General features: G+C 73.1%; 104 protein-coding genes, 6 pseudogenes and 1 riboswitch (2 of these 111 running past the window's edge). Of the genes and pseudogenes, 51 read left to right on the plus strand and 59 right to left on the minus strand.

All coding sequences use genetic code 11. From position 1 onward, the window contains the following. Positions 1 to 255 carry the 3' end of a hypothetical protein gene (locus tag ACZ56U_RS26540; RefSeq protein ID WP_469086479.1) on the plus strand. 414 nt of this gene lie to the left of the window's left edge, so the window shows 255 of its 669 coding nt (coding positions 415–669); its start codon lies off the left edge, out of view; it ends in the stop codon at positions 253 to 255. A gap of 31 nt (positions 256 to 286) precedes the next feature. On the opposite strand, the gene ACZ56U_RS26545 is transcribed toward ACZ56U_RS26540, so the two are convergent. Further along, the gene (locus tag ACZ56U_RS26545) at positions 287 to 466 is read right to left on the minus strand and encodes a hypothetical protein (protein WP_469086480.1); all 180 of its coding nucleotides are present in this window, start codon (positions 464 to 466) and stop codon (positions 287 to 289) included. 153 nt (positions 467 to 619) lie between these two features. Continuing rightward, positions 620 to 1,495: an undecaprenyl-diphosphate phosphatase gene (locus ACZ56U_RS26550; protein WP_469086481.1), complete on the minus strand. Its 876-nt coding sequence runs from the start codon at positions 1,493 to 1,495 to the stop codon at positions 620 to 622. A gap of 270 nt (positions 1,496 to 1,765) precedes the next feature. Here ACZ56U_RS26550 and ACZ56U_RS26555 point away from each other — a divergent pair, with 270 nt between their 5' ends. Genes ACZ56U_RS26555 through ACZ56U_RS26565 form a run of 3 tightly spaced genes read left to right on the plus strand, consistent with a single transcriptional unit; the run spans position 1,766 to position 4,532 of the window. Beyond that, positions 1,766 to 2,908 carry a Gfo/Idh/MocA family protein gene (locus ACZ56U_RS26555; protein WP_469086482.1) on the plus strand — a complete coding sequence of 381 codons (1,143 nt, stop codon included), beginning with the start codon at positions 1,766 to 1,768 and terminating at the stop codon, positions 2,906 to 2,908. Further along, positions 2,905 to 3,831, plus strand: coding sequence for a DUF6807 domain-containing protein (locus tag ACZ56U_RS26560; protein ID WP_469086483.1), 927 nt, complete (start codon positions 2,905 to 2,907; stop codon positions 3,829 to 3,831). The genes ACZ56U_RS26555 and ACZ56U_RS26560 overlap by 4 nt, the downstream gene beginning before the upstream one ends. Next, positions 3,825 to 4,532, plus strand: coding sequence for a cupin domain-containing protein (locus ACZ56U_RS26565; protein ID WP_469086484.1), 708 nt, complete (start codon positions 3,825 to 3,827; stop codon positions 4,530 to 4,532). The genes ACZ56U_RS26560 and ACZ56U_RS26565 overlap by 7 nt, the downstream gene beginning before the upstream one ends. Positions 4,533 to 4,648: 116 nt before the next feature. On the opposite strand, the gene ACZ56U_RS26570 is transcribed toward ACZ56U_RS26565, so the two are convergent. Beyond that, positions 4,649 to 5,119: a winged helix-turn-helix transcriptional regulator gene (locus ACZ56U_RS26570; RefSeq protein ID WP_469086485.1), complete on the minus strand. Its 471-nt coding sequence runs from the start codon at positions 5,117 to 5,119 to the stop codon at positions 4,649 to 4,651. A gap of 112 nt (positions 5,120 to 5,231) precedes the next feature. Here ACZ56U_RS26570 and ACZ56U_RS26575 point away from each other — a divergent pair, with 112 nt between their 5' ends. Then, positions 5,232 to 6,401: a thiolase family protein gene (locus tag ACZ56U_RS26575; protein ID WP_469086486.1), complete on the plus strand. Its 1,170-nt coding sequence runs from the start codon at positions 5,232 to 5,234 to the stop codon at positions 6,399 to 6,401. 36 nt (positions 6,402 to 6,437) lie between these two features. Here the strand turns inward: ACZ56U_RS26575 and ACZ56U_RS26580 are convergent, their stop codons facing one another. Beyond that, positions 6,438 to 7,205, minus strand: coding sequence for a TVP38/TMEM64 family protein (locus ACZ56U_RS26580; RefSeq protein ID WP_469086487.1), 768 nt, complete (start codon positions 7,203 to 7,205; stop codon positions 6,438 to 6,440). Between the two features lie 49 nt (positions 7,206 to 7,254). Between ACZ56U_RS26580 and ACZ56U_RS26585 the strand changes: the two genes are divergently transcribed. The 3 genes from ACZ56U_RS26585 to ACZ56U_RS26595 all read left to right on the plus strand — a co-directional run bounded on the left by ACZ56U_RS26585 (position 7,255) and on the right by ACZ56U_RS26595 (position 10,363). After that, complete coding sequence (locus ACZ56U_RS26585; protein ID WP_469086488.1) at positions 7,255 to 7,977, plus strand: DNA alkylation repair protein; 723 nt, start codon at positions 7,255 to 7,257, stop codon at positions 7,975 to 7,977. A gap of 273 nt (positions 7,978 to 8,250) precedes the next feature. Then, positions 8,251 to 9,420 carry an elongation factor Tu gene (gene tuf, locus ACZ56U_RS26590; RefSeq protein WP_469086489.1) on the plus strand — a complete coding sequence of 390 codons (1,170 nt, stop codon included), beginning with the start codon at positions 8,251 to 8,253 and terminating at the stop codon, positions 9,418 to 9,420. A gap of 97 nt (positions 9,421 to 9,517) precedes the next feature. Continuing rightward, positions 9,518 to 10,363, plus strand: coding sequence for a spermidine synthase (locus ACZ56U_RS26595; protein WP_469086490.1), 846 nt, complete (start codon positions 9,518 to 9,520; stop codon positions 10,361 to 10,363). Here the strand turns inward: ACZ56U_RS26595 and ACZ56U_RS26600 are convergent. The 3 genes from ACZ56U_RS26600 to ACZ56U_RS26610 form a co-directional block, all read right to left on the minus strand. Next, entirely contained in the window at positions 10,325 to 11,623 is a 1,299-nt protein-coding gene (locus tag ACZ56U_RS26600) for an MFS transporter (protein WP_469086491.1), read from the minus strand. The genes ACZ56U_RS26595 and ACZ56U_RS26600 overlap by 39 nt on opposite strands. Before the next feature lie 60 nt (positions 11,624 to 11,683). Next, positions 11,684 to 12,700 (minus strand): DUF8017 domain-containing protein, encoded by a 1,017-nt coding sequence (locus ACZ56U_RS26605; RefSeq protein WP_469086492.1) that lies wholly within the window; start codon positions 12,698 to 12,700, stop codon positions 11,684 to 11,686. Between the two features lie 84 nt (positions 12,701 to 12,784). Next, the gene (locus ACZ56U_RS26610) at positions 12,785 to 13,798 is read right to left on the minus strand and encodes a DUF8017 domain-containing protein (protein ID WP_469086493.1); all 1,014 of its coding nucleotides are present in this window, start codon (positions 13,796 to 13,798) and stop codon (positions 12,785 to 12,787) included. A gap of 276 nt (positions 13,799 to 14,074) precedes the next feature. Here ACZ56U_RS26610 and ACZ56U_RS26615 point away from each other — a divergent pair, with 276 nt between their 5' ends. The 3 genes from ACZ56U_RS26615 (at position 14,075) to ACZ56U_RS26625 (ending at position 17,554) form a co-directional block, all read left to right on the plus strand. Next, a complete protein-coding gene (locus ACZ56U_RS26615) occupies positions 14,075 to 14,527 on the plus strand; it encodes a DUF4442 domain-containing protein (protein WP_469086494.1) in 453 nt (150 codons plus the stop codon). Positions 14,528 to 14,990: 463 nt separating this feature from the next. Beyond that, a complete protein-coding gene (locus ACZ56U_RS26620) occupies positions 14,991 to 16,739 on the plus strand; it encodes an RICIN domain-containing protein (RefSeq protein ID WP_469086495.1) in 1,749 nt (582 codons plus the stop codon). A 164-nt stretch (positions 16,740 to 16,903) separates the two neighbouring features. Continuing rightward, complete coding sequence (locus tag ACZ56U_RS26625; protein WP_469086496.1) at positions 16,904 to 17,554, plus strand: DedA family protein; 651 nt, start codon at positions 16,904 to 16,906, stop codon at positions 17,552 to 17,554. Positions 17,555 to 17,557: 3 nt separating this feature from the next. Here ACZ56U_RS26625 and ACZ56U_RS26630 read toward each other — a convergent pair whose 3' ends face one another. Then, positions 17,558 to 18,091, minus strand: a complete 534-nt coding sequence (locus ACZ56U_RS26630) for a gamma carbonic anhydrase family protein (protein WP_469086497.1) — start codon at positions 18,089 to 18,091, stop codon at positions 17,558 to 17,560. A 109-nt stretch (positions 18,092 to 18,200) separates the two neighbouring features. On the opposite strand from ACZ56U_RS26630, the gene ACZ56U_RS26635 reads away from it, so the two are divergent. Then, the gene (locus ACZ56U_RS26635) at positions 18,201 to 18,953 is read left to right on the plus strand and encodes an acyltransferase (protein ID WP_469086498.1); all 753 of its coding nucleotides are present in this window, start codon (positions 18,201 to 18,203) and stop codon (positions 18,951 to 18,953) included. 1 nt (position 18,954) lies between these two features. Here ACZ56U_RS26635 and ACZ56U_RS26640 read toward each other — a convergent pair whose 3' ends face one another. After that, a complete protein-coding gene (locus tag ACZ56U_RS26640) occupies positions 18,955 to 19,812 on the minus strand; it encodes an EamA family transporter (RefSeq protein ID WP_469086499.1) in 858 nt (285 codons plus the stop codon). A 92-nt stretch (positions 19,813 to 19,904) separates the two neighbouring features. Between ACZ56U_RS26640 and ACZ56U_RS26645 the strand changes: the two genes are divergently transcribed. Both ACZ56U_RS26645 and ACZ56U_RS26650 read left to right on the plus strand, forming a co-directional pair. Then, on the plus strand, positions 19,905 to 20,477 hold the full coding sequence (locus tag ACZ56U_RS26645) for a helix-turn-helix domain-containing protein (protein WP_469086500.1): 573 nt from the start codon (positions 19,905 to 19,907) through the stop codon (positions 20,475 to 20,477). 42 nt (positions 20,478 to 20,519) lie between these two features. Next, on the plus strand, positions 20,520 to 21,086 hold the full coding sequence (locus ACZ56U_RS26650) for a YbaK/EbsC family protein (protein ID WP_469086501.1): 567 nt from the start codon (positions 20,520 to 20,522) through the stop codon (positions 21,084 to 21,086). Between the two features lie 2 nt (positions 21,087 to 21,088). On the opposite strand, the gene ACZ56U_RS26655 is transcribed toward ACZ56U_RS26650, so the two are convergent. Then, entirely contained in the window at positions 21,089 to 22,126 is a 1,038-nt protein-coding gene (locus ACZ56U_RS26655) for a cation diffusion facilitator family transporter (RefSeq protein WP_469086502.1), read from the minus strand. Between the two features lie 61 nt (positions 22,127 to 22,187). Here ACZ56U_RS26655 and ACZ56U_RS26660 point away from each other — a divergent pair, with 61 nt between their 5' ends. Next, entirely contained in the window at positions 22,188 to 22,547 is a 360-nt protein-coding gene (locus ACZ56U_RS26660) for an ArsR/SmtB family transcription factor (RefSeq protein WP_469086503.1), read from the plus strand. Between the two features lie 7 nt (positions 22,548 to 22,554). On the opposite strand, the pseudogene ACZ56U_RS26665 reads toward ACZ56U_RS26660, so the two are convergent. Continuing rightward, a pseudogene (locus tag ACZ56U_RS26665) lies at positions 22,555 to 23,778 on the minus strand (4-hydroxybenzoate 3-monooxygenase). 90 nt (positions 23,779 to 23,868) lie between these two features. Between ACZ56U_RS26665 and amrS the strand changes: the two are divergent. Beyond that, the gene (gene amrS / locus ACZ56U_RS26670) at positions 23,869 to 24,918 is read left to right on the plus strand and encodes an AmmeMemoRadiSam system radical SAM enzyme (RefSeq protein WP_469086504.1); all 1,050 of its coding nucleotides are present in this window, start codon (positions 23,869 to 23,871) and stop codon (positions 24,916 to 24,918) included. Further along, entirely contained in the window at positions 24,915 to 25,127 is a 213-nt protein-coding gene (locus tag ACZ56U_RS26675; protein WP_469086505.1) for a radical SAM-modified peptide, FtsH ternary system-associated, read from the plus strand. The genes amrS and ACZ56U_RS26675 overlap by 4 nt, the downstream gene beginning before the upstream one ends. A 50-nt stretch (positions 25,128 to 25,177) precedes the next feature. Here ACZ56U_RS26675 and ACZ56U_RS26680 read toward each other — a convergent pair whose 3' ends face one another. The 13 genes from ACZ56U_RS26680 to ACZ56U_RS26740 all read right to left on the minus strand — a co-directional run bounded on the left by ACZ56U_RS26680 (position 25,178) and on the right by ACZ56U_RS26740 (position 41,679). Then, positions 25,178 to 28,357 carry a hypothetical protein gene (locus ACZ56U_RS26680; RefSeq protein ID WP_469086506.1) on the minus strand — a complete coding sequence of 1,060 codons (3,180 nt, stop codon included), beginning with the start codon at positions 28,355 to 28,357 and terminating at the stop codon, positions 25,178 to 25,180. Continuing rightward, positions 28,354 to 30,051, minus strand: a complete 1,698-nt coding sequence (locus ACZ56U_RS26685; protein WP_469086507.1) for a hypothetical protein — start codon at positions 30,049 to 30,051, stop codon at positions 28,354 to 28,356. Before ACZ56U_RS26685 ends, ACZ56U_RS26680 begins: the two co-directional genes overlap by 4 nt. A 3-nt stretch (positions 30,052 to 30,054) precedes the next feature. Next, positions 30,055 to 30,939, minus strand: coding sequence for a soluble NSF attachment family protein (locus ACZ56U_RS26690; protein WP_469086508.1), 885 nt, complete (start codon positions 30,937 to 30,939; stop codon positions 30,055 to 30,057). Next, the gene (locus ACZ56U_RS26695) at positions 30,936 to 31,232 is read right to left on the minus strand and encodes a hypothetical protein (RefSeq protein WP_469086509.1); all 297 of its coding nucleotides are present in this window, start codon (positions 31,230 to 31,232) and stop codon (positions 30,936 to 30,938) included. Before ACZ56U_RS26695 ends, ACZ56U_RS26690 begins: the two co-directional genes overlap by 4 nt. 3 nt (positions 31,233 to 31,235) lie before the next feature. Further along, positions 31,236 to 32,042, minus strand: coding sequence for a hypothetical protein (locus tag ACZ56U_RS26700; protein ID WP_469086510.1), 807 nt, complete (start codon positions 32,040 to 32,042; stop codon positions 31,236 to 31,238). A 62-nt stretch (positions 32,043 to 32,104) separates the two neighbouring features. Continuing rightward, positions 32,105 to 33,259: an AAA family ATPase gene (locus tag ACZ56U_RS26705; RefSeq protein WP_469086511.1), complete on the minus strand. Its 1,155-nt coding sequence runs from the start codon at positions 33,257 to 33,259 to the stop codon at positions 32,105 to 32,107. Positions 33,260 to 33,521: 262 nt separating this feature from the next. Next, a complete protein-coding gene (locus ACZ56U_RS26710; RefSeq protein ID WP_469086512.1) occupies positions 33,522 to 35,453 on the minus strand; it encodes an ATP-binding protein in 1,932 nt (643 codons plus the stop codon). Continuing rightward, entirely contained in the window at positions 35,450 to 36,352 is a 903-nt protein-coding gene (locus ACZ56U_RS26715; protein ID WP_469086513.1) for a hypothetical protein, read from the minus strand. The genes ACZ56U_RS26710 and ACZ56U_RS26715 overlap by 4 nt, the downstream gene beginning before the upstream one ends. Beyond that, a complete protein-coding gene (locus ACZ56U_RS26720; protein ID WP_469086514.1) occupies positions 36,300 to 37,340 on the minus strand; it encodes a JAB N-terminal domain-containing protein in 1,041 nt (346 codons plus the stop codon). The genes ACZ56U_RS26715 and ACZ56U_RS26720 overlap by 53 nt, the downstream gene beginning before the upstream one ends. Continuing rightward, entirely contained in the window at positions 37,330 to 38,787 is a 1,458-nt protein-coding gene (locus tag ACZ56U_RS26725; RefSeq protein ID WP_469086515.1) for a ubiquitin-conjugating enzyme E2, read from the minus strand. Before ACZ56U_RS26725 ends, ACZ56U_RS26720 begins: the two co-directional genes overlap by 11 nt. After that, the gene (locus tag ACZ56U_RS26730; RefSeq protein WP_469086516.1) at positions 38,784 to 40,064 is read right to left on the minus strand and encodes a HesA/MoeB/ThiF family protein; all 1,281 of its coding nucleotides are present in this window, start codon (positions 40,062 to 40,064) and stop codon (positions 38,784 to 38,786) included. Before ACZ56U_RS26730 ends, ACZ56U_RS26725 begins: the two co-directional genes overlap by 4 nt. After that, positions 40,061 to 40,816, minus strand: a complete 756-nt coding sequence (locus ACZ56U_RS26735; RefSeq protein ID WP_469086517.1) for a hypothetical protein — start codon at positions 40,814 to 40,816, stop codon at positions 40,061 to 40,063. The genes ACZ56U_RS26730 and ACZ56U_RS26735 overlap by 4 nt, the downstream gene beginning before the upstream one ends. Continuing rightward, the gene (locus tag ACZ56U_RS26740) at positions 40,813 to 41,679 is read right to left on the minus strand and encodes an effector-associated domain EAD1-containing protein (RefSeq protein WP_469086518.1); all 867 of its coding nucleotides are present in this window, start codon (positions 41,677 to 41,679) and stop codon (positions 40,813 to 40,815) included. Before ACZ56U_RS26740 ends, ACZ56U_RS26735 begins: the two co-directional genes overlap by 4 nt. A gap of 253 nt (positions 41,680 to 41,932) precedes the next feature. Here ACZ56U_RS26740 and ACZ56U_RS26745 point away from each other — a divergent pair, with 253 nt between their 5' ends. The 4 genes from ACZ56U_RS26745 to ACZ56U_RS26760 are packed head-to-tail and all read left to right on the plus strand — an operon-like array spanning position 41,933 to position 47,786. Further along, positions 41,933 to 44,011 (plus strand): hypothetical protein, encoded by a 2,079-nt coding sequence (locus tag ACZ56U_RS26745; RefSeq protein ID WP_469086519.1) that lies wholly within the window; start codon positions 41,933 to 41,935, stop codon positions 44,009 to 44,011. Next, positions 44,008 to 45,855: a hypothetical protein gene (locus tag ACZ56U_RS26750; protein ID WP_469086520.1), complete on the plus strand. Its 1,848-nt coding sequence runs from the start codon at positions 44,008 to 44,010 to the stop codon at positions 45,853 to 45,855. Before ACZ56U_RS26745 ends, ACZ56U_RS26750 begins: the two co-directional genes overlap by 4 nt. Positions 45,856 to 45,864: 9 nt before the next feature. Beyond that, complete coding sequence (locus ACZ56U_RS26755; protein WP_469086521.1) at positions 45,865 to 47,217, plus strand: magnesium transporter CorA family protein; 1,353 nt, start codon at positions 45,865 to 45,867, stop codon at positions 47,215 to 47,217. Beyond that, positions 47,214 to 47,786 carry a hypothetical protein gene (locus tag ACZ56U_RS26760; protein WP_469086522.1) on the plus strand — a complete coding sequence of 191 codons (573 nt, stop codon included), beginning with the start codon at positions 47,214 to 47,216 and terminating at the stop codon, positions 47,784 to 47,786. The genes ACZ56U_RS26755 and ACZ56U_RS26760 overlap by 4 nt, the downstream gene beginning before the upstream one ends. 176 nt (positions 47,787 to 47,962) lie before the next feature. Here the strand turns inward: ACZ56U_RS26760 and ACZ56U_RS26765 are convergent, their stop codons facing one another. Then, entirely contained in the window at positions 47,963 to 48,370 is a 408-nt protein-coding gene (locus ACZ56U_RS26765) for a CoA-binding protein (RefSeq protein WP_391236899.1), read from the minus strand. Between the two features lie 105 nt (positions 48,371 to 48,475). After that, positions 48,476 to 48,871: a hypothetical protein gene (locus ACZ56U_RS26770; RefSeq protein ID WP_469086523.1), complete on the minus strand. Its 396-nt coding sequence runs from the start codon at positions 48,869 to 48,871 to the stop codon at positions 48,476 to 48,478. A 50-nt stretch (positions 48,872 to 48,921) separates the two neighbouring features. On the opposite strand from ACZ56U_RS26770, the gene ACZ56U_RS26775 reads away from it, so the two are divergent. The 6 genes from ACZ56U_RS26775 (at position 48,922) to ACZ56U_RS26800 (ending at position 56,038) form a co-directional block, all read left to right on the plus strand. Then, complete coding sequence (locus ACZ56U_RS26775; RefSeq protein ID WP_469086524.1) at positions 48,922 to 49,677, plus strand: hypothetical protein; 756 nt, start codon at positions 48,922 to 48,924, stop codon at positions 49,675 to 49,677. Next, positions 49,674 to 50,213: a SixA phosphatase family protein gene (locus ACZ56U_RS26780; RefSeq protein ID WP_391236893.1), complete on the plus strand. Its 540-nt coding sequence runs from the start codon at positions 49,674 to 49,676 to the stop codon at positions 50,211 to 50,213. The genes ACZ56U_RS26775 and ACZ56U_RS26780 overlap by 4 nt, the downstream gene beginning before the upstream one ends. A 79-nt stretch (positions 50,214 to 50,292) precedes the next feature. After that, positions 50,293 to 50,772 carry a DUF6210 family protein gene (locus tag ACZ56U_RS26785; RefSeq protein ID WP_469086525.1) on the plus strand — a complete coding sequence of 160 codons (480 nt, stop codon included), beginning with the start codon at positions 50,293 to 50,295 and terminating at the stop codon, positions 50,770 to 50,772. Positions 50,773 to 50,781: 9 nt separating this feature from the next. After that, complete coding sequence (locus ACZ56U_RS26790; RefSeq protein ID WP_469086526.1) at positions 50,782 to 51,408, plus strand: YigZ family protein; 627 nt, start codon at positions 50,782 to 50,784, stop codon at positions 51,406 to 51,408. A 51-nt stretch (positions 51,409 to 51,459) separates the two neighbouring features. Then, positions 51,460 to 52,623 carry an exonuclease SbcCD subunit D gene (locus ACZ56U_RS26795; protein ID WP_469086527.1) on the plus strand — a complete coding sequence of 388 codons (1,164 nt, stop codon included), beginning with the start codon at positions 51,460 to 51,462 and terminating at the stop codon, positions 52,621 to 52,623. A gap of 421 nt (positions 52,624 to 53,044) precedes the next feature. After that, positions 53,045 to 56,038, plus strand: a complete 2,994-nt coding sequence (locus tag ACZ56U_RS26800; RefSeq protein ID WP_469086528.1) for an AAA family ATPase — start codon at positions 53,045 to 53,047, stop codon at positions 56,036 to 56,038. A 1-nt stretch (position 56,039) separates the two neighbouring features. Here ACZ56U_RS26800 and ACZ56U_RS26805 read toward each other — a convergent pair whose 3' ends face one another. Continuing rightward, positions 56,040 to 56,486 (minus strand): Lrp/AsnC family transcriptional regulator, encoded by a 447-nt coding sequence (locus tag ACZ56U_RS26805; RefSeq protein WP_469086529.1) that lies wholly within the window; start codon positions 56,484 to 56,486, stop codon positions 56,040 to 56,042. Between the two features lie 193 nt (positions 56,487 to 56,679). Between ACZ56U_RS26805 and ACZ56U_RS26810 the strand changes: the two genes are divergently transcribed. From ACZ56U_RS26810 to ACZ56U_RS26820, 3 genes and pseudogenes are all read left to right on the plus strand, one after another. Then, the gene (locus ACZ56U_RS26810) at positions 56,680 to 57,162 is read left to right on the plus strand and encodes a rhodanese-like domain-containing protein (protein ID WP_469086530.1); all 483 of its coding nucleotides are present in this window, start codon (positions 56,680 to 56,682) and stop codon (positions 57,160 to 57,162) included. Positions 57,163 to 57,303: 141 nt separating this feature from the next. Beyond that, complete coding sequence (locus ACZ56U_RS26815; protein WP_469086531.1) at positions 57,304 to 57,843, plus strand: immunity 21 family protein; 540 nt, start codon at positions 57,304 to 57,306, stop codon at positions 57,841 to 57,843. A gap of 10 nt (positions 57,844 to 57,853) precedes the next feature. Beyond that, positions 57,854 to 58,372, plus strand: a pseudogene (locus tag ACZ56U_RS26820) (SDR family oxidoreductase). A 15-nt stretch (positions 58,373 to 58,387) separates the two neighbouring features. On the opposite strand, the gene ACZ56U_RS26825 reads toward ACZ56U_RS26820, so the two are convergent. Beyond that, positions 58,388 to 60,073 carry a DUF885 domain-containing protein gene (locus ACZ56U_RS26825; protein ID WP_469086532.1) on the minus strand — a complete coding sequence of 562 codons (1,686 nt, stop codon included), beginning with the start codon at positions 60,071 to 60,073 and terminating at the stop codon, positions 58,388 to 58,390. 32 nt (positions 60,074 to 60,105) lie between these two features. Then, positions 60,106 to 60,597 (minus strand): Lrp/AsnC family transcriptional regulator, encoded by a 492-nt coding sequence (locus ACZ56U_RS26830; protein WP_391236867.1) that lies wholly within the window; start codon positions 60,595 to 60,597, stop codon positions 60,106 to 60,108. A 60-nt stretch (positions 60,598 to 60,657) separates the two neighbouring features. Between ACZ56U_RS26830 and ACZ56U_RS26835 the strand changes: the two genes are divergently transcribed. Beyond that, positions 60,658 to 61,863, plus strand: coding sequence for a trans-sulfuration enzyme family protein (locus ACZ56U_RS26835; protein ID WP_469086533.1), 1,206 nt, complete (start codon positions 60,658 to 60,660; stop codon positions 61,861 to 61,863). Between the two features lie 6 nt (positions 61,864 to 61,869). Here the strand turns inward: ACZ56U_RS26835 and ACZ56U_RS26840 are convergent, their stop codons facing one another. From ACZ56U_RS26840 to pdxR, 3 genes are all read right to left on the minus strand, one after another. Further along, the gene (locus ACZ56U_RS26840) at positions 61,870 to 63,249 is read right to left on the minus strand and encodes a GNAT family N-acetyltransferase (protein WP_469086534.1); all 1,380 of its coding nucleotides are present in this window, start codon (positions 63,247 to 63,249) and stop codon (positions 61,870 to 61,872) included. A gap of 194 nt (positions 63,250 to 63,443) precedes the next feature. Beyond that, positions 63,444 to 65,030 (minus strand): alkaline phosphatase D family protein, encoded by a 1,587-nt coding sequence (locus ACZ56U_RS26845; protein WP_469086535.1) that lies wholly within the window; start codon positions 65,028 to 65,030, stop codon positions 63,444 to 63,446. 345 nt (positions 65,031 to 65,375) lie between these two features. Beyond that, complete coding sequence (gene pdxR / locus ACZ56U_RS26850; RefSeq protein ID WP_469086536.1) at positions 65,376 to 66,905, minus strand: MocR-like pyridoxine biosynthesis transcription factor PdxR; 1,530 nt, start codon at positions 66,903 to 66,905, stop codon at positions 65,376 to 65,378. Between the two features lie 47 nt (positions 66,906 to 66,952). On the opposite strand from pdxR, the pseudogene ACZ56U_RS26855 reads away from it, so the two are divergent. After that, positions 66,953 to 67,741 (plus strand): annotated as a pseudogene (locus tag ACZ56U_RS26855) (EamA family transporter); the annotation flags it as partial. An 81-nt stretch (positions 67,742 to 67,822) separates the two neighbouring features. Here the strand turns inward: ACZ56U_RS26855 and ACZ56U_RS26860 are convergent. Continuing rightward, positions 67,823 to 68,653 carry an alpha/beta fold hydrolase gene (locus ACZ56U_RS26860; protein WP_469086537.1) on the minus strand — a complete coding sequence of 277 codons (831 nt, stop codon included), beginning with the start codon at positions 68,651 to 68,653 and terminating at the stop codon, positions 67,823 to 67,825. A 138-nt stretch (positions 68,654 to 68,791) separates the two neighbouring features. Between ACZ56U_RS26860 and ACZ56U_RS26865 the strand changes: the two genes are divergently transcribed. Together ACZ56U_RS26865 and ACZ56U_RS26870 are read left to right on the plus strand one after the other, a co-directional pair. Beyond that, complete coding sequence (locus tag ACZ56U_RS26865; protein WP_469086538.1) at positions 68,792 to 69,673, plus strand: RNA polymerase sigma-70 factor; 882 nt, start codon at positions 68,792 to 68,794, stop codon at positions 69,671 to 69,673. Between the two features lie 240 nt (positions 69,674 to 69,913). Beyond that, the gene (locus ACZ56U_RS26870; RefSeq protein ID WP_469086539.1) at positions 69,914 to 70,675 is read left to right on the plus strand and encodes a GntR family transcriptional regulator; all 762 of its coding nucleotides are present in this window, start codon (positions 69,914 to 69,916) and stop codon (positions 70,673 to 70,675) included. Between the two features lie 138 nt (positions 70,676 to 70,813). Here the strand turns inward: ACZ56U_RS26870 and ACZ56U_RS26875 are convergent, their stop codons facing one another. The 3 genes and pseudogenes from ACZ56U_RS26875 to ACZ56U_RS26885 form a co-directional block, all read right to left on the minus strand. Continuing rightward, positions 70,814 to 71,971, minus strand: a complete 1,158-nt coding sequence (locus ACZ56U_RS26875) for an ROK family transcriptional regulator (protein ID WP_469086540.1) — start codon at positions 71,969 to 71,971, stop codon at positions 70,814 to 70,816. Positions 71,972 to 72,069: 98 nt separating this feature from the next. Further along, on the minus strand, positions 72,070 to 72,732 hold the full coding sequence (locus ACZ56U_RS26880; protein ID WP_469086541.1) for a response regulator: 663 nt from the start codon (positions 72,730 to 72,732) through the stop codon (positions 72,070 to 72,072). Between the two features lie 14 nt (positions 72,733 to 72,746). After that, positions 72,747 to 73,916, minus strand: a pseudogene (locus ACZ56U_RS26885) (sensor histidine kinase). Between the two features lie 108 nt (positions 73,917 to 74,024). Here ACZ56U_RS26885 and ACZ56U_RS26890 point away from each other — a divergent pair. The 3 genes from ACZ56U_RS26890 to ACZ56U_RS26900 are packed head-to-tail and all read left to right on the plus strand — an operon-like array spanning position 74,025 to position 76,157. Further along, entirely contained in the window at positions 74,025 to 74,945 is a 921-nt protein-coding gene (locus ACZ56U_RS26890; protein ID WP_469086542.1) for an ABC transporter ATP-binding protein, read from the plus strand. Position 74,946: 1 nt separating this feature from the next. Then, positions 74,947 to 75,672 carry an ABC transporter permease gene (locus ACZ56U_RS26895; protein WP_469086543.1) on the plus strand — a complete coding sequence of 242 codons (726 nt, stop codon included), beginning with the start codon at positions 74,947 to 74,949 and terminating at the stop codon, positions 75,670 to 75,672. 41 nt (positions 75,673 to 75,713) lie between these two features. After that, positions 75,714 to 76,157 carry a hypothetical protein gene (locus tag ACZ56U_RS26900; protein ID WP_469086544.1) on the plus strand — a complete coding sequence of 148 codons (444 nt, stop codon included), beginning with the start codon at positions 75,714 to 75,716 and terminating at the stop codon, positions 76,155 to 76,157. A 30-nt stretch (positions 76,158 to 76,187) separates the two neighbouring features. Here ACZ56U_RS26900 and mug read toward each other — a convergent pair whose 3' ends face one another. The 8 genes from mug to ACZ56U_RS26940 all read right to left on the minus strand — a co-directional run bounded on the left by mug (position 76,188) and on the right by ACZ56U_RS26940 (position 85,835). Continuing rightward, a complete protein-coding gene (gene mug, locus ACZ56U_RS26905) occupies positions 76,188 to 76,733 on the minus strand; it encodes a G/U mismatch-specific DNA glycosylase (protein WP_469086545.1) in 546 nt (181 codons plus the stop codon). 13 nt (positions 76,734 to 76,746) lie between these two features. After that, on the minus strand, positions 76,747 to 78,189 hold the full coding sequence (gene purB / locus ACZ56U_RS26910) for an adenylosuccinate lyase (protein ID WP_469086546.1): 1,443 nt from the start codon (positions 78,187 to 78,189) through the stop codon (positions 76,747 to 76,749). Between the two features lie 181 nt (positions 78,190 to 78,370). Then, positions 78,371 to 79,153 (minus strand): SGNH/GDSL hydrolase family protein, encoded by a 783-nt coding sequence (locus tag ACZ56U_RS26915; RefSeq protein ID WP_469086547.1) that lies wholly within the window; start codon positions 79,151 to 79,153, stop codon positions 78,371 to 78,373. A gap of 184 nt (positions 79,154 to 79,337) precedes the next feature. Next, entirely contained in the window at positions 79,338 to 80,351 is a 1,014-nt protein-coding gene (locus ACZ56U_RS26920) for a hemolysin family protein (protein WP_469086548.1), read from the minus strand. After that, positions 80,348 to 81,691, minus strand: a complete 1,344-nt coding sequence (locus tag ACZ56U_RS26925; protein WP_469086549.1) for a hemolysin family protein — start codon at positions 81,689 to 81,691, stop codon at positions 80,348 to 80,350. Before ACZ56U_RS26925 ends, ACZ56U_RS26920 begins: the two co-directional genes overlap by 4 nt. A 144-nt stretch (positions 81,692 to 81,835) precedes the next feature. Beyond that, positions 81,836 to 82,261: a GNAT family N-acetyltransferase gene (locus ACZ56U_RS26930; RefSeq protein ID WP_469086550.1), complete on the minus strand. Its 426-nt coding sequence runs from the start codon at positions 82,259 to 82,261 to the stop codon at positions 81,836 to 81,838. A gap of 159 nt (positions 82,262 to 82,420) precedes the next feature. Beyond that, positions 82,421 to 84,988 carry an ABC transporter permease gene (locus ACZ56U_RS26935; protein WP_469086551.1) on the minus strand — a complete coding sequence of 856 codons (2,568 nt, stop codon included), beginning with the start codon at positions 84,986 to 84,988 and terminating at the stop codon, positions 82,421 to 82,423. Between the two features lie 4 nt (positions 84,989 to 84,992). Then, complete coding sequence (locus ACZ56U_RS26940) at positions 84,993 to 85,835, minus strand: ABC transporter ATP-binding protein (protein WP_469086552.1); 843 nt, start codon at positions 85,833 to 85,835, stop codon at positions 84,993 to 84,995. Positions 85,836 to 86,046: 211 nt separating this feature from the next. On the opposite strand from ACZ56U_RS26940, the gene ACZ56U_RS26945 reads away from it, so the two are divergent. Next, on the plus strand, positions 86,047 to 86,274 hold the full coding sequence (locus ACZ56U_RS26945; protein WP_469086553.1) for an antitoxin: 228 nt from the start codon (positions 86,047 to 86,049) through the stop codon (positions 86,272 to 86,274). A 4-nt stretch (positions 86,275 to 86,278) separates the two neighbouring features. Then, complete coding sequence (locus ACZ56U_RS26950) at positions 86,279 to 86,653, plus strand: fic family toxin-antitoxin system, toxin component (protein ID WP_469086554.1); 375 nt, start codon at positions 86,279 to 86,281, stop codon at positions 86,651 to 86,653. On the opposite strand, the gene ACZ56U_RS26955 is transcribed toward ACZ56U_RS26950, so the two are convergent. Next, the gene (locus ACZ56U_RS26955) at positions 86,654 to 87,337 is read right to left on the minus strand and encodes a class I SAM-dependent methyltransferase (RefSeq protein ID WP_469086555.1); all 684 of its coding nucleotides are present in this window, start codon (positions 87,335 to 87,337) and stop codon (positions 86,654 to 86,656) included. Between the two features lie 73 nt (positions 87,338 to 87,410). Then, a complete protein-coding gene (locus tag ACZ56U_RS26960) occupies positions 87,411 to 88,097 on the minus strand; it encodes an esterase/lipase family protein (RefSeq protein WP_469086556.1) in 687 nt (228 codons plus the stop codon). A gap of 114 nt (positions 88,098 to 88,211) precedes the next feature. On the opposite strand from ACZ56U_RS26960, the gene ACZ56U_RS26965 reads away from it, so the two are divergent. After that, complete coding sequence (locus tag ACZ56U_RS26965; protein ID WP_469086557.1) at positions 88,212 to 90,539, plus strand: helix-turn-helix transcriptional regulator; 2,328 nt, start codon at positions 88,212 to 88,214, stop codon at positions 90,537 to 90,539. A 21-nt stretch (positions 90,540 to 90,560) separates the two neighbouring features. On the opposite strand, the gene bioD is transcribed toward ACZ56U_RS26965, so the two are convergent. From bioD to bioB, 3 genes are read right to left on the minus strand one after another with little or no spacing between them, the layout of a single operon-like run. Continuing rightward, positions 90,561 to 91,277, minus strand: coding sequence for a dethiobiotin synthase (bioD, locus tag ACZ56U_RS26970; protein WP_469086558.1), 717 nt, complete (start codon positions 91,275 to 91,277; stop codon positions 90,561 to 90,563). A gap of 1 nt (position 91,278) precedes the next feature. Continuing rightward, positions 91,279 to 92,559 (minus strand): adenosylmethionine--8-amino-7-oxononanoate transaminase, encoded by a 1,281-nt coding sequence (locus ACZ56U_RS26975; RefSeq protein ID WP_469086559.1) that lies wholly within the window; start codon positions 92,557 to 92,559, stop codon positions 91,279 to 91,281. Then, complete coding sequence (gene bioB / locus ACZ56U_RS26980; protein ID WP_469086560.1) at positions 92,552 to 93,781, minus strand: biotin synthase BioB; 1,230 nt, start codon at positions 93,779 to 93,781, stop codon at positions 92,552 to 92,554. The genes ACZ56U_RS26975 and bioB overlap by 8 nt, the downstream gene beginning before the upstream one ends. A 147-nt stretch (positions 93,782 to 93,928) precedes the next feature. Here bioB and ACZ56U_RS26985 point away from each other — a divergent pair, with 147 nt between their 5' ends. Beyond that, entirely contained in the window at positions 93,929 to 95,056 is a 1,128-nt protein-coding gene (locus tag ACZ56U_RS26985) for an 8-amino-7-oxononanoate synthase (RefSeq protein ID WP_469086561.1), read from the plus strand. Between the two features lie 36 nt (positions 95,057 to 95,092). On the opposite strand, the gene ACZ56U_RS26990 is transcribed toward ACZ56U_RS26985, so the two are convergent. Together ACZ56U_RS26990 and ACZ56U_RS26995 are read right to left on the minus strand one after the other, a co-directional pair. Beyond that, positions 95,093 to 95,314, minus strand: coding sequence for a DUF397 domain-containing protein (locus ACZ56U_RS26990; RefSeq protein WP_469086562.1), 222 nt, complete (start codon positions 95,312 to 95,314; stop codon positions 95,093 to 95,095). A 9-nt stretch (positions 95,315 to 95,323) separates the two neighbouring features. After that, on the minus strand, positions 95,324 to 96,193 hold the full coding sequence (locus ACZ56U_RS26995; RefSeq protein ID WP_469086563.1) for a helix-turn-helix domain-containing protein: 870 nt from the start codon (positions 96,191 to 96,193) through the stop codon (positions 95,324 to 95,326). A gap of 211 nt (positions 96,194 to 96,404) precedes the next feature. On the opposite strand from ACZ56U_RS26995, the gene ACZ56U_RS27000 reads away from it, so the two are divergent. Further along, complete coding sequence (locus ACZ56U_RS27000) at positions 96,405 to 96,863, plus strand: ATP-binding protein (RefSeq protein ID WP_469086564.1); 459 nt, start codon at positions 96,405 to 96,407, stop codon at positions 96,861 to 96,863. 98 nt (positions 96,864 to 96,961) lie between these two features. On the opposite strand, the gene ACZ56U_RS27005 is transcribed toward ACZ56U_RS27000, so the two are convergent. From ACZ56U_RS27005 to ACZ56U_RS27015, 3 genes and pseudogenes are all read right to left on the minus strand, one after another. Next, positions 96,962 to 97,435 (minus strand): C40 family peptidase, encoded by a 474-nt coding sequence (locus tag ACZ56U_RS27005; RefSeq protein WP_391236780.1) that lies wholly within the window; start codon positions 97,433 to 97,435, stop codon positions 96,962 to 96,964. A gap of 3 nt (positions 97,436 to 97,438) precedes the next feature. Further along, positions 97,439 to 97,635, minus strand: a riboswitch (cyclic di-AMP (ydaO/yuaA leader). A gap of 359 nt (positions 97,636 to 97,994) precedes the next feature. Beyond that, positions 97,995 to 98,303, minus strand: a complete 309-nt coding sequence (locus ACZ56U_RS27010) for a hypothetical protein (protein WP_469086565.1) — start codon at positions 98,301 to 98,303, stop codon at positions 97,995 to 97,997. A gap of 7 nt (positions 98,304 to 98,310) precedes the next feature. Then, a pseudogene (locus tag ACZ56U_RS27015) lies at positions 98,311 to 98,551 on the minus strand (ATP-dependent Clp protease proteolytic subunit); the annotation flags it as partial. Between ACZ56U_RS27015 and ACZ56U_RS27020 the strand changes: the two are divergent. Next, a pseudogene (locus tag ACZ56U_RS27020) lies at positions 98,550 to 98,669 on the plus strand (prevent-host-death protein); the annotation flags it as partial. The pseudogenes ACZ56U_RS27015 and ACZ56U_RS27020 overlap by 2 nt on opposite strands. A gap of 106 nt (positions 98,670 to 98,775) precedes the next feature. Here the strand turns inward: ACZ56U_RS27020 and ACZ56U_RS27025 are convergent. Continuing rightward, on the minus strand, positions 98,776 to 99,777 hold the full coding sequence (locus ACZ56U_RS27025) for an ABC transporter permease (RefSeq protein WP_469086566.1): 1,002 nt from the start codon (positions 99,775 to 99,777) through the stop codon (positions 98,776 to 98,778). 115 nt (positions 99,778 to 99,892) lie between these two features. Here ACZ56U_RS27025 and ACZ56U_RS27030 point away from each other — a divergent pair, with 115 nt between their 5' ends. The 8 genes from ACZ56U_RS27030 to ACZ56U_RS27065 all read left to right on the plus strand — a co-directional run bounded on the left by ACZ56U_RS27030 (position 99,893) and on the right by ACZ56U_RS27065 (position 107,025). After that, positions 99,893 to 100,540, plus strand: coding sequence for a TetR/AcrR family transcriptional regulator (locus ACZ56U_RS27030; RefSeq protein ID WP_469086567.1), 648 nt, complete (start codon positions 99,893 to 99,895; stop codon positions 100,538 to 100,540). 110 nt (positions 100,541 to 100,650) lie between these two features. Further along, a complete protein-coding gene (locus ACZ56U_RS27035) occupies positions 100,651 to 100,953 on the plus strand; it encodes an urease subunit gamma (RefSeq protein ID WP_058928538.1) in 303 nt (100 codons plus the stop codon). An 11-nt stretch (positions 100,954 to 100,964) separates the two neighbouring features. Beyond that, positions 100,965 to 101,276, plus strand: a complete 312-nt coding sequence (locus ACZ56U_RS27040; RefSeq protein WP_469086568.1) for an urease subunit beta — start codon at positions 100,965 to 100,967, stop codon at positions 101,274 to 101,276. After that, the gene (locus tag ACZ56U_RS27045) at positions 101,269 to 102,990 is read left to right on the plus strand and encodes an urease subunit alpha (RefSeq protein ID WP_469086569.1); all 1,722 of its coding nucleotides are present in this window, start codon (positions 101,269 to 101,271) and stop codon (positions 102,988 to 102,990) included. The genes ACZ56U_RS27040 and ACZ56U_RS27045 overlap by 8 nt, the downstream gene beginning before the upstream one ends. Then, positions 102,990 to 103,664, plus strand: coding sequence for an urease accessory protein UreF (locus ACZ56U_RS27050; protein WP_469086570.1), 675 nt, complete (start codon positions 102,990 to 102,992; stop codon positions 103,662 to 103,664). The genes ACZ56U_RS27045 and ACZ56U_RS27050 overlap by 1 nt, the downstream gene beginning before the upstream one ends. Positions 103,665 to 103,880: 216 nt before the next feature. Next, positions 103,881 to 104,558: an urease accessory protein UreG gene (gene ureG, locus ACZ56U_RS27055; protein WP_469086571.1), complete on the plus strand. Its 678-nt coding sequence runs from the start codon at positions 103,881 to 103,883 to the stop codon at positions 104,556 to 104,558. After that, complete coding sequence (locus ACZ56U_RS27060) at positions 104,555 to 105,310, plus strand: urease accessory protein UreD (RefSeq protein ID WP_469086739.1); 756 nt, start codon at positions 104,555 to 104,557, stop codon at positions 105,308 to 105,310. Before ureG ends, ACZ56U_RS27060 begins: the two co-directional genes overlap by 4 nt. Before the next feature lie 113 nt (positions 105,311 to 105,423). Then, positions 105,424 to 107,025, plus strand: a complete 1,602-nt coding sequence (locus tag ACZ56U_RS27065) for an alpha/beta hydrolase (RefSeq protein ID WP_469086572.1) — start codon at positions 105,424 to 105,426, stop codon at positions 107,023 to 107,025. A 36-nt stretch (positions 107,026 to 107,061) separates the two neighbouring features. Here the strand turns inward: ACZ56U_RS27065 and ACZ56U_RS27070 are convergent, their stop codons facing one another. From ACZ56U_RS27070 to ddaH, 4 genes are all read right to left on the minus strand, one after another. Further along, on the minus strand, positions 107,062 to 108,075 hold the full coding sequence (locus tag ACZ56U_RS27070) for an NAD-dependent epimerase/dehydratase family protein (RefSeq protein ID WP_469086740.1): 1,014 nt from the start codon (positions 108,073 to 108,075) through the stop codon (positions 107,062 to 107,064). 74 nt (positions 108,076 to 108,149) lie between these two features. Further along, positions 108,150 to 108,875 (minus strand): lysophospholipid acyltransferase family protein, encoded by a 726-nt coding sequence (locus ACZ56U_RS27075; RefSeq protein WP_391236747.1) that lies wholly within the window; start codon positions 108,873 to 108,875, stop codon positions 108,150 to 108,152. Between the two features lie 444 nt (positions 108,876 to 109,319). Beyond that, positions 109,320 to 110,537, minus strand: a complete 1,218-nt coding sequence (rocD, locus tag ACZ56U_RS27080; RefSeq protein ID WP_469086573.1) for an ornithine--oxo-acid transaminase — start codon at positions 110,535 to 110,537, stop codon at positions 109,320 to 109,322. Beyond that, on the minus strand, positions 110,534 to 110,806 hold the 3' portion of the coding sequence (gene ddaH, locus ACZ56U_RS27085) for a dimethylargininase (RefSeq protein WP_469086574.1). It continues 552 nt past the right edge of the window; 273 of the gene's 825 nt are visible here — the last part of the coding sequence; its start codon lies off the right edge, out of view — the gene reads right to left on this strand; the stop codon is at positions 110,534 to 110,536. The genes rocD and ddaH overlap by 4 nt, the downstream gene beginning before the upstream one ends.

A 110,806-nucleotide genomic window follows, 5' to 3' on the forward strand; every position in this document is an offset into this window, starting at 1 on the left:
CCGGGGACGCTGGAGCGGGCCGGTGTCGCGTTCCAGGAGGGGCCGTTCATCCGGTCCGCCGAGGCGGACGACTGGCTGGCCGGCATCGGCATCGCGGCGTTCCGTGAGGCGCCGTTCCGCCTCGGGGTGATCGGCTGGAACGTCTCCGGGCTCACCGACGCCGCGGAGGTGGGCGGGACGCTGCCCGAGAAGCGGGGGATGGGCTACCTGCTGCCCAGGGACGGCGTCCTCCACCATGGCGCCGTCAACGACTGAGTCGCCGGTCCCGGTGTCGCCGGTCCCGGTGTCAGGCCGCCTCGATGACGCTGCTGCGGATCGCGGCCGCCCACTCGACCACCAGCCGCTCGTACTCCTCGCGCTCCTGGGCGGACAGGGAGCCGCCTGACCGCAGCCACAGCGCACGGATCTGCTCGTTTAACTCGCCGGCAGACCGCACGGAACCAGAGGCCATGGAATCGGGGGACATGCGGACAAGCCTAAGGGCAGGAACTGACACTCCGCTACCAAACGGCTACACACACCGTATGTGATGGGTCACGGAGTTCACTGTGCGAACGTGTGGGATTCGCCGCCGTGGTGAAGACGTCCCGCGACGGGGAACATCCCGCGACCGGGAGCGTCAGCCGGCCGACTCCGCCGCGTGCGGGCTGAGGCCGCCGAACGTCACCAGCAGGATGATCACGATGCCGAGCGCGATGCGGTACCAGACGAACGGCATGAAGCTCTTGGTCGAGATGAACTTCATGAACCACGCGATGACGGCGTATCCGACCACGAACGCGATGATCGTGGCGAAGATCGTCGGAGGCCAGTCCACATGCCCGCCCTCCATCGCGTCCTTGGTCTCGAAGAGCCCGGAGGCGAGCACCGCGGGGATGGCGAGAAGGAAGGAGTAGCGGGCCGCGGCCTCGCGCTTGTACCCCATGAAGAGGCCGCCGCTGATGGTGGCGCCGGAGCGGGAGACGCCGGGGACGAGGGCGCAGGCCTGGCAGAGGCCGAAGATCAGGCCGTCCCGGACGCCGAGGTTCTCCAGCGACTTGCGCTGCTTGGGGGCGCGGTGCCTGCCGCCGCTCTCGTCGCGGGCCGCCAGGCGGTCGGCGATGCCGATGACGATGCCCACGACGATCAGCATGGTCGCGGTGATCCGCAGATCGCGGAACGGCCCCTCGATCTGGTCCTTGAGGGTCACGCCGAGCAGGCCGATCGGGATCGAGCCGACGATCACCAGCCAGCCCATCTGGGCGTCGTGGTCGCGGCGCATCTCCTTGTTCACCAGGGAGCGGCACCAGGCCGAGATGATCCGCCCGATGTCCTTGCGGAAGTAGATCAGCACGGCCGCCTCGGTGCCGATCTGGGTGATCGCGGTGAAGGCGGCGCCCGGGTCGTCCCACTTGGCGAAGGCCGCCGTCAGGCGCAGATGCGCGCTGGAGGACACGGGGAGGAACTCGGTCAGCCCCTGGACGAGTCCGAGGATGAAGGATTCAAACCAAGACATGACGGTGGAAGGTCCAAGCGCTGATCGTGGGAGGAGAGACGGACGCACCGAGCCGTCCGGCCGCGGTGATCAAAGGTGCGGAGGGCAGCCTAGCGGCCCCGGGTGACAGGCCCGCCACAGGGTGCCCGTGGGGCGTCCGTGAGCAGGGCGTGCGGGCTGTTGACCGGCCAGGGTCCGGCCGCTTAGGTTGCTGCGGAGGAAAGCGCTTGCTGCTCAGTCGGCAGGTGTCGGCGCTGTCTGCCGTTCGTTCGAGGAGTGCTGATCACGCCCATGTCACCCACCACTCCCTACGACGGCCGCCGCATCCGGGCCGCCGTCATCGGTACCGGCGCGATCGCCCGCGGCTCCCATCTGACCGCCCTCGCCGTGCTCGCCGCGGAGGGCGAGGTCGAGGTGGTCGCCGCCGTTGACATCGATGCCAGGGCCGTCGAGGAGTTCTGTACGGCGGGCGGTGTCCCGCACGCCTACACCGACCTGGACCGCATGCTCCACGAGCAGCGGCCCGACCTCGTCAGCATCTGCACCCCGCCGACCCTGCACCGCGACCAGACCGTCGCCGCGCTGCGCGCCGGGGCCTGGGTGTGGTGCGAGAAGCCGCCGGTGCCGACCCTGGCCGACTTCGACGCCGTGGAGTCGGAGGAGAGCGAGGGCGGCCCGTACGCCTCGATCGTCTTCCAGCACCGCTTCGGCTCCGGCACCCGGCACGTGCGCCGCCTGCTCGGCTCGGGGGCCCTCGGGCGGCCGCTCGTCGCGCACTGCCAGACCACCTGGTACCGGGACACCGCCTACTACGCCGTGCCCTGGCGCGGCCGGTGGGCGACCGAGGGGGGCGGGCCCGCGATGGGTCACGGCATCCATCAGATGGACCTCATGCTGGACCTGCTGGGCCCGTGGAGCGAGGTGCGCGCCATGGCCGGACGGCTCGTGCACGACGTCGAGAGCGAGGACGTCTCCACCGCCCTGCTCCGCTTCGACAACGGCGCCATGGCGACCGTCGTCAACAGCGTGCTGAGCCCCGACGAGGTCAGCCGCATCCGCGTCGACTGCGAGCGCGCGACCGTGGAGCTCACCCACCTGTACGGCCACTCCAACGCCAACTGGACCATCACCCCGGCGCCCGGGGTACCGGACGACGAGGTCGCCGCCTGGCGGGACTTCGGCCCGGACGTGCCCAGTTCACACCTGGAGCAGCTGCGGGAGCTGATCGCGAGCATGCGTGCCGGTCAGCGGCCGCGCAGCAGCGGGGCCGACGGGCGTGGCAGCCTGGAGCTGATCGCCGCGCTGTACAAGTCGGCGTTCACCGACGTCACGGTCAGGGCGGGCGAGATCGGCCCCGGCGACCCGTTCTACACGGCCATGCACGGGAACGCGCCCGGCTGGGCCCCCGTCGTCAGCGAGGAGGTGCCCGTATGACCGGGCTGCGCATCGTCCACGCGCACGGCGACCGCGTCACCGTCACCGACCCGGGCACCGGCGTGGAGCTGCTCTCCTACGTCTACGCGCCGGAGGCGGCCTGGGAGGCGCCCAAGCCCTACATCCACCCGCTGCGGACCCTGGCCGGTGACGTCGTCACCGACTACCGGCCCAACGACCACCGCTGGCACAAGGGGTTGTCCCTGACGGCCTCGCATCTGTCGGGCGCCAACCTGTGGGGCGGCAACTCCTACGTGCACGGCGAGGGCTACCTGGAGATCCCCGAGCGGGTCGGCTCGATGGCCCACGTCGGCTTCGACGAGGTCCGCGCCGAGGGTGACCGGGTCGTCATCGCCGAGCGGCTCACCTGGCACCCGTACGGCGGCGAGCTGTGGGCCGACGAGGAGCGCCGGATCGAGGTCCACGACGTCGACGAGGAGTCCGGCTCCTGGGCGTTGACCTGGACCAGCGCCGTCACCAACCGGCGCGACGAGCCGCTGGTCTTCGGCAGTCCGACCACCGCCGGACGCGAACTGGCCGGATACACCGGCCTGTTCTGGCGCGGCCCGCGCGCCTTCCGCGGCGGACGGATCATCGCGCCGGACGCCGAGGGCCCCGCCCTGCTGGGTGAGCAGGCGCCCTGGCTGGCCCTCTCCGGCGAGCACGACGGCACGGACGGCCACGCCACCGTCGTCTTCGAGCACGCCCCCGAGAACGACCACCTCGGCGCCGAGGGCGCCCACCCGGCCCACTGGTTCGTCCGCAACGAGCCCTTCGCCGGCATGGCCCCCTCCTGGGCCTTCTACGATGAACTCGAACTCGCCCCCGGCGACACCCTCACCCGCCGCTACCGCGTCGTCGTCGCCGACGGCGCCTGGGAGCGGGAGGAGATCGCCAAGTACCTCCGGACCCACCCGTGGTGACCGCCTTCGACGGGCTGCCCGGCGGCGTCGCCGTGTCGCACCTGTGCGTCTACGACTGGCCCGCCGCCGACGGCGTCCGCGGCGGCACGCCCCATATGCACCTGACCTGTTCGGAGGCGTACGTCGTCACCGGGGGCCGGGGTTCGGTGCAGACCCTCACCAGCTCCGGGTACGAGGTCACGCCCCTCGTGCCCGGCACGGTCGCCCGCTTCACGCCGGGCACCGTCCACCGGCTGGTCAACGAGGACGAGTTGCGCATCACCGTCCTCATGCAGAACAGCGGGCTGCCGGAGGCGGGCGACGCGGTGCTCACGCTGCCGCCCGAGTATCTCGCCGACCCGGAGACGTACGCCGCCGCCACCGCCGTCCCCGCGGACGCGCCCGAGCAGGAGCGGGCCCGGATCACGCGGGCCCGCCGCGACCTGGCCCTGGAGGGCTACCGGGCCCTGCGGGACGCCCCCGAGGGGCTGGCCGATTTCCACCGCGCCGCCGCCGCGCTCGTACGGCCACGGCTCGCACAGTGGCGGGAACGCTGGCGGGCCGGTGCCGCGGCGGCCGCGGCGGCGACGGGGGAGCAGCTGGACCGGCTGGAGCGCGGTGACCTCTCCCATCTCACCGAGGCCGTCGTGCGGTCGGAACAACCGTCGGAGCACGGGAAGTTCGGGATGTGCGGGCGGTTGGACGTCTATCAGGGTGCCTGAGCCGCCCGTCGCGCCATAGGCCGCACTCGCGTGCGTGCCCGGCAGGGGCACGCCGAAGGCCGGGAGAGGGCCGAGAGCCCGAGCGCGCATACGGCCCCGCCCGCGCACGCGCGTGGTCACGCCGCCGACGGGCCCGCCACCGTCCAGCCCGGGGTCTGCGGATGGGCCGTGAGGTCCTCGTGGCGGACCTGGTCCCCGCAGGTGGCGCAGATGACGGCCGGGGCCAGTTCGTTGCCGCAGACGTGCTCGACGACCATGGGGCGGTCGTCGTCCGTGCGCAGGTGGCGGTCGCCCCAGGCCATGAGCGTGATCAGCACCGGCTCCAGTTCGAGTCCCGCCTGCGTGGGCCGGTACTCGAAGCGCTGCGGTCGCTCGCTGTAGGCACGTTTGACGAGGATCCCGGCGTCGACGAGCCGGCGCAGTCGCGTGGCGAGGATGTCGCGCGGGGCGCCGATGTTGCGCACCAGCTGGTCGAAGCGCCCGTTGCCGAGGCACACCTCGCGGAGCACCAGCAGGGAGTACTTCTCGCCGACGAGCGCCAGGGTGTCGGCGATGGAACAGGGGCGCGGGTCTTTGGGGGCGGCCATGACGCCGATTCTAGAGGAGGGTTTGATTTTCCAACCCACGGGGCTATGGTGAGTCCAGATTTCCTACTGACTGGTAGCCCTGGTGGTCCCGACCGTTGTGGAGGCCCGCGCCATGCGTGACGCAGTGATCGTCGAAGCCGTACGCACCCCGATAGGCAAGGGCAAGCCCAACGGCTCCCTCGCCCACGTCCACCCCGTCGAACTGCTCGCCCACACCCTGCGCGCCCTCGTCGAACGCTCCGGGGTCGACCCCGCGCTCATCGACGACGTCATCGGCGGCACCGTCGACCAGGTCGGCGAGCAGGCCATGAACACCACCCGCTACGCCGCCCTGTCGGCGGGCTTCCCGGAGACGGTCCCGGCGACCACCGTGGACCGCCAGTGCGGCTCCTCCCAGCAGGCCGTGCACTTCGCGGCCCAGGGCGTCATCTCCGGCGCCTACGACCTCGTCGTGGCCTGCGGGGTCGAGTCGATGAGCCGCGTGCCCATGTGGTCCAACGTGCCGCCCGGCAAGGACCCCTTCGGCCCCGGCATCGCCGCCCGCTACCCGGAGGGGCTGGTCCCGCAGGGCATCAGCGCCGAGCTCATCGCGGCCAAGTGGTCGATCACGCGCGAGCAGATGGACGCCTTCGCCGTGTCCTCCCACCACAAGGCCGCCCGGGCCTGGGAGCAAGGGCTTCTCGACGCCGAGGTCGCGCCCCTGGACGGGGTCGCGCGGGACGAGTGCGTACGGCCGTCCAGCACGCCCGAGGTCCTCGCCGGCCTCAAACCCGCCTACTACGACCCGGCGTTCGCCGAGCGCTTCCCGCAGATCGAGTGGAACGTCACCGCGGGCAACGCGAGCCCCGTCAACGACGGTGCGTCGGCCGTGCTCATCACCTCCAGCGAGACGGCGGCCCGACTCGGCCTGCGGCCGCTGGCCCGGCTGCACAGTTTCGCCGTCACCGGGTCCGACCCGGTGCTCATGCTCACCGGCGTCGTACCGGCCACGGAGAAGGTGCTGCGCAGGGCCTCGCTGTCGCTCGACGACATCGACCTGTTCGAGGTCAACGAGGCCTTCTCCAGCGTGGTCCTGGCCTGGCAGCAGGAGACCGGGGCCGACCTGGCCAAGGTCAACGTGCACGGCGGCGCCATCGCGCTCGGCCACCCCCTCGGGGCGAGCGGCACCCGCCTGACGACGACCCTCGTGCACGCCATGCGCGAACGCGGCGCGCGGTACGCGCTGCAGACCATGTGCGAGGCCGGTGGCCTGGCCAACGCGATGATTCTGGAGAGCGTGTAGGACTCGGCGAGAGCCCCCTCCGGCGGCCCGTGGAACTCAGCGGCCGCGCAGCTGGTGACGCTTGCGCCACGCCACCACGGCCCCGGCCAGCGCCGGTACCGCGATCGCCGCCATGGCGATCAGGAACGCCGGGGAGGTCGGTGTCGAGGCGCGGGCGCCCGCGACGACGTACGCGGCGGTGTTCGGGATCGAGCCGAGCGCCGTCGCCAGCAGGAACGGGACGTACCCCATCCGGGAGACGGCGGCGCAGTAGTTGGCGGCGGCGAACGGCACCCCGGGGAACAGCCGGACCGCCAGCATCGAACGGAAGCCGTGCCGGCTGAGCTGGCCGTCCGCCGCCTTCAGCCAGCGGCCGCGCAGCAGCGGCCGCAGGGCGTCCTGGCCCAGCAGCCGGCCCAGGGTGAAGGAGATGCCCGCGCCCAGCACGGTGCCCGCGACGGCGGCGCCGAGCCCGATCTGCCAGCCGAAGAGCGCGCCCGCCGCGAGGTTCAGCAGCGGCCGCGGCACGAACGCCACCGTGCACACGCCGTACGCCACGGCGAACACCAGCGCCGCCGCGGCGCCGCCGAGCTGGGGTGGCCAGCCGTCCGCCAGCAGCCGCTGTGGCTCGAGCAGCAGCACACTCGTCCCGGCCGCCACGAGCAGCGCGACGAGCAGGGACAACCGCGACCAGGGTGAGAGCAGCACTCTGGAGCAGCGGGCGGCGAGACCGACCGGGACGGGAGCGGTGAGGGCGAGCTGCGAGGCGGTGGCCGGGGGAGCGGCAGTGGCGGTGCCCCCAGAGCGGGTGGTGGCATCGAGCATTCGGTGACACTAACCGACCCATGTGTGTGATCGCCGTATGGTTCGTCTCATGAGCGTCACAGGTGTGGGATCTCCCTCACTGCCGGGCAGCCCCCTTGCGGACATCGTGCTGCGGCGACTCACGGCCCTCTACGGCGCCGCCGCCGACCCCGCCCGGGCCAAGCCCATGCGGGCGTACATGAAGGACGTGGCGCCCTTCCTCGGCCTCACCACGCCCGTGCGCCGCTCCCTGTCCCGCACCGTCCTGGAGGGCACACCGCGCCCGGACGAGGCCGACTGCGCCGCGATCGCGCTGCGTTGCTGGGAACTGCCCGAGCGCGAGTACCAGTACTTCGCCGTCGACTACCTGCGCCGCCACGCGCGCGTGCTCTCCTCCGGCTTCCTCCCGGTGACCCGGCACCTCGTCCTGACGGCCTCCTGGTGGGACACCGTCGACCCGCTGGCCGCGCACGTGGTCGGCGCGCTCGTCACGGCCGACCCGAAGCTGACGGCGGACATGGACGCCTGGATCGCGGACGACGACCTGTGGATCGCCCGCACCGCCCTGCTCCACCAGCTGCGCTACCAGCAACGCACCGACACCGAGCGCCTCTTCGCCTACTGCGTCCGCCAGTCGGGGCACCCCGACTTCTTCATCCGCAAGGCGATCGGCTGGGCACTGCGCGAGTACGCCAAGACCGACCCCGAGGCCGTGCGGTCCTTCCTCGCGCGGGAGAGGGACCGCTTCGCGCCGCTGTCGGTGCGCGAGGCCCTGAAGAACATCGGCGCCTGACGTCCCGTACGGGGAAAAACCATTCGACGCCCGGCGAGGCGTCGGCAATGATCTGCGTCATGTTCCGGTACGCCTTCCACCTCGCAGCATCCGCAGTCGCGGATGCGCCGAAGGCTGCCGTTGAGATCCTCCTGGCCGCAGCCGACGGCGCCCGAAGCTGACCCTCTCCGTATTGTCCGGCGGACCCCGCAGGGGGAGGGTCGGTGAGTACCCGGGGTCCCCGTCTCCCACCTGGAGACTCTTACGCTCTCACCGAGACCTCGAGGTACAGCCATGCCCAAGACGGCATACGTGCGCACCAAGCCGCACCTGAACATCGGCACCATGGGCCACGTCGACCACGGCAAGACCACCCTGACCGCCGCCATCACCAAGGTCCTCGCCGACCGCGGTGCCGGCACCTTCGTCCCGTTCGACCGCATCGACCGGGCCCCCGAGGAGGCCGCGCGCGGCATCACCATCAACATCGCGCACGTCGAGTACGAGACGGACACCCGGCACTACGCCCACGTGGACATGCCCGGCCACGCCGACTACGTCAAGAACATGGTCACCGGGGCCGCGCAGCTCGACGGGGCGATCCTCGTCGTCTCCGCGCTCGACGGGATCATGCCGCAGACCGCCGAACACGTGCTGCTCGCCCGGCAGGTGGGCGTCGACCACATCGTCGTCGCCCTCAACAAGGCCGACACGGGTGACGAGGAGCTCATCGACCTGGTCGAGCTGGAGGTCCGCGACCTGCTCACCTCGCACGGCTACGGCGGCGACGCGGTGCCCGTCGTCCGGGTCTCCGGGCTCAAGGCGCTGGAGGGCGACCCGAAGTGGACGGCGTCGATCGAGGCGCTGCTCGACGCGGTGGACACCTATGTGCCCATGCCGGAGCGGTACGTGGACGCACCGTTCCTGTTGTCCGTCGAGAACGTGCTCACCATCACCGGCCGGGGCACGGTCGTGACGGGTGCCGTCGAGCGGGGCACCGTCCGCGTGGGCGACCGCGTCGACGTGCTCGGCGCCGCCGTGGACACGGTGGTGACCGGGGTGGAGACGTTCGGCAAGCCCATGGAGGAGGCGCAGGCCGGGGACAACGTGGCACTGCTGCTGCGGGGCGTGCCGCGGGACGCCGTACGGCGTGGGCACGTGGTGGCCGCGCCGGGCTCGGTCGAGCCGCGACGGAGGTTCTCGGCGCAGGTGTACGTGCTGTCCGCGCGGGAGGGCGGTCGTACGACGCCCGTCTCGACGGGGTACCGGCCGCAGTTCTACATCCGGACCGCGGATGTGGTCGGGGACGTCGACCTCGGCGAGGTGGCGGTGGCCCGGCCCGGGGAGACGGTGACGATGACCGTCGAGCTGGGGCGGGACGTGCCGCTGGAGCCCGGGCTCGGTTTCGCCATCCGTGAGGGTGGACGGACCGTCGGTGCGGGGACCGTGACAGCCGTCGTGTGAGGGTGGCTGACGGGTGAGGGGGACTGCGGGGCCGTCCTGGCCGGTCGCGCAGTTCCCCGCTGTCCTCGGCCAGAAGGGTCACCGGCACAATGACCCAGTGACCGAGCCCATCCCCGTCGCCCGTGCCGTCGATCACGGGTTCGCCAAGCTCATGCCCGACGTCGACCGGAAGCGGGCCTGGCTGCTCACCGTCGACGGGGCGCCCCAGTCGTACGTCGATCTGGACGAGCCGACGCATCTGGAGTTCGAGTACGCCCGTCGCCTCGGGCATGTGCTGGACACCGTCGCGGAGCCGGGGCGGCCCCTGGACGTGCTGCACCTCGGGGGCGGGGCGCTGACGCTGCCGCGCTACCTCGCCGCCACCCGTCCCGGGTCCCGGCAGGACGTCGTGGAGGCCGATCAGGAGCTGTCGCGGTTGGTCGTGGAGCATCTGCCCCTGCCCGACGGGGCCTCGATCGCCCTGCACGGCGCCGACGCGCGGGCGTGGCTGGAGGCGGCCCCGGCCGACTCCGCGGACGTGCTGGTCGCCGATGTCTTCGGAGGCTCGCGGGTGCCCGCGCACCTCACCTCCCTCGGGTACGTCCGGGAGGCCGACCGGGTGCTGCGCGCCGGCGGCGTCTATCTGGCCAACCTCGCCGACGCGGCGCCCTTCACCTTCCTGCGGTCCCAACTGGCCACTCTGGGCACGGTGTTCCCGGAACTGGCGCTGATCGCCGAGCCGGGGGTGCTGCGGGGCCGGCGGTTCGGGAACGCCGTGGTGGTCGCCGCCCGAGAGCCCTTCGACACGGCCGCGCTCGCCCGGCTCACCGCCTCCGACGCCTTCCCCGCCCGTGTCCGGCACGGGGCCGCCCTGCGGGAGTTCACCGGCGGCGCGCTGCCCGTGCGGGACGAGGACGCCGTGCCCTCACCCGAGCCCCCCGACGGGGCGTTCGGCATCGGCTGAGACGCCCGCGGCGGACTGTGCCACCGGTTTGCTCCGCCGCCTGAGGTTGCGCACGTCCGGTACGCACAGCACCGCCGCGGTCACCACGACGACCAGCGCGGCGCAGCCCCACAGCGCGTGGGAGCGGCCGAACGCCGACTCCGCCGGACCGGCCAGCGCGGTCGCCAGCGGCACCATGGCGACGGAGCCGAACCAGTCGTACGCCGACACCCGGGAGAGCTTGTCCTCCGGGATCTCCTGATGGAGGGCGGTCATCCAGCTCACCCCGAAGACCTCCACCGTCACGCCGGTCAGGAACATCACCGCGCACAGCACCCCGGCCGACGTGGGCACCGCGAGAGCGGCCGAGGGGAGGGCCAGGGGGAAGACACCGAGGGTGCCCCAGAGCAGCAGGCGGTGTGGCCTCCAACGGGTCATCAGCAGGGCGCCGGCGACCGTGCCCGCGCCGAAGAAGCCCAGGGCCAGGCCCCAGGGACCCGCGCCGCCCAGATGGTCCCGGGCCACCAGCGGGCCGTAGACCGCGTCGGCGGCGGCCACGACCGCGTTCGCGAGCGAGAACTGTACGACGATGCCCCACAGCCATGGCCGGCTGCTGAACTCCTGCCAGCCCTCGCGGAGGTCGGCGAGCAGGCCGTCACCCGGCGTGCGGGGCGCGATATGGCTCACGTCCAGGAAGGAGCGCAGGGCGGCGGCCACCGCGAACGCCGCCGCGTCCGCCGCCAGTACCCAGCCCGGGCCGATCGCGGCGACCATCGCGCCGCCCAGCGCGGCGCCGCCCACGGTCGCCCCCTGCATGGCCATCCGGAACACCGCGAAGGCCCGGCTCGCCTGCTCGCCGGAGACCGAGGACATCAGCATCCCCTCGGCCGCCGGGCTGAAGAACGCCTGGCCGGTGCCGCCCAGCGCGGTGAGCAGCATCATCTGCCACAGCCGCGGATCCCCGGCGAGGACGAGCACCGCGAAGACGCCCTGCGACACACAGTTGAGGGCGTTCGCCGCGACCATCACCCGGTGCCGGGGGAGCCGGTCCGCGATCGCGCCCCCGATCAGCAGGAACACCACCAGCGGCAGCGTCCGCGCGGCGGCCACGAGCCCCACGTCACCGCTGTCACCGCCGGTCTCCAGGACGGCGAACGCGGCGGCGATCAGCGCGCCGTGGCTGCCGAGACCGGTGACGACCGCAGAGGCGGTCAGCAGGCTGTAGTTGCGGCCGGCCCAGTCGGGCCCGCGGCGGCGTATCGGGGCGTCGGCGGAGGTCACCGGCCGACTATCGCGCTACCGGCGCCGACTTGCCAAACGGATTCCGGCCGGTCTCGATCCTCAGCCCGTGGGCTCGCCGTACAGCCGGACCGTGCTGAGGATCTTCTGGACCGTGGCGTCCGGCACCTCGTCCCCGGTGCCCTTGACCCCGTGGAAGGTCCAGGAGACGAAGTCACCCGCGGAGTTCTTGAACGCGAACGTCGTCGCCTTGCCCTCGGTGTCGCACTTGTCCGTCTTCGCCACGCCCTTCGAGAACGTCGTGGCGACGCTTCCCTCGACACCCGACGCCGTGGTGTACGCCTTCGGTTCGCCGATGGTCAGCAGCTTCTTGGAGGCGTTCTTCTGGTCGGTGTACCCGCCGAACACCCACCACGCCGAGTCGTTGCGGGCGACGTCGTCGGTGTTCTTGGCGCCGTTCTGGCCCTTGGTGCCGACGGTGCCCAGCGCCTTGTCGCTGGTCGTGCCGTCCTTGTCGGAGTCGGACGTGCACCACTTCTCCTGGAGGTGGGCCGGCGCGGACATGCCGATGAGGACCGAGCCGTCGCCCTTCTTCTCGTCCTCGTAGCCGATGAACACGCCCGGCGACTCGACCTGCCAGTCCGCCGGGACGTCGAAGGCGGTGCCCCACTTGGGATTGACCACGACCTTCCAGCCGGCGATCGTCGCCTTCGCCCCGCCACCGCCGCGCGGGTTGTCGCCGTCGCTCGGACTCGCCGAGGTCGGTGCCTTGCTCGTGGCCGTCGGGTTCGGGTTCCCGCCGCTGTCCGCCTTGTCGTCCTCGTCGCCGCCCAGGACCAGGAAGCCGGTCACTCCGGCCGCCACGACCACGGCCAGCGCCGCGACGATCGCCACGAGCTTCGTCCGGTCGCCCCCGCCGCCGCCCTGGGGCGCCTGCGGCGGCTGGGGTATGTCCCACTGGGTCGGCTGCCCGTAGGGGTGGGGCTGCTGGTGCGGGCCCGGCTGCTGGAAGCCGGGCTGCTGGTAGGGACTGGGCTGCTGGTACCCCGGCTGCTGGTACGGGTTGTGCGGGTCCTGCGGGTTCTGCTCGCCCCCGGGCGGCTGCTGTCCTGGCCACATGGCCGGTAACCATAGAGGGGCCGGGAGGCCGGTGCCATGGGGATCCGGGACGGGTCCGAGGAGTGGGACCGGCCTGACGCCGCCTCAGCCGGTCGGCTCGCCGTGGACGCGGACCGTGCTCAGGATCTTCATGATCGTCGCGTCCGGCAGCTCGTCCTTGACCCCGGTGGCCCCGTAGAGGCTGAACGCCACGAAGTCACCGGCGGAGTTCTTGAACCCGAACGTGACGGCCTTGCCGTCGGTCGCGCACTTGCCCTTCTGGGGCGTGTTCTTCGAACGGGCCCAGGCGAGGCTGCCCTTGACGCCGGAGGCCGTGGTGTACGGCTTCGCCTTCTCGTCGAAGGTGATGCTCTTCTTGTCCGGCTGCGTGTACCCGCCGAACACCCACCACGGGACCTGGTTCACGGCCACCTCGTCGGTGTTCTTGGCGCCGTTGGCGCCCTTGGTGCCCGCCGTGGCGAGGGCGGTCTCCTCGGTGTCACCGTCCTTGTCGTCGTCGGACGTGCACCACTTCTCCTGGAGGTAGGCGGGTGCGGACATGGTGATGATGGGCTTGTCGCCGGCCTTGGCGTTGTCCTTCTCGAAGCCGATGAGCATGCCGGGTGACTCGACCTGCCAGTCCGCCGGCACGTCGAAGGCGGTGCCCCACTTGGGGTTGATGACGACCTTCCAGCCGTCGATCGTCGCCTTCTCCTCCTCACCGCCGCGCGGGTTGTCGTCCGAGCCGGACGCGGACGGGTCGGTCGACGCGGACTTCGAGGGCGGCGCCGTCTGACCGGTCTCCTTGCCCGAGCCCCCGTCCGCCTCGTCGTCCTTGTCGCCGCCGAACACGAGGAAGCCGGTCACACCGGCGGCCACGACGACGGCGAGGGCCGCCACGATCGCGGTGATCTTCGTGCGATTGCCGCCACCACCGCCACCGCCGCCGGGCTGTGGGGCCTGGGGCGTGTCCCACTGGGTGGGCTGCCCGTAGGGGCCGGGCTGCTGATAGCCGGGCTGTTGGTAGGGATTCGGCTGCTGGAATCCCGGCTGCTGGTACGGGTTGTGCGCGTCCTGCGGGTTCTGCTCGCCCCCGGGCGGCTGCTGTCCTGGCCACATGGTCAGTCACCTTAGTGGCGTGTGTGCATCGATTCGGTCACCGCCCCTTGTCAGGGCCGTACCAAGTCAGGACTCCTCGGGTGTGAGCGCCTCTGTCGTGGACGGGGATCGCGCCCCGACGCGGGCCGGAGGCGTGTCCTCGGCCCTGCCGCTCCTGTCGTCGTGGAGCACGGTTCCTGGAGGGCCGCGGGCGCCTTCCTGGCGACGAGCGGGGTGATACGACAAACATCACACCGACCTGGCCCTTTGTGGCTACCCGTGGGTAACATGCCGCCCATGAGCGCAGAGCAGATGTCCATCGGCGAGATGCTGTCCGCCACGGTGCCCATGGCCCGGACCCTGAACCTCGACTTCCTGGAGACCACGCCGGAGAAGGCCGTGGTCGCCCTCCCGGACCAGAGCGAGTACCACAACCACGTGGGAGGACCGCACGCCGGCGCGATGTTCACGCTCGGGGAGTCCGCCAGCGGCGCCATCGTCCTCGCCGCGTTCGGGGACCAGTTGGCGCGGGCCGTGCCGCTCGCGGTCAGCGCCGAGATCGCGTACCGCAAGCTCGCCATGGGTGCCGTCACCGCCACCGCGACTCTCGGCCGTCCCGCCGCCGAGGTGGTGGCCGAGCTGGACGCGGGGCAGCGTCCCGAGTTCCCGGTGGCGATCGAGATCCGGCGCGCCGACGGTGCGGTGACCGGTGAGATGACCGTGATCTGGACGCTGCGTCCCAACAACTGAGCGACATCGTTTCGCGAGGCCCCGGCCGTCTTTCGGCCGGGGCCGAGTCATGCCGTCGTACGCGCCGCGAGGTCCCGGGCCGCGAAGGGGGGAGATTTCGTGTGCCACCTGTCGCCGCGCGTCCACAACTGGGCAAGCGAGCACACCCGGTTATCGAATGTGGGTGCGGATACCGCCGGTAACTTATCTGAATTCGAAGCGTTTTGAACTTCGGTCACTCGAACTTCTTGTTTCCTGTCAATCGCGTGTGCGAAAGTGACCGCCCCGAATGACCGCACCGTACCTGACGCGGCATAGGTATGCACCAATCACGCACCTGCTTTCCGACGGACGCACATTGCCGTGCCGTCCAGCGGCTGGGAAGGAAATTGGTTCAGTGCACTCCCCATACCCCCCACGGCCTCCTTATCCGCCGCGCCCCGGATCCAGTCCGGGAGAGTCCGACCGTAATCTCGTCGCGCAATTGGACGGTGCCGAAGGGGGTGAGCGGGCGGTCGCCCTGTTGCTGGCCCGGCATTGGCGGGCCACGCACGAGTACGCGGTCATCTGCCTCGCCTCCTCCTCCGGTTCCGCGGAACTCGTCGCCGCCGCCGCTTTCCACCGTTTGTTCGCCCACGCCAACGGCGGTGCCGTGCGACCCCAACTACTGGCATCCGTACGGGACACGGTGAAGGAGTGGTCCGGGCAGCACCGGATTTCCGCTGTACTGCCAGAGTTGGGCAAACCGACCGGGGGCCGCGGACTGCGTGCGGCGCGGGGCGTGACGCCCGAAAGGCGAAAGCTCGCCGAGCACGCATTCCGTGCCCTTCCGGGAGCCTCACAAACTCTGTTGTGGCATGTCGAGGTCGAGGCCGAGCACATATCCGTACCGGCCGGTCTCCTGGGGGTCGACGTCGCCCGCGCGGCGGCCGCCCTGGAACAGGCCCGCGACCAATTGCGGGAGGGCTGTGTACGGGCCCACCGGGAACTCGCGCCCTCGAAGGATTGCCGCTTCTACAACCGTCTCCTGGATGTCCCGATGCGCCGCGGGGGAGGTCTGCTGCCCGATGTCCAGCAGCATCTGACGGAATGCCGCTACTGCCGGCACGCCGCCGAGCAGCTGAGCCATTTCGAGGGCGGGCTCGACGTGCTGCTCGCCGAGACCGTCCTCGGCTGGGGCGCCCGCCGCTATCTCGACTCGCGGCCCGGCCGCGGCGGTTCGAACCAGTCGCCGACCACGCGCCCCCGCGCCGGCGGCCGGCACCGGCCCGCCCGCCCCGCCCGGCTCGCCCCGCCGAAACGGCAGACCAAGGCCGCGGTGGTCGTCGGCCTGACCTCCCTCACCCTGCTCGCGACCGTCCTCGTCACCAAGGGCTGGTCCGATGACAACGGTGCCCCCGACCCCCGGGTCACCTGGGGCGCCGCCAGCGGCCATGACGTCGTCCCCGGCCCCGACCCGGCGCCCTCGTCCGCGGGCTCCCCGTCGGCCGCGTTCGCGAGTGATCCCGTGGCGATCGGCCAGGGACGGCTCCGCAGCCGGGCCGACGACCTCTGCCTGGACATCCGGGGGAAGCGGGTCGACAACGGCGCCGAGACGGTTCTCGCGGTCTGCTCGTCCGCCCCGACCCAGCAGTGGTCGTACCAGGACGACGGTCTGCTGCGCAGCCTCTCCGACCCCACCCTCTGCCTCGGCTCCGACACCGTCGCGGGCTCGGTCGTCCTCGACGGGTGCCTGGTGCACGCCGGCGAGGTCCAGTACGACCTCACGGTGGGCGGCGAGATCCTGCTGCGTTGGCACAAGGGGCTGGTCCTCGCCCCCGGCCGGGACCGGGAGGTCGTGGTGGCCGAGCGGGACGGCTCCGACGACCAGGGGTGGCTGTTCGAATCGGTGGACGGCCTCACGACCGAGACGCGGAAGAAGCCGCAGACGCAGGAGAAGGACGACAAGGCAGAAGGAACGGCGGAGGAGAAGAAGGAGACGGAAGGGAAGGAAGAGACGGAAGGGAAGGAAGAGACGGGAGGCCAGGACGGCCGCCTCCTCCCGGAGGCCGTCCCCGCGTCGCCCACCGCGGAGTCCCCGGGCGCCGGGGAACCGGACGACCCCGCGCCGCAGGAGAGCGAGCCGCACCTGGCCCAGGTCGACCACCGGGACGAGCCCGAGGCCCCGGGCGGCGCGGTCGAGGTGCCGATCGTGGACACGGCCGTCGCCGCCGTCGCATCCGTCCTGCACTGACAGGGGGCCGCCTTGCCCGAGGCGGCCCCCTGTCAGGTTCCTGCCGGCATCCGGCCGATTCCTGTGGGACGCCGCCGGGTCCCGCCGACCCGGTAGGCTTCCCGGGCGTACGGGCCGACGGTCGCGTACGCCCGGGAACGCAGGGACGCGAGGAGGAACCGGCTGTGCACGTCCAGGAATGGCTCGAGACCGTGCCCGCGGTCAGCATCTATCTGCTGGTGGGGCTGGTCATCGGCCTGGAGAGCCTGGGCATCCCGCTGCCGGGCGAGATCATCCTCGTCTCGTCCGCGCTGCTCGCCTCCCAGCACGGCGACATCGACCCGTTCATCCTCGGCGCCTGCGCCAGCGCCGGAGCGATCATCGGCGACTCCATCGGCTACGCGATCGGCCGCAAGGGCGGGCGCCCGCTGCTGGCCTGGCTGGGGAAGAAGTTCCCCCGGCACTTCAGCGAGGGGCACATCGCCACGGCGGAGCGGTCCTTCGAGAAGTGGGGCATGTGGGCCGTCTTCTTCGGCCGCTTCGTCGCCCTGCTGCGGATCTTCGCGGGCCCGCTCGCGGGTGTGCTGCGGATGCCGTACTGGAAGTTCCTGACCGCCAACGTGCTCGGCGGGATCCTGTGGGCGGGCGGTACGACGGCCGTCATCTACTACGTCGGTGTCGTCGCCGAGTCCTGGCTGAAGCGGTTCTCGTGGCTGGGGCTGGTGCTCGCCGTGCTCATCGGCCTGACGTCGATGATGGTGTTGAAGCGCAAGGCCAAGAAGGCGACCGAGCAGCGGCAGGCGGCCGAGCCGGAACCGGTGCCGGCCGCCGACTGAGCCTCACGCCGTGCCGTGCACCTCGTCGTGCGCCTTCGCCAGGTCCGCGTAGAGCGTGCCGTTCAGCGTGACGCCCTGACGCTCCTCCTCCGACAGCTCCCGCCGCACCTTCGCCGGGACCCCGGCGACCAGTGACCCCGGCGGCACCCGCATCCCCTGCGGGACCAGCGCCTGCGCCGCGACCAGCGAACCCGCGCCGATCACCGCGCCGTTGAGGACGGTCGCGCCCATCCCGATGAGGCAGTCGTCCTCGACCGTCGCCCCGTGCACCACCGCGTTGTGCCCCACCGACACCCGCTCGCCGATGGTCACGGGGAACCCCGGATCGGCGTGCAGCGTGCAGTTGTCCTGAATGTTGCTGCGCGCTCCGACGGAGATCCGCTCGACGTCGCCGCGTGCCACCGCGCCGTACCAGAGGCTCGCGCCCGCCTCCAGGGTCACGTCCCCGATCACCGAGGCCGTGGGTGCCACGAAGGCCTCCTCGTGGACCTTCGGTTCCCGGCCGCCGATGCCGATGATCAACGCCTTGTGCGTCATCGCCCTCTCCTCGTCGTCGCCAACCCCCGCACGGTACGCCACCCACGTGGGGCGAAGATCACAGGCCCGCGCGCTCATCGCGCCCGCGCACTCTGAGTACGGTGACCTCGTGCCGAAGAAGAACACGTTCTCATCCTGGCGTCGCGGCCTCACCCAGCGTGCCGTCCACGCGGGCTGGGCCTGGGTGCAGCGCACCGGGTCCGTGACCGCCGAACACCCCGGACGGTTCCGCTTCGGCGCGCTGGGCGAGCACACCCGGCTCGCGTTCCCGCTCGGCACGGTCTTCGGGGAGCCGTGGATCCAGGTGGGCTCGCACTGCATCGTCGGCGAGCAGGTCACGCTGACCGCCGGACTGATGCCCGACCTCGACCTGGGTCCGGAGCCGATCCTGCGCATCGGGGACGGTGTCGTCCTCGGCCGCGGCAGCCATGTCATCGCGGACACGACGGTCACCATCGGCAGCGACTGCTACTTCGGGCCGTACGTCTACGTGACCTCCACGAACCACTCCTACGACGATCCGCACGAGCCCATCGGCAAGCAGTGGCCGCGGATGGAGCCGGTGGAGATCGGCTCGGGCTGCTGGATCGGCACCGGTGCGGTGATCCTGCCGGGCGCCCGGATCGGGCGGAACGTGGTCGTCGCGGCGGGTGCGGTGGTGCGCGGCGCGGTGCCGGACCACGCCGTGGTCGCGGGGGCGCCCGCCCGGGTCGTCCGGCGGTGGACCGCCGAGGCGGGCTGGCAGCCTCCGCTGCGGACCCCGGCGCCGGTGCCGATTCCGGAGGGGGTCACACCGCAGCAGCTGAACGCGCTGGCGGGGCTGGACGAGGAGAGCGTGGCGAGACTCGCCGAGCTGGACTGAGTCAGCCGGTCGCCAGCAGCAGCGTGCCGATCAGGGCCAGGCCGGCGCCGACCGCCTGGACCGCCCGCAGCCGTTCGCTGAGGAAACCGCGCGCGGCGAGGGCGGTCACCACCGGGTACAGCGAGGCGAGCACCGCGGCGACGGTGACCGGGCCGAGCCGGGCGGCGATCGCGTAACTGCCGTTGGCGGCGACGTCGGCGAGGCCGACGAAGGCCAGCGCCGGAAGGGCGGTCCAGGGGAAGCCGTCCGTGGGGAGGACGACGGCACCCCTGCGGGCGGTGGCGTACAGGGCGGTGCCACCCGCGACGACGTTGGTCACGCGCTGTACGAAGAGCGCGAGGAACAGGCCGGTGACGGTGGTCGAGGCCGCCGCGATCAGCGCGAGGACGGCACCGAAGCACAGGGCCGCGACCAGGGTGAGCACAATGGCCTGGCGCTGCACGGGGGCGCCCCGGAGCTGGGGGCCACCGGCGAGGACGACACCGACGACGGCGACCGCGATGCCCGCGACCTGGGTCAGGCCGGGGCGCTCACCGAGGAACAGGCCGACGCCGATCGGGACGGCGACGGCGAGGGTGCCGAGTGGGGAGACGACGCCCATGGGGCCGAGGGCGAGCGCCTTGTAGAAGCACATCAGGCCGAGCGGGCCGACCAGACCGGCGCCGACCGCGAACCACAGCCGGGGGCCGGTCTCGCTCCAGCCGCCGGTGGCGAGCACGACCACCGCGAGCGCGACCGCCGCGATGGCCTGCGAGACGACCACCACCGTGAGTGCCGGGACGCGTCGGGTGAGCAGTCCGCCGCCGAAGTCGGCCAGGCCCCACAGGAGGCTGGTGGCCAGGGCGAAGAGTGCTGTCACGGCGTGCCTCGCAGTACAGTTCGGTGGATGATCGGGTGCACCCGACAATAGTTCAGTCAGTTGGACTTCGGATACAGAATATTGGACTTAGAGTGTCGGATCTCGACCTGTTGACCCAGTCGCTGGCGCGCAACGTCAAGCGCTGGCGCACCGAGCGCGGCTTCACCCTGGACGCGCTCGCCGCCCGGGCCGGGGTCAGCCGCGGCATGCTGATCCAGATCGAGCAGGCCCGCACCAACCCGAGCCTGGGCACGGTCGTGAAGATCGGTGACGCGCTCGGGGTCAGCATCACCACCCTGCTCGACTACGAGCAGGGCCCGCGCGTGCGGGTCGTCCCGCCCGAGCAGGTGGTGCGGCTGTGGCACACCGACGCGGGCAGCTACAGCCGGCTCCTGGCGGGTGCGGAGGCCCCGGGCCCGCTGGAGATGTGGGACTGGCGGCTCATGCCCGGCGAGAGCAGCAGCTCCGATCCGCACCCCGTCGGCACGGTCGAGATCGCCCATGTCTCGGCGGGCGAACTGACCCTCACGGTGGAGGGTGTGCCGCACCGCGTCCCGGCGGGGTCGAGCGTGACCTTCGAGGCGGGCGCCGCGCACACCTACGCCAACCAGGGCGAGATCCCCATGGAGATGGTCCTCGCGGTCTCGGTCCCGGCGGCGCCCTGAGACCCGGGCCGGCCACCACCGCGCGGCTGTTAGCGTGCGGCCATGGACGCACCGATCGGACACTTCGACCACGCCCGCCCCGCCCCCGACTGCCTCGACGAGCTGACGACCCCGGTCGCCGACGCCGTACGCCGCTGGAGCGGCAGCGTCCCCGCCGACCAGATCGTCTACGTCGACACCGACCCGCAGTGGGCCGACACGACCGTCTTCGTCCAGCACTACGGCCAGGAGCTGCTGGAGCAGTCCGCGAACTGTGTCGTCGTCGCGGGCAAGCGCGGCGGTGAGTCCCAACTGGCCGCCTGCGTCGTGCTGTCCACCACCCGCGTCGACGTCAACGGTGTCGTACGCCGCCAACTCGGCGCCCGCAAGGCCTCCTTCGCCTCGATGGACACGGCGACGGGGGAGACCGGCATGGAGTACGGCGGCATCACCCCGGTCGGACTGCCCGCGCACTGGCCGCTGTTGGTCGACTCGGCCGTCGTGGACCTGCCGTACGTGCTGGTGGGCAGCGGACGGCGGCGCGGCAAGCTGCTGGTGCCGGGCAAGGCGTTCGCGGAGCTGCCCGGCGCGGTCGTGCTGGAAGGACTCGGTGTGGCCCTCGGTTCCTGAGGTCAGGCCGAGTGGTGGGCCAGGGTGAGGTGCGGGTCCTCCTCGCCCGGCAGCGGAGCGGGGTCGGCGTGCACCAGGGCGGCGGTCAGGCGCGGCACGGCGTGCAGCAGCGCGTGCTCCGCCGCCACGGCGACGGCATGGGCCTGACGTACCGTCGCGTCGCCGTCCACCACCACCGCGACCTCGGCCCGCAGCCGGTGGCCGATCCAGCGCAACCGCAACTCGCCCACCCCGCGCACCCCTTCGACCTCCCGCAGGGCCTGCTCGGCACGGTCCACGAGAGCCGGGTCGACCGCGTCCATCAGCCGCCGGAACACCTCGCGTGCCGCGTCCCGGAGCACGAGGACGATCGCTGCGGTGATCGCCAACCCCACGACGGGGTCGGCCAGTTGCCAGCCCAGGGCCGCCCCGCCCGCACCGATCAGCACCGCCAGTGACGTGAACCCGTCCGTGCGGGCGTGCAGTCCGTCGGCGACCAGCGCGGCCGAGCCGATGTCCCGGCCGACCCGGATCCGGTACCGCGCCACCCACTCGTTGCCCGCGAAACCGACGAGCGCGGCGACGGCGACCGCCGGGACGTGGTGCACGGGACGCGGGTCCAGGAGCCGCTCGATCGCCGTCCACCCGGCGAAGGCCGCCGACGCGGCGATCGTCAGCACGATCACGATCCCCGCGAGGTCCTCGGCCCGCCCGTACCCGTAGGTGAAGCGCCGGGTCGCCGCACGTCGGCCGAGCACGAACGCGATTCCCAGCGGTACGGCCGTCAGCGCGTCCGCGGCGTTGTGCACGGTGTCCCCGAGCAGCGCGACCGACCCGGAGACCGCCACCACGGCCGCCTGCGCGAGCGCCGTCACGCCGAGTACCGCGAGCGAGACCCACAGGGCACGCATACCGCGGGCCGAGGACTCCAGGGCGGAGTCGACCTTGTCGGCGCTCTCGTGGGAGTGGGGCTTCAGGAGGTGGCCGAGGCGATGGCGCGGGCCGGACCGGCGGTCGTACCCGTGGTGATGGTGGTGCTCGTGGTGGTGCCGGTCGCTCACGACGTTCCCCTCCCGCAGGGCGATGGTGGACGGTGCGCGTCCATGACGCCATTATGTGCGTATGAGCGCACGCATGCACCTGTCACCTGCGCACGATGCGCACCCGCGCACCCCGGGCGAGGAACAGCTCGCCCTCGCCGCCGAACTCCTCGCGCTGCTCGGCGACCGCACCCGCCTGACACTCCTGCACGCCCTGACGGCAGGGGAGGCCGACGTCACGACCCTCACCGAGGCGTGCGGAGCCGCCCGCCCGGCCGTCAGCCAGCACCTGGCGCGGCTGCGGCTGGCGGGTCTGGTGAACACGCGGAAAGAGGGGCGGCGGGTCATCTACGCACTGCGGGACGGCCACCTGCGCCGCCTCGTGGACGAGGCGCTGAACGTGGCCGACCACCGGCTCAGCGACCGGCCCGTGCACGACTGACCCCAGGTCAGTAGTGCGCGCCCTTGCCCAGGTACTGCTCGGCGAAGGTCTCCGCCGCGGCCGGGGAGCCGAACAGGCGGCGCAGCCGGGCCAGGCTGGTGCCCGCGCGGTAGGGATCCCCGGACGAGGCGCCGTGGTAGATGCCGGAGAGCCACTGGGAGAACTCCTGGTAGTCCCAGACCCGGCCGAGGCACGCGGCCGAGTAGCCGCTCAGGCCGGTGGTGTCGCCCTTGGCGAGGTAGGCCAGGAGCGCGTCGGCGAGCAGGAAGGCGTCGTGCAGCGCGAGGTTCACGCCCTTCGCCGCGATGGGCGCGGTCAGATGGGCCGCGTCGCCCGCGAGGAAGAGACGCCCGAACACCATGGGCTCGACCACATAGCTGTGCATGTCCAGCACGCGCTTCTCGATCAACCGGCCCTCGGTGAGCGGCGGTGCGCCCGCCGCCCCCAGCCGTTCGCGCAGCTCGGACCAGACACGTTCGTGCGACCAGTTCCCCGGGTCGTCGCCCGGCGGGCACTCCAGGTAGTAGCGGGTCACCCCGGGACTGCGGGCCATGTGACCGGCGAAGCCGTTCCGGTGGATGCCGAACACCACGCAGTCGTTGGAGGGCGGCGCCTCCGCGAGCAGGGCCAGTCAGCCGATGCCGTAGTCATAGCGCGAGATGTGCGCCCGGTCCGGCGTCAGCACCGTCCTGGTCACCCCGCGACCGCCGTCGCAGCCCGCCACGAACTCGCAGCGGATCAGCACGCGTTCACCCGAGGCCGGGTCCGTGTACGACACCGACGGGCGATCCGTGTCCAGGTCGTGCAGCTCGACGTCGCGCACCCCGAACCGTATGTCGCCGCCGCGCACGTCCGCGTACTCGCGCACCAGATCCGTCACCAGCAACTGCTGCGGATAGATCCAGTGATGATGACCCGTCAGCTCGGCGTACTCGAACCGGTACCGCTCCCCGCCGAACCGGAACTCGCACTCGGCGTGCCGCTGCGCCCGCTCCGGCAGGTTGCCCGCGAGACCCCGCCGCTCCAGAGCGCGGACGGCCCACTCCTCCAGGACCCCGGCACGCGGCCGCTGCTCGATGAACGCGCGGGTCTCGCTCTCCAGGACCACGCAGTCGACGGAGGCGGCCCGCAGGATGTTCCCGAGCGTCAGCCCCGCGGGCCCGGCGCCCACGATGACGACCGGACCGCTCCGCACGTCACCGGAGTTGAGGTGGGGGGAGGCGAAAGTCATCCGAGCATTATGTCCGCGCCCTGTCGCGCCCGGGAACCGAGTACCGTGGAAATCCGGGTGGCCGTGCGGTGCCCGGGAGCGGGGGATGCGGTGGACGGGGGCGTCACCTGGCAGCCGGCCGACTTCTACCGTCCGGTCGAGGGCGGTCTCCAGTGCACCCTGTGCCCCTTCCGCTGCCGGCTGCGCGACGGCGACACCGGCGCCTGCAAGGTCCGCCGCCGGGAGGGCGACCTGGTCCTCACCGCGACCCGCACCACCACCGTCGAGCACTGGTCGTCGGTGGAGCGCAAGCCCTTCTACCACTTCCGGCCCGGCCTGCCGCTGCTGACCCTGGCCCCGCCGGGCTGCTCCTTCCGCTGCGACTACTGCGTCAACCACCGCCTCTCCCAGTACGGCAGGGACCCGGACAGCCGCGTCAGCGCGCGCGACACCGACCCCGAGGCGCTGGTCAGGACGGCGGCCGAGCGGGGCGCGGGCATCGCCCTGTCGTACTCCGAACCCTCCCTCGCCGCCGAACTGACCCTGGAACTCGGCGCGCACGCGGCCGAGTCGGGCGTACCCGTGCTCTGGAAGAGCAACGGCTTCCTCACCCCCGAAGCCGTGCGGCGCCTCGCGCCCGTCCTCGCCGCCGTCAACGTCGATCTCAAGGCCGCCGACGAGGAACCGCACCGGCGCCTCACCGGCGCTCCGCTCGCCCCGGTCCTCGACACGCTGCGGTCGCTGCGGGCGGCGGGGGTGTGGGTTGAGGTCAGCACCCCGCTGATCCCCGGGACCAGCGCCGAGGACGAACAGCTCGGGCGGATCGCCGAGTTCGTCGCCGGACTCGGCCCCGACACCCCCTGGCACCTGGCGCGCTTCACCCCGACCTACCGAATGAGCCGCCAACGCCCCACCCCACCGGCCCGGTTGGCGCGAGCGGTACGTATCGGCCGGGCGGCCGGACTGCGGTACGTGTACGTCGAGCGGGCGCTCGGCGCCCAGGGGCGCGCCACCCGCTGCCCGGGCTGCGGTGCCGAGGTCGTCGCGCGCGGGGTGTGGGGGGAGGCCGAGAGCCGGGTGCGGGACGGGGGCTGCCCCGGATGCGGGGAGCGGATCGCCGGTGTGTGGAACGCGGACCGACTGGAGGGAAGCCGAGGATGAGTACCGAGTACCGCTTCGTGGAGGACCTGCCGGACCTGATCGACGCGTCCGAGTACGACGACCATCCCGAGGGACGGCTCGTACGGCTGCGGATCACCTGGGACGAGCAGGGCGTCGAGGTGCTGGGCGACGCCTTCCGGCCGGAGACGCTGGAGGCGCTGCTGGAGCGGATGGGGCCGGAGGCGGTGGAGCAGATGCTGTGCGGGTGACATCCCGGGGAAGGTGTCCGTCGGGAGCCGCCGACTGAGGACTACCTGCTTCACAGCCGCCCCAGGATGCGCGTGAGCACCCGCCGCAGCTCCTCCCCGTGCGGCTCCGGGGCGAGCACCCAGGTGTCCGGACCGTCGGGCGGCACCGGGTGGTGCGGATAGTGGACCCGCAGGGTCAGCGCGCCGGGCAGGGGCAGCCGGGGCTCGTGGGCGTGGGTCAGGAGGAGGGTGCGGGGCTCGCCCGAGTCCGTCGCGGCCAGGTCGCGCGCCGCCGCCCGGGCCAGACCCGCCGCCCGCACCGGAGCCGCGGGCTCGGGCGGGACCGGCGTCCACAGGTGGCGCAGATCCCCCGCGGACGACAGCCGCAGGGGCGCGCCCAGCCCGTCCAGCCGTACCAGCGCCACCGCCCGCTCGGCCGCCAGCAGCGCCGCCGCCAGCAGGTGCGCGCACAGCCGCAGACAGCTGCCCACCTGTCCCAGGGCGGCGGCGCCCGTGTCGAGGACGAGGACGGCGTCCCGCTCGGTCCACGGCGGCCGGCCGCGCCGGGTCCGGTACAGCAGGGCGTCCTGCGCCCACAGGGCATGCAACAGCGGCGCCGGGAGGGCCAGGTGACCCGGCACGAGCCGGTCCGGCGGGCCGTGCCGGGACCACTGCGCCGGAGCCCCGGCGCTCGTCGGGCCGGGGACGTCGTCGCCGAGCGGCACCGGCAACCGCGACGGCAGGCCGGGGAGCCGGGCGGCCGCCTCCGCCGCCGAGGCCCAGGGGCCGTCCGCGAGCCGCAGCGGCAGCGCCGGGTCCTGGCACACCGCGTCCGGGCCCAACAGGGCGAGCAGCGGCAGGAGTTCGAGGTGTACCCGGTCGAGTGCGGCGGCCAGTGCCGCCCCGGTCACCGAAGGCCGCTCCGGTGGCTCACCGGTGCCGCGCAGCCCCCACTCCAGGGTCGAACGCAGTTCCTGGAGCGGGACGCCCGGCGGCGGGGCGTACCGCGCGTCCGGCGGCAGCCGGGAGGCCACCACCGCGCTGAGCGCCGGATGCGCGGCACGTGGCCAGCCGAGGTCCCGCAGCGCGCGGGCGGCCCGGCCCTGGTGCACCAGCCGCCGCCCGGGAGGCGTCGCCGGGCGCAGCAGCGCCGAGACGTCCGCGAGGGCGTCCAGCGGTACGGCGGCCTCGACCGCGGCGGCCATGGTCCCCAACTCCGCCAGATACTCGGGGGTTTCGGGCAGCGGCGGCCCGGGCTCCGCGGTCTCCTCGGAGGTCAGCACGTCCCACAGGACGCTGCGGCCGCCGCTGTACGTCGTCGCCAGCCGGCGTCCGTCGGGGGACCAGCGCACCGACCACACCGGCCCCGGCGGCGGACCGTCGGGCTCCAGGGCCGTCAGCAAGGTGCCTCGGTCCACGTCCCACACCTCGACCACCGAGGCCGTCTCGCCGGAACCCGGCACGGCGAGCAGCGAACCGTCCGGGGACCAGGCCAGGGCCGGCGCCCAGCCCCGCCCGCCGGGGGTGCCGAACTCCCGCTGCACCCGCCAGGTGAGCGTCGACCACACCACCAACGGCCCCTGTCCCGCGGGCGGGGTCGCGGCCAGCCGGCTGCCGTCCGGCGACCAGGCGACCCGGGTCGCGAACGACCCGGAGGGCAGGGCCAGCCTGCGGGCCCGTTCCAGGCGCGGCATGTGCCACAGCACCACCGCGCCGCCGGTGCCGGCCGCGAGCAGCGTCCCGTCCGGGGACCAGGCGGGGCGGCCGGTGCCCTGGGGGAGGTGCAGACTCCGCGGCGGCCGTACCGGAGCGCCCCGGGAGGTCAGGGTGTGCACGTAGAGATGGGTCGGGGCGTGTCCGGGCTCGGGCACCGCGAGGGTCGCCGTACCCTCGGCCGGCGCCGGGCACCAGGCGGGTGCCTGGCCGCCCTGGAGGACCGCGCGCACCTCACCGTCGTCCGGGGTGAGGACGGTCAGCCCTGTGAGTCCGTCACGCGAGGCGCAGGCGAGCAACTCGGGTGTGCCGGACGAGAGTTCCAGATCATGGGCGCCGCCGGGGCCGGTGGCCGCCGTGGCCGTCCTGTCCGGGCCGGACCGTCCCGGGGTGCGGGCGGTGAGGGTGCCCGGTTCCGTCTCCAGCACGCAGCGGCCGTCCCGCGCCGACCAGGCGACGGCCGGGGCCCACAGCCGGTCCCCGCCGTCGTGCAGGAGTGCCGGGCCCGCGATCCGGGGCGCGCGGTCCCGCAGGGACGGCAGCTCGCGGCCGACGGAACGGCACATCATCGCGGCCCAGCTCCGCAGCCGCACCCCGACCCGGCGTTCCGGGGGACAGGGGGCCGCGTCCGGCAGCTCCCACAGCTCCGGTCCCGCCAGTACCCGGCCGGTGGGGGACACGCTCAGGTCACGGGGGGAGGTGGCCCGGACGGGCAGGTGGGTGACGGGTTCGAGGGTGCGGTCCAGGACGAGGAGCGCCCCTTGGTCCGTGGCGGTGACCAGGAAGCGTCCCGTCCGGCTGAACCCCATGCCGACGACGGCACCGGGCATCGCGGCGGTCGCGAGCGGGCGGCCCGAGGCGCGGTCCACCAGATGGACGCCGGCCGCGTCCGCGAAGGCGAGCGCGTCCCGGTCCGGGGACCAGGCGAGCGCGGTGACGCCGCTGCGGCCGGTGCGGGGCGCGAAGTCCATCCGGACCGGCAGGACGCTCCACAACTGCAGCGCGGTGGCGGTGGCCAGGCACAACTGGCGGCCCCGCGGGTCCCAGGCCAGCGCGACCACGGGGTCCACGGTGGGCAGCGCCGACGCGGCGAGGGTGCCCCGGTGGTGGACCAGCACGCCGTCGCCGGCGCAGGCCACCCACAGGCCGTCGGGCGACACCGCGAGGGTGCGCGTGCCCGCGGGAACCGGGAACCCGTCGTCGGCGGCACCTCCGGTGTCCCCGTCGTACACCTCGACCCGGCCGCCCCGCAGCACGAACACCTCACCGCCGTCCGGCCCCCACGCCACCGCGTCCGGCGTCCCCCGCCCGGGTACCGACCACAGCACCCGCCCGGTGTCGTCACGGCAGGTCAGGGCGTGTTCGGCGAGCTGGAGGAACGCGGTGCCGTCACGGGAGAGACCGGTACAGGCGGCGTCGCCGGCGAGGGAGAGCAGACGGCGGGGGGCGGGGGTGTCGGGGGCCGGGGGCGGGGTGTCGCGTGGTGGGCTCTGAGGCGGGGTGTCGGGCGGGGGGCCCTGGGGCGGGGCCGCGGTCACGGTTCCTCCGCCGTGTGCAGCGCCGCCACCTCGTACAGCCGCGCCGCCTCCAGCAGGTCGCCCGCCGAGCGGTACGCCTCGGCCGCGCCCTCGTGGTCGCCCAGGGCACGTAGGCGGGCGGCGCGTTCGAGAGCCTCACCGGGGTCGTGTACGGCGGCCTGCCCGGTGGGGTGCGGGGCGGGGGCGGGCCCCGCCAACGACTCCAGGGCGTCCAGGAGTTCACGGCCCGCCTCGGAGAGCCCGGCGGACACCTCGACGGGTCCGGGCGGGGCCCACAGGGTCCACAGGGGGACCATCGGGGAGAGTGGGAAGCGATGCCGGCCGCCGCGTCGGCAGACCACGGCCGACTCGTCGTCCAGGGCGAAGAGACGGGCGCGGGCCGACGGCGGCAGCGGCGGTGCCAGGGTGTGCCCGGACTCCAGGAACAGGCTGCCGGGCCCGAGTCGGCGCAGCGGAACGCCGAAGGGCAGGTCACGGGCCAGTCCCACCGGCTCCAGGAGCAGATGGCACCCCGGCCCCGGCAGCAGGAACCCGGCCTCGCCCAGCGGGCGGCCCGGCAGATAGCGTCGCAGCAGAGGCAGTTCGTCGTCGTGCAGCAGCACGGCGTCCACCGAGGTGTCGGCGGTCGCGTCCGCCACGACCCGCACCTCCACCGACGGTTCGCGCGCCCCCTCCGGCAACCGGCGGGACGTGTACGGCGGTTCGGAGGGGACGCCGACCAGTTCGGCCGGGACGGGGGTGGGCGGACCGAGGGGCTCCAGCCGTAGCGCGGGCCACTCCGCGCGATCGCCGACGAGCCACAACTCCCCCTCGGGGACTGGGGAGTACAGCAAGTCGTCGGAGACGGGACAGTGCAGTCGTACGTCCAGCAGCAGCCGCTCGCAGGCCGCGACCGCACGGCACACCGAGGTGCGGGGGAGTGCGGACAGGGCCACGGTCAGGGCGTGCGGGACCGTGTCGGACCCCTCCAACACCACCAGTGTCGTGTGCCGTTCCGTCGAGTCCGTCCCCGTCAGGTACCGCACGCGGACCGCGAGTGTCGACACCTCCACGCCGAACGCGAGGGCCTGGCGGACGACCGAGGGGAGCAACTTCGGTGCGGTGAGCACATGGAGGGTGCGGTGGTCCGTGGTGCCGGGCGGGGTGAGCGGTAGCCGGGAGACGAGGTCCACCACGTCGAGCCGGGGCCAGGCCGTCACGTCGGCCGCCGTGTCCGCGAGCATCGGCCGGACCGTGGCGCCATGCAGGGTCAGCAGCTCGGTGCCGAGGGCCGGGCCGATGGCACTGAGCAGCCAGACCGCCTCGCCGCCGGGCTCCTCGTGACAGCTCCATTCCATGGCCCCCGCGCGCCGGAGCGCCTCGATGGCGCCGAGCGCCCGGTGCGGGGCCGGGAAGCGGCCGGCGACCCGCCACTCGACGGCGGGGGGCGGGGAGTACGGCACCGGCGGAATCGGTTCCGCGGCGTCCGTGGCCGGGGGACGCGCCGGGCGGACGCTGAAGCGGATGCCGTGGTCTTGCTGGCCACCGGGCGTACGGGGCGGGGGCGCGGGAGGCACCGGCACGGGTGCGGCGCGGGACGCCGGCCGGGCGACGAGCGGGGTCGGCGGAGCGGCGGTCGCGCCGTTCTCGGCGGCGCCGTTGTCGGGGTTGATCCGGTTGAGCAGCCGCCGCAGGGGGCTTTCGGGGCGGTCCATCGGTCAGCGACCCTCTGCCCGGTCGACGGCCGGAACGGGGGGCGCTCCAGAGGGTGGTCGGGTGCCGGGGGCGGGGTGGTGCGGGACGTCGGGGCGCGACGGCGGTCGGGCGCCGGGGGCGAGGGGGGCCGGGGCCTCGGGGGCCGAGGGTGGTCGGGGTCCGGACCGGGGAGGTGGCGCGGCTTCGGGAGCCGGGCGGCGGGCCGGGGCGGGGGCGGGCGTGGGGGGTGAGGGCGTGGGGGGTGAGGGGAGCCACGCCGCCGAGCCGAGGCGGGTGGTGGCCCAGTCGCGCCAGGTGCGCAGGACGTCGTCGCCCCCCTGGCCGTCATAGGCCGCGCGGAACAGACGGGCACCCCAGTCGAAGCGTTCGACACGGTCCGCGGCCTCGACGCCCCAGTCCAGCAGCAGGCGGCGTTCCGAGCGGGCGGCCAGGGTGGGCAGCCGGGCCTCCACGCGGGGGAAGAGGTCGAGCAGGGGGCCGGCGGGGCCGCCGCCGAGGCGGTCGGTGAGGGCGCGGGCGAGGGCGAGACGCAGCTGCTGCGGTCCCTTGCCGACGGCGCCGGCGGTCGCCAGCAGATGCCGGGCCTCGGGGATCTCGCCGGCCAGGAGGAGTTCCCAGGCCGCTTCGAGGGGGTGGCCCCGCTCCTGCCAGCAGCGGGCGGCGAGTTCGGGCCGGCCGAGCAGGCGGTAGCAGCGGGCGGCCTGCTCGGGGTGCCCGGCCTGGCGGTAGGTGCGGGCAGCGTGCTCCAGGTCGCCAGCGCGCTGGTAGGCGTCGGCGGCCGACCATTGCCAGCCGAGGAGGTCGTAGCAGCGGGCGGCCTCGGAGTGCGCCTGGGCCTCGGAGTAGCAGCGCGCGGCCTTGAGCAGCAGCCGCGTGCGCCGGCTCACGACCGCTCCTGCTCACCCGACGCGGAACCCTCGGTCTCCTCGTCCTCGGTCTCCGCGCGCGAGGTCCGCGGTGCGGCCGTGGACCGCGGGTCGTGCCGCCACAGCGGCGGTTCCTCGAGCGGTGAGACCTCCTCGACGTCGGGCCGGCGGGCCAGGAGCCGCCCGAGTTCGGCGCTGATCCGGTCGTGCTCGGCCTCGTGCTCGGGCCCGGAGCCGTCGCCGACGTCGTCCACCTGGAACAACTCGACCTCTCCGGTGTCCGTGTTGAACCGGAACCGCACCCGCACCCGCATCGGTCAGTTCTCCCTTCCGAGGTCGAGCTCGAACTCGATATCGATGCCGTCCTCGGACTCCTCGTGCCGGACCCCGGTCGCGCCGTGCTGCCGGGCGAAGTCGAGCAGCGCCTGCCGGTAGGCGGTGGCCAGCACGCCGTTGACGGCCCGCAGTCCGTCCCGGCCGAGCGTGGCGAGGCGCTGCCGGTTGCGGGTGTCGAGCTCGGCACGTACCCGCTCACGCTCCTCGGCCAGCCGGTCGCGCGCGTCGGCGTGGGCGGCCTGCTGGAGCCGGGACTCCGCCGCCGCGGCGGCGGTCGCGGACTCCTGGTCCGCCTGCATCCGCAGCCGCCCCGCCAGTTCGCGTGCCCGGCGCACCGCGTCCGCCTCGGCCGCCACCTGCGCCTCGCGCTCGGCCACTTCGAGGGTCCGACCGGCGAACCCGTCGGCGTAGTACCGTCCTTCGGCGCTGCCCGTGGCCTCTTCCCGCACCGCACCCCGCAGGGTCTCGGCGGCGTGACCCTCGACGGTCACCGTGTCCTCGAGGCGGGCGGTGACGACGAGTTCGCCGGTGCCGGGGTCGTAGCGGACCCGGCCGTCCGGCAAGGTCAGTACATGGCCGCCGTGTTCCTCGTGCCAGTCCTCGGCCGTGGCGAGCGTGCGCTCGAAGACCAGGCGGGTGGCCCGGCCGAGCGTGCCGCCGAAGGGATGGCGCACCTCCAGCTCGCTGACCACGGAGTCGCTCGCGCCGACGCGGCGTTCCAGGGCGAGTTCCCACGCCTCGACGACTTCCCGGGTGGCCTCGACACGGACCCTGCGCGGATTGCACATCTGGCCGCAGCCCCCCTCATGTCCACAGCGGGGCGTGCCTGAGGCGCGCCCTTCGGTGTGCGTCAGCCCTGGTCCAGCAGTTTCAGAGTCTCGTCAATGATACGCGCGACCTCCCCCTGGGCCTCCTGGTCGCCCGGCACCGCGTGTCTCAACTCCATTCTCAGGGCGTTGAGTTGCCGCAGCACCCGTTCCACCGCGGCGGGCGGTGCGCCGGCGTGGACCTGACGTCCGAGGATCCGGGCCTCGGAGACCAGGCGCCGCGCGGCACGGGCCGGCTCGTCGGGATCCTCGCCCGGCCCGCCGGTACGGCGCCGTACCGCCTCCCGGACCACCGTCGCATGCGACGGGTCGGACCAGAAGTGCTCCAGCGGCCACAGGTCGGCGGGTTCGGCCCGTACCCGCTCGGCCCGCAGCGCGGCGGCCGCCACCAGGCGCAGTCCGCGGACGACCCGGCGGTCCGACAACGTCACGCCCTGTCCGAGGAGTTCGCGGACGAGTTCGGCGTACTCGGGGGTGATCGCGGTGAGATCGGCGTGCGCCAGCTGACGGCCGAGCCGGCCCAGGGCGGCCGGGTCGATCCAGCTGTGCGCCTCACCGTCAGCGGCGCGGCCCGGCGCGGCCCCCTTCGCGAGCAGCTCGTCCAGTCGGTTGCCGGCCACGGGCGGGATCGTCAGCCGCAGCAGGAACCGGTCGGCGAAGGCCAGCAGGGACGGGTCCTGCGGCAGGCTGTTGGCGGCGCCGACGAGGGTGATGAGCGGGACGGACTCGATGTCGTGGCCGTTGTGGAAGACCCGCTCGTTCATCACCGTCAGCAGGGTGTTGAGGATCGGGCTGCCGCTCTGGAAGATCTCGTCGAGGAACGCGATCCGCGCCGTCGGCAGCATGCCCTCGGTACGGAACCGGTACTGGGCGCCGGCCTGGAAGGCAGCGACGTCCATCGGCCCGAACAGCTCGGCCGGCTCGGTGAACCGGGTCAGCAGCCGGACGAAGGGGCGGCCCCCCAGACCCGCGGCGAACCGGCTGACCAGGTCCGTCTTGCCGGTGCCGGGCGGGCCGAGCAGCAGCACGTGCTCATGCGCGATCACCGCGACCTCCAGCAGGTCCAGGGCGAGCCGCCGCCCCACGAAGTGCTGCTCCACGCTGCGCCCGAGCGCCTTGAGCCGCCGCACGGCGGACAGGTCCTCCTCGCTCCACGCGGGGGCGGGGGTGGTGGTCATGGGCCCTCCGGGGGCGCGGTGATGGGGGTGGTGGTCATGGGCGCTCCGGGGGTGTGGCGGTGGTGATCACGGGCCCTCCGGGCGTGTGGGGGTGGTGGTCATGGGCCCTCCGGGGGGAGCGTGGCGGCGGGGGCGGGGCCATGGGCCCGCCGGGAGTGCGGGGGGCGGAGCTGCCCCGGGTGTGGCACCGGGGCCGGGGCATGCGCCCCCGGGTGCGGCGGCGGGGCGGAGGCATCGGCCCTTCGGGAGTGCTGCGGCGCGGTCATCGGCGCTCCGAGATCATTTCCAGGCGTCCCTGCTGGAGCCGGCCCACCAGCCAGCCCAGGCGGCGCGCGTCCGGTTCGATGCCGTGCATGTGCCGGCCGACGAACGCGTCCCGCATCAGCGAGCGCAGCTCGTCGCCGTTGCGGCCCGCGGTGGCGTCGGCCATCAGCTCCAGCACCTCGTCGTCCAGGCAGATGTGGTAGCGCTGGGCGTGGTGGCGCAGGATCGCGCGGCGGGCCGACACGTCGGGCAGCGAGATGGCGATCGAGCGGAAGCGGCTCGGCCGCAGCAGCGCCTTGTCGATGATGTCGATGCGGTTGGTGGTGCCGACCACCAGCATCGGCACCTCGGGCCGGAAGCCGTCCATCTCGGTGAGGATCTGCGCGACCACGCTGTTGCCGGCCCGGGTGCCGCCGTCCGGGCGGCTGCTGCGCTCCATGGTGATCGCGTCGATCTCGTCGAAGACGATCACGGAGGGTGCGCTGCGTCGCGCGGAGGCGAAGATTTCGCGGACCTTGCGCTCGCTCTCGCCGACGTACATGTCGGTGACCTCGGGCCCCGACACCACCTGGATGGTGGCGTTCATGCCGTTGGCGATGGCCTTGGCGAACAGGGTCTTTCCGGTGCCGGGCGGACCGTAGAAGATGATGCCGCGGGGCACCAGTTCGGAGCGCACCTCCTCCATGTCGTCGGGGAGGCTCTGGGCGCCGCTGATGATGGCCAGCGTCCGCGCGATCTCCGCCTTGACCTCCTCGTAGCCGCCGATGTCGTCCAGCGTCACGTTCGGCACCTCGAAGTGCGAGGACTGCTGAGCCTTGAAGGTCAGCAGGGTCGACCGCAGGTCGTGGTGCGTGGCGCGGTCCCGCAGATCGCGGTGCCGCTCGTGGGCGTACCGCATGGCCTGCCGCAGCCGTACGGGGTTCATGCCGGCGACGTGCTTGTAGAACTCGCGCGGATCGAACCCCACGAAGGTCTCGGCCTCCTCCCGGGTGACCAGCGCGACGCCCAGCGGGGTCGCCGCGTGCTCCGGTGCGTCGATCTTCGGCGGCAGTCCGCTGAGAGTCATCCGGGAGCTGAACCGTTCGGCCAGTACCGGCGGGAGTTCCAGGGTCGGGTCGGCGAAGGCGAGGACCAGCTGGTCCGGGAAGGCGTACAGCAGCTCGACCAGCTCGCGGGCCTCGGCGTGGCGGCCGAGGTCGGCGCTGCCGGCCAGCAGGTCCAGATGGGTCAGGACGATGACGTCGCCCTCCTTCAACTCCTCCAGCTGGACGCGGAGTCGGGCCAGCCGGCGCTGGCGGGTGTTCATCGACGCGGCGGACATGTCCGCGACCGGATCGTCGGAGGGGCGGCCACCGCGTCCGCCGCCGGGGCCCCCGCCGCTGCCGCCGTCCTCGGCCGAGTCGTCGTCCAGGCGGATGCCGCGGCATCCGGCGAGCGTGACCATCTCCTCCCACAGGTGGGTCACGACCAGCTTCTCGCTGATGACGAGGACGGGCAGGCCGCTGCGCAGCAGGGAGGCGACCGCCTCGATCTGCGGGTAGTAGGCGAGGCGGACGGCCTCGGCGTCGGTGATCCGCTCCGGGTGGCCGGCGGGTCCAGGGGTGACGGGGGACTCGACACCGGTGGCTGAGGGCTGCTCACCGGCGGCCGGGGGGTGCGCGCCGGCGGTCTCGGGTGCCGGCTCGTCCTTGACGAGCGACCGCACCCCGGGCGGCGCGAACAGGGGTGTGCCCGGGGCGAGTTCGCTCCGCAGCCGGATGTCGGCGCCGAACTCCGACCAGGGCCGCTCCAGCAGTTCCGCGTCGAGCGGGTCGAGCAGCCACACCTCGCAGGAGGCCAGGACCTCCCGCAGGGTCCGGTCGCCCGCGGCACCGAGCAGGTCCATCCGGTCGCCGTGGTCGGCGGTGGCCAGGCGCAGGGGTCGGGTCATCGGTCCACCACCTCGCGCAGTCCCTCGAACTCCCGCGCCCGTCCGTAGACGCGGTGCAGCGACACGCCCATGCGGTACCCCCGGAGCATCCTGCGGTGGCGCAACTCCTCGGGGTGGCGGGCGGCGAGGACGGCCAGGGGTTCCCACCAGTCGAGCATGGCCCGCGCCCACCGGCCGCGGTCGTCGTCCGCGAGCAGCCGCGCCGGGTTGTCGCGCGCCAACTCCCGCAGGTCGTCGGTGCGTCGGTGGTAGTGCTCGCCATGGTGCAGCAGCGCCGTCTCGTACACCTCGTACACGACTGTTCTCTCCCCCGGTGTGAAGCGGAACCCGCGCAGCAGCGCCGCCCGGTGGCGGGCGGTCTCCGGTGCGGACGGTGGTGCGGCGAGGGCCGCGACCGCGGTGCGCCGCCCTTCCGCGTTGTCGAGGAACCGGTCGAGCAACTGTCCGCAGCGCTCCCGCAGGTCCGGCGGGGGATGGTCGAAGAGAGCGGTGACGGGGGAGGCGCGCAGCAACTCCGTGCGCAGCCCGGGGTCGACCGGGGTCGCCGACAGGGCTCGCCCGACCAGCCCATGACGGCACATCAGATCCCGTACGGTGCCCGAACCGCTCACCCCGAACAGGACTTGGCGGGCGGTCGCCGGGTCGTCCCTCAGAGCCAGTGCGGCGGCGATCATCAGCGGCTCCAGGCCGGTCGGCCCGCGGTCACCGAGCGGCGGGTCGGACAGGTGCAGCCGGGCGGCGGTGATCCGGGCCAGCCGCTCCAGCAGGGCGACGGGATCGTCCGCGGTGCCGTGCGGCCGGGCCGAGGTGGTCGGGGGCGGTGCCGGTAGGCCGCCGGGCGCCGGCTCAGTGATGGCCCAGTGAAGGATGCGTACTACGGCGTTCGTCAGCGTCGTCATCGAGGTTCCGGATCGGGCAGGGGGCCATCCAGTCGTCGGAGGAGGCGTAGCAGGTGAGGATCCGCCGCCGCGCCGTGATGTTGATGAGGGCGGCCACCTGCCAGGGGCGCCGGAAGGTGTCCCGGTGCAGGTCGACGTCGGTGCGGGAGAGGCCGATGGTGCGCTCGGTCTGGAACAGGTGCGTGTGGTACCAGCCGACGAGCTGCCGGTCGCCGAGGGTCCGGTTCATCGCCCCGAACGAGTCACCGGTGAACGTGAAGTGCGTCAGCGAGGCCCCCGAGTGCTCGGCCGGGAGCACCTCGTCGACGATCACCGCGTGCAGTTTCGGGGCGTCCGTCCGACGGAAGGCCCGCCCTATGAGGAACCCGCCCTCCTCGATCTCGGTCGACAGCTCCATCTCCATCAGCCGCCGTCGCACCCCGGTACCGAGCAGCACGGTCACCGGGGCCTCGGTGTCGGTGAGTTCGACCCCGTACTCCGCCAGGTCCAGCAGCGGGATCTGGGGCTCGGCCGCCGGACGGATGCCGAACGCCAGCCGGGTGGAGCGGGAGACGTCGATGTCGTCCGTGCCGTCCACCACCGGGGGCAGCCGCTGGGCCGACGTCCCGCCCTCGGACGCGTCCTCGGGCGAGGGCAGGCCCGCGATGCGGAACGCCCAGTGGCGCTCCTCGGGGGCGATCTCGCGGGCCAGCCGGGCGAGGATCGGGCCGACGAGACCGTTCACCGAGTAGGGCTTCTGGTGGACCACCCGGCCGTCCATCCGGATGGCGACATGGATGTATCCGAAGTCGGCCCGGAGGTTGGTGAGGTGCAGGTCTCCGTGGTAGGCGTCGGGGCCGGGGTCGTTGCGCAGCATCAGGGTGAAGCGGGGGCGGCCCCCGAACGGTGCCGTCTCCGCCTCGAAGGCCGGCTTGAGCAGCGCGATCAGCGGTTCGGTGTGCACCAACTGCCGTGCCTCGCCGCGGAAGAGCTCGACGTCAAGTGCCATCCGCCACCCCGTCCGTGGGCCGTATGCGCAAGGCGCCCACGCGCGGCGCGCCGTCGTCGGGAGGCGGGGCCGCCACCGGCGGCTTGCCCCCGAGGGCCTCGATCATGGCCGCGCCCTCCTCGGTCAGGGCCCAGTACGCCGCGACGGGGTTGAAGCTGTCCGTGATCTCGTAGTTACGATACCCAGCCATGTCCACGAGCATCTGGCACAGCTGACCGAAGTCGAGGGCGGGCCGCCAGGAGTGGGCCAGCACGCCGAGGCACACCGCTCCTTCGGCCTGGGGGTACTGCGGATCGGGTCCCTTGATGTTCGGGTGGAAGATCGGGCTCAGCCAGAAGACGGCCGGGGCGACCAGCGGGAAGTCCGGGCCCAGCAGGATCAGCGCGTTGTGCTTCTCCTGACGCTCCGGACGCGGCAGGGTGTGCGCGCTGTGCTGGTCCGGCAGCCGCAGGCCGGGTCCCTTGAAGCGGATCTCGTAGTCGGTGGGGAACTCCGGGTCGTCGGTGTCGACGATCTCGAAGTCCGTGTGCTGGTCCGCGTAGCGGTACATCTCCTCGCGGACCCGGATGATCGCCTGCATCCGCAACTGGGCGTTGCCCGCGGTCGCTTCGGGATAGACGTTGAGGGTCTCCCCCTCACGGACCCCGGCGTCGTGCAGGGACTGCGCCGGGTCCAGGCGGTGGAAGCTGCCGTCCGACTGCTGGTGGTCGACGACCGTGCGCGGGCGACGGCCCATCCGGCCCTCGTAGTGGGCCAGTACGGCCGCGGCGATGTCCCGCACCGGCGTGATCGACGGTACGCCCGCCAGGTCGTACGGCTGCTGGTCGGGGCCGTTGACCCGGAGCGCCTCCAGCAGATACGGGCGGTGGTCGTACACCTCCTGGAGTATCTCCAGGTCCGGCGGGGCGCCGGTGGCGACCAAGTCGGCGCGCAGTCCGTCTATCTGGCTGTCCGTCAGCTCTGCGGTCAGGGACATCGCGATCTGTCCCACCTGGGCGTCCTCGCCCTGGCTGACGAAGAACAGCTCGGCGCGCGGGTCGAGGTCGCGCACCTCGTCGATGAAGTCCGCGTGGTGGGTGCTGCACACGAAGACCAGTGTGGGATAGGCCTCCGGGCCCGGCTCCGCGTGAGGCACCGGGCCGGAGCGCGGTGCGTGGACTTCGGCGCGGTGCGGCGCCGGTGGCGCGGTGACCGGCTCCAGCGCCTCGACCGAGGCACTGAACAGGGTGTTGCCCGGGTACTCGTTGTGCACCGCGCGGGCCAGCAGGGCCTCGCCGTCCACGAGCACCCCGGCGTCGATCAGCCGGCGCGCCTCGGACCAGTAGACCCGGGCGGTCGCGTCCACCGACGGCAGCCGGGCCTCGGGGAAGCCGATGGTCCGCAGGATGATCTCGCCCTCCCGGGGGTTGATCACCCGCTCCAGCTCGTTGTACAGCTCGTCCCTCACCGGACCCCCTCCGTCGTCACCCGGCGTCCCCGCGCCGACTCACCTGGCCGCTCACCGGATTCGGGCGCCGGCTCGGCCAAGTCGCCGCGCGGCGCGCCCTCGTCACCGGCCCACCCCGCCAACTCGACATACCGCAGCCCCGATCCGTCCCGCCGGGCCACGGGCAGTACCTCGCGTGGCGCCACCCCCAGTGCGCTCAGCCGCGCCGAGGCAGGCGCGGACCGCAGCCGGGACGTGATGGCGGGCACCGCCGCCCGCCGCCGCACCGGCCTGCTGAATCCTGCCCAGGTGAGGGGCTCTTCGTGCATGCCGACATGGCTCAACAGCCGTTCCACCGTGGCGTCCTGGCCGAGGGGCAGCACCGGGACGTCGTCGGGAAGCCGCTCGTGCAGCGGGCACTCGGGCTCGGGGTGCCCGCGCGGCGCGGTCCCGGACAGGGGGACGGCGAGGCCGGCGGCGTCGATCCGCAGCGGCGCCTCCGGTACGGACAGCCCCAGTAGCAGTCGTACGGCGAAGTTCGCCAGCCAGGCGCCGACCAGCGCGGACACCGGGGCGGAGGCGCCCACCGCGTCGGTCGGACCGGGCGCGGCGCACGACCAGGGGTCGTCCCGTACCGCCCGCTCGGCCGGGTTCAGGCCGCACGCCCAGCAGCGGCCGCCCGGTGGCCACCAGGAGACCTCACCGCCCCACACGTGGGTACCGCCGTCGAGCATTCCCGTCCCGGCGAGCGTGCACCGCCCGGCGAGCGAGATCCGGGCCGCCCGGCTGTCCAGCGCGCTCACCACCAGGGCCGCGTCGCGCAGTTCGGCCAGTCCGGCACCCGAGACATGGGGCGCCTCACGCGCCTCCACCGTCGTGCCGGGGGCGAGGTCGGACAGCGCCTGGGCGAGCACCCGCGCCTTGGGCCGGCCCACGTCCGCGGGACGGAACAGCGGACAGCGGCTGAGGTTGCTGACGGCGACCGTGTCCGGGTCGCACACCACCAGGCGGCCGAGGCCGGCCAGGGCGAGCGTCTGGGCCACCGTGTTGCCCAGGGCGCCCGCCCCCGCCAGCACGACGGTCGCCCCGGCGAGCCGCCGCTGGTCCCAGCCGGGGATCAGGGCATGCCGCTCGAACCGGTCCTCGCCGGAGGGGAGTTGCGCAGAGTCGGCCGGCGGTCGCTGAGCTTGTCGGGGCGCCGGGTGCCGTGCGGTCCCGTCCGCTGGGGGCTCCTCGTCCCCGGCCGCCTGTCGCCCCGCGTCCCCGGTAGCCGCCGCTCGCCCCTCCGCCCCGTTCACCGGCTGTCCCGCAGGGAGTTGAGCATCAGGCAGGGCACTCCCGGATGCTGGGCCCTCCAGTCGTCGTAGCAGACCAGGCCGTGGTCGGGGTCGCGGTGGACGGCGCTGGCGCAGGTCGGGGCGTGCGGTGAGCAGGTGCAGTGGATGACCACCTCGTCGGGGCGGAAGGTGTGGCCGCAGACCCAGCACCGGTGGCGGGTGGGTGCGCCGTCGCCCGGGGTGGGGTGCAGCCGCAGCAAGGGGTGGTCGCGGTACAGCCGTACCGTGCACAGCTCCGGCGGTGGCGGGTTGGCCTCGTCGAGCCCCGCGTGGAACTGCGCGGCCGTCGCGGAGGACTGGTCGAGGGCCTCGGGGTTGAGGCAGTCCAGGAGCCGGCTGCGGTGCTTGAGCACCACCCCGGGATCGCTCTCCGTGCGCTTCTCGGCCCGCTCGATGGAGATCTGCTCGCCGAGGCGGAAGGAGTGGTGGCAGACAGGGCAGGTGGTGCCGGCCGAACCGAGCTTGCGCAGCAACTGCGAGGTGACGACGGTGACCTCCGCGCCCGGCTCGTCGTACCGGTCGGCCAGGGCCTCGGAGTCGCGGCGCCCGCCCGCCTGGCCGAGCAGGAAGGCGTACGCGGCCTCGCTCGGGCCGTCGGCGGTCGCCGCCCCGGTCTCCGCACGTTCCCGTTCCTGGCTGCGGCGGCGCCGCTCGGCCACGTTCACGCCCCGCGGGACGTGCACGCTGATGGTGCGGGGCCGCGGGTCCGTCATACCGTGTCGCCCTCCCGGGTGCGCACCAGGCGCCGCAGGTCCGGCAGTCCGCGCGGGCCCAGACCGGCGGCCGCCCGGCCCCGGTCGAACGCGCCCTGCCAGGACGCGCCGAGGGCGAGCGCCGCGTAGTAGCCCCGGCAGAAGGCCAGCGCGTCCTGGTCGGCGAGCCGTTCGGGGGAGCCGATGACCTCCTGCGCGTGTGCGCCGAGCACTTCTCCGTAGCGGCCGAGATGGCAGGCGTTGAGGACGACGACGGTCACTCCGCCCACGGCCTCGAGGACCGCGGCGAGGGCCTCGGCGGCGACCGGGGCGACCGAGCCGTCGTCCTCCTCCAGCAGCAGATGGCCGCTCGGGGCGCCGTGCCCGCCGAAGTGCAGGACGTCCGGCTTGTGTTCGGTGAGCGCCGGGACCACGTCCTGCCGGCGGGTCGCCGCCGACAGCCGGATGTCGAGGGTGCGTTCGCGGCCGCGCAGGGCCGCCTCGGTGATCGTGCGGTGTTCCTGGCGCAGTTGGAGTCTCGACGCCTCCTTCGGCCCCGCGAGCAGGCACAGCACGGTCAGTTCGGCCGGCGGGGCACCGGGCTCGGAACCCGCCGGGCGCAGCGCCGGGTTGCCCGGATAGTCCCGCGCCGCCTCCGCGAGCAGGTCCTCCAGGGTGAAGCGGAACGCCCCGTGCTCGATCCTCCGGCAGACCTCGAACCAGGTGTTGAGCGGGGACTGCGCGCCCCCGAAGTGCGGCAGCCGCGCCGGGTCGGCGCCGAGGCGGTACAGGAGCTGCTGGGCCTCGACGGGATCGGCGTAGAGCGTGGCGACGGTACGCAGCACCCCGTCGCGGTACAGCTGTCCGGCCGTCAGTGCCGCCACGAGCGCCCCCTTACTCGTCGTTCCTCGACTGTACCGGCCCGACCCGATCTCCGACTGGGCTTCCCCCAACAGGAGTTGATCAACCGTCAGAGCGGTGCGCGCGGCGAGTGCACTCCTTCAGATGCTCTGCCTGAAGCGGGGCCCGACCGGGCAGCGTTCTGTGATAGTTGGTCTTCGGCTCGGTCTACGGGGAGGAGACACGGGGGTGGTGGAGTTCCGGGGGCGACGGCCCGGCTCCGGAGACGGAGAAGAGGTGGTCTTCGCCCTTGAGGCGGAGACGGGGGAACGTGCCCGGTTCGAGCTGCCTCCCTACCGGGTGCGCCGCTACCGCCGGATGCCCGGTCGGCATCCGGTCATGGTGCAGGAGGCGGTGGGCTCCGAGGCCGAGCGGCAGATGCGACGGCACGTCGAACTCTTCGGCAGCGTCCTCGACTTCCACGGCCCGCACGTGCCCCGGCAGCTCGCGCGCGTCCTCGCCCACTCCTGCGCCGACCCGCAGCAACCGCACCGTCTGCTGCTGGACTGCCGCGGCGAACGCCTCGCCGACCTCGACTCCCCGGACCGGCTGCACGGGCCCCGGCTGCGCGCGGTCGTCCAGGACCTCTTCGAGGCCGTCGCCGCCCTGCACAAGGCCCGGCTCGTGCACGGCCGGATCAGCCCCGAGCACCTGTGGTGGGACGAGGCCGAGGGACTCCAGCTCGCCGGTCTGGAGGGCGCGGTGTACGCCACCGAGCCGCTGCCCGACCGGCCCGCGACCCAGTGGGACGCCCCCGGTTTTCGGCCCGGCGTCCTCGCCGCCGCCGACCAGGACGTGCTCAGCGCCGCCCTGGTGGCGTTCTGGATGGCCACCGGCGAGACGCTGCCGCGCGGCGCCTCCGCCGGATACCTGCACAGCCTCGTCGGGCAGGGGCACGAGGACTGGCTCCAGGACCTGATCCGCGCGGCGTTCCCGCTGGGTTCCGCGGTGTCGCCGCCCGCCCGTGAGCTGGCCCGCCGGCTCGCCGAGGGCGCCGCCCCGCGGGGCCTGCTGGAGCGGCCCCTCGCGGAACGCGAGCGGGAGCGCGTCCGGCGCGGCCGCGAGGAGTTCCGCGCGCTGCGCTCCCGGCAGCACGCCGGCGCCGGGAGCCTGCGCGCGAGACGGTCCGTCGCCGTCGTACGACCGGCACGGTGGTGGCTCAGGACCGCGCGGCGCCTGCGCATCCTGCCCGACCGTCCGCTGCACGGCCTCGACGCCGTCGAATGCCCCATGTGCCTGCGGGCGTTGAACTGGCAGACCGCCGAGCGGGTCGTCCTCGACGCGTCCGGCGACATGGTGCCCGAGGCGGACCTGCGCCTGCACTCGGACGCCGAGCGGGACGCCCAGCTCGCCCGCACCTACGTGGTGTGTCCGGGCAACGACGACGTCCCCCGCCACGAACTGCCCGACCGCTACCCGATGTTCGGCACCGAACCGGTGCGCATCGGACTCGTCGGCGCCTCCTCCACCGGCAAGTCCCATCTGCTCGCCGCGATCATCGACCAGGCGCGCAGGACCACCGTCATGCGGCACTACGGACTGCGCGTGGAAGCACTCGACCCGCAGCGCTACCACCACTACCTCAACGAGGTCGTCGCACCCTTCGTCGACCGCCGCGAGGAGCTGCGGGCCACCCCCGACCGGCCCGACCTGCGCTACGCCACCGGCCTCGTCGTCACGGACGAGCACTCCGGCAGATCGCACAGCGTGATCTTCTTCGACGTGGCCGGCGGCCGGCTCGAACGCCCCGGCCGCGAGGCGGACTTCCTCAACCGGCTCAGCGCCCTGCTGTGCGTCGTCGACCCCACCCGTATCCCCGGACTGACCTCGCGGAACGGGACCACCGGACGCGACCCGGCGTTCGAGTACGTACGCCAGCGGCTGCGCCAGCAGGCCGACCCGGCCGTCCCGCTGCTGTCGGTGCCGTGCGCGCTGGTCGTGACCAAGAGCGATCTGCTGCGCTTTCGCGGCTACCGCGAGATCGACGACTGGCTGCACGAGAAGCCGGAGGCCGAGAGCGACTTGAGCACCGTCGAGCAGGAGAGCGAGGACGTGTACGCCTTCCTCGCCGCCCGCGGCGGCGGCGACTGGCTCCAGCTCCCCGGCGAGTGCCAGGGCTCCACCCTGCACCTCGCCTCCGCCACCGGAACCGGCCCCCGCGAGCAGGGCGACCAAACGGCGGCCCGCCGCTTCGACGAGGCGCTCTTCCGTCAACACCGGGTGCTGCGCCCGCTGTTGGCGCTGTTCGCGATGAAGGGCGTCATGACCGGACCGGCGGCGGACGCCCTTCTGCGCGCGGGAGGCCCCCGCACATGAACCCGCCCGCCCCCGGCGGCCCGCGCGCCGACATCACCGTCTACCGCTGGTCCGAGCGCTCCCTGACCGGACGCGGCGACGTCGGCCCCGTCGCCACCTCCCTCGACCGCGAGGCGCTGCTGCGCTGGAACAGCCGTATCGAGAACATGGTGTGGGCCACCCAGGACCACCCCGGCGACACCACCCCCGGCTTCGTCTACCTGCGCCACGGCCCCGAGGCGGCCGTCCTGCGCAAACTCCCGGTCCGCGACCCGCACGGCCGCGCCGGCTCCACCCTCACCCACGTCCTGACCGGCCCCGCCACCGGCATCGACCTCCACCTCGCCCTCGCCGTGTGCCGCAGCGACTGGGACGACTGGCTGCCCCCGCAGATCCGCCAGAGCGCCCTCCTCGACGGCCCCTCGCGCGCGACACCCCCGGAGAAACCGCAGCGCGTCCCGCTGGACCTGCTGCGCCGGCTGCTCCTGGAGGAGAAGCGGCTCCTCGACGCCCTCGACACGGCGGCCGCCGACCTCCCCGACGAGCTTCTCCTCCGGCTCGCCGAGGCACTGATGGAGGAGCCCGGGGCACCCCTGACCGTGCTCGGCGCGCCCGTCGACGGCGAGGTCGTCGTCCACGCCCTGGCGGCACTGCTGGGCCGGGTCGTCGCGAGCCACTGGAGCTTCGCCACCCGCGAGGAGAACGACGGGGCCAAGGAGCTGCCGCAGTTCGTCTTCCTACGACGCGACAGCGCCGGCACCCTCCAGCCGGACCGGCGCCGCATCGACGCCGAGGCCGCCCCGGGACCCGCCGGGCCACTGCGCGACCAGGCCGCCCGGCTGGTCGCCTTCCGGCGGCGCCGCGGCGAGGACGGGCTGGCCCGGCTGGCGCCCGCGCAACCGCTGGGCAGCTCCGCGCAGATCCGCGAGTGGGCCGCGGGGCACCAGGTGGCCCCCGGCCTGATGAGCGACGTCACGAGTCTGCTGGAGGCCGCCCCGGACGGCGATCTGACGCAGAAGGAGGCCGCCTATCTGCGCAGCCCCGCCTCGCTGCCCCGGGTGCAGCTGGAACTGGACCGGATGACCGAGGGCCGGCTGGCCCGTCTCGTGGCCCTGTGGCGCCCGGACACCCTCGAACTGGAGCCCTACCGGCATCTCCGGCCCGAGATCCACACCCGGGCCCTGCACCGCTGCCTCGACAGCGCGGCCGACGGCGTCCCCGACCTGGTGCGCGAGCTGGCCGTGCGGCCGCCCGAGGACCGGGTGGCGCTGCGCGTCCTGCACGAGCGGATGGAGCGTGCCGCACACCGCCGGACCAGCTTCGACGTGCTGCCCCTGCTGCGCACCGCCCGGGAGATCGGCGTCTCCGGGGCCGCGCTGGACCACATGATGAAGGTGATGGTGGAGCGCTTCGCCATGGCCGACCTGCTGAGCGAGATCGACCGCGTCAGCCGCGTCGCACCGGACCAGGCCCGCACCCTCCTGGAGCACTCCACCCGGCGCCGCGACGCCGGACGCGAACGCCGCGACCCCTTCGACATGCTGCGCCGCACCGGGTTCCTCGCGGCGGCCGTGGACCGGATGGCACCCCAGGACCCCTGGCAGGCGGTGCGCCTGTACCGGCTCGTGCTGCTGTGCGCGGTGGGGGAGTCGCCCGGTCAGCGCGAGGTGCTGGAGGTCCTGGACGCCGCGGGCCGCACCCCTTCGCCGTATCTGCTCCAGGCGCTCGCGGACAGCTGCCGCCGCGGCCGGGCGCAGGACACCGTGTTCGCCGCCGTGGTCCAGCAGTACTTCCGCGAGCACCTGCCCGCTCGGCCGGACGACGGACCCGGCCGTGGGCCGGCCCGCCGCGACCCCTGGTCCTGAGGAGAGGTTTTGACCAACAGGAGACCCGCCCGGCGACAGCCCGCACCGCTCGTCGTGAAGCCGGTGCCCCCAGGCCCTCCGTCCAAGCCGGCCGCCCCCGGGCCCTCGCCCACCCTGCGCGCGGCCGCCGACCGGCTGGCGGACCTGGCCGACCAGTGCCCCGAGGACAGCACCGGCCGCACCGTGCTGACCTGGATCGCCGAAGACGCGCGGTCCGGCGGACGCGCCCTGTCCGGCGTCAACCTGCTGCACGCCTACCCGCCCGAGACACTCGTCCCGGACGAACCGCCGCGCGAGCGCGGGCTGATAGCCGTCGTCTCCACTCTGAGGGACGTGGCGGTCTTCCTGCCGATCGTGCTGACCTGGCTCTCCCTGTGGTTCGCCTTCCGGGACTTCGAGGACGCGAAGAAGGGCACCAACTTCCTCACGCTGTGGGCCTCGGGCCTCGGCGGCACCGCCGTCCTGCTCGTCGTCGTCCTCATCGGCGGAGTGGTCCTCGCGACCCTGTGGCTCCAACGCCTTGAATGGGCGGCCGAACGCGACGGCTCCCGCGAACGGCTGCGCGGCCAGATCGCCGGGCAACTGGCCGTCCTCACCATGGAACTCGCCAAGTACGCGGTCCTGGAGGCCCAGGCCGTGCCCGCTGGCCAACTCGTCGGCATCGCACGGGACATCACCCGCAGCACCGCCGAACTCTCCCGCACCCTGTCGGACAGCGCCGACCGGATGGCGAGGATCTTCGAGCCCGGCCCCGAAGGGCGGTTCGTCACCGCGATCGACAAGTGGGTCGAGTCCGCCGCTGAGTTGGGGGCGATGGGTCGCTCCCTGACCGTCCCGCACCAGCTGCTGCGGGACTTCGCCGCGCTGCGCGAGGACCTGCGCGCCGAAGAGGCGGCCACCCGGGAGTCCCTCACCCTTCTCCTCGCCGAGCTGCGCAGGGCCGCCGGCAGCTCCCAGGAGGCCAACCGGGTGCACGCCACCGTGGCCGACGAGGTGTCCGAGACCACCCGCAAGGTCGGCGTGGCCATGCAGCTCCTGAGCGACAACAGCGAGCGGATGTACTCCTACATGGACGCCCTGGAACGGGTGCTCGCCCTCCTCCAGAACGACCGCCCGGGCGGCTTCGCCCCACTGCCGATGTCGAACGCCGACGGCCCCTCGCACGGCGCCCACAACGGCAACGGCCCCCACGGCGTTCAAGGCTGGGGCGCTCAGGGCAGGGGCGCTCACGGCCACGGTCCGGGCGGCGCCGCGGTGGGTGCGCCGCCCCCGTCCGAGTCCTCCCGGCCGGACTCCGCCGACGGCACCCCGCCGCCCCGCCGCCCCGGGGACGACTGGTACGGCGAGGACGGGCAGGGATGAGGCGCCGCCCTTCCGGCGTCGCCCCGCGCCATCTCGCGGGGTGGCTCTTCGCCGACCTGTTCCTGGTGCTGTTCCTCGTCGTCCTCGGCATGACGACGTCCGACGGGCCGGACGAGGCCGCGGGCGCCGGCAAGTTCCCGAGACCGTCGCCGTCGGCATCGGCCAGCTCCCCGTCCCCGTCCCGAACGGCCAAGGGACCCCTGGGACTTGACCCGAAACGGCACACCTTCGCCGTGACCCTGTCCACGGGCGCGACCGGGCGCGCCACCGGCAGGGGAGACCTGAGCGCGGCCGACCGCAAGAAGGTCGTCGCGGCCCTGGACAAGGAGATCCGCGCCAGCGGCGACGGCCGCCGGATCGGCATGGTCATCACCTTCGGCGTCGCGCCCCAGGCACGGCTGGGCGCGGCCACGGACCTCGCCGAGGACGTGAACCGCACACTCAAGTCCGCCCGCCCACAGGCCTTCTGCGGAGGGAACGTGGGCACGCGGCCGTTCTGGTCCGGGGGGTCGGCGGACCGGGTGGAGATCGAGCTGTACTACATCAACGCGTGCGAGGGGCGGGGGTAGGGGAGGGGCAGGGGCAGGGGCAGGGTGCGCGAGGGCTCTGGGCCGAGTTGGACACGGACCCTGCGGCGCGGATGGTGGGATGCCCCCATGAGCCCGATGAGTCCTGCGTCCCGTTCCTGGTCGGAAAGGCGCCGGGCGGTCGGCAGAGCGGCGGCCCGCAGGCTCCTGCTCCTGTGTCAGCCGAGGCGGGGGATTTCGATGGCCGGGCAGTAGTCCATGACCATGTCGAGCCCCGCCGCGCGGGTGCGTTCGTACGCCGCCTCGTCGACGACCCCCAGCTGGAACCAGACCGCCTTGGCGCCCCGGGCCACCGCCTCGTCGGCGACGGCGCCGGCCAGGTCGCTGTTGACGAACACGTCCACGACGTCCACGTCGAAGGGGATGTCCGCGAGGGAGGCGTACCCCTGCTCGCCGTGGACCGTCTCCGCCTTGGGGTGCACGGGCACGATGCGCTTGCCGTACCGCCGCAGCACGTCCGCGACGCCGTAGGCGGCGCGCCGCTGGTTCGAGGACAGGCCCACGATGGCCCAGGTGTCGCCGTGCTCGGTGAGTATCTTGCGGATCGTCGCTGGGTCGCCGTACACGCTCGGTCTCCTCGTGAAGTCCTGTCAGGGGTGGCGTGCGCGACAACAGCGGACGCGGCGTGGGGATTCCCGCACGGGTGCGAGGGGCGGTGACAGGGGCGGGGTTCATCGAGACCGTGCCGAGGCAGCCGAGCGGGCCTGGGTCTTCTGGCCCGCACCGACGCAGGGCGCTGCGTCCGGCAGTACGCGCATCCCTGCCTCCAGGAGGGGTCCGACGCGGGCGAGGATGCCGGCCGGCCAGGCGGCCGCGGCGGCCGGGTGGCCGGGTGGCCGGGTGGCCGGGTGGCCCATGGCCTCCCTGCCCGTCCCGGCGGACACGAGCACGCCGTCGATGCACTGGCCGTCCACGACGGCGTCGAGGCCGGGCGCGTACCCCACCGGCACCTGCGTCCCGCGGACCAGGTCCGCGAAGCCAGCGGTGTCGGCGTTGGCGGCGACCGTGTCGGCGAGGGTGATCCGCCAGGCGCGGATCCGGCCCCGTCGGCCACCCGGCGACCGCAAATCCGCGCGACCTGCCTGCGCACGGCGCCGACCCCGCCTACGCTCACCTCGTGCTGAGCATCATCGACGACCGAACCGGCGACCCCGTCCCCGCCCGACGGGGCCTGACCCGCGTCGAGGCGCATGTGCCGGGGTACGACACCAGCGCCCTGCGCGTCCTGCTCGTCGCCGACGTCCTCGCCCGCGCCCTGGAACTCGGCAGCGCCCCCGTCTGGTCGGTGCTCCGGGCCGAACGCGACGAGGCGGAGCTCCGGGCGGGCGTCGCGGCTCTCGGCATCCGGCCCTTCGAGTCCGGCCGGGGCGCCGGGGCCGGGCCGGGAGAGGGCCGGGTGATCCATGTGGTGGGTGCGGGCGGGGCGACCCCGGACGGCGTACGGGTGGCCGTCGCGCCGGTCGCGCAGGCTGACGGGGGCGACCCGGGCCGCGAGGGTGCGGCGGATGCCGCCGTGCCGGATCCCGCCGTCGGGGCCGACCCCGGCGACCTCCGCCTCGCCCTCCTCTCCCACCGCCACCACCTCCCCGTACGCCTTGACGCCGCCGCCCTGGACGCCGCCCACGCCACCCTCGCCCGCTGGCGCCGGACCGTCGCCGGATGGGCGCGGCAGCCCTCGCGGCCGGTGCCCGAGGAGGTGCGCGACGAGTTGCAGACCGCGTGGGAGGACGACCTGGACGTGCCCGGAGTACTGCGCGTCCTGCGCCGGGTGGAGTCCTCCGACCTGCCCGAGGGCGCCCGTTTCGAGACGTACGCCTACGCCGACCGGTTGCTCGGCCTCGAGCTCACCCGCGACCTGGGAGCCCCCGGGTGATCGCGCGCGCCGGAGCCGGCCCGCTGCGCCGACTGGTGGTGCTGCGGCACGCCAAGTCCGCCTGGCCCGAGGGCGTGCCGGACCACCGGCGGCCGCTCGCCCCGCGCGGCCGCCGGGACGCGCCCGCCGCGGGACGCGCGCTCGCCGAGGGCGACTTCCTGCCCGACCTCGCGCTGTGCTCCACCGCCGTACGCGCCCGCCAGACCTGGGACCTCGCCTCCGCGCAATGGGGCACCCCGCCCCCGGTCCGCCACGACGCGCGCCTCTACGGCGCCGACGTCCCTGAGCTGCTGGAGGTCGTCCACGAGGTCCCCGCCGAGGTCGAGACGCTGCTGCTCATCGGCCACAACCCCGGCCTGGAGGAACTCGTCCTCGACCTCGCGGGCGACGGCCTCGACGACACCCTGGAGCGGGTTCGCGTGAAGTTCCCGACCGCCGCGGTCGCCGTACTGGCCTGGCGCGGTACGGCGTGGGACGCGCTCCTGCCCGGCACGGCGCTGCTGACGGCGGTCACGGTGGCGCGCGGGAAGAAGTGAGCGCCCCGCGGTACCTGTTTTTCTACCCCGACGGCACCGGCACCGGCGCCGGCCCCGACACGGCTGGATGTCCGTGGTCGTGGCGGCACCGACCGGCGTGCTCCACCAGACCCGGGGCGGGGGCCTCGGCTGCGTGCCCTACGAGCAGGAGGGATGTCTGATCCCGCTGCTCGGCCTGCGCCTCGACGAGGAGCTGCGGGTCTACGGCTCGGCGCATCGCGACGACACCTGGCCCACCGCACTGGTGCTGGACGAGTCCCGGCTGCCCGCGGCGGACGAGGCGTGGGTCCCGATACTGACCCCCGTCGGGTCGAGCTTCCTGGCCTGGGAGAACTCCGACCGACCAGCCGGGCGCGGACGCAGGTCGCCGGGCAGGTCGCCGCGCAGGCCCTGGGTCGGCCCGCCGCAGACAGGACCGCGGCGATGGTCACGGCGACGGTCACGGGGACCGCAGCGCCCGCCGCGCGGGGACGCGCCCCGCGCCGAGCTGCCCGCGTGCGACCTTCACCACATCGTCCCCCGCGCCTGCGGGGCCGGGGACCCGGACGGCGCCGCATAGGGTGGCCGGATGCAGGACGAGTACCGCACGGTCGCCCACGCGGGCGTGCACGAGACCGAGGTCAACCGCTCCCGCTTCCTGTGTGCCCTCGCGCCCGCGGCCACGGAGCAGGAGGCGCAGGCCTTTGTCGCGGGCATCCGCAAGGAGCACGCCGACGCCACCCACAACTGCTTCGCCTACGTCATCGGCGCCGACGCGGCGATCCAGAAGGCGAGCGACGACGGCGAACCCGGGGGCACCGCCGGCGTCCCCATGCTCCAGATGCTGCTGCGGCGCGACATGCGGTACGTCGTCGCCGTGGTCACCCGCTACTACGGCGGCGTCAAGCTCGGCGCGGGCGGCCTCATCCGCGCGTACGGCGGAGCGGTCGGCGAGGCCCTGGACGCCCTCGGCACCCTCACCCGCCGCAGGTTCCGCCTCGCCACGGTCACCATCGACCACCAGCGCGCCGGCAAGCTCCAGAACGATCTGCGTGCCACCGGCCGCGAGGTCCGTGACGTCCGCTACGCCGAGAGCGTCACCCTCGAGATCGGCCTGCCGGACGCGGACGTCCCGGCCTTCGAGACCTGGCTCGCGGACGTCACCGCCGGGACGGCCGGGTTCGAACTGGGTGGAGAGGCCTATGGCGATGCCTGAAAGGCCGGTAACCGCCCGTGATGTCAGACCCGGCCGTTAGTCTCGGGGATCATGAGACTGCTGCACACTTCCGACTGGCATCTCGGCCGCGCGTTCCACCGGGTCAACATGCTCGGCGCGCAGGCCGAGTTCATCGGTCATCTCGTCGCGACCGTGCGTGAGCGCGGCGTGGACGCGGTGGTCGTGTCGGGAGACGTGTACGACCGGGCGGTGCCGCCGCTGGCCGCGGTCGAGCTGTTCGACGACGCCCTGCACCGGCTGGCCGACCTCGGTGTGCCGACGGTGATGATCTCCGGGAACCATGACTCCGCCCGACGACTGGGCGTGGGCGCGGGTCTCATCGACCGCGCGGGGATCCATCTGCGGACCGAGCCGGCGGCGTGCGGGACCCCGGTGGTCCTGCGGGACGCCTTCGGCGACGTGGCCCTCTACGGGCTGCCCTACCTCGAACCGGCCCTGGTGAAGGACGAGTTCGGGGTGACGAAGGCCGGCCACGAGAGCGTGCTCGGCGCCGCCATGGACCGCGTCCGGGCCGACCTGGCGACGCGCGCGCCGGGCACCCGTTCCGTCGTCCTCGCGCACGCCTTCGTCACCGGCGGCGAGGCCAGCGACAGCGAGCGGGACATCACGGTCGGCGGCGTGGCCGCGGTACCGGCCGGCGTCTTCGACGGCGTCGACTACGCCGCGCTCGGGCATCTGCACGGCTGCCAGACCCTCACCGAGCGCGTGCGCTACTCCGGTTCCCCGCTGCCGTACTCCTTCTCCGAGGCCGACCACCGCAAGAGCATGTGGCTGATCGACCTGGACGCCGACGGCGCGGTGACCGCGGAGCGCGTCGACTGCCCGGTGCCGCGCGCCCTGGCCCGGATCCGCGGCACCCTGGAGGACCTGCTCGCCGACCCGGAGCTCGCGCGGCACGAGGAGGCGTGGGTGGAGGCCACCCTGACCGACGCCGTCCGCCCCGCCGACCCCATGGCCCGGCTCACCGAGCGCTTCCCGCACACCCTCAGCCTTGCCTTCGACCCCGAGCGGGCCCCCGACGACCCCGACGTCTCCTACGCCCAACGCCTCGCCGGCCGCAGCGACCAGGAGATCGCGGAGGACTTCGTCGCCCATGTGCGGGGCGCGGGGCCCGACGAGAGCGAACAGGACGTCCTGCGGGACGCCTTCGACGCGGTGCGGGCGAACGAGGCCGCACACGAGGTGTCCCGATGACGCCGCGCTCGCCGTGGGCGGGGGGTACGCGACCGTCGGGGGCGCGCTCACCGAGGGCCAGGCGTGGACAGCCGGTGCCGGGCTCGCCGCGGTCGGGATGTGGGCGGCCGGTAGCGGTGGGCTCGCCGCAGGCGGGGTGCCGGCGACCGGCGGCCGTGTGCTCGCCGCGGGCGGGGTATCAGCGATCGTTGGTGCCGGGCTGGTCGAAGGCGGACGGTGGGCGGCCCGTGGCGGCGGGCTCGCCGCGGGCGGGACGTGGGCGGCCGGTAGCGGTGGGCTCGCCGCAGGCGGGGTGCCGGCGACCGGCGGCCCTGTGCTCGCCGCGGGCGGGGTATCAGCGATCGTTGGTGCCGGGCTGGTCGAAGGCGGACGGTGGGCAGCCCGTGGTGGCGGGCTCGCGGAAGACGGGGGAGGGTGTCCGATGAGGCTGCACCGGCTGGACATCACCGCCTTCGGGCCCTTCGGGGCCTCCCAGACCGTCGACTTCGACGAGTTGTCGGCCGCCGGGCTCTTCCTGCTGCACGGGCCCACGGGCGCGGGCAAGACGTCCGTCCTCGACGCCGTCTGCTACGCCCTCTACGGCTCCGTGCCCGGTGCCCGCCAGTCCGGCCAGGGCATGAGCCTGCGCAGCGACCACGCCGCCACCGGCATCCGCACCGAGGTCCGCCTCGAACTGACCGTCGCTGGAAGGCGGTTGGAGATCACCCGGCAACCCCCGTGGGAGCGCCCCAAGAAGCGCGGCTCGGGCAGCACGCTCGACAAGGCGCAGAGCTGGCTGCGCGAGTACGACGTCACCGCCGGCACCTGGAAGGATCTCAGCCGCTCCCACCAGGAGATCGGCGAGGAGATCACCCAGCTGCTCGGCATGAGCCGCGAGCAGTTCTGCCAGGTCGTGCTCCTGCCCCAGGGCGACTTCGCCCGCTTCCTGCGGGCCGACGCCGAGGCGCGCGGCCGCCTGCTGGGTCGTCTCTTCGACACCCACCGCTTCGCCGAGGTCGAAAAGCGCCTCGCCGAACGCCGCCGCGCCACCGAGGCCCAGGTCCGCGAGGGCGACGCCGAGCTGCTCGCCGACGCTCACCGCATGCAGCAGGCGGCCGGTGACGCCATGCGGCTCCCGGACGCGGCCCCCGGTGAGCCCGGTCTCGCCGACGCCGTCATGGCCGCGGCCGCCGTCGCCCGCAGCACCGCGCGCGAACAGCTCACCATCGCCCACAGCCGCCTCACCGCCGCCGAGTCCGCCCAGGCGGGCGCCGAGCGCGACCTGGCCGATGTACGCGAACTGGCCCGGCTCCAGCAGCGGTTCGCCCAGGCGCGGGAGCGGGCCGCGCTGATGGAGGCGCGCTCCGACGGCTACCGGCAGGCGCAGGCCCGCATGGAACGGGCCCGCAAGGCGGAGGCCGTCGCGCCGGCGCTGGAGCTGCGGGAAGCCGCCGACGCCGAGCACGACAGGGCCGCCACCGCACAGGCACGCACGCGTGCCCTGCTGCCGGACACCTACACGGACGCCGGCGCGGCCGGGCTCGCGGCCGCCGCCCGCCGGGCCGCCGAGGAACTGGGCGGCCTGGAGTCGGCGCGACGCGGCGAGCGGCGCCTGGCCGAACTCACCGCGGAGCGCGCCCGCCTGGACCGTCAGGAGCGCGCCGACGAGGACGTCCTCCAGGAAGCCGACGCCTGGCTGGCCGGCTGGGAGACGGTCCGCGCCGGGATGCAGGCCCGCATCGACTCCGCGCAGGAGGCCGCCACCCGCGCCGAACAGCTCGGCGTCCAGCGGGAACCCGCGCAGAAGCGGCTCAACGCGGCACGGATGCGGGACCAGTTGGCCGGCGACACCGACACCGTCGCCGAGCAGGTCCGCCTCACCCGGGAACAGGCCCTCACCGCCAAGGCGCACTGGCTCGACGTCAAGGAGCAGCGCCTGAACGGCATCGCCGCCGAACTCGCCGCCCAGCTGACGGACGGCCGCCCCTGTGCCGTCTGCGGCGCGACCGAACACCCCGCCCCCGCGCGCAAGGACGCCGGTCACGTCGACCGGGAGGCCGAGGAGCAGGCGCTCGCCGCCTACCAGCGCGCCGAGGAGCGGCACAGCGAGCAGGAACGGCGCCAGGGCGTCGTACGGGAGGCGCTGGCCGCCGCCACCGCGGAGGCGGGCGACACCCCCACCGCGCGACTCGCGGAGGCGGCGGAGGAGTTGGAGCGGCTCTGGGCCACGGCCCGGCACGAGGCCTCGGCGCTGCACCCGGCGCACGAGGAGCTGCGGCGGGCCGAGGCCGAGCACGAGCAGCGCACCGCCGACCGGCAGCAGGCGGCGGTGCGGGCCGCCGCCAGGGTCGGGCACCGCGAGCGGCTCGACCAGGAACGGGTTCTGCTGGAGGCGGAGTTGGCCCAGGCGCGGGGAACCGCCGACAGTGTGGCCGCGCGGGTGGGGCAGTTGGAGCGGCAGGTCGCTCGGCTCACCGACGCCGCCGACGCCGCCCGGGCCGCCGAGGACACCGCCCAACGGCTCAAGGACGCCGACGCCCGGCTCGCGGACGCCGCCTTCCGGGCCGGCTTCGACACCCCGCAGGACGCGGCCGATGCCCTCCTCGATGACGCGGCCCATCGCGACCTCCAACGGCGGCTCGACGCCTGGCAGTCGGAGGAGGCGGCCGTGCGCGCCGTCCTCGCCGAGCCCGAGACCGCGGCCGCCGACCGGCAGCCGCCCGCCGACCTCGCGGCGGCCGAGGAAACGGCCACCCGCGCCGCCCGGCGCGTGCGCGACGCGGCCTCCGCGCGCGACGCCGCCGCTCGCCGCTGCCACGACCTCGACCGCCTCTCCGCGCGCGCGACCGTCTCCGTACGGCGACTCGCCCCGCTGCGCGAGGAGTACGACCGGGTGGCCCGCCTCGCCTCGCTCGCCGCGGGCACCTCGGCGGACAACGAACGCAAGATGCGCCTGGAGTCCTACGTCCTGGCGGCCCGGCTGGAACAGGTCGCCGCCGCCGCGACCGTCCGGCTGCTGCGGATGTCCTCCGGCCGCTACACCCTGGTCCACTCCGACGACCGGGCCGGGCGCGGCCGCAGCGGGCTCGGACTGCATGTCGTGGACGCGTGGACCGGCCGGGAGCGGGACACCGCCACGCTGTCCGGCGGCGAGACCTTCTTCGCCTCGCTCGCCCTCGCCCTCGGTCTCGCGGACGTCGTCACCGACGAGGCCGGCGGGGTCCGCCTGGACACCCTCTTCATCGACGAGGGCTTCGGCAGTCTCGACGACCAGACCCTGGACGAGGTCCTCGACGTCCTGGACTCGCTGCGCGAACGCGACCGCAGCGTCGGCATCGTCAGCCATGTCGCCGACCTGCGGCGGCGCATCCACGCCCAGTTGGAGGTGGTGAAGGGCAGAGCGGGCTCGACGCTGCGGCAGCGCGGGACCGGGTGAGTCAGCGGCCCAGCGGGCGGCGGGGGACCGGCGAGGAGTAGACGACGTTGGTGGTCACCGAACCCAGCGTGCCGATCTTGCCCGACACCTCCTCCAGATGTCTCATCGAGCGGGCGGCGACCTTGATCACGAAGCAGTCGTCGCCCGTGACGTGATGGGCCTCCAGAATTTCCGGCGTCGCCTCCACGAGGTCGTGGAACGGCTTGTAGTTGCCGTTCGGGTACCTCAGCCGCACGAACGCCAGGATCGGCAGCCCCAGCCGGTCCGGGTCGACCACCGCCGCGTACCCCTGGATCACCCCGGCCTCCTCCAGCCGCCGCACCCGCTCGGTCACCGCGCTCGGGGACATGGCGACGGCACGGGCCAGCTCGGCGAAGCTGGCCCGGCCCTCCCGCTGGAGGACGTCGAGGATGCGCCAGTCGGTGGCGTCCGGGGAAAACGCGGTCATCCCTGAGGAATAGCAGGGGAATCCCCGGCGCATCAAGCCCATCGCCGGGGAGAGCCCCTTCAGGACGGTGATCATCGACCGTAGATTTCCGGTCGTGGAGTCACGCCACAAGAGCCGCCACCAACGAGAACCGCCCCGGCAACCGACAAGGCAACCGCAACCGCCACGAAAATCGCCCCGGAAAGGTCACAGCATGACCACCACCACCCTCACCACCCACCCCGTCCTGCGCGTCGCCCCCGCGGCTCCGGCCGAGGCCGCCGCCTACTTCCGCGCGAGCCTGACCTTCCACGCCGACGTCTCCGACGTGGCCGCCGCCCTCGCCGCGGGCGGTGACCCGGGCTTCGTCGTCCTCGACTCCCGCTCGACCGAGTCCTGGGACCAGGGCCACATCCCCGGCGCCGTCCACCTGCCGACCGCGCTCATCCCCGAGCAGGCCGAGCGGCTCCTCGACAGGAACGTGCCGGTCGTGACGTACTGCTGGGGCCCCGGCTGCAACGGCGCCACCCGTTCCGCCCTGGCCCTCGCCGAACTCGGCTACCAGGTCAAGGAGATGCTCGGCGGCTTCGAGTACTGGGTGCGCGAGGGCTTCGCGTACGAGACCTGGGAGGGCGAGGAGCGCCGGGACGCCGACGCGCTGACGGCACCGGTGGACGCGGCGAACTGCGGCTGCTGAGAGGGGCGGTACGTCCTGAGGGCCCTCGCTGCTCGACCAGGGGGTCCGGGTGACCGTGGGCGGCCGCCCTGGCTGAATCCGACGTTCCGGTCTTTGGGATGCGCCGACGCGGGCTGTCATGCACGCGGTAGATTCCGCGCCATGGTGCGATACGCGGAGCCGGGCGTGGCGGAGTGGGTCGAATCGGGCGGCGGGCCGCTGATAGCGGTGCCGGAGACGGTCCTGCCGTTCTGGGCCGGCGCCGACGGCGACGAGCTGGCCTCGGACTACGACCGGGCCTGCGAGGTGGACGGGTACGTCGGACTGCTGCCCGTCGGCGACAGCGCGGCTCTGGTGCTCGGCGACGAGCCCGCCTCCACCACCTATCTGCCGGACCACGGCACCTTCGTACGCTGGTCCGCGGGGGAGTCCGAGGAAGAGCTGCTCGCCGAGGTGCCGACGGCGCTCGACACCGCGGTGTGGGGACCCGAGGTGGCCTGGAACGTGCCCGGTCCGGTGCTGCTGTTCGACGCCGCGTGGCCCGGCAACGACTCGCTGCGCACCGATCACGTGTGGATCGCGCTGGACCCCGGCCGCTACGCGGTGCGCGCGGCCCATGTCCGGCCCGGACCGGAGACCTGGCTGGGACTCGTACAACTCAGGCCCCTCGCACAGGGACAACCGCGTGCGTCGCGTGCGTGACCCGACCATCATGGTCGTCCAGGCCCCGACTCCCGCACCCGCCCCCGAAGAGCTCCGCCGCGCCCCCTGCCTGCGCGGGCGGACCGCACTGGTCACCGGTGCCGGCAGACGGGGCGGCATCGGACACGCGGTCGCCCGCCGGCTGGCCGCCTACGGGGCGAGCGTCCATCTGCACCACCATGTGCCGCACGACGCCGCCCAGCCCTGGGGCGCCGACCACCCCGAGGAGCTCGCTCGTGGCCTCCGCGCGCGCGGCGCTTGGGGACCCCGAGGCCAGGGTTCTCGCGGGTCCCGGTGACCTGTCCGCCCCCACCCTCGCCGAGGGGCGATCACGGTGAACACCGTCAACCCGGGCCCCGTGGACACGGACTGCCTGCCCGGTGAGGCGTGCGAGGCGGTGGCCGCGATGTTCCCTGCCGGTCGCTGGGGCATGCCCGACGACCCCGCCCGCCTCATCGCCTGGCTGGCGGACGAGGCGGGCCGGGTCACCGGGCAGGTGATCGATTCGGAGGGCGGGTTCCGGCGCTGATCCCGCTCGGCCGGTTCAGAGCGCGGAGAGCTCGTCCACCAGGTCGTCCAGGCCGAGGGAGCCCTGCGAGAGGGCCGCCATGTGCCAGGCCTTGAGGTCGAAGGCGTCCCCGTGCCGGCGGCGCGCGTTCTCCCGGCCCAGCAACCAGGCCCGCTCGCCCAGCTTGTAGCCGATCGCCTGCCCCGGGATCGTCAGATAGCGGGTCAGCTCACTCTCCACGAAGTCCGCCGGACGGCTGCTGTGCGCCCCGAAGAACTCCTGCGCCAGCTCCGGCGTCCAGCGCTCACCCGGATGGAACGGCGAATCCGCCGGGATCTCCAGTTCCAGATGCATGCCGATGTCCACGATGACCCGCGCCGCCCGCATCATCTGCGCGTCGAGGTAGCCGAGCCGCTGCTCCGCGTCGGTGAGGAAACCGAGCTCGTCCATCAGCCGCTCCGCGTACAGCGCCCAGCCCTCGGCGTTGGCGCTGACGATGCCGACCGTGGCCTGGTAGCGGGAGAGGCTGTCGGCGACGTGCACCCACTGCGCGAGCTGCAGGTGATGGCCCGGAACGCCCTCGTGATACCAGGTCGACACCAGGTCGTACGCCGGGAAACGGGTCTGCCCCATCGTCGGCAGCCAGGTCCGGCCCGGGCGGGAGAAGTCCTCCGACGGGGGCGTGTAGTACGGGGCCGCCGCACCGCCGGGCGGGGCGATGCAGGACTCCACCTTCCGTACCCGCTCGGCGAGTTCGAAGTGTGTGCCGTCGAGTGAGTCCATCGCCTGGGACATCAGCCCCTGCAACCACTCCCGCACCTCGTCGACGCCCTCGATGTGCAGGCCGTGCTCGTCGAGGTGCGCGAGCGCCGCCCAGGGCGTCTCGGCGCCGGGGAGGATCTTCTCGGCCTCCTTCTTCATCTCGCCGAGCAGCCGGTGGTACTCCGACCAGCCGTAGGCGTACGCCTCGTCCAGGTCGAGGTCGGTGCCGTTGAAGTAGCGCGACCAGCGGGCGTAGCGCTCCCGGCCGACCGTGTTCGGCGCGCCCTCGATCGCCGGCGCGTAGACGTCCCGCATCCAGTCCCGCAGCTCGGCGACGGCGGCGGTCGCGGCGCGCGCGGCCTCGTCCAGCTCGGTGCGCAGCGCCTCGGGACCGGCCGCCGCGAAGTCCTCGAACCAGCCACGCCCACCCGTGCCCGCCCACTCGGTGAGCTGTTCGACGAAGGTGGCGGTCGGGCGCGGAGCCGCGTACAGCTTGCGCTCCAGACCCAGCGCGAGGGACTCGCGGTACCCGGCGTACGCGGCCGGCACGGCACGCAGCCGCTCGGCGATCGCGGCCCAGTCCTCGTCCGTCTCCTGCGGCGTCACGGTGAACACCTCACGCACCGAGTGCGCGGCCGTCGCCATGTTGCCGACCGAGCGCAGCCCCTCGTCCGCCTCGTGCACGGCCAGCTCCGCGGTCAGCCGCTCCCGCAGCAGCCGGGCGCAGCGCCGCTCGCTGTCGCTGTCCGCACCGGGCTGCCGCTCGGCCTCGTCGAGCTGGGCGAGGGTGGCCCGCCCCAGCGCCGCGAGCGCCTCCTGACCCGCCGGTGAGGTGTCGGGCAGACGGTTCGAACTCTCCTTCACACCGAGGTAGGTACCGGTGATCGGGTCGAGGGCGATGAGGGCGTCGACATAGGCGTCGGCCACCTCGCGGGGCAGCGGGCTCTTGGTCTGAGACATGCGGACCATCCTCGTACGAGGGCCGCCGCACGTCACGCGGATTGAGCCGAGGGCGTAGGAGGCAGCAAGGGTCCGCAGTCCCACTGCTGGAAGATCAGCCGGGTCTCCACCCGGGCCACCTCGCGATGGGCCGTGAACTCGTCGAGGACCAGCCGCTGCAGGTCCGTCATGTCCGCGACCGCGACATGGACGAGGTAGTCGTCGGGGCCCGTCAGATGGAAGACGGTCCGGGACTCCGCGAGCGCCCGGATCCGCTCCACGAACGGCCCCACCAACTCCCGCCGATGCGGCCTGACCTGCACGGACAACAGCGCCTCCAAGCCGCGTCCCAGCTTCGCCGGATCCAGCCGCAACTGATGCCCGAGGATCACGCCCGCCCGGCGCAGCCGGGTCACCCGGTCCAGACAGGTCGATGCCGCGACGCCCACCTGGGCGGCGAGGTCGCGATAGGTGGTCCGAGCGTCGTTCTGCAGCAGCCGCAGAAGATGAAGGTCCACCGGATCCAGTACGACAGATTCGGCCATCGGTCGAACGTAGCACGGTGTTCGACGCCCAAGACCCGGGCGGTGTTCACCCTTGTCCGCATGGAGACGACGCCTGTGCCCACGAGAGCCCTGGCCACCGAGGCCGTCCACGCCGGCCGCGACGACCTCGCCCGGCAGGGACTGCACGCCCCGCCCATCGACCTGTCGACGACCTACCCCTCGTACGACAGTCGCGGTGAGGCCGCCCGTATCGACGCCTTCGCCACCACCGGCGCCGAGCCGGAGGGCCCGCCGGTCTACGGCCGGCTCGGCAACCCGACCGTCGCCCGTTTCGAGACCGCCCTCGCCCGGCTGGAGAACACCGAGGCGTCGGTGGCCTTCGCCAGCGGGATGGCCGCCCTGAGCGCGGTCCTTCTCGTACGGGCCTCCCTCGGCCTGCGCCATGTCGTGGCCGTCCGCCCCCTGTACGGGTGCAGCGACCACCTGCTGACCGCCGGGCTCCTCGGCTCCGAGGTGACCTGGACCGACCCGGCCGGCATCGAGGAGGCGCTGCGCCCCGACACGGGCCTGGTCATGGTCGAGTCCCCGGCGAACCCCACGCTGGCCGAGGTGGATCTGCGGGCGGTGGCCCACGCCTGCGGTTCCGTGCCGCTGCTCGCCGACAACACCTTCGCGACACCCGTCCTCCAGCGCCCGGCCGAACAGGGTGCCCGGCTGGTGCTGCACAGCGCCACCAAGTACCTCGGCGGGCACGGGGACGTGATGGCGGGCGTGGTGGCCTGTGACGAGGAGTTCGCCGGACGCCTGCGGCAGGTCCGGTTCGCCACCGGCGGCGTCCTGCACCCGCTGGCCGGTTACCTGCTGCTGCGTGGCCTGTCCACCCTGCCGGTGCGCGTCCGCGCCGCCTCCGAGAACGCCGCCGAACTCGTCCGCCGCCTCGCCGCCGACCCCCGGGTCGCCCGCGTCCACTACCCGCGCATCGGCGGCGCCATGATCGCCTTCGAGGTCCACGGCGACCCGCACGAGGTCATCGCCGGCGTCCGCCTGATCACCCCGGCGGTCAGCCTCGGCAGCGTCGACACCCTCATCCAGCACCCGGCGTCGATCAGCCACCGCATCGTGGACGCGGACGACCGGCGTGGGGCCGGGGTGAGCGACCGGCTGCTGCGGATGTCGGTGGGCCTGGAGGACGTCGAGGACCTGTGGGCGGACCTGGACAACGCCCTGGGGACGGCGCGCCCCGGCAGCGGCGCGGGGAACCGCGCGACACCCCACGCCGCACCCGCGCCCGCCGTCAGCCACTAGGCCGAGTCAGCTCCTGCGGCGCTCAGGCGTACCCGCGTGCGCCGCGGCGTCCTGCGCGGCCAGGCGCGCCGTGATGACGAGGGTCCCCTCCTCGATCTGATAGTCGAGGGGGAGGCCCAGCCCCCGCATGGCGGCGACCATCCCCGTGTTGGACGCCTGCGTCACCGCGTACACGCTCTCGCACCGCGCCTCGACCGCCAGTTGCACCAGCCTGCGCAGCAACTCGCTGCCGATACCCCGCCGTTGCCACTCGTCCTCGACGAGCAGCGCCACCTCGGTCTCGTCCCCGTCCCACAGCAGATGGCCGAGCCCCACCAGCCGCCCCGACGTCGTCTGTACGGCGAGCGTCCGCCCGAACCGCGGGCTGAGCAGGTGGTTCAGGTAACGGTCCGCGTCGCCGACCGGCCCGTGGTAGCGCAGCCCGAGCGTCCGTGTACTGCACCGCTCGTGCATCGCCTTCGCCGCGTCCAGGTCGCCGACATCGGCCCGGCGCACGGTGATGTCGTTGCCCTCGGGCAGCGTCAGCACGTCCTGACTGCGCGGCATCCGCGGCCCGAGCACCGCGTCCAGCTCCACCAGCGCTCGCGCCCGGGCGAACTCGGTCGGGGTGAACGGCAGATACGGCCGCTCCACGGTGATCTCGCCGCCCTCCGGGGCCCGCAGACGCATCACGGACTCCTCCAGCGAGCCCTCGGCGGGCACGGCCCGCGCATCCGCACGGGCGGGCGACTGGCGGATGGTGCAGCGGCCCAGCAACTGCCGCAACGCCAGCGGCAGTTCCGCCGCGTCCTGTGCGGTACGGGCCGCCAGTCCGAGCACCCGGGTCGGCGCGTCGACCAGGTCGTGGGCGTCGGCCCGCTCGATCCACGTCCCGGTACCGCCGGCCAGCGAGACGGCCCGCGTGATCTCGGCGGCACCGATGTCGCCGGGAGCCCGCAGCAGGAACTCGTCCACCGTCCCCTCGGCCAGCGGATGCGTCTGGAGGCTCAGGATGTCCACCCGGTGCTGGGCCAGCGCCGTGCACAGCGCGGCCAGCGACCCGGGGGCGTCGCGCACCGTCGTCCGCATCCGCCACAGCGTGCTCGCACCGGCCTCGGCGGACGGCTGCCCGGCCCGCTCCGACGGGAGTGGCCGGGCGCCGGTATCGGTATCGCCGACCGGCGGTGCGTGACCGTGGCGCCGTGCCCACCAGGTGTGGAACGCCGCCGTGACGACGAGCAGGACGGCGGAGATCAGCAGCAGCGCCGGACCGTCGGGGCCGTGACCGACCAGGTTGGCGACGGCGTCCGCCACCGCGACGGCCGTGAACAGCGCCGCGAGCTCGATGACGTCCCGGCGCCAGTGGTGGACCGGACGACCGTGCCTCGCGCGCGTCACATCAGACATTTCTCGACTCATGCAGCCACTGTGAAGGAACGGTGTTGCGTGATCACGAACGCTTTGTGACCGGGCGGTAAAGCCTGGATCCGGGTACTTGTGCCGTTTTGTTCACGGTTGCACGACCTGGGGGTGCAGGCACGCGACGGGCCGCGCACCGGGGGATGACGCCGGGACGCGGCCCGCCATAGAGGGTACGGGAGTTACTGGCCCACGCGACCCGGTTGGAGCACCTGGGTGAACAGCACGGTGCCGTCCGACTCGCGCAGCCGGACCGTCAACTCGCCGCTGTCGCCGTCGATGTCGACCTCGCCGAAGAACTGGTAGCCGCCGGCCGGCGAGACGTTCGCGGTCGTCGGCGCCTTGACGAACACCCGCTCGGGACCGAACGTGCCGTCCAGCGTGTTGGCCGGGAAGGCGCCCGCGTTGAGCGGCCCGGACACGAACTCCCAGAACGGCTCGAAGTCGGTGAACGCCGCCCGGGACGGCTGGTAGTGCTGGGCCGAGGTGTAGTGCACGTCGGCGGTCAGCCACACCGTGCCGGTGATCCGCCGGTGCTTGATGAAGCGCAGCAGTTCGGCGATCTGCAGCTCCCGCCCGAGCGGGGCGCCGGGATCGCCCTGCGCGACCGCCTCGATGTTCGCTCGGCCCTCGGTGGTGTCGGGCACGACGAGGCCGAGCGGCATGTCGGAGGCGATCACCTTCCACACCGCCCGCGAGCGGGACAACTCGCGCTTGAGCCAGTCGAGTTGCTCACGGCCGAGGATGCCCTGCGGGTCCACGGTCTGGTCGTCGGGCGAGTTGGCGTTCCGGTACGTCCGCATGTCCAGCACGAACACGTCCAGCAGCGGGCCCTGCCGCAGCACCCGGTGGACGCGGCCCTCACGTGCCCCGGGCCGCAGCGTGGAGATGGGGAAGTACTCGCTGAACGCACGCCGGGCCCGCGCCGCCAGCACGTCGACGCGCTTCTCGGTGTAGCGGGTGTCGGAGTCCAGGATCGTCTGGCCCGGGTACCAGTTGTTGCGCACCTCGTGGTCGTCCCACTGGATGACCGAGGGGACCTGGGCGTTGAACCGCCGGAGGTTGTCGTCGAGCAGGTTGTAGCGGAAGTTGCCGCGGAACTCGGCCAGCGTCTCGGCGACCTTGGACTTCTCCTCGGTGGTGACGTTCCGCCAGATGCCGCCGTCGGGCAGGGTGACGGTCTCCGGGATCGGGCCGTCGGCGTAGATGTTGTCGCCGCTGCACAGGAAGAAGTCGGGGTCCAGCGCGGCCATCGCGTCGTAGATCCGGTAGCCGCCGAGGTCCGGGTTGATGCCCCAGCCCTGTCCCGCGAGGTCCCCGGACCAGACGAAACGCACCCCGTCGCGACGTCGCGCAGAGGCCGTGCGGAACGTGCCGACGGCCGGCTCACCGGTACGGCGCGGGTCGTCCGGGTCGGCCAGTCGCACCCGGTAGTGGATCTGTTCGCCGGGCGGCAGGCCGTGCAGCCGGGTGGTGCCGGTGAAGTCCGTGTCCGCGCCGAGCAGCGGGCCGTGCCATCTGCGGGCGTTGCGGAACGACTCGGTCGCGGAGGTCTCGACGATCATGCGCGCCGGCCGGTCGGACCGGACCCACACCAGCCCCGAGTCGGCGGTGACGTCGCCCGTCTGCACACCCCACCCCGCCTCGGGGCGCCCCGACAGGGCGAACGCCGGTGCGGAACCGGCCACCGCGGGCAGGGTCAGGGCCGCCGACGCGACGAGGGAACCGCGCAGGACGGTACGGCGGTCGGGGAGTGGACGATGAGACATGGATGCGCCTCCAAGGACGGGATCCGGCCAGTGTGCGATGCCACACCTACTCGTGCGCCGCAGCGCGCACGCGAACCACAGGTGAACAACTGACCGCGGACGCGGGGGATCGGGCGTGCGGAGCGACGGCGTGAAGCGGTACGACGACCCCCGCGAGGCGGGAGCCCCGATCCCGGGCGCCCGGCCGGTCGGAGTAGCTCACCCGCATCCGCCTGCTCTCCGGTGCCCTGTCGTCACCTTCCCGCCTGCCGTGCGACGCCTGCCGTGCGACGCCCATAACGCACACCTGGCCCCCGCGACCACCGCGACGAGCACGCCACCTCGGCCCCCGCCCACCGGCACCCCTCACCGACCTCTCGCCTCCGCCATCAGCCGTACCCCTTCGCGAACGCGCGCGGGGGAGAGGTGGGCGTAGCCGATCACGAGCCGGGTCTCCGCCATGGGGTCGGGACGCGTGTGCGTGCAGTCGGACAGTGGACGTACCGCCACCCCGGCCGCGGCCACGCGCGTGAGGAACGCCTCCTCGGGTCCGTACCGTTCCGGCAGCGTGGCGATGACGTGCAGTCCCGCCGCGATCCCGGACACCCGCGCGCCGGGGAAGTGCTCCTCCAGCGCGGCCACGAGCGCGTCACGCCGCTCACGGTAGGCGCGCTGGCAGCGACGCAGCTGGCGGTCGTAGTCGCCGCGCTCCACGAACCGGGCGAAGAGCGCCTGGTCCAGGGTGGGGTGACCGAGGTCCATGGTCCGCTTGCGCTCGATCACCTGCTCGGCGAGGGACTCCGGCACGAGCAGCCAGCCCAGCCGCAGGCCCGGGGCGAGGGACTTGCTGACGGATCCCGCGTAGGCCACGTGCTCGGGGTCGAGCCCCTGGAGCGCGCCGACCGGCGCACGGTCGTAGCGGAAGTCGCCGTCGTAGTCGTCCTCCATGATCAGGCCGTCCACGGACCGGGCCCAGTCGAGCAGTTCGGCGCGACGGCGCGCGGAGTAGGCGATCCCGGTGGGGTACTGGTGGGCGGGCGTCGTGACCACGGCACGCACGCCCGAGGCCTGCAACGGCCCGACGGCGAGCCCCTCGTCGTCCACCGGCAGGGGTACGGCGCCGACGCCGGCGGCGGCGTACAGGTCGTCGTGCTGGGGGCTGCCGGGGTCCTCGACACCCACCTCGCGCAGCCCGCGCGCGTGGAGCGCGAAGCCGAGCAGGGTCGACGCCTGGGCGACCCCGGACACCACCACGATCCGCTCCGGGTCGGCGACCACGCCCCGGCGGCGGGCGAGGAGTTCGGCCAGGGCGGTGCGCAGCCGGGGCAGGCCGCGCGGATCGGGATAGCCGAGCTCGTGGTGCGGCAACTCCGCCAGCACGCCGCGCTGTGCCGCGGCCCAGGCGGCGCGCGGGAACAGGGAGAGGTCGGGCGTCCCGGGAACGAAGTCCGCGCGGGCGCCGGGGGAGCGCGGCGCGAGATCACGCGCGCGTGGCCGCGCGGAACGGACCGCCCCGCCCACCCAGGTCCCCGCGCCCCGCCCGCTGCGCAGATACCCCTCGGCCGTCAGCTGCTCGTACGCCTCCGTGACCAGTCCGCGCGACACACCGAGGTCCCGGGCCAGGTCCCGGCTGGAGGGCAACCGGGTCCCCGGTACGAGCCGGCCCGACCGTACGGCCTCCCGCAGCGCCGTCTGCAGGGCACGCCCACGCGCGCGTGCGGGCGCGGAGACGGCGGGGAGCAGCACCTCCCAGGCGACGGACCCGGCCCCCTCGCTCACCGTGACGCCGGCCTCCCCGCCGACCAGGGCTCCGGCCCCGCCGCTCACCTCGGCCCCGGCCTGTTCGCCTGCACCCGTACGCGCGTCCCGCTGCCGATTGGTCTCCGATGAGGTCATGGAAGTGGACCTTAATGCGGACCACCGGGCTGCCTAGCGTCGCTCCCATGAACGCCACCACCACCCGCGGGGCCCTTCTCGCCGCACTCGCCTGCGTCCTCGTGGGCGCCTCCTTCACGGCCAACAGCGTCCTCGGCGACTACCCGTACGCGGGCGGTCAGTTCCTGCGCTACGGCCTCGCCTGTCTGCTTCTCCTGCCACTCGCCGGACGGGACGCGACGGCGAAGTTGCGGGCGCTCGCGCCCCGGCGGTGGCTGCGCCTGGCGCTGCTCGCGGCGGTGGGCATGGTCGGCTTCAACATGGCCGTTCTCGCCGCGGAGCGCACGGCCGAACCCGCCGTGCCCGGGGTCTTCGTGGGCTGCGCGCCGGTCGTGGTGGCCGTCCTCGTGCCCCTCCTTGACGGGCGCAGGCCTCAACGAGCCGTCCTGTACGGCGCGTTGCTCGTGGCGGCCGGTGCCTGCACGGTCCAGGGCTGGGGGCGGACGGACGGCGCCGGGCTGGCCTTCTCGGTGTGCGCGCTGGCCGGGGAGGTCGCCTTCGCGGTCCTCGCGGTGCCCGTGCTGCGCCCCCTGGGGCCACGGCTGCTGTCGGCCACGGTGTGCGCCGTCGCCGCGACGGAGTGCCTGGTGGCCGGGCTGCTCGTGGACGGCACGGCGTGGCTGCGACGGCCCGACGGGACCGAGGCCGCCGCGCTGCTGTGGCAGGCGGCGGTCGTCACGGTCGTGGGGTTCGTGTGCTGGTACATAGGCATGCAGCGGATCGGCGCGGAGCGCGCCACGCTGTTCTCCGGCCTCATCCCGGTCGCCGCCGCCTGCACCGCCCCGCTCGTCGGCACCGGCTCCTACGGCGCCGCCCAGGCCGTCGGCAGCGCCCTCGTGGGCGCCGGGGTCGCCCTCGGCGCCTGCGCTCCGCCGAGGTCAGCGGCTGCCGTCGAGGATCACGCGCGCGACGAGCGCCGGGTCGTCGTTCATCGGGCAGTGGCCGCAACCGGGCAGGCGCACGAGACGGGCCCCGGGGATGACCCGCTTGGCACGCACCCCCTGCCGGCGCGGGAGCAGACGGTCCTTGCTGCCCCAGGCCACGGTGACCGGGACTCCGGGCACGTCCTCGACGAACCGCACGGCGCCGCCCGCGCGGAGGGTGTCGGCGAAGCCCGTCGCACGCACCAGGGCCAGCGTCTCGGCGACGACGGCCTCGGGTGAACGGCGGCCCGGGCGGGCGTAGATGGTGCTGGTGAGCGCGGTGCGGCCGGCCGCCGAGCGGGACAGCCGCTCGACCATCGGCAGCGGCATCCGCAGGGCTATCCCGCGCATCGCGAGCAGCACGGTGAAGGCGTAGCGACGCTCGGCCTCCGACCAGAAGCCCGCCGGGGACAGGGCGGTGACGGACCGCACGAGCTTCTCCCGGCCGAGTTCCAGGGCGAGCAGACCGCCGAGCGAGTTGCCCGCGACATGCGGCCGGTCGAGCTCCAGGGCCTCGCAGAAGGCGCCGAACACGGAGGTCGTGGTGGTGAGGTCGTAGCCCAGTCCGTCAGGCAGTCCCGGGGACGCCCCGAAGCCCGGCAGGTCCACGGCGATGACATCGCGTTCGGTGGCGAGGATGTCCACGACCGGGTCCCAGGCCTGTCGGTGGTGGCCGATGCCGTGCAGCAGGAGCAGCGGCTCGCCGCTGCCCACGCGCGCGTAGTCGACGGTCACGGTCCGCGGGCCGTGCGGGGAAGGGACCTCGAACGAGACGGTTTCGGCCATGGGCGTGAACTCCTGGGCTGGGACAGGGGGCGGACGGGAGAGACAGCTTGTCAGCAATTACTACCGACGGGTAGCCCCTTCCGTGTGGCGCGCCCGGCTCGCCTGGACAGGGACGGGCGGGTCGGCTGGGATGGTGTCGTGAGCACCGACACCGTGACCGACGTATTCGAAGAGCACCGTCCCGTCCTGCTGGGCGTCGCCTACCGCATGCTGGGGCGGGTGGCCGACGCGGAGGACGTCGTGCAGGAGGCCTGGCTGCGCTGGTCCGGCGCGGACCGCGACGAGGTGCGCGAACCGCGCGGCTATCTGGTGCGTGTCACGACCCGCCTCGCCATCGACCGACTGCGCCAGGTCAAGGCGCGCAACGAGGCGTACGTCGGGCCCTGGCTGCCGGAGCCGTACGTCACCGACTTCGGGGACACCGTCCCCGACACCGCCGAGCGTGCCGTGCTCGCCGACTCCGTCTCCCTCGCCGTCCTCGTCGTCCTGGAGTCCCTCTCGCCGCTGGAGCGGGCGGTGTTCGTGCTCAGGGAGGCCTTCGGCTACCCGTACGCCGAGATCGCCACCATGCTCGACCGGGGCGAACCGGCGGTGCGTCAGCTCGCCGGGCGGGCCCGCAAACACGTCGACGAGCGGCGACCCCGCTACGACGTCGACCCCGTCCAGCGCCGTGACCTCACCGAACGCTTCCTCGCCGCCGCGGCGGACGGCGACCTCGAGGGGCTCATGACGATGCTGGCCCCGGACGTCCGCCTCGTCGGCGACAGCGGCGGCAAGTCGAGGGCCCCGCTCCGCGTCATCGACACCGCGGACAAGGTCGGGCGCTTCCTCGTCGGCGCCGCGCGCAAGGGCGTCCCGGACCTGTCGTACCGCTTCATGGAACTCAACGGCGGTCCCGCGGTGCTGATGCTGTCCGGGGACAAGCCCGACTCGGTGTTCCAGCTGGACGTCGTCGACGGCCGGATCCAGTCCGTGTACATCGTACGCAACCCCGACAAGCTCCAGACGCTCACCGCCTAGCCGACGCCCGCCGCCAAGCCCCCGTTCCGCGACGGGGGCTTTGCCGTCATGTCACGAGGAGCCGCTCGCGCGAACGCCTCGTGAACGCCGCGCCGCGCCGCACCTGTGAGGTGGGCAAGGGATCGAGGATTGGTCTTGACCAAGGGTGGGGGCCGCCCTATGGTCGCAGAGAAGTGCAACAACCTTTAATAAACAAGGGCGCTAAAACGCCGCCGGACCACGGCGATCGCGGAGGACAGGGTGGGGACCACGCAGCTGGAACCGGTGCCGGAACCGAAGTACTGGCATCTCAAGACCGTGCTCACTGAGGCGCTGGACTCCGAGTTCTCGGTGGGCGAGATCCTGCCGAACGAGCGGGACCTCGCCGCTCGATTCGGTGTCGCCCGGGCCACGCTCCGCCAGGCCCTCGAGCAACTCGAACTGGAAGGCCGGCTCCAGCGTCGCCGCGGTGTCGGCACGACCGTCGCGCCGCCCCGCGTGGGCGTCGCCGTCGGCACCCAGGAGCAGGTCTGGCCGGGCACCGCGACGGACGCCTGGCAGTGCGTCGACAGCGCGGTGCAGGTGCCCTCGGCGGCCGTCGCCGCGGCGCTCGAGACCGGCGCCGACGAGCCCGTGCACGTCGTCCGCCGCTCCCGTATGACGCATGGCCAGCCCGTCGCCGCGGAGCTGCTGTACATCCCGCAGTCGGCGGTGCCCGACCTCTCCGCCATCGACGCCCCGTCCGGTGCCGCACGCGCGCGTGCCGTGCTGCGCGAGCTGCAGCGCCTGGAGCTGGAGGGCCAGGACAGCGCCGTGGAGCTGGGCTCGGCCCGCGCCGACGACGCCAAGGAACTGGACCGGCTGCCCGGCGCCCCCGTCCTCGTCGTGACGACCCGCTTCTTCTCCGAGGGCCGTACCGCCGCGCTGTCCGTCGCCACCTACCGCGCCGACACCTGCCGGCTCACCTTCGGCGACTCCGGCGGCGTGGAGATCCACCAGGACCCGGAACGCCGGGCGTCCTGACCGCCGTACGGCACACGCCGCGCGCCCCGGGGACACCCCGGGGCGCGCGGCGTTCCAGCGGCGGACGCACCCTGACGACCAGCGGCGGCGGCACGGACCTCGGGAACGCCGGGGACCGCCCCGGCGTCGGCCGCCCCCTCAGCGCCGCGCCGTCACCGTGCCCTCCACCGCGAAGAGTTGCTCCTCCACATGGTCCAGGGCCAACCGCAGCGCACCCGTCGCCACGGCGGCCTCGCCGAGCAGCGACAGGGTCACCCGCGGCGGGCGCAGGCAGTAGCGCGCCAACTCCTGCCGCAGCGGCTCCAGTACGTCGTCCAGGCCGGTCGCCCAGCCGCCGATGACGACGAGTTCGGGGTCGAGGGCGAGGGAGAGCGCGGCCACGTCGTGGACGAGCCGGTGGATGAAGCGGTCGACGGCCGCGCGGGCCCGCTGGTCGCCCTCGCGCGCCTGGGCGAAGACCTCGGCGACGGCCTGTTCGTCGAGCGGATGCAACGGCTCGTCGGTGGTCGACAGCAGCTTCTCCGGCGTCACCCCGCGCCCCAGCAGATGCAGCGCGCCGATCTCGCCGGCCGCGCCGCCGTACCCCCGGTGCAGCCGCCCGCCGATCAGTGCCCCGGCACCCGGGCTCAGACCCGCCAGCACGAACACGATGTCGTCGGACTCGGTCGCGGCGCCCTTCCAGTGCTCGGCGACCGCCGCGGCGTTGGCGTCGTTCTCGACCAGGACCGGACACTTGAAGGAGCGGCTCAGGCGCTCTCCCAGGCGCAGCCCCGTCCACTGCGGAAGCGCGGCGCACAGCCGTACGGTGCCGTCCGCCTCGACGATCCCCGGCGAGGCGACTCCCACCGCCCGCAACGACTCCCGCGCGACACCGGCCCGCCGCAGCAGTTCGGCCACCGCGGTGCGCAGCCGTTCCAGCCGCTCGTCGGCGGACGCCGTCTCGGTGACGTCCTTGGCGACGGCACCGAGCACCCGGCCGTCCAGGTCGGACAGGAGCGCGGCGACCCGATGCGGTCCGATGTCCAGGCCCAGCAGATGCCCCGCCTCGGCACGGAACCGGAAGCGCCGAGCGGGCCGACCCTGCCGTCGCGCGACACTCTCGTCGGCCGCCTTCTCGACGACGTACCCCGCCTCGATCAGCCCCTCGACCACGCCCTCCACGGTCGGCCGGGACAAGCCGGTCACCCGGGTGATCTCGGTCAGCGTCGCGCAGTCCGTGGCACGCAGGGCGTGCAGCACCACCGCGGAATTGATCCTTCGCAGCAGCGAGGGATCCCCGCCGGTCAGCCGCCCCAACGTCCGTCCTCCCAGCTCGTGCGCGTGTTGGCCGGATCGTACTCGGCACGGCGGTGCCCGGCGAGTGCGGGGGCCGCAGAGATCGCTTGCTGGTCCCGTCAGCCGGGTGCCACGAATCCCGACTCGTACGCGGCGATCACGGCCTGCGTGCGATCCCGCGCCCCAAGCTTCGCTAGTACGGCGCTGACGTGCGACTTCACCGTCTCCGTCCCGACGATCAGCCGCTCGGCGATCTCCGCGTTCGACAGCCCGCGGGCCATCAGCCGCAGCACCTGCGCCTCCCGTTCGGTGAGCTGGGCCCGCTCCATCACCGCCCGGGCCGCACGATTCCCGCCGGCCTCGCCGTACTCGGCGGCGAGCTGCCGCACGGAGGCCGGGAACAGCAGCGACTCGCCCTCGGCGACCAGCCGCACCGCGTGCACGATCTCCGCCGGCCGGGCCCGCTTCAGCAGGAACCCGTCGGCTCCGGCCCGCAACGCCTCGTAGACGTACTCGTCGTTCTCGAACGTCGTGACCACCAGGATCTTCGGCGGCGCCTCGACCGTCCGCAGCACCGCGCGCGTGGCCTCGATGCCGTCCAGCAGCGGCATGCGGACGTCCATGGCGACCACGTCGGGGCGCAGCTGCCGCACCAGCGGGATCACCGCCGCGCCGTCCGCCGCCTCACCGACGACCTCGATGTCGGGCTGTGCCTCCAACACGGCCCGCAGACCCGCGCGTACCAGGGGTTCGTCGTCGACGAGGAGAACGGTGACCGGCATCCGGCCAGCGTAGATCAGCGCAGTGGCAGCTCCACCCGCACCTGCCAGTCGCCCCGGTCGGGGCCGGTCCGCGCGTGGCCGCCCAGCAGGGCGGCGCGTTCCCGGATGCCGCGCAGTCCGCTGCCCCGGCCAGGGGCGGGTATCTCGGCCGTCAGCGGGTTGCGGACCTCCAGGGCGAGGCCGTCCCGCGTGACCTCGACCCGGACCTGTACGGGCACGGCTCCCGCGTGGCGCAGCACATTGGTCAGCGCCTCCTGCAGCATGCGGTAGCCCTCACGGGAGACCGGGGCGGGCACGGTGTCGACGGGTCCCGTCAGCTCGGCGTCCACCTTCGCGCCGGAGGCCCGCGCGGACTCCAGGAGCCGATCGGAGTCGGCCAGCGTGGGCCGGCCGCTGACCGGTCGCTCGGACTCGCGCAGGATGCCGAGAACCCGTTCCAGGTCCTCCAGGGCCGCCCGCCCGGTCTCCTCGATGGCCCCGAGGGCACGATCGGTGAAGGCGGGATCACCGGCCGCGCGGGCGGCACCCGCCTGGACGACCGCCACGGTCAGGGCGTGACCGATGGAGTCGTGGAGCTCGCGGGCGATGCGCGTGCGCTCCAGGAGCTGCTCGGTGCGTTCCTCCAGGGCGGCGACGCGGTCCGCGGGGGAGGGACCGAGGAGCCGGTGGGCGAGCGCGGTGATGATCCTGCCCGGGACGACCACGGTCACCGCCAGGGCGGCCAGCACCACGGGCGTGAGCAGGGCGTACCACTAGGCGTGGCCGTCGAGCGGGACCAGCAGGCCGTCTCCGACGTCACGGCCGAACGACGACGACACCAGGTCGACGGCCGCCAGCAGGAGTTGGACGCAGAGCGTCGAGGTCGCACAGCCGAGCAGCAGCCGGGCCTCCAGCCACACCACCACCCGCCCCCGGTCGCTCCAGGTGACCGACGGCGCGACGACGATGTCGGTGTCCGCGCTGTCGTGCCGGTGGCCGGTCAGCAACAGCCTGGCCTGGAGCCCCTCCACGGTACGCATCGCGGGCACCAGCCCCGCGGGGGCGAGCACCACGGCGGCCAGCACCCAGGCCCACCACGCCTCCTGGATGAACATCCACAGGCTCGGCCACACGATCGCGATGCACAGATGCAGCAGTCGTGTGTACGTCACCGCCCGTCCGAACGGGCGCAGCAAGCGGGCCATCGCCTCATCCTGCCAGCCGCCACCGACAGCGGACCTCCCTCGCACGGGGGAGACGATCTCCACCCGCGGGGGAGGCCCGGTCACCGTCCCACCGGTCAGGCTGCTGCCATGACCAGCATCGAAGTCCAGAACCTGACCAAGGAGTTCGGCAACGGGCGGGCCGTGGACGACCTCACCTTCACCGTCCTGCCGGGACGCGTCACCGGCTTCCTTGGCCCCAACGGTGCCGGAAAGTCCACCACCATGCGGCTCGTGCTCGGCCTCGACCGGCCGACCTCCGGCACCGCCACCATCGGCGGCCGCGCCTACGCCACGCTCGGCGAACCCCTGCGTCACGTCGGTGCCCTGCTCGACGCGCAGGCCGCGCACGGCTCCCGGACCGGCCGCGACCACCTGCGCACACTGGCCGCGAGCAACCGCATCCCCGACAGCCGGGTCGACGAGGTCCTGGCGGAGACCGGACTCGCGTCCGTGGCCCGGCGCCGGGTGAGGACGTACTCGCTGGGCATGCGGCAGCGGCTGGGCATCGCGGCCGCGCTGCTCGGCGACCCCGAGGTGGTCATGCTCGACGAGCCGTCGAACGGCCTCGACCCGGAAGGCATCATCTGGATCCGCGGGGTGCTGCGCCGGCTGGCGGGGGAGGGGCGCACCGTCCTGGTCTCCAGCCACCTGATGAACGAGACCGCGTCCTTCGCCGACCACCTCGTGGTCCTCGGCAAAGGGCGGCTCCTCGCCGACACCCCGATGCGGGAGTTCATCGACGCGCGCGTGCAGCCGGCCGTACGGGTCCGCACCACCGACCCCACCGCCCTTCGGGCCGCCCTCGCCCACCAAGGCCACGACGCCGTCGCACACGAGGACGGGCACTGGACCGTGCGTCACGCGCGCGTGGACGACATCGGCCGGCTCGCCGCCGAAGCGGGCGTCCCCCTCCTCGAACTGGCCGCCGAGGAGCGCACGTTGGAACAGGCGTACCTCGACCTGACATCCACCGCGGTGGAGTTCACCGCCCAGCCGCAGGAGGCCTGACATGTCGTTCGCACCCGTGCTGCACGCCGAGTGGCTGAAGATCCGGACGCTGCGCTCGCTCCTCGGGGCGCTGCTCGCCCTGTTCGCGGCGACCACCGCGTTCTCCGCGATCGCCGGCGTCTCGGAGACGTCCGATCCGGAGTTCGACGCGCTGTTCACGGCGCTGTCCGGGATCGCGCCCGGTCAGATCGCCGCGATCTCCTTCGGCGCCATGGCCGTGTCCTCGGAGTTCCACGGGGGCGGACTCCGGCTCTCGCTCAGCGCGGTGCCGCGGCGCGGGCGGTGGTTCGCGGCGAAGGTGACCGCGATCGCCGTACCGGCTCTGGCGGTCGGGTGGGTGACCGCGCTCGCCGCCCTCCTGGTGGCGAAGGCGGGCCTGGGCGACGCGGCGAGCGGCCTCACCGCCGGGGAACAGACGCGCGGTGTCGTGGGCGGCGGCGTCTACCTCATGCTGATGGCGCTGTTCGCGGCCGGTCTCGCGGCCCTGCTGCGCAGCGGGGTGGGCGCGCTGTCCCTGTTGATCCCCTTCGTCCTCGTCGTCTCGTTCGTGATCGGGGACGCGGCGGGCGGCGCCACGGACTTCCTGCCGGACCGGGCCGGTCAGGTCGTCCTGCACGCGTCGTACGACGGTGCGTTGGGGCCGTGGACCGGACTGGGGGTGACCGCGCTGTGGACGGCGGCGGCGCTTCTGGCGGGGGCGTGGAGCGTGCGGCGCCGGGGCGCCTGACGGCACGTCGGTTGTCAGTGGGGCGGGGTTTACTGGATCGCATGGACATCGCACGGTGCCTCGCCACGATCGATCTGCTGTGCGCCCGGGACTTCCCCGAGGCGCCCGGCAGGACCGACTTCGGCACGGCGGGACCCGGTTACCACATAGCCGAGTTGGCGACGAGCGGTGACTTCGACGAGGACGACGGCATGGAGCGGGAGGAGACCGAGGCGCAGTACGAGGCGGACCGGGACGGCCTGGCCGAGCGGCTGACCGCGCGGTGGGGCGTGGCGGATCCCGTCAGCCTCTACAGCGTCCTCGAGCGGTCCACGCTGGGCGAGGCGATCGCGGAGCCGTGGGCGTCGCTCAGCGCGCACGTGCCCGACGTCCAGCTGTGGAAGTCGCCGGACACGGGACGCTGGATAGGACTAGGCGTCTCCCAGTGGGACAGGGAACTGCCGTTCCAGCTCCTGGCCGTCGTCACCGACGTCGCCCCCGAGTGAGCGTCGCTGAACACCGCCAGGGCTGTCGGCCTAGGCCTCCGCCGCGAGCCGTAGCCTGGCGAACTCCTCGGCCATGGTCGCCGCGGTCCAATGGGCGTTGAGCCCGCTGGGGTTGGGCAGCACCCAGACCCGCGTGTCCCCGATCAGCCGCTCCTGCGGCCCGACCCGGGCCTTCTTGTCCTCGAACGCCGCGCGGTACGCGGTCACTCCGACCACGGCCAGCCAACGGGGCCGCAACCGGGCCACCTTGAGCGCCAGTTGCCGTCCGCCCTCGCGGTACTCCTCCGCGCTCAACTCGTCCGCCCGCGCGGTCGCCCGCGCCACGACGTTGGTGATGCCGAGCCCGTAGGACAGCAGCTCCTCCTGCTCGGACGGCTTCATCAGACGGGGCGTGAACCCGGACAGGTGCAGCACCGGCCAGAAGCGGTTGCCGGGACGGGCGAAGTGATGGCCCGTCGCGGCGGTCATCAGGCCGGGGTTGATGCCGCAGAACAGCACACGCAGGCCGTCCGCGACCACGTCCGGGACGAGCCGGTCGCGGGCGGCCTCCAGTTCCGCCTGGGTGAAGCGCGTCATCGCGTCGAAGGCGTCACAGGATCGCCCCGGGCGTGTAGCCCGCGGCCTGGGGGTGCTGCTTCACGATCTCCTCGATCCGGCCGACGACCACACCGACCTGGTCGGCGGCGGCACCCGTGAAGGACAGCTTGTCGGCCATCAGCGCGTCCAGCTGCGCCCGGTCGAGCGGGATGCGCTCGTCCGCGGCCAGCTTGTCGAGCAGCTCGTTGCGCTCCGCCCCCTGCTCGCGCATCGCCAGCGCGGAGGCGACGGCGTTCTCCTTGATCGCCTCGTGCGCGAGCTCACGGCCGACGCCGGCCCGCACCGCGCCCATCAGCACCTTGGTGGTGGCGAGGAACGGCAGGTAGCGGTCCAGCTCTCGCGCCACCACGGCCGGGAACGCACCGAACTCGTCGAGCACCGTCAGGAACGTCTCCAGCAGGCCGTCCAGGGCGAAGAACGCGTCCGGCAGCGCGACCCGGCGCACCACCGAGCAGGACACGTCGCCCTCGTTCCACTGGTCGCCCGCCAGCTCACCGGTCATCGAGGCGTAGCCGCGCAGGATGACCATGAGGCCGTTGACCCGCTCGCAGGACCGCGTGTTCATCTTGTGCGGCATCGCCGAGGAGCCGACCTGACCGGGCTTGAAGCCCTCGGTCACCAGCTCGTGCCCGGCCATCAGCCGGATCGTCTTCGCCAGCGAGGACGGCGCCGCCGCGAGCTGCACCAGCGCGGTGACGACCTCGTAGTCCAGGGAGCGCGGGTAGACCTGGCCCACCGAGGTGAACGCCTGCGAGAAGCCGAGGTGACCGGCGATCCGCTGCTCCAGGTCCGCCAGCTTCGAGGCGTCCCCGCCGAGCAGGTCCAGCATGTCCTGCGCGGTGCCGACCGGGCCCTTGATGCCGCGCAGCGGGTAACGGCCCAGCAGCTCCTCCACGCGGCCGTGGGCCACGAGCAGCTCGTCGGCGGCGGTCGCGAAACGCTTGCCGAGGGTCGTGGCCTGCGCGGCCACGTTGTGCGAGCGGCCGGCCATGACCAGCTCGCCGTACTCACCGGCCAGCTTGCCCAGGCGCGCCAGCACGGCCACCGTACGGTCACGCATCAGCTCCAGCGAGAGCCGGATCTGAAGCTGCTCGACGTTCTCGGTGAGGTCGCGCGAGGTCATGCCCTTGTGGACCTGCTCGTGCCCGGCGAGGTCGTTGAACTCCTCGATGCGGGCCTTCACGTCGTGCCGCGTGACCTTCTCGCGCTCGGCGATGGAGGCCAGGTCGACGGTGTCGAGGACGCGCTCGTAGTCGGCGATCGCCTCGTCCGGCACCTCGATCCCGAGGTCCTTCTGGGCCCGCAGCACGGCGAGCCAGAGCTGCCGCTCCAGCTTCACCTTCTGCTCGGGCGACCAGAGCGTGGCGAGCTCGGCGGAGGCGTAGCGTCCGGCGAGGACGTTCGGGATGCGGGGCTTGGCGGGAGCGGAAGTCACGTAGACGGATTCTACTGGCGGTTCGTGCAGGCCGGCGCCATGGGTGGCTTCGGCGGAACCTACGAGACGTGCGTCACGCCAGGTCAGACGGGGCGATGCCTCGCACGTGAGACCGCCGGTGCCTCGCAAGTGACACCGCCGGCCCCCTCGAAGGTGAGGCGGCCGACCCCCGTAGGTCAGGTCAGGCGCTCGGGTCCTCGTACGGCAGCAGGTCCGGCCGCTTCGGCGGCAGTCCGTCGCCGGAGGACCGGCCGGTGAGGCGCCGCGCGATCCACGGCAGCAGGTGCTGTCTGGCGAACCGCGCGTCCGCGATCCGACGCGCGGCCCACCCCGGCGGCACCGTGGCCGGCATCGGCATGTGCCAGTCCCTGTCCTCGGGGTCGTACCCCAGCCTCTGCCAGACCGCCTCGGCGACCCGGCGGTGCCCCTCGGCCGTCAGGTGCAGCCGGTCCACGTCCCACAGGCGCGGGTCACCGAGGGACGGCGCCCCGTACAGGTCGACGACGATCGCGCCGTGCTTCTCGGCCAGCTCGTCGACGCAGGCGAACAGCTCCTCCATGCGCGGGCGGAAACGCTCCAGGACCGGCCCCTGACGGCCCGGGCTGCGCATCAGCACCAACTCCTCGCACGCCGGGGCGAGCCGCTCCACGGCCTCGGTCAGCAGCGCGCGCACCCGGTTCATGTCGCACTTGGGGCGGAGGGTGTCGTTGAGCCCGCCCACCAGCGTGATCACGTCGGGCCGCATGGCCACGGCCACGTCGACCTGCTCCTCGACGATCTGCTGGATGAGCTTGCCGCGCACCGCGAGGTTCGCGTACCGGAAGCCGGGCGTCACGGCGGCCATCCGGCCGGCCAGGAGATCGGCCCAGCCCCGGTAGGAGCCGTTAGGGAGCAGGTCGGACATGCCCTCGGTGAAGGAGTCTCCGAGGGCGACGAGGCTGGTGTGTGCGGGGTTCTTCTGCATGGCGGAGAAAATGCTAACCCGTTCACATACCCGACGGTCGGTCGGCCTCCAGGGGCTCCGGCCACCCGTACCGGACCCGCGCCGCACACCGGACCCGGAACCCCCGACTCCCGGCGCGTCCCGGCCTTCCGGTCGGTCCCGCCGCCTCACACCCTGCCGGTCACGCCCCGACGCTCCCGCCCCGTCACGTCCGCTGCCCGAACAGCTCCCGCAGCACGTCCTCCATCGTCACCAGCCCCGAGAGGCGCCCGTCGTCACCGAGCACCGCCGCGAGATGTGTCCGGCTGCCCCGCATGGCCGTGAGCACGTCGTCCAGCGGCGTGTTCTCCCGTACGCGCGCGATGGGCCGCATGTCCCGCACCTGGAACGGCAGATCGCGCGGGGAGGCGTCCAGGGCGTCCTTGACGTGCAGATAGCCGAGGATGCGCCGCCCGTCGTCCACCACCGGGAAACGGGAGAACCCGGACTCGGCCGACAGCCGCTCCAGTCGCTCCGGCGTGACGCCCACGCGCGCGTAGAGGACGCCCTCCAGGGGGAGCACCACGTCCCGCACCGGACGCCGGCCCAGCTCCAGGGCGTCGTGCAGCCGCTCCCGGGTCCGGTCGTCGATCAGGCCCGCCTCGTCGGAGTCCTTCACCAGCCGGGCCAGTTCGGCGTCCGAGAAGGTCGCCGTGACCTCGTTCTTGGTCTCGATCCGCATCAGCTTCAGCAGGGCGTTGGCGAAGGCGTTGATGGCGAAGATCACCGGGCGCAGGCCGCGAGAGAGCGCGACGAGCGGCGGGCCGAGCGTCAGCGCGCTGCGCACCGGCTCCGCGAGCGCGATGTTCTTCGGGACCATCTCGCCGAGCAGCATGTGCAGATACGTCGCCAGGGTCAGCGCGATCACGAACGACACCGCGTGACCGGCCCCCTCGGGCACGCCCAGCGCGTGGAACACCGGCTCCAGCAGATGCGCGATCGCCGGCTCGGCGACCACGCCGAGGACCAGCGTGCACAGGGTGATGCCGAGCTGCGCCGCGGCCATCAGCGCGGAGACGTGCTCCAGACCCCACAGCACGCTCTTGGCGCGCCGGTCGCCCTCCTCGGCGTACGGCTCGATCTGCGAGCGCCGCACGGAGATCAGCGCGAACTCGGCGCCCACGAAGAAGGCGTTGACGACGAGGGTCGCCAGGCCGATCAGCAACTGGATCGCGGTCACTTACCGGCCTCCCCTTCGAGTGTTTCGGACGGGTCTTGGAGCGGGGCGCGCAGCAGCACGCGCGCGGCCCTGCGGCCGGTCGCGTCGACCACGTCCAGCCGCCAGCCGGCGACCTCCACGGTGTCGCCCACGGCCGGGATGCGGCCCAGCTCGGTCGCCATGAGGCCCGCCAGCGTCTCGTACGGCCCCTCGGGAGCCCGGAGCGCCACCCGCGCGAGCTGGTCGATCCGCGCGGAACCGTCGGCGGAGTACAGCACGCGGCCCTCGTCGTCGGTCCCCGCCGGGGCGAGGTCGGGGGTCTCGTGCGGGTCGTGCTCGTCGCGGACCTCGCCGACGACCTCCTCGACGATGTCCTCCAGGGTGGCCACCCCGGCCGTACCGCCGTACTCGTCGATCACCACGGCCATCGTGCGCTTGCCGGAGAGCCGGTCGAGCAGCCGGTCCACGGTCAGCGACTCGGGGACGAGCAGCGGCTCACGCATCAGCTCGGACACGGGCACGCGCGCGCGGCGCTCGGCCGGGATCGCGAGGACGTCCTTGATGTGCGCGGTGCCCACGACCGAGTCGAGGCTGCCGCGGTACACGGGGAACCGGGACAGGCCGGTCGCGCGCGTGGCGTTCGCGACGTCCTCGCAGGTCGCCTGAGCCTCCAGGGCGATGACCTGGACGCGCGGGGTCATCACGTTCTCCGCGGTCAGGTCGGCGAGGTTCAGGGTTCGTACGAACAGTTCGGCGGTGTCGGCCTCCAGGGCGCCCTCCTTCGCGGAGTGCCGGGCCAGCGCCGCGAGCTCCTGCGGTCCGCGCGCGGCGGCCAGCTCCTCGGTGGGCTCGACGCCGAAGAGGCGCACGATGCGGTTCGCCGTGTTGTTCAGGTGCGTGATGAAGGGCCGGAACGCCGCGCTGAACCAGCGCTGCGCGTTGCCCACCCGTTTGGCCACGGCCAGCGGGGAGGAGATCGCCCAGTTCTTCGGCACCAGCTCGCCGACGACCATCAGGACGACGGTCGACAGGGCCGTACCGATCACCAGCGCGATCGACGAGGCAGCCGAACGGGAGGCGCCCAGTGCCTCCAGGGGCCCGGCGATCAGCTTGGCGATCGACGGCTCGGCGAGCATGCCGACCACCAGGTTGGTGACGGTGATGCCGAGCTGTGCCCCGGACAGCTGGAAGGTCAGGTTGCGCACGGCCTTCAGGGCGCCCGAGGCGCCCCGCTCGCCGCGCTCCGCGGCCCTCTCCAGGGCGCCCCGCTCGACCGTGGTCAGCGAGAACTCCGCGGCGACGAAGGCGCCGCAGGCGAGCGAGAGCAGGATCGCCACGAGCAGGAGGAGCACTTCGGTCATCGGGTCACCTCCGTCCCATGATCGGACAGGGCGGGGAGGATCGCGCGATCTCGCGTACTACCGGGAGGCTCGCCCATGGGCGGACTCTCACACCTTTCCTTGGAGGACCGAACGGACCCCAATGGTAAAGGACGGGCAAAGGGGTCAGTCGGCGAGGGGTTTCACCCAACGCCGCCACTGCTCCTCGGGCGCGTACCCGGCGGCGCGCCAGGCATGCTGCCCGGTCTCGTTGCGCACCAGCACCATGGCGTCCGCCCGCCGTCCGCCAAGCCGTGCGAACCGCTCCTCGGCGGCCGCGAGCAGCACGGAGCCGATGCCCTGACGGCGATGCTCCGGGTGCACGGCCAGCCGGTACAGATGGCAGCGCCAGCCGTCGAAGCCGGCGATCACCGTGCCCACCAGCTCCCCGTGCCGCTCGGCCAGGATCAGCGCCTCGGGATCGCGCGCCACGAGCCGCTCGACGCCCTCCCGGTCGTCACTGATGCTCGTGCCCTCGGCGGCGATCTTCCAGAAGGCCAGGACGGCGTCGAGGTCCGCGGGCGCGGCGGCGCGAAGGTGCGGTTCAGTCATACGGCGATCCCATCACGCGCGCCCGCCCGGGCACGGAGAATTCCGGCATCCGGACGGCCACCCGGCTCAGCGACCACCGGCGCGAACGCCTCCAGGTACGGCCCCAGGACGGACAGCTGGAGCCGTACCCCTCCCGGCCCGCCACTCCTCGGCGGCTCCTCACTCGTGCGCGATCGCCGCCAGCACGTTCATGCGCGACGCGCGCAGCGCCGGCAGCAGTGCCGCGACGACGCCCACCACCGCCGAGCCGACCACGACGGCGACGATCGTGCCCCAGGGGACGGCCAGGGCCGACATGCCCTGCAACGCCAGTACCTGCTGGACGCACACCCCCCACACCAGGCCCAGCGCCAGCCCGAGGACCGCGCCGAACACCGCGATCACCACCGACTCCAGGCGGATCATGCGGCGCAACTGCCGCCGGGCGAGCCCGATCGCGCGCAGCAGCCCGATCTCCCGGGTGCGCTCCACCACCGACAGAGCCAGGGTGTTGACCACACCGAGCACCGCGATGACGATCGCGAGGCCGAGCAGCGCGTACACGAGATAGAGCAGGACCGCGATCTGGTCGTGCACCAGGTCCTTGTAGTCCGCGATGTCACGCACCTGGACCTGCGGATACGGGTCGAGGGTCTGCTCCAGCTCCGCGCGCAGGGTGTCCGGGCCGGTCCCGGAGGCGGCGTTCACGTACAGCCCGGAGTCCTGTCCGCCCGGCGCGTACCGGCGCAGGGTGTCCAGGCCGAAGTAGATGCCGCCTCGCGTCCCGAAGCCCTCCGCGGACTCCTGGTCGGTGAGGGCGCCCACGGTCAGCTCGGCCGTCTGCCGGGTCTGGAACCGCACGGGGATCGTGGAGCCGATCCGTACGTCGTGCTCGCGCGCGAAGTCCGCGTCCATGGCGAGGTGCCCGGAGGCCAGCGCGGCGGCCGTGTCGCCCTGCGCGTAGGTGATGTCGGCGACCTCGTCGAGCTGCGGGTCGTAGGCCGCCGCGGTCGTCGTGACGCGCTCTCCGTCCGGCAGTCGCACGGCGATCGGAGCGAACTGGGAGCCGACCACCAGCCCGACGCCCTTCGTGGCCCGGACCTTGTCCGAGACCTCCTTGGGGAAGGGCACGAAGTTGCTGTTCTGGATGACGAAGTCGGCACCCAGGGTGTCGTCGATCTGCTGGTCGAAGGACTTGGTCATGGAGGCGCTGGCCACGGACATGCCGCCGACCAGGGCGAGCCCCACCATGAGCGCGGCAGCGGTGGCGCCGGTACGGCGTGGATTGCGCAGGGCGTTGCGCTGGCTCATCCGGCCGATCGAGCCGAACAGCGCGGGGAACGCCCCGCCGAGGACCCGGATCACCGGACGGACCAGCAGGGGACCGGCGATGACGGTGGCGACGAGGGTCAGGACGACGCCGAGGCCCAGCAGGGAGGCCGCGGTGGAGGTGTCGGAGGACAGGACGCAGCCCAGCAGCGCCGCCGCGCCGGCCGCGCCGATCACACCGCCCACCCAGGCCCGCGTCCTCAGCGGCCGTCCCACGCCGGCGATCTCGGCGTCCGCCAGCGCGGCCATGGGCGAGACCCCGGCGGCCCGCCGGGCCGGCAGATACGCCGCGACGAAGGTGACGCCCACGCCGACGACGTAGGCGGCGACCGGTGTGCCCCAGCCGATCACCATCTCGCTGGACCTGATGTTCATGCCGAGCGTGTTCATCAGCGCGATGAGTCCGGCGGCGAGTCCGATCCCGGTCGCGAGACCCAGTGTCGAGCCGACCACGCCCAGCAGCATTGCCTCGGTCAGCACCGAACGGCGCACCTGGCGCCGGTCCGCGCCCAGGGCGCGCAACAGGCCCAGTTCACGGGTGCGTTGGGCGATGAGCATGGAGAAGGTGTTGACGATGAGGAAGACGCCGACGAGGACGGCGATGCCCGCGAAACCGAGCATGACGTACTTGATGACGTCGAGGAATCCGCCCAGCGACTCGACGTCGGACTTGGCCTGTTCGTCGGCGGTGCGGATCTCGTACGAGCCGGTGCCGATCGCCGCGGCGATCCGCTGCTTCACCTGCGCGTCGCTGACGCCGTCCTCGGCGTCCACGGAGATGGCGGTGGCCGCGTCCGGGTCCCCGAGCAGTTTGGCCTGCGCGGTCGCGGTGTCGAGGAAGAGCAGGGTCGCCCCGGGGTTGGTGGTGGTGAAGGTGGCGATCCCGACGACCTCGACCTGGAAAGTTCCCTGCGGGCCGATCACGCGGAGCGTGTCCCCGATGCGCACGTCCTTGCGGTCGGCCGACTCCGAGTCGAGCAGCGCCTCGGTCGGGCCGTGCGGGGCATGGCCGGAGGTGAGTTCGACGGGGCTGCGCGGGCCGGGGCTCCAGTCGGTGCCGATGGTGGGGGCGCCGGTGGTCGAACCCACCGAGTCGTTCTTGTCGTCGGCGACGGTGATGTTCGCGACCTCGGCGTCCACGCGCGCGTCGGCGACCCCGTCGACCCGGGCCACCCGCTGCGCGAGCGAGGCGGGCACCGTGGGCGTCACGCCGGAGGGGATCGCCTCGTCCAGCTCCTCGCGCGGGCTGACCGTGACGTCCGGCGCGGTGGTGGCGAAGAGCCGGTCGAAGGTGCGGCTGAGCGTGTCCGAGAAGATCAGGCTGCCCGCGACGAACGCCACCGACAGGACGACGGCCAGCGCGGACAGCAACAGCCGTCCCTTGTGGGCGAGAAAGCTGCGGAGCGTCGCCTTGAGCACGGCCTCAGTCCTTGTCGAGAGAGGGGGCGTCCGCGGCCGCGGTGCCCGGTGGCGGGCTCTCCTCCTGCTTCCCGCGGATCACGTCGAAGCGCTTCATGCGCTCCAGCACCGCTTCGGCGGTGGGTCGTTCCATCTCGTCCACGATCCGTCCGTCGCCGAGGAAGAGCACGAGGTCGGAGTGGGCGGCGGCGCCCGGGTCGTGGGTGACCATGACCACGGTCTGGCCGAGCTGGTCGACGGCTTCGCGCAGGAAGCCGAGGACCTCCAGGCCGGCCCGCGAGTCCAGGTTTCCGGTCGGCTCGTCCGCGAAGATCAGCTCGGGTCGCGAGGCCAGCGCCCGCGCGCACGCCACGCGCTGCTGCTGGCCGCCGGAGAGCTGGGCGGGCCGGTGTTTGAGGCGGTCGCGCAGCCCGAGCGTGTCGATGACCTGGTCCAGCCATTTCTCGTCGGGCTTGTTGCCCGCGATGTCCATGGGCAGGGTGATGTTCTCGGCCGCGTTCAGGGTGGGGATCAGGTTGAACGACTGGAACATGAACCCGATCCGGTCCCGGCGCAGCCGCGTCAGATCGCGCTCCTTGAGCCCCGTGATCTCGGTGTCGCCGAGCCAGACCTGGCCCGCCGAGACGGTGTCGAGCCCGGCCAGGCAGTGCATCAGCGTGGACTTGCCGGAGCCCGAGGGTCCCATCACGGCGGTGAACCGGCCGCGCGCGATGTCCACGTCCACCGCGTCCAGGGCGAGCACCGCCGTCTCGCCCGAGCCGTAGGCCTTGGTCAGGCCGCGGGCGCGGGCCGCGATCCCGTCGGCCGACGCGTGGCCGGGGACGTGCTGCGCAGCGGGTGTGGACAAGGCCGCCTCCTCTGTGGGCACCGACTCGTGGTCCCGGCCGAGGGTAGTGTGATGCGGCCCACACCCGAAATCCCCCTGTGGTGCCGGTCGGTCTCCGTCCCAGGTCGGGTCCCTGATACCGATGTAAGGGGCACCCTTCTTCCTGGTCCCGCCGCTGTCCGGTATGGGCCGCCCCTTGCCGCTGCTAGCGTTCCGGCGCTAGCGTCGAGGCATGGCGAAGACCCAGTTGAACGTACGAGTGGACGAGGGCACCGCCCGCGCCGCCCGCGAACGCGCCCTGGCCCGCGGTATGAGCGTCAACCGCTACATCGAGGAACTGGTCAAGCAGGACGCCGGCGAAATCGGCCACACCTTCGTGGAGACCGCCGCCGACTTCATGAAGCAGTACGAGAGCGTCTTCGCCGAGGAGTTCGGCGCGGAGCGCGAAGGCCGCCGCTGATCCCTTGAGCGACCTCCGGATCGACCTCGCCTGGCTTCTCATGCTCGCCGAACACCACACCCCGGGAGACCCGCAAGTCACCGACTGGGGCGCCCTGGTGGCGGCCGTCGCCCGCCACGACGCCGAGATCTTCGACGTCCCCGTCTACGACAGCCCGCACGCCCGAGCCGCAGCCCTCCTCCAACTCCTCATCCATGTACCGGCCCTGGAGCGCTCCAACGCGTTGTTCGCCTGCGCCGTCGCCTACGCCTATCTCGTGGCGAGCGGTCTGAAGGTCGTCACCTCGCCCGAGCAGGTCCGCGATCTGGCCCGGCTGATCAAGAGCGGCGAGGCCTCGGTGCACGACATCGCGCGGGAGTTGCGCCGGTGGAGCCGGTGATCAGGTGTCGGCAGGGCGCCAGGCGGTGCCGAGCACGCAGAAGGACGTAGGCAGCCGCGGCCCCTTCGCCGGCATCAACACCTGCCGGTAGGGGCCCAGTTCGAACCCCGCGTCCCGCAGGGCCGGAACCGGGTCACGCGACAGATGGCAGCCCCCGTTGAGCGGCGGCCACAGGGTCCGGTCCAAGGCGCGCTGGGTGAACCGCATGGCCGGCCCGCCGCCCCGGCCGTGCTCGAAGAACCGCACGACACCGCCGGGCCGCAGGACCCGCCGCACCTCCGCCAGGGCTCGCGGCACGTCCCGCACACTGCACAGCACCAGCGAGATCACGACCGCGTCGAAGGCCTCGCTCTTGACCGGCAGCGCCTCCGCCGCGCCCGGTACGACGTCGACGGGCACCTCCGAGCGCAGGGCGGCCTCCACCGCCAGCCTGCGCAACACGCGCTCCGGCTCGATGGCCACGACCTCCGAGACCGTACGCGGGTAACGGGCGAAGTTCAGCCCGTTGCCCGCGCCGATCTCGATGACCCGGCCCGAGAGCCCGGCGAGCAGCCGTTCCCGCACGTCACCCATGCCGGCGCGGGTCTCGGCGGCGACGCTGACGCGGGCGTAGTAGCGGGCGAAGAGCGGGTGGTGCACGGGGCTTCGCGACAGCTTGCGGGAACCGGCGGACCATAGCGGCATGACGACCTCCCGGACGGGACGGGGTCCACCGTGATTGTCCCCCGATCCCGCCCCGCGCACCCCCGCTCGCGCGCTACGCGACGAAGTCGCGCACCCGTTCGTACACGCCGTGATCGTTGTTCATGTCGGTGTGCGAGACGCACCCGACCTCGACGTTGGTGGCGCCGCTGAGGATCGCGGTGGTGTCCGGGGTGAGCGCGTCGTCGCAGTTCGACCAGTAGCTGGCGTACGAGACGCTGCCGGGCGTCTCGTCACCGGAGTTGAGCGAGGTCAGGAACGAACTGCCCGTGTACATCTGGGCACATGAGGTGTACAGCCAGGAGCACCAGGACGCGGTCGTCGTGCCGTGGTTGACGCCGGCGGTCGACACGAAGTCGTCCACGTACGCCGTCCCGCCGAGATTCTTCAGGTAGTAGCGGGAGTTGAGCGCGCCCATGGAGTGCACCACCAGGTCGACCTTGGAGGCACCGGTCTGGGAGAGCACGCTCTGGATCTTGGCGGACAGCTGCTGCGCGGTGGTCACGTTCGACTGCGTCCAGTCGTACGACCACGCGAACAGCTCCGAGGACGCGTAGCCGTCGGCCTTGAAGTCGGCGATCCAGTCGTCCCAACTGCTCGCCGAACTGCTCAAGCCGTGGACGAAGACGATCGGATGGTGGGTCGCGGCCCGAGCGGGGGCCGCGGACAGGGAGAGTGCCAGAAGGAGCGACGAGACGACGGCCGACACGGCCGCTGAGATGCGACGCTGGGGGCGCTGCATGATGCCTCCTGAACGGGTGGGGTTGTCAGGAGTGTCGAGCGGGATCTACGCGCGCCGCATCGGTGAGATCGCCGGTCTTTACGTGTGAATTAACTCGCCAGTAACGTCGAATGCGTGCTGACTCCGGTAACCCCACCGCCCCTCGAGGGCGCGTCGTCCCCGCGGCTCGCGCAGGCCTGGCAGGACCTGGCCGCCGGGCTCCCGGAGGGCGTCCGGGTGCGTCTGTTGCACGCGGTGCACGGCGATCCGCGCGCGGCAGCCGAGGCCGTGACGCTCCTCAGCACACGTCAGTCGGCGGGCTCGGACCCGCTGCCCACGGAACCGGCGGAACTGGCCCCGGAGTTGCTCCGCGCCCACCGCGCGCGGATCAGACGGCTCCCCGACGACACCCGGCTGCTGCTGCTCCTGGCGGCGGCCGACCAGTACCCGGTCGCCACCCACGCCTTCCTGCGCGCGGTCGCCGCCGCTCGGCTCGACACCCGCCCCCTGGAGGCCGCCGACACGGCCGGGATCGCGTACGCCACGGCGTCCGGGGTCGTCTTCCGCGACACCTGGATCCGGATCGCCGCCTACGAGACGGGGTCCCCGGCGGACCGCCGCGACGTCCACCGGTTGCTGGCCCGGGTCCTGCGCACCGAAGGCGAGACGGCTTTGCGCTCCTGGCACCGCGGGGCGGGAGTACTCGGCCCGAGCGCCCGTCTGGCGTCGGAACTCGGCGCCGCCGCGGTCAGGTCCCGCGACGGCGGCTTCCCGCACCTGGCACGCGCCCTCGCCGAACGCGCGGCCGCCCTCTGCCCCGACCGCTCCGCCCGGACCCGGCTGCTGGCCGACGCCGCGGTGTACGCCTGGCAGGCCGGGGAGGGCGACCGGGCCCGCCGACTGGCCGCCCTGTCGGACGACGACACGCTGACCGGGGTGCTCGCGCTGCGCGCCGGGAACTCGGCGGAGGCGTTCGACGCGCTGCTGACGGCCGTGGCCGGGGCGAGGGAGGCGGGCGTACCGGGGCCGGTGCCGAGGAGTTTCCGTGCGGGTGCGGGTGCGGGTGCGGGTGCGGGTGCGGGTGCGGGTGCGGGTGCCGGTGCCGGTGCCGGTGCCGGTGACGCTGACGCGCGCCTTTCGAGCCTCGACCGGTCCGACCCCGCTCACCACCTCCTCGCCCGTGCCACCGAGGCCGCCATCTACACCGGTGACCTGCGCCGCTGCCGGGAGGCGGCACGGGTGGCCCGGCGGATGGGGATCGTGCCGCCGGGCACGCTCGGCGGGCTCGCGGCGGCGTTCGAAGGGCGGTACGAGGACGCCCGGGACCTGCTCGCGGCGGCGGCCGGACGGTGCGGGCCGGGCGGCGACCCCACCGTCCTGGTGCACGCCGGGATCGCCGCACTGCTGCTCGGCGACCACACCCGTGCCACCGCCGCGACCGTCCGCGCGGCCGCCGCCGCCCGGGTGCGCGGGGCGACGGTCACCGTGGCGCAGGCGATGGAGTTCCGTGCCTACGCCGACTTCTGGACCGGGCGCCCGCGCGCCGGGGAGGCCGCCGCGACGGACGCGCTGTGGCAGGCGTACGCCACCGGCCAGGACAACGGCGCCTGCCATCTCCAGGCCGCCCTCGCCATGTTCGCGGCGCTCACGGGCGACGCCGAGGTCTGCCGCGAACGCGCCGCCGACGCACGCTCGTACGCCCGCTCCCACGGCCTCGGCCTGCCCGCCGCGCTCGCCCAGTGGGCGCTGGCCTACCTCGACCTCAGCAGCGGCCGGTTCGCCGCCGCGGCGGCCCGGTTGCGGGCCCTCGCCGGTTTCGGGCCGGGCCACGGCCACCGGGCCATCCGCCATCTGGCCACCCCGCACTACGTGGAGGCGGCCGTCCGCACCGACGACACCCGGGTGGCCCGGGTCGCGCACGCCGACTACGACCGGTGGGCGAGCGTCGTCCGCAGCCCCGACGACCTGGCGCTCAGCGCCCGTTGCCGGGCCTTGCTGGCCCCCGGCGCCGAGGCGGTCGAGCACTACCGCACCGCGCTGGACCTGCACGCCCGTGGCACCCGTGACTTCGAACGCGCCCGCACGGAGCTGCTGTTCGGCAGCGCGCTGCGCCGACTGCGGCACCGGACGGAGGCCCGCGACCGGCTGCACAGCGCCCTGGAGGCCTTCGAGCACTTCGGCGCCCCGCACTGCGCCGCCCAGGCCCGCAGCGAACTCCGCGCCCTCGGAGCGCCGGCACCCCCCGCGGGCGGTACCCGCGACGACCCGACCCGCCGCCTCACGGCCCAGCAGCTGATGGTCGCCCGCATGGCCGCCGACGGCGCGACCAACCGCGAGATCGCCACCCGCCTCGCCCTCAGCCCGCGCACCATCGACCACCATCTGCGGGGCGTCTTCACCCGGTTGGGCATCCGCTCGCGTATCGAGCTGGTGCGGTTGCTGGCGGAGTCGGGGGACGGGTGAGGCCGCGCCGGGACGGGTCGTTCAGTCGTTCTGCCGGTCCCGGAACTCCGCCGCGTTCCACGTGCCGTACAGCCGCGGCGCCAGCCAACCCGGCACCGCCGCACGGAAGTCGGCCGGCGCGAGCGCCCCGGCGCCCTCCGGCAGTACCCCGAGCAGCGGCGCCGCCGCCACCTCCGGAAGGTCCGTCACATTGCACCGCGACGCCAGATCGGGTGCCTCGGGCCAGCTGCCGATCACCACGCCGAGCAACTCCAGCTCCCGGCGGCGCAGTTCACGCGAGGTCAGCTCTGTCGTGTTGAGCGTGCCCAGTCCGGCCGACGCCACCAACAGCACCGGCGCACCGAGGAGTCGTGCCGCGTCCGCGAGCGTCCCGCCCGCCTCGTCGAACCGTACGAGGAGACCGCCGGCCCCCTCGACCAGCACCAGGTCGTGCTCGGCGGCCAGTTCGGCGGCCGCCTCGGCGACGTCCCGCGGACCCACCGTGGGCAGTCCGGCGCGCCGGGCCGCCGTCGCCGGTGCCAACGGCTCGGGGTAGCGGGCGACTTCGGCCGTCGTCACCGTGCCCGCCAGCCGTGCCACCTCCTGCGCGTCCCCGGGCTCGTCCGGCCGTACCCCGGTCTGTGCCGCCTTGAGTACGGCCACCGACCGGCCCGCCGCCACCGCCGCCGCGGCGACCGCGGCGGTGGCGATCGTCTTGCCGACCTCCGTGCCGGTGCCCGTGATCACCAGTACCGACATCTCAGCCCTCCCGAGCCGCCGCGCACACCGCGCGGGCGATCCGTGCCACGTCCGCGTCACCGGTGACGTACGGGGGCATCGTGTAGATCAGATCGCGGAACGGCCGCAGCCACACGCCTTCGCGCACCGCCGCCTCCGTCGCCGCCTTCATGTCGACGTCGTGGTCCAGCTGGACCACCCCGATCGCGCCGAGGACACGCACGTCCTTGACGCCCGGGACGTCCCGGGCCGGCGCCAGTCCCTCGCGCAGGCCGGCCTCGACGCGCTTGACCTCGGCGAGCCAGTCCTGACCGAGCAGCAGCTCGATCGAGGCACAGGCCACGGCCGCGGCGAGCGGGTTGCCCATGAACGTGGGGCCGTGGGCGAGTACCGGGACCTCGCCCCGCGAGATGCCGTCCGCCACCCGCGCGGTGCACAGGGTGGCGGCCATGGTCAGGTAGCCGCCGGTCAGCGCCTTGCCCACACACATCACGTCCGGCGTCACCGCCGCGTGCCCCGCCGCGAACAGCGCGCCGGTCCGGCCGAAGCCGGTCGCGATCTCGTCGAAGACCAGCAGCACGTCGTGGGCGTCGCACGCCTCGCGCAACACCCGCAGATACGCGGGGGAGTGGAACCGCATCCCGCCCGCGCCCTGCACCACCGGCTCCACGATCACCGCGGCCAGCTCGTCGGCGTGCCGGGCGATCGCCGAGCGCAGCTCCTCGGCGTAGGACTCCTCGTACTCCGCCGGCGGGGTTCCCACGAACACCTGGCGCGGCAGGACCCCGCTCCACAGTTCGTGCATCCCGCCCTCGGGGTCGCACACCGACATCGGCTGCCAGGTGTCACCGTGGTAGCCGCCGCGCCAGGTGAGCAGGCGCCGCTTCTCACCGCGGCCCAGGGAGCGCCAGTACTGGAGGCACATCTTCACCGCGACCTCGACCGACACCGAGCCGGAGTCGGCGAGGAAGACATGCTCCAGGCCCTCAGGCGACATGTCGACAAGGAGCTTCGCCAGCCGTACGGCGGGCTCGTGGGTGAGCCCGCCGAACATCACGTGACTCATCCGCCCGAGCTGCTCGCGCGCGGCCTCGTTCAGCACCGGGTGGTTGTAGCCGTGGATCGCCGACCACCAGGACGACATGCCGTCGACCAGCTCACCCGAGCCGTCGGCCATCCGCAGCCGTACCCCGCTCGCCGACTCCACGACGAGCGGTTCGACACGTCCCGGCATCGGACCGTACGGATGCCACACATGCCGCCGGTCGAGCTCCAGCAGCTCGGGGACGGACAGGTCAGGCATTGGGCGCGAGGTCCGTTCCGGCACCACGACGGCGTACGGCGACCAGGTCCGGACGGGGTTCGTTGACCGCCGGCTCCGGAGCCGCACCGCACACCGACCCGCACCCGGCGCTCTCGTGCGACCCGCACCCGGCGCCCTCCGTGGCCCCGTGCGACCCGCACCCGGCACCCTCCGCGCTCCCGTGCGACCCGCAGCCGCCCGCGGCGGCGGCCACGTCGGCCCGGTGCTCGGGCAGCGTGACCTCGCCCGCGCCCTCCACCTCGAAGCCGGCGTCCGCGATCATCTCCAGGTCGGCCTTGCCGGCCTGGCCCTCGCTGGTGAGGTAGTCACCGAGGAAGATCGAGTTGGCGAGGTTCAGGGCGAGGGGCTGCATCGTGCGCAGATGCACCTCGCGGCCGCCCGCGATCCGCACCTCGACGTCCGGGCAGACGAACCGGACCATCGCCAGGATGCGCAGACAGCGCTGCGGGGTGAGGTTCCACTCCTTGGCCAGCGGGGTGCCCTCGAAGGGGATCAGGAAGTTGACCGGCACCGAGTCCGGGTCCAGCTCGCGCAGCGAGAAGACCACGTCGACCAGGTCCTCGTCCGTCTCGCCCATACCGGCGATGAGACCCGAGCACGCCGACAGACCGGCGGCGTGCGCCTTCTGCACGGTGTCCACGCGGTCCGCGTAGGTGTGCGTCGTGGTGATCTCGCCGTACGTCGCCTCGGACGTGTTGAGGTTGTGGTTGTAGGCGTCGGCGCCCGCCTCGCGCAGGCGCTCGGCCTGGCCGTCGGAGAGCAGCCCGAGGCAGGCGCAGACCTCGACGTCCTCGTTCTGGTCCTTGATCGCCTTGATCGTGTCGGAGACCCGGTCCACGTCCCGGTCCGTCGGCCCGCGGCCGCTGGCCACCAGGCAGACCCGCTTGGCGCCGCCCGCGAGCCCGGCCGCGGCGGCCTTGGAGGCCTCGTCCGGTTTCAGCCACGTGTACTTCAGGATCCCGGCGGTCGAGCCCAGCCGCTGCGAGCAGTAGGAGCAGTCCTCGGGGCACAAGCCGGACTTGAGGTTGACGAGGTAATTCAGTTTCACCCGTCGGCCGAACCAGTGCCGGCGCACCTTTCCGGCCGCGGCCACCACATCGAGCAGGTCGTCGTCGGAGGTGGCGAGGACGGCGAGAGCTTCCTCGCGGGTCGGCAGCTCGCGCCGAAGCCCCTTGTCCACCAGCGTGTTCAGCAGGTCCATGAAAACTGATCCTGTCCTAAGGAGCCGTCTTGGGCCAAGGAGAGTTCACACAACAGCGGCCATTCGCTGTGTGGGTATTGCCACACAGTGGGGGGCTGCCTGTCCCACTAGTGTCTGTTCGCTGCCTACAAAACCTCCGGAGGACCCATGGCGTTCGGCTGGATCGACGAGCAGGCGCGGCTGCGCCACCACGCCGGACTCGTACGCACCCTGCGCCCCCGCCCCGCCGACTCGCCGCTGCTGGACCTGGCGAGCAACGACTACCTGGGTCTCGCCCGCCATCCGGAGGTCACGGAAGGCGCCGCCCGGGCCGCCCGGACCTGGGGCGCGGGCTCCACCGGTTCTCGACTCGTCACCGGCACGACCGAGCTCCACGCTGAACTGGAACGCGAGCTGGCCGAATACTGCGGGTTCGAGGCGGCCCTGGTCTTCTCCTCCGGGTACGCCGCCAACCTCGCCGCGGTGACCGCGCTGGCCCCGCACGGCTCACTGATCGTCTCCGACGCCGGCAACCATGCCTCGCTCATCGACGGCTGCCGGCTGGCCCGCGGCACCACCCAGGTCGTCGGGCACGCCGACCCGGAAGCCGTGCGCAAGGCGCTGCAGACGCATGACGGACCGGCCGTCGCCGTCTCCGACACGGTCTTCTCGGTCGACGGCGACGCCGCCCCGCTGGCCGCGCTCGCCGAGGCGTGCCGGGAGCACGGCGCGGGTCTGGTCGTCGACGACGCCCATGGCCTCGGGGTGCTCGGGGAGGGCGGCCGGGGTGCCCCGCACGCGGCGGGACTCGCGGGCGCCGAGGACGTCGTGGTGACCGTCACGCTGTCCAAGTCGCTCGGCAGTCAGGGCGGCGCCGTGCTCGGCCCCGCCCGGGTGATCGACCACCTGGTCAACGCGGCCCGGACCTTCATCTTCGACACCGGCCTCGCCCCCGCCGCGGCGGGGGCGGCACTGGCGGCCCTGCGGCTGCTGCGCCGCGAGCCGGAGCGCGCGGCGCGGGCCCGCGAGGTGGCCGCCGAACTGCACGCACGGCTGACCGCCGCGGGTCACGAGGCGGTACGCCCGGACGCCGCGGTCGTCTCCGTGCGCGCGCCGTCCCCGGAGGAGGCCGTGCAGTGGGCGGCGGACTGCCGTGCGGCGGGAGTGTCCGTCGGTTGCTTCCGTCCTCCTTCCGTCCCCGACGGCATCTCACGGCTCAGGCTGACCGCCCGCGCGGACCTCTCCGCGGCGCAGATCGAACGCGCTGTACGTGTGATCGGTGAGACGCGGCCATGAGTCGGCGTGACACGGCCGTGTACCCGACGACGGGGATCAGAACGCGGCCGTGAATCCCGCCCAGCTCTCGGGGGAGAAGAGCAGCGCGGGTCCGGACGGGTTCTTGGAGTCGCGTACGGCGAGCAGTCCGGCCGCTGGACCGGTGCCTGGCCTAGCCGTCTCCACACAGTTGTTGGCTCCGGTGCTGTAGCTGCTGCGCAGCCATCGCACGCCGTGCAAGTCGGTACTGGAAGGAACGTTCCGAGGCATTGCGGACATGGTGCCTCCTTACGCGCCGTCTGCTATCCCGGCGATGTAATCCAACGAGTCCTCGGGCGAAAGGGCGTGGATCTGAAGGGTGTTGAAGGCCTCGGTATAGGCCTGGAGGTCTTCTTTCCGCTCGAGGTAGAGGCTACTCGTCAAGTGGTCGAGAACAACGACATCCAGATCAGATTTGCTCGAAAAGGAGAAGATTACGAAAGGCCCGGTGATGCCGATGTGCGCTCCTGCGGCGAACGGCAGGACCTGGAGGCGCACTTGGGGCAGCCGGGCCGCCTCGATGAGTCGGTGCAGCTGCCGCGCCATGACGTCGGGTCCGCCGATGTCCCGGCGCAGCACCGCCTCGTCGAGCACCGCGCTCAGCTCCAGCGGCGGCTGCGCCCGCAGCACGTCCTGCCTGGCCAGCCGCACCTCGACCAGCGCGTCGAGCCGTTCGTCCGGACCGGCGTCGAGCCCGCCCACCGCGGCCCGCGTCACCGCGCGCGCGTACTCGGGTGTCTGCAGCAGCCCCGGCACCACGGAGGTCTCCAGGGTGCGCATCGCGCTCGCCTGGGACTCCAGACTGATGAAATCGCGGTAGGTCGGCGGCAGTACCCCGCGGTACTGGTGCCACCAGTGGTGCCGTCCGCCGCCCTCGTCGGACCCCGCCAACGCCAGCAGCAACTCGCGGAGTTGGGCGTCGTGCACCTCGTAGGCGTCCAGCAGTAACCGCACATCGGCCGGTTTCACACCGCTCGCGCCGGTCTCGATCCGGCTCACCTTCGACTGGTGCCAGCCCACCAGCCGGGCCGCCTCCCCACTGGTGAGCCCGGCACCGGTGCGCAAGGCACGCAGTTCGGCGCCCAGTTTCCGGCGGCGTACCGCGGGACCGTGCTGCATGGGCTACTCCCTACTCCTTCCGGGCCGCCCAAATACGGTTTTCCGTCGGAGAGTTCACCGCTTCGAGCGACAGATATATGCATATCTTGGTGGATCGGCACCGTGACCGGCCCGGTGATGGCAGTCTGGCGATGAAGCACCAGTCCGGGACCGTACTCGACCCATCCGCTCCGTGTCGGACCAGGTCCCGTGGGAAAGGGACGGCGTCGCCATGGCAGACCATCTGGAAGCATCCGTCACTCTGCCGAGCGATCCCGCCTCGGTCTCCGCGGCTCGCACATACGTCCTCGGCACCCTGGGGGAATGGGGTCTGCCGGCCGACACCGAGGTGGCCGAGGCGATCCGGCTCATCGTCTCCGAACTCACCACCAACGCCGTCCAGCACACCTTGGGGCAGTCGCCCACCTTCACGGTGGACATCCAGCTGGACCGCGACGAACACCTGCGTATCGGGGTCACCGACAGCCACCCCCGCTTCCCCAAGCGGCTGCCGGCCGCGGTCCAGCAGGACAACGGCCGCGGCATGGTGATCATCCGCTGGCTGACCGCGGAGTGCGGCGGCAAGCTGAGAGTCCGGCCCACCCGCGAGGGGGGCAAGACCGTCTCCATCGAACTCCCCTGGGTGGTCCCGGCCGAGCCGGTCTCCGCGGCGGGTCAGCAGGAGCCGTGAAAGAGGGCGCCCCGAGTCCTCGGAGGCGCCCTTCAGGGGCCGTCGACGACCCGTGCGGGTGACGGCGGGTCAGGCCGCCCTCACCCGCACGGGGTGGGTCACTTGACCCGGCCGTACCAGACGCTCTTGGTCCAGATCTTCTGAAGCTTCACGACCTCCCCACTCTTCGGGGAGTGCCAGATCTTGCCCTTACCGGCGTAGATGCCGACGTGGTACACGCTGGAGCCGGAGTGGAAGAACACGAGGTCTCCGGCCTTGCGGTTCCCCGCGGAGATATGGCGGGTCTTGTTGTACTGCTGGGCCGCCGTACGGGGCAGCTTCTTGCCCGCCTTCTTGAACGAGTACAGCGTGAGCCCGGAGCAGTCGAACCGGTGCGGTCCCGCGGCGCCGTACTTGTACGGGGAGCCTTTTTTGGAAGCCGCTACCTGAAGTGCCTTCGTCGACGATGTGGCCGCCTCGGCGTCGGAGGCGACGCCCGGGACCACGATCGAGCCGCCCACGGCGGCGATGGTGAGAGCCGATGCCGTACCGGCCCGGACCATGAGCGACGGGACACGATTGAGCGCAGACATGCGCAACCCTTCGTCAGCCGCCTGTGAAGGATGACCTGTCGGATTCGGGCTGGCGAAGTTGCCCGGCCGCTGACGCGGCTTCACCCCAAGGGCTGCTCAGGCCCGGTCATGGCGTGACCGTCCCGGCGACCCGTCGTGCTTGGGTCCTCCACTCCTGCCGATCCACTCCTGTCGACCGGTCATCCAGGCGGCGGCAGGACTCGGCGTCCGCCCGGATCGCCCCGCCGCTGCGGCGGGGTCTTGTCGTCAGTCAGGGATCTTCACGCACTCCACGCCGAAAAACCCAATGGAATCGGGGATTTGTGGCGTTACTCACCACTCACCCGTTCGGGTGGACACTCGTCTGTTCGAGGGAGCGTCCAGGGGGGCGCGGGCCCCCGGACCAGCATCGGAGGTCCTCGTTCCGGGCTCGGGCTACCCGCGTTGCGCAACCTGAACGGCCCTGTCCGAGGAGAGGGGTCTACTCCAAAAGGGGGTACGTCTTTCGGTCCGTTTCAAGGCCGGTCCGGACCTCTCGGCAGGGTGCGGAACGTCCGGACCGGCCGCGGTCGCGGTCGCGTCAACTGTCGGAGGAGGGCGGCACGGTGACCCGGGCCGTGTGCCGCTCACCGTCGAGCACCCGCAGCGCCCGGGCCAGGGTCGGGGCGTGCAGCTCGGTCTCGCCGCGCTGATGCATGGTCACCAGCGCGTCACGCAGCTCGACGGCCTTCGTCACCAGCGCCTGGGCGGCCCGCAGTCCACGGTAGGTGTCCCCGTCGGGCGCCGGGTTGATCCGGCCGAGCAGGTCGACCGCGTCGAGGTAACGGTCGATCAACTCGCCCTCGGCACGCGTCAGCGCGGGCAGGGGAGGGAGCTCCGGCGGCAGCATCGCCCGCTCACCGGTCGCCGGGTGCGGGGCGGGGGGCCTTGCGGCTGGGGATGCTCCGGTCCACCAGGCCGTACTCCAGGGCCTCCTGGGCGTCGAGGACCTTGTCCCGCTCGATGTCCGCGGTGACCTGTTCGGGGGTGCGGCCGGTGTGCCGTACGAGCAGCTCCTCCAGAGGCCCGGACGCGCCCCAACTCCGCCGCCTGGACGGCGAGATCGCTCGCTTGTCCCTCCACGGGCTGCGGCAGGGAGACCGCCGAGGAACAGGTGATCAGCGCGGTCTCCGCCGTTCGCGAGGTCGCTGCCGCCCCTCGCGAACAGCAACGGTTCGGCATCACGGCGCACCACCACGGCCCCGGGGCCTCCTGAGGCATCGGGCTCCCTGAGCCTTCGTCGGGGCTCCCCCGAGCCTTTCCGGACGCGCGAGGGCCGTGCGCCGACCGGGGCGCACGGTCCCGCTCGCGGCGGTGGTCCGTCAGCCGACGGGCGCGAGTTCCCGCTCGATCACGGGCTCGACGTCCTTCTTCCGCTCCTTGAGGGCGTTCCCCAGCAGCACGGCGCCGAGGCCGAGCGCCGCCCACCAGGCCAGGGTCAGGGCGGGACCCGTAGCGCCCGCGCCCTCGAAGTAGGCGACCGAGCGGGTCAGGGTCGCGCTCGCCCCCGGCGGCAGCCACTGCCCGATCGTGCCGACCGGCTCCGGCAGCATCTGCGGTGCCGAGGCCGCCCCGGACCACGGGTTGCCGAAGAGCATGACCGTGCCCGCGACGACGCCCACCCCGGCGGTGCCGAGCAGTGCCGCGAGCCCGGCGACCGCGCCGCTCACGGCCAGTACCGACAGCCCGAGCACCCCCGCCTCCGCCCACCAGTCACCCGTGAACACCCCGAGCCAGCTGTCGGCGACACCGGCGGCGACAGCGCCGACCAGTGCGGCGGTGCCGACCAGGACGGCCACGGCACGCGTCCCGCGCACCCCGGTGAACGTCACCAGCGCGCCCGCCGCCAGGCCGGCCAGGGCCAGGGGCAGCACGCCGGCGTTGAGGGCGGCGCCGCGCGGGTCCGCGGCCGGGGTGGCGACGACGTCGACCGTCCTGACCGGCGTGCCCTGGGCCGCCGCGGGTGCCACCACGGCCTGCTGGAGCAGCTGGGCCACGACCGGGCTCGCGGCCGAGGCGGTGAGCAGAACGGGACCGCGCGCGGTGACGACGACGGCCCCGTACACCGTCCGGTCCTCGATGGCCTCCCGGGCCGCGGCCTGGTCCGGGTAGCGGTGGATCTCGAACGCGCCCGCGTGCTCCGCCAGTCGCTTCTCCACCTGGGCCGTCGCGGCGGCGGGCCCGGCCACGCCGAGTGGTAGATCGCGGGGTGCGGTGCGGGCGGCGGGCCAGGCGAAGGCCCACAGGGCGAGGGCCGCGACGACCGGCACGAGGACGACGACCGCGATCAGACGGCGGGCGTTCCCGGTGGGGGCGGTGGACATGGTGGGTTCCTTCCAAGTGCGATCCAAAAAGAAGGATCGTTCGTTTTAGCTGCCTCCACCGTCTCTCCGGGAGCGCCTCTTGTCAAGAAGGAACGTTCGTTTTAGGCTGGCGGCCATGGCCCGCGTATCCCAGGAACACCTAGACGCCCGACGTCGGCAGATCCTCGACGGCGCCGCGGTCTGCTTCGCCCGCAACGGCTTCCACGCCACGTCCATGCAGGACGTGCTGAAGGAGGTCGACCTGTCGGCCGGGGCGGTGTACCGCTACTTCAGCGGCAAGGAGGAGCTGATCGCCGCGGTCGTCGGCGAGGTGCTGGGCTCGGTGCGCGCGGCCTTCGAGGAGGCGTCGCGGCAGAGCCCGCCCCTGCCGCCGGACGCCCTCCTCACCCTGGTCCTCGGCCGGACCCTGGCCTCCCGGGAGAACCTGACCGTCGACGGCGAGGCGGCCTTTCCACGGCTCGTCATCCAGGCCTGGGCGGAGACCCAGCGCAACAAGGAGCTGGCGGCCGTGCTCCACGAGGGGTACAGCGGGGTGCGGGCGGCCTGGACGAAGATCGTCGAGGCCTACCAGGGCGCCGGGATGATGCGATCCGATGTGGAACCGGACCACGTGGCCCGCACCCTGGTCGCCGTCGCGGTCGGCTTCCTCGCCCAGCAGGCGCTGTTCGGGGCCGCCCCGGTGGAGATCCTCCGGGACGGTCTGCGGGCACTGATGAGCATGCCGGACCCGCGCGCCGCCTCCGACGGATCACAGCTCGGTTAACGTGCCCGAAATGCGGTCCAACTAGCCTGCCGCCACGCCACCAGGGACTTTGCCCGGGGCTGAGGCAACCGGACCCCGCACGGTCCGGAGCGAGGACTGTGAGGTGGGACGTGCAACTGACCCCGCACGAGCAAGAGAGGCTGCTCATCCACGTGGCGGCCGACGTGGCCGAGAAGCGCCGGGCCCGCGGGCTCAGGCTCAACCACCCGGAGGCGGTCGCCCTCATCACGTCGCACATCCTCGAAGGCGCCCGCGACGGCCGTACGGTCGCCGAACTGATGGCCTCCGGACGCAGGCTGCTCACCCGGGACGACGTCATGGAGGGCATCCCCGAGATGATCCACGACGTCCAGGTCGAGGCGACCTTCCCGGACGGCACCAAGCTCGTCACCGTCCACGACCCGATCGTCTGACGGGGGCCGCCGTGATCCCCGGAGAGATCCTGTTCGCCTCGGACCCGATCGTGTACAACGAGGGCCGTGAGGTCACCCGGCTGACCGTCCTCAACGCCGCCGACCGGCCCGTCCAGGTCGGCTCCCACTACCACTTCGCCGAGGCCAACCCCGGCCTGGAGTTCGACCGTGCCGCCGCGCGCGGCAAGCGGCTGAACGTCGCCGCCGGCACCGCCGTGCGCTTCGAGCCCGGGATCCCCGTCGACGTCGAACTCGTCCCGCTGACCGGCGCCCGGATCGTGCCCGGGCTGCGCGGGGAGACCGGAGGTGCCCTCGATGCCTGAGATCTCGCGTGCCGCGTACGCCGACCTGTTCGGCCCGACCACCGGGGACCGCATCCGGCTCGCCGACACCGACCTGATCGTCGAGATCGAGGAGGACCGTTCCGGCGGGCCCGGACTCGCCGGTGACGAGGCGGTGTTCGGCGGTGGCAAGGTCATCCGCGAGTCCATGGGGCAGTCGCGTGCTACGCGCGCAGACGGCACCCCGGACACCGTCATCACCGGCGCGGTGATCATCGACCACTGGGGGATCGTCAAGGCCGACGTCGGCATCCGCGACGGCCGGATCACCGGCATCGGCAAGGCGGGCAACCCCGACACGATGGACGGCGTCCACCCGGACCTCGTCATCGGCCCCGAGACCGAGGTCATCGCGGGCAACGGGCGGATCCTGACGGCCGGCGCGGTCGACGCGCACGTCCACTTCATCTGCCCGCAGATCGCCGACGAGGCGCTGTCCTCGGGCGTCACGACCCTGGTCGGCGGCGGCACCGGACCGGCCGAGGGCTCCAAGGCCACGACGGTGACGCCGGGCCCGTGGCACCTCGCCCGGATGCTGGAGGCGATGGAGCAGTACCCGCTCAACATCGGCTTCCTCGGCAAGGGCAACACCGTGTCGCACGAGGCGATGCTGTCCCAGATCCGCGGGGGAGCGCTGGGGCTGAAGCTGCACGAGGACTGGGGTTCGACGCCGGCCGTCATCGACGCCTCGCTGACGGTGGCCGACCGGACGGGCATCCAGGTGGCCATCCACACCGACACCCTGAACGAGGCCGGGTTCGTGGGCGACACCCTCGCCGCGATCGCCGGACGCGGCATCCACGCGTACCACACCGAAGGTGCGGGCGGCGGGCACGCGCCGGACATCATGACCGTCGTCTCCGAGCCGCACGTGCTGCCCAGCTCCACCAACCCGACCCGCCCGTTCACCGTCAACACCGCCGAGGAACACCTCGACATGCTGATGGTGTGCCACCACCTCAACCCGGCGGTGCCCGAGGACCTGGCCTTCGCCGAGTCCCGCATCCGGCCGACGACGATCGGCGCGGAGGACATCCTCCACGACCTCGGCGCGATCTCGATCATCTCCTCCGACGCCCAGGCCATGGGCCGGGTCGGCGAGGTCGTCCTGCGGACCTGGCAGACGGCACACGTCATGAAGCGCAAGCGCGGGGCGCTGCCGGGGGACGGCCGGGCCGACAACCACCGGGTGCGGCGCTATGTCGCCAAGTACACGATCAACCCGGCCGTCGCGCAGGGCCTCGCCCGGGAGATCGGTTCGGTGGAGACCGGCAAGCTCGCCGACCTGGTGCTGTGGGAGCCCGCGTTCTTCGGCGTCAAACCGCACCTCGTCCTCAAGGGCGGACAGATCGCCTACGCGCAGATGGGCGACGCCAACGCCTCCATCCCGACCCCGCAGCCGATCCTGCCGCGCCCGATGTACGGCGCGATCGGGCGGGCGCCCGCCGCCAACTCGTTCAACTTCGTCGCCCCGCTGGCGATCGAGGACGGTCTGCCGGAGCGGCTGCAACTGGGCAAGCGCTTCGTCGCCATCGAGTCGACGCGTGGGGTGACCAAGGCGGACATGCGGGAGAACGACGCGCGTCCCGCGGTACGCATCGATCCCGACAGCTTCGCCGTGCACATCGACGGGGAGCTCGTCGAGGCCACGCCCGCGGCCGAACTGCCCCTCGCCCAGCGTTACTTCCTGTTCTGATGTCCAGGGCTGCGCTTCTCGTCCTGGCCGACGGCCGCTTCCCCGCCGGAGGGCACGCGCACTCCGGCGGAGCCGAGGCGGCCGTCAGGGCCGGGCGGCTCACCGGGGCGGCGAGCCTGGCGGAGTTCTGCCGGGGGCGGTTGCACACCACGGGGCTGGTGTCGGCCTCGCTGGCCGCGGCGGCCGTACTTGGGGTGGACGCCGTGGAGTTGGACGCCGCGGCGGACGCGCGTACCCCGTCGCCCGCGTTGCGCGTCACCGCACGCAGGCTCGGGCGGCAGCTGATGCGGGCCGCGCGGGCGACCTGGCCCTCGGCGGAACTCGACGCCCTCGCCGGGGAGTTCCCCAAGGGGGCGCATCAGCCGGTGGTGTTGGGGATCGCGGCCCGGGCCGCCGGGCTGGAGCCCCTCGACGCCGCGTACTGCGCCGCCTACGAGAGTGTGAGCGGGCCGGCGTCGGCGACGGTGCGGTTGCTGAGTCTGGATCCGTTCGAGGCGACGGCGGTGCTGGCCCGGTTGGCGCCGGAGCTGGACCGCGTCGCGGATCGGGCGGTGGAGGCGGCGCGGAGTGTCGTCGACGAGGGGGTCGACGCGCTGCCCGCGGCTTCGGCGCCCCTGCTGGAGATCTCCGCGGAGTCGCATGCGGCCTGGCCCGTGCGGCTGTTCGCGTCGTGAGTTTTCTCGCCCCGCCGCCCCTACCCGTCCCATCCTCCAGGGGCTCCGCCCCTTCGACCCCGCTCCCTGGGGGGCTCCGCCCCCAGACCCCCAACGGCCCTTAAGGGGCCTCGTCCTCAAACGCCGGACGGGCTGAGTCACCCCACCCAGGCGCGCGGGGAACGCTCGACCAGCCCCCACTGACCCGCACCCGACCACTACGTGCAGGAGCCGTACATGCACCTCGACCACCACCACGACGGCCCCGTCGCCCTCAGCGCGGACGCGCACCGCCCCGACGGATCACGCCGGGCCCTGCGGATCGGGCTCGGCGGGCCCGTGGGTTCCGGCAAGACCGCCACCGTCGCCGCGTTGTGCCGGGCGCTGCGGGACGAGCTGGCCCTCGCGGTCGTCACCAACGACATCTACACGCGCGAGGACGCCGAGTTCCTGCTGCGGGAGGCCGTCCTGCCGCCCGAGCGGATCGCCGCCGTGGAGACGGGGGCCTGTCCGCACACCGCGATCCGGGACGACATCTCGGCGAACCTGGAGGCCGTGGAGGACCTGGAGGACGAGGTCGGGCCGCTGGATCTCGTGCTGGTCGAGAGCGGCGGCGACAACCTCACCGCGACCTTCTCCAAGGGGCTCGTGGACGCCCAGATCTTCGTGATCGACGTCGCCGGAGGGGACGACATCCCGCGCAAGGGCGGCCCCGGCGTCACCACCGCCGACCTCCTCGTGGTCAACAAGACCGACCTGGCCCCCTATGTCGGCTCGGACCTCGCGCGGATGGCGGCGGACGCCAAGGCGCAGCGCGCCGAACTGCCGGTCGTCTTCCAGTCGCTGCGCGGCGAGGCCGGGGTGACGGACGTCGCCGCGTGGGTGCGCGCGCAGCTGGCCGCGTGGACGGCATGACGGCGGGCGTCACGGCGACCGCGCGGATCGGGGCCCGGGACGACGGACGCGGTGGCACCTCGCTGCCCGTGCTGGAGGGCGAGGGGCCGCTGGCGGTCCGGCGCACCCGGGGGAGCGGTGACGAGGCCCGGGTCACGCTCGTCGGCGCGATGAGCGGGCCGCTCGGCGGGGACCGCTTCACCGTCGAGGCGGAGGTGGCCGAGGGGGCCCGGCTGCGGGTCGGATCCGCCGCCGCCACCATCGCGCTGCCGGGACAGGCCAAGGGAGAGGCGCGCTACGACGTGCGGCTCACGGTCGCCGACCGAGGAGAACTGCACTGGCTGCCCGAGCAGTTGATCTCCGTGCGGGGCAGCGAGCTGTACGTCCGTACGCGGGCCGACGTGGCGGCGACCGGGCGGCTCGTGCTGCGTGAGGAACAGGTACTGGGGCGAGCCGCCGAGCAACCCGGGCTGCTCTCCAGCCGGCTGACTCTGCGCGTGGCCGGGCGTACCCTTCTGGACCAGGAGCTGACCTGCGGCCCCGGCGCCCCGGGCGGCTGGGACGGGCCCGCCGTGCTGGCCGGGCACCGAGCGGTGGGGCAACTGCTGATCGTGCGGCCGGAGTTCGCCGCGCACCCGGTCGCCGCACGGGTGCTCGGGGACGGTGCCGCGCTCGTGCCGCTCGCCGGACCAGCCGTCCTGGTGAGCGCCGTGGCGCCGGACGCGCTGAAACTGCGGCGGCTGCTGGACGAGGCATGGGCCTCGCTCGGCTAGCGAACGCCCCGCTCCGTTTATCGGATTGGTAAAGAAACCGTGTCCGCCCCTGTCCTCAGGCAACGCACAGCCGCGAGGATCCCCGTGTCATCAACGACATAGGGGAGTTCCAGTTGAGGCACGACAGATCGACAAGGCGGGCCGCGGCGTTCGGCTCGGCCGGAGTGCTGGTCACGGCGACCCTGATAGCCGGGGCCGTGACGGCCCCCACCGCGAGCGCGAGTGCGGACGGCCGGCACGGCCAGGACCGTGAGGCGCGTGGCGCCGCCATCGCCGCCGCCCGTGCCGAGAAGGCCGGGATCGACTGGCAGGACTGCCCCGCCGACTGGGGGCTCGAGAAGCCCATCCAGTGCGGCTGGGTCACCGTCCCGCTGGACTACGCCAAGCCCAACGGCAAGCAGATCAAGCTCGCCGTGGACCGCATCGGCAACACCGGCACCAAGTCCGAGCGCCAGGGCGCGCTCATCTACAACCCGGGCGGTCCCGGCGGCTCCGGCCTCCGCTTCCCGCGCCGGGTCACCACCAAGGCCCCGGTGTGGGTCAACACCTCCAAGGCATACGACTTCGTGGGCTTCGACCCGCGCGGCGTCGGCCACTCGGCGCCCATCTCCTGCGTCGACCCGCAGGAGTTCGTCAAGGCGCCCAAGATGGACCCGGTGCCCGACTCCGAGGCCGACAAGCGCGCCCAGCGCAAGCTCGCCCGTGAGTACGCGGAGGGCTGCTACGAGCGCAGCGGCGAGATGCTGCCGCACATGACCACCCCGAACACCGCGCGCGACCTGGACGTCATCCGTGCCGCGCTCGGCGAGAAGAAGCTCAACTTCCTCGGCGTCTCCTACGGCACCTACCTCGGCGCCGTCTACGGCACGCTGTTCCCGGGCCACGTCCGCCGGATGGTCGTGGACAGCGTGGTCAACCCCTCGCGGGAGAAGATCTGGTACGAGGCCAACCTCGACCAGGACGTCGCCTTCGAGATGCGCTGGAAGGACTGGCAGGACTGGGTCGCCGCCAACGACGCCGTCTTCCACCTCGGCACCACGCGTGCCGCGGTGCAGGCGAAGTGGCTCGAACTGCGCGCCACCGCCAAGAAGAACCCCATCGGCGGGGTCGTCGGCCCGGCCGAACTGCTCGGTTTCTTCCAGAGCGCGCCGTACTACGACTCCTCGTGGATCCCGGTCGCCACCGTGTTCAGCAAGTACTTCGCCGGCGACACCCAGGCGCTCGTCGACGCGGCCGCGCCCGACCTCTCGGACACCGCGGGCAACATCGCCTCGGAGAACGGCAACGCCGTCTACACGGCCGTCGAGTGCACCGACGCCAAGTGGCCCACCAGCTGGAAGAAGTGGGACCGCGACAACACCCGGCTGCACAAGGACTACCCGTTCCTCACCTGGTCCAACGCCTGGATGAACCTGCCCTGCGCGACCTGGCCGGTCAAGCAGCAGACTCCGGTGAACGTCAAGACCGGCAAGGGCCTGCCGGGCGTGCTGATCGTGCAGTCCGAGCGTGACGCGGCCACCCCGTACGAGGGCGCCGTCGAGCTGCACAAGCGCTTCAAGGGCTCCCGTCTGATCACCGAGAAGAACGCCGGCTCCCACGGTGTGACCAGCCTGGTCAACCCGTGCATCAACGAGCGGGTGGACTCCTACCTGCTCAGCGGCAAGCTGGACGCCGCCGACGTCACGTGCGGACCGCACGCGACGCCGAAGCCGTAACACCTGAGGGGCGGCCCCGGTCGGGCCGCCCCTCTCTCACGGCCTGAACCAGGCGTCCTCCGCCGCGTAGTCGAAGAGGTCGCCGTACGACTTCGCCATCTTCGGGTACGCCTCCCGCCAGTCCCGTCCGGCCAGGTTCCGCTCGATCCAGTCGACGGTCGCGGGCAGCGTCTCCGCGTAGCGGACCACCGGCCGGTAGCCCAACTCCCGCTCGGCCGCGCCCATGTCACAGACGATCGGCACGGGCACCGACCAGGGGGTGTCCCCGACCCCGAGAGCCGGGGGCGGCCCCTCCACGAGCACGTCCTCCCGTTCCACCCCCATCACCGCGTCGACGGCCCGGGCGATCTCCGCCACCGTCGGCGCGTCGGGGTCGACGGCGTTGAGGACGCGGGTGCCCGGTCGCGCCGCGGCCAGCCGGATCAGTTCCGCGATGTTGTGGACGCTCGCCGGGTGGAAACGGCTCCTGCCGCCGTAGGCGAGGACGCGCCGAGTCCGTCCGTCGAGGTTGCGTTTGACGAAGTACAGCTCGCGGGGTGTCCCGCAGTGCGGCCCGTGGACGGCCCCGGCGCGCAGCAGCGTGGTCGGCAACCGCTCACCGGCGGCCAGGAGTTCGCGCTCCAACGCGGCCTTGCGGGTGCTGTACGACCACTCTCCCGGCCGGACGGTCCGCTGGTCCTCGGTGATCCCCACCGGGTACTCGGGGAAGCCGTCCGGCTCGTCCTGGGTGTCGAAGTTGCGGCCCTTGTCGTCCTCGTACACCGAGACGCTGGAGATGACGACGGCGGACCCGACGCGATCGGCGAGGCCGGTCAACTGCCGTGCGTGCGTGGCCCCGTAGGCCACCATGTCGACCAGTACATCGCACCCGTCGCCCACCGCGGTGGCGAGCGCGGTGTCGTCCTCGCGATCGGCGCGGGCGACCCGCACGTCCCCGGGCCAGCGCTCGTCCCGCCCGCCGCCCCGGGAGACGGCGGTCACCTCCCACCCGTCCCGGGCCAGCGCTCCCACCGCCGCCCGGCCGATCTGCCCGGTCGCTCCGATCACCACAGCACGTCGAGTCATACGGCGACGGTACGACGGCCACGTACCCCGGACCCAGGGCCTTCTGCCGACAGCAGAGGTCAGCGCAGGGGGATCCGGGGGAACCGGCGCTCCTTCTCGGCGCGTTCCGCGGCTTCCGCGGCCTTCGCGACGGCCGCGTACTCGTCGACGTACTCCTGGCCCGAGAGGCTGAGGATGGCGTAGATGATCTCGTCGGTGATGGCGCGCAGGATCGCCTTCTCGTTCTCCATGCCGGCGTAGCGGGAGAAGTCGAGCGGCTCGCCGAAGCGGATCACCACGGGGTGGATGTTGGGGATGACCTTGCCGGGCGGCTGCGCCTCGAAGGTGCCGATCATCGCGCACGGGATCACGGGCACCCCGGCCTTCAGCGCCATCACCGCGACCCCGACCTTGCCCTTGTAGAGCCGGCCGTCGTGCGACCGCGTGCCCTCGGGGTAGATGCCGAGCAGTTCCCCCTTGCTCAGCACGCCGAGGCCCTCGCGGATGGCGGCCTGGCCGGCCTCCTTGCCGGTGCGGTCGACCGGGATCTGCCCCGCGCTGCGGAAGAAGAACGCGGTGAGCCGGCCCTTGATGCCGGGGCCGGTGAAGTACTCCTTCTTCGCCAGGAAGGTGATGCGGCGCTTGAGGATCGCGGGCATCAGGAAGTGGTCCGAGAAGGACAGGTGGTTGCCGGCGACGATGGCCGCGCCGGACGCCGGTACATGCTCCAGGCCCTCGATACGAGGTCGGAAGACCAGTCGCAGCAGTGGTCCCAACAACACGTATTTCAGCAGGTAGTAGAACAAGAGGGGCGCTCCTCACTCCGGCAGATCGGTTCAACCGCCGCGTTCCAGCAGGTCAACCGGCGTGTCGTGGGGCTGCCAGTGTAAGTGCATGCGGGTTCGCGGGGAACGGGGTCGCGGATGGGGAGGGCCGCCGCACCAGCCTGTCCATGACGCCCACCCGCAGCAACCCGGCACGCCAGGGTGGCGTGATCACGCTGATCCCTGGCAGGAGGACGGCCCTTGAACCGCGCATCCCTTCGTGCGATAGCGGGACGGCGCGGGGCCTGGGGGCGGCGCGGGGCCCGGGGATGGCGTGAGGCCCGGGGGCGGCGTGAGGCCCGGGGATGGCGCGAGGCCCGGGGATGGCGCGAGGCCCGGGAGGCGGCGCGAGGCCCGGGGGCGGCGCAGGCCCAGGGACGCGTGAGGCCCGGAGCCGGTGCTCCGGCTCCGGGCCTCACGCACCGGCTACGCCAGCACGGACCGCAGCGTGTCCAGCGCCGAGCGGAGTTCGTCCGCCGTGATCGTCAGCGGCGGGGCCAGCCGGATCGTCGAGCCGTGGGTGTCCTTGGCCAACACCCCTTCCCGCATGAGCCGTTCACCGATCTGCCGACCGGTCCCGATCGCCGGGTCGATGTCCACGCCCGCCCACAGGCCGCGGGCCCGGAAGCCGAGGACGCCGTGACCGACCAGCTCCGCCAGACCCTCCCGCAGCACCACGCCCAGCTCGGCGGCACGGCGCTGGAAGTCGCCCGTCTCCAGCAGTTCGACCACGGCCGTGCCGACCGCGGCGGCGAGCGGGTTGCCGCCGAACGTCGAGCCGTGCTCCCCGGGCTTGAGCACACCGAGCACCTCCCGCCCCGCGACCACCGCGGACACCGGCACGATGCCGCCGCCCAGCGCCTTGCCGAGCAGCAGCATGTCGGGGACGACCCCCTCGTGCTCCACGGCCAGCGTGCGGCCCGTGCGGCCGAGGCCCGACTGGATCTCGTCCGCGATGAACAAGCAGCCGTGGCGGCGGGTCAGTTCGCGCACGCCGGTCAGATAGCCCTCGTCCGGGATGATCACGCCGGCCTCGCCCTGGATGGGCTCGATGAGCACCGCCGCGGTGGTGTCGTCGACCGCCGCCTCCAGCGCCGCGAGGTCGTTGTACGGCACGATCCGGAAACCGGGGGTGAAGGGGCCGAAACCGGCGCGGGCCGTCTCGTCCGTGGAGAACGACACGATCGTCGTCGTACGGCCGTGGAAGTTCTCCGCCGCGACCACGATCGTCGCCCGGTCGGCGGGGACGCCCTTCACCTCGTAGGCCCACTTGCGGGCCACCTTGATGCCGCTCTCGACCGCCTCGGCGCCGGTGTTCATCGGCAGCACCATGTCCAGGCCGGTCAACTTGGCGAGCCGCTCGGCGAACTCGGCGAGCTTGTCGTTGTGGAAGGCCCGGGAGGTCAGGGTCAGCCGGTCCAGCTGGCGGTGGGCCGCCTCGATCAGCGCCGGGTGGCGGTGGCCGAAGTTGAGGGCCGAGTAGCCGGCCAGCATGTCCAGGTAGCGGCGGCCCTCGACGTCCTCCACCCAGGTGCCCTCGGCGCGGGCCACGACCACGGGCAGCGGGTGGTAGTTGTGCGCCAGCACCGGCTCCTCGGCGCGGATCAGGTCGGCGGAGGAGTGCGTGCGAACGGCAGCGGTCATGAGCGGATCTCCTGGGTGCAGCACTTGATGCCGCCGCCGGCCTTGTGGAACTCGGAGAGGTCGACGGGGACGGGGACATAGCCGTGGTCGTCCAGGCGCGCGGCCAGCGCCTCGGCCCGCGGCGCGATGAAGACGTGGCGGCCGTCGGACACCGAGTTCAGGCCGAACGCCATGGCGTCGTCACGGGTCGCGAGCACCGCGTCCGGGTACAGCCGGGCGAGCACCTCACGGCTGCCCGGCGAGAACGCCTCCGGGTAGTAGACGATGTT

It is taken from the genome of Streptomyces sp. NPDC034103 (genome assembly GCF_055575395.1).

Excerpts from the sequence above, each read along its gene's own strand:
- ACZ56U_RS26545 (WP_469086480.1), bottom strand. The coding sequence starts at position 466 with ATGTCCCCCGATTCCATGGCCTCTGGTTCCGTGCGGTCTGCCGGCGAG.
- ACZ56U_RS26550 (WP_469086481.1), bottom strand. The coding sequence starts at position 1,495 with ATGTCTTGGTTTGAATCCTTCATCCTCGGACTCGTCCAGGGGCTGACC.
- ACZ56U_RS26555 (WP_469086482.1), top strand. The coding sequence starts at position 1,766 with ATGTCACCCACCACTCCCTACGACGGCCGCCGCATCCGGGCCGCCGTC.
- ACZ56U_RS26560 (WP_469086483.1), top strand. The coding sequence starts at position 2,905 with ATGACCGGGCTGCGCATCGTCCACGCGCACGGCGACCGCGTCACCGTC.
- ACZ56U_RS26570 (WP_469086485.1), bottom strand. The coding sequence starts at position 5,119 with ATGGCCGCCCCCAAAGACCCGCGCCCCTGTTCCATCGCCGACACCCTG.
- ACZ56U_RS26575 (WP_469086486.1), top strand. The coding sequence starts at position 5,232 with ATGCGTGACGCAGTGATCGTCGAAGCCGTACGCACCCCGATAGGCAAG.
- ACZ56U_RS26580 (WP_469086487.1), bottom strand. The coding sequence starts at position 7,205 with ATGCTCGATGCCACCACCCGCTCTGGGGGCACCGCCACTGCCGCTCCC.
- ACZ56U_RS26585 (WP_469086488.1), top strand. The coding sequence starts at position 7,255 with ATGAGCGTCACAGGTGTGGGATCTCCCTCACTGCCGGGCAGCCCCCTT.
- tuf (WP_469086489.1), top strand. The coding sequence starts at position 8,251 with ATGCCCAAGACGGCATACGTGCGCACCAAGCCGCACCTGAACATCGGC.
- ACZ56U_RS26605 (WP_469086492.1), bottom strand. The coding sequence starts at position 12,700 with ATGTGGCCAGGACAGCAGCCGCCCGGGGGCGAGCAGAACCCGCAGGAC.
- ACZ56U_RS26610 (WP_469086493.1), bottom strand. The coding sequence starts at position 13,798 with ATGTGGCCAGGACAGCAGCCGCCCGGGGGCGAGCAGAACCCGCAGGAC.
- ACZ56U_RS26615 (WP_469086494.1), top strand. The coding sequence starts at position 14,075 with ATGAGCGCAGAGCAGATGTCCATCGGCGAGATGCTGTCCGCCACGGTG.
- ACZ56U_RS26630 (WP_469086497.1), bottom strand. The coding sequence starts at position 18,091 with ATGACGCACAAGGCGTTGATCATCGGCATCGGCGGCCGGGAACCGAAG.
- ACZ56U_RS26650 (WP_469086501.1), top strand. The coding sequence starts at position 20,520 with ATGGACGCACCGATCGGACACTTCGACCACGCCCGCCCCGCCCCCGAC.
- ACZ56U_RS26660 (WP_469086503.1), top strand. The coding sequence starts at position 22,188 with ATGAGCGCACGCATGCACCTGTCACCTGCGCACGATGCGCACCCGCGC.
- ACZ56U_RS26675 (WP_469086505.1), top strand. The coding sequence starts at position 24,915 with ATGAGTACCGAGTACCGCTTCGTGGAGGACCTGCCGGACCTGATCGAC.
- ACZ56U_RS26685 (WP_469086507.1), bottom strand. The coding sequence starts at position 30,051 with ATGGACCGCCCCGAAAGCCCCCTGCGGCGGCTGCTCAACCGGATCAAC.
- ACZ56U_RS26695 (WP_469086509.1), bottom strand. The coding sequence starts at position 31,232 with ATGCGGGTGCGGGTGCGGTTCCGGTTCAACACGGACACCGGAGAGGTC.
- ACZ56U_RS26700 (WP_469086510.1), bottom strand. The coding sequence starts at position 32,042 with ATGTGCAATCCGCGCAGGGTCCGTGTCGAGGCCACCCGGGAAGTCGTC.
- ACZ56U_RS26705 (WP_469086511.1), bottom strand. The coding sequence starts at position 33,259 with ATGACCACCACCCCCGCCCCCGCGTGGAGCGAGGAGGACCTGTCCGCC.
- ACZ56U_RS26710 (WP_469086512.1), bottom strand. The coding sequence starts at position 35,453 with ATGACCCGACCCCTGCGCCTGGCCACCGCCGACCACGGCGACCGGATG.
- ACZ56U_RS26715 (WP_469086513.1), bottom strand. The coding sequence starts at position 36,352 with ATGACGACGCTGACGAACGCCGTAGTACGCATCCTTCACTGGGCCATC.
- ACZ56U_RS26720 (WP_469086514.1), bottom strand. The coding sequence starts at position 37,340 with ATGGCACTTGACGTCGAGCTCTTCCGCGGCGAGGCACGGCAGTTGGTG.
- ACZ56U_RS26735 (WP_469086517.1), bottom strand. The coding sequence starts at position 40,816 with ATGACGGACCCGCGGCCCCGCACCATCAGCGTGCACGTCCCGCGGGGC.
- ACZ56U_RS26750 (WP_469086520.1), top strand. The coding sequence starts at position 44,008 with ATGAACCCGCCCGCCCCCGGCGGCCCGCGCGCCGACATCACCGTCTAC.
- ACZ56U_RS26760 (WP_469086522.1), top strand. The coding sequence starts at position 47,214 with ATGAGGCGCCGCCCTTCCGGCGTCGCCCCGCGCCATCTCGCGGGGTGG.
- ACZ56U_RS26790 (WP_469086526.1), top strand. The coding sequence starts at position 50,782 with ATGCAGGACGAGTACCGCACGGTCGCCCACGCGGGCGTGCACGAGACC.
- ACZ56U_RS26795 (WP_469086527.1), top strand. The coding sequence starts at position 51,460 with ATGAGACTGCTGCACACTTCCGACTGGCATCTCGGCCGCGCGTTCCAC.
- ACZ56U_RS26800 (WP_469086528.1), top strand. The coding sequence starts at position 53,045 with ATGAGGCTGCACCGGCTGGACATCACCGCCTTCGGGCCCTTCGGGGCC.
- ACZ56U_RS26805 (WP_469086529.1), bottom strand. The coding sequence starts at position 56,486 with ATGACCGCGTTTTCCCCGGACGCCACCGACTGGCGCATCCTCGACGTC.
- ACZ56U_RS26810 (WP_469086530.1), top strand. The coding sequence starts at position 56,680 with ATGACCACCACCACCCTCACCACCCACCCCGTCCTGCGCGTCGCCCCC.
- ACZ56U_RS26815 (WP_469086531.1), top strand. The coding sequence starts at position 57,304 with ATGGTGCGATACGCGGAGCCGGGCGTGGCGGAGTGGGTCGAATCGGGC.
- ACZ56U_RS26825 (WP_469086532.1), bottom strand. The coding sequence starts at position 60,073 with ATGTCTCAGACCAAGAGCCCGCTGCCCCGCGAGGTGGCCGACGCCTAT.
- ACZ56U_RS26830 (WP_391236867.1), bottom strand. The coding sequence starts at position 60,597 with ATGGCCGAATCTGTCGTACTGGATCCGGTGGACCTTCATCTTCTGCGG.
- ACZ56U_RS26835 (WP_469086533.1), top strand. The coding sequence starts at position 60,658 with ATGGAGACGACGCCTGTGCCCACGAGAGCCCTGGCCACCGAGGCCGTC.
- ACZ56U_RS26840 (WP_469086534.1), bottom strand. The coding sequence starts at position 63,249 with ATGTCTGATGTGACGCGCGCGAGGCACGGTCGTCCGGTCCACCACTGG.
- ACZ56U_RS26845 (WP_469086535.1), bottom strand. The coding sequence starts at position 65,030 with ATGTCTCATCGTCCACTCCCCGACCGCCGTACCGTCCTGCGCGGTTCC.
- pdxR (WP_469086536.1), bottom strand. The coding sequence starts at position 66,905 with ATGACCTCATCGGAGACCAATCGGCAGCGGGACGCGCGTACGGGTGCA.
- ACZ56U_RS26860 (WP_469086537.1), bottom strand. The coding sequence starts at position 68,653 with ATGGCCGAAACCGTCTCGTTCGAGGTCCCTTCCCCGCACGGCCCGCGG.
- ACZ56U_RS26880 (WP_469086541.1), bottom strand. The coding sequence starts at position 72,732 with ATGCCGGTCACCGTTCTCCTCGTCGACGACGAACCCCTGGTACGCGCG.
- ACZ56U_RS26890 (WP_469086542.1), top strand. The coding sequence starts at position 74,025 with ATGACCAGCATCGAAGTCCAGAACCTGACCAAGGAGTTCGGCAACGGG.
- ACZ56U_RS26895 (WP_469086543.1), top strand. The coding sequence starts at position 74,947 with ATGTCGTTCGCACCCGTGCTGCACGCCGAGTGGCTGAAGATCCGGACG.
- ACZ56U_RS26900 (WP_469086544.1), top strand. The coding sequence starts at position 75,714 with ATGGACATCGCACGGTGCCTCGCCACGATCGATCTGCTGTGCGCCCGG.
- mug (WP_469086545.1), bottom strand. The coding sequence starts at position 76,733 with ATGACGCGCTTCACCCAGGCGGAACTGGAGGCCGCCCGCGACCGGCTC.
- ACZ56U_RS26915 (WP_469086547.1), bottom strand. The coding sequence starts at position 79,153 with ATGCAGAAGAACCCCGCACACACCAGCCTCGTCGCCCTCGGAGACTCC.
- ACZ56U_RS26925 (WP_469086549.1), bottom strand. The coding sequence starts at position 81,691 with ATGACCGAAGTGCTCCTCCTGCTCGTGGCGATCCTGCTCTCGCTCGCC.
- ACZ56U_RS26930 (WP_469086550.1), bottom strand. The coding sequence starts at position 82,261 with ATGACTGAACCGCACCTTCGCGCCGCCGCGCCCGCGGACCTCGACGCC.
- ACZ56U_RS26945 (WP_469086553.1), top strand. The coding sequence starts at position 86,047 with ATGGCGAAGACCCAGTTGAACGTACGAGTGGACGAGGGCACCGCCCGC.
- ACZ56U_RS26955 (WP_469086555.1), bottom strand. The coding sequence starts at position 87,337 with ATGCCGCTATGGTCCGCCGGTTCCCGCAAGCTGTCGCGAAGCCCCGTG.
- ACZ56U_RS26960 (WP_469086556.1), bottom strand. The coding sequence starts at position 88,097 with ATGCAGCGCCCCCAGCGTCGCATCTCAGCGGCCGTGTCGGCCGTCGTC.
- bioD (WP_469086558.1), bottom strand. The coding sequence starts at position 91,277 with ATGTCGGTACTGGTGATCACGGGCACCGGCACGGAGGTCGGCAAGACG.
- ACZ56U_RS26975 (WP_469086559.1), bottom strand. The coding sequence starts at position 92,559 with ATGCCTGACCTGTCCGTCCCCGAGCTGCTGGAGCTCGACCGGCGGCAT.
- bioB (WP_469086560.1), bottom strand. The coding sequence starts at position 93,781 with ATGGACCTGCTGAACACGCTGGTGGACAAGGGGCTTCGGCGCGAGCTG.
- ACZ56U_RS26985 (WP_469086561.1), top strand. The coding sequence starts at position 93,929 with ATGGCGTTCGGCTGGATCGACGAGCAGGCGCGGCTGCGCCACCACGCC.
- ACZ56U_RS26990 (WP_469086562.1), bottom strand. The coding sequence starts at position 95,314 with ATGTCCGCAATGCCTCGGAACGTTCCTTCCAGTACCGACTTGCACGGC.
- ACZ56U_RS26995 (WP_469086563.1), bottom strand. The coding sequence starts at position 96,193 with ATGCAGCACGGTCCCGCGGTACGCCGCCGGAAACTGGGCGCCGAACTG.
- ACZ56U_RS27000 (WP_469086564.1), top strand. The coding sequence starts at position 96,405 with ATGGCAGACCATCTGGAAGCATCCGTCACTCTGCCGAGCGATCCCGCC.
- ACZ56U_RS27005 (WP_391236780.1), bottom strand. The coding sequence starts at position 97,435 with ATGTCTGCGCTCAATCGTGTCCCGTCGCTCATGGTCCGGGCCGGTACG.
- ACZ56U_RS27010 (WP_469086565.1), bottom strand. The coding sequence starts at position 98,303 with ATGCTGCCGCCGGAGCTCCCTCCCCTGCCCGCGCTGACGCGTGCCGAG.
- ACZ56U_RS27025 (WP_469086566.1), bottom strand. The coding sequence starts at position 99,777 with ATGTCCACCGCCCCCACCGGGAACGCCCGCCGTCTGATCGCGGTCGTC.
- ACZ56U_RS27030 (WP_469086567.1), top strand. The coding sequence starts at position 99,893 with ATGGCCCGCGTATCCCAGGAACACCTAGACGCCCGACGTCGGCAGATC.
- ACZ56U_RS27045 (WP_469086569.1), top strand. The coding sequence starts at position 101,269 with ATGCCTGAGATCTCGCGTGCCGCGTACGCCGACCTGTTCGGCCCGACC.
- ACZ56U_RS27050 (WP_469086570.1), top strand. The coding sequence starts at position 102,990 with ATGTCCAGGGCTGCGCTTCTCGTCCTGGCCGACGGCCGCTTCCCCGCC.
- ureG (WP_469086571.1), top strand. The coding sequence starts at position 103,881 with ATGCACCTCGACCACCACCACGACGGCCCCGTCGCCCTCAGCGCGGAC.
- ACZ56U_RS27060 (WP_469086739.1), top strand. The coding sequence starts at position 104,555 with ATGACGGCGGGCGTCACGGCGACCGCGCGGATCGGGGCCCGGGACGAC.
- rocD (WP_469086573.1), bottom strand. The coding sequence starts at position 110,537 with ATGACCGCTGCCGTTCGCACGCACTCCTCCGCCGACCTGATCCGCGCC.